Source organism: Paraburkholderia madseniana, assembly GCF_009690905.1.
GTDB lineage: Bacteria > Pseudomonadota > Gammaproteobacteria > Burkholderiales > Burkholderiaceae > Paraburkholderia > Paraburkholderia madseniana.
The window spans coordinates 1-94,502 of the sequence record NZ_VOSW01000029.1; the positions used below are offsets into that span (position 1 = coordinate 1).

General features: G+C 61.8%; 85 protein-coding genes and 2 pseudogenes. 46 read left to right on the plus strand and 41 right to left on the minus strand.

Annotation, left to right across the window (positions count from 1 at the left end; translation table 11 throughout):
* Positions 1-496: 496 nt before the first annotated feature.
* Positions 497-1,045 (minus strand): 4-hydroxyphenylacetate 3-monooxygenase, reductase component, encoded by a 549-nt coding sequence (gene hpaC, locus FSO04_RS16755; RefSeq protein ID WP_154560746.1) that lies wholly within the window; start codon positions 1,043-1,045, stop codon positions 497-499.
* A 268-nt stretch (positions 1,046-1,313) separates the two neighbouring features.
* Between hpaC and FSO04_RS16760 the strand changes: the two genes are divergently transcribed.
* Positions 1,314-1,976 (plus strand): response regulator transcription factor, encoded by a 663-nt coding sequence (locus FSO04_RS16760; protein WP_154560747.1) that lies wholly within the window; start codon positions 1,314-1,316, stop codon positions 1,974-1,976.
* Here the strand turns inward: FSO04_RS16760 and FSO04_RS16765 are convergent.
* From FSO04_RS16765 to FSO04_RS16785, 5 genes are read right to left on the minus strand one after another with little or no spacing between them, the layout of a single operon-like run.
* Positions 1,966-2,709 (minus strand): SDR family NAD(P)-dependent oxidoreductase, encoded by a 744-nt coding sequence (locus FSO04_RS16765; RefSeq protein ID WP_154560748.1) that lies wholly within the window; start codon positions 2,707-2,709, stop codon positions 1,966-1,968. The genes FSO04_RS16760 and FSO04_RS16765 overlap by 11 nt on opposite strands.
* Positions 2,710-2,714: 5 nt before the next feature.
* Complete coding sequence (locus FSO04_RS16770; RefSeq protein WP_154560749.1) at positions 2,715-3,845, minus strand: amidase; 1,131 nt, start codon at positions 3,843-3,845, stop codon at positions 2,715-2,717.
* Positions 3,842-4,357, minus strand: coding sequence for a nuclear transport factor 2 family protein (locus FSO04_RS16775; protein WP_154560750.1), 516 nt, complete (start codon positions 4,355-4,357; stop codon positions 3,842-3,844). Before FSO04_RS16775 ends, FSO04_RS16770 begins: the two co-directional genes overlap by 4 nt.
* A 20-nt stretch (positions 4,358-4,377) precedes the next feature.
* Positions 4,378-4,755: a hypothetical protein gene (locus FSO04_RS16780; protein ID WP_074283434.1), complete on the minus strand. Its 378-nt coding sequence runs from the start codon at positions 4,753-4,755 to the stop codon at positions 4,378-4,380.
* Positions 4,756-4,803: 48 nt separating this feature from the next.
* Positions 4,804-5,994, minus strand: coding sequence for an acyl-CoA dehydrogenase family protein (locus FSO04_RS16785; RefSeq protein ID WP_154560751.1), 1,191 nt, complete (start codon positions 5,992-5,994; stop codon positions 4,804-4,806).
* Between the two features lie 251 nt (positions 5,995-6,245).
* Here FSO04_RS16785 and FSO04_RS16790 point away from each other — a divergent pair, with 251 nt between their 5' ends.
* Entirely contained in the window at positions 6,246-7,736 is a 1,491-nt protein-coding gene (locus tag FSO04_RS16790) for a PAS domain-containing sensor histidine kinase (protein WP_154560752.1), read from the plus strand.
* 7 nt (positions 7,737-7,743) lie between these two features.
* Here the strand turns inward: FSO04_RS16790 and FSO04_RS16795 are convergent, their stop codons facing one another.
* The 3 genes from FSO04_RS16795 to FSO04_RS16805 are packed head-to-tail and all read right to left on the minus strand — an operon-like array spanning position 7,744 to position 10,868.
* Complete coding sequence (locus tag FSO04_RS16795; protein WP_154560753.1) at positions 7,744-9,060, minus strand: MFS transporter; 1,317 nt, start codon at positions 9,058-9,060, stop codon at positions 7,744-7,746.
* 27 nt (positions 9,061-9,087) lie between these two features.
* Positions 9,088-9,588 carry an aromatic-ring-hydroxylating dioxygenase subunit beta gene (locus FSO04_RS16800; protein ID WP_154560754.1) on the minus strand — a complete coding sequence of 167 codons (501 nt, stop codon included), beginning with the start codon at positions 9,586-9,588 and terminating at the stop codon, positions 9,088-9,090.
* Positions 9,585-10,868 carry an aromatic ring-hydroxylating oxygenase subunit alpha gene (locus FSO04_RS16805; RefSeq protein ID WP_154560755.1) on the minus strand — a complete coding sequence of 428 codons (1,284 nt, stop codon included), beginning with the start codon at positions 10,866-10,868 and terminating at the stop codon, positions 9,585-9,587. The genes FSO04_RS16800 and FSO04_RS16805 overlap by 4 nt, the downstream gene beginning before the upstream one ends.
* A gap of 104 nt (positions 10,869-10,972) precedes the next feature.
* Between FSO04_RS16805 and FSO04_RS16810 the strand changes: the two genes are divergently transcribed.
* Positions 10,973-11,893: a LysR family transcriptional regulator gene (locus tag FSO04_RS16810; protein ID WP_054041527.1), complete on the plus strand. Its 921-nt coding sequence runs from the start codon at positions 10,973-10,975 to the stop codon at positions 11,891-11,893.
* A 140-nt stretch (positions 11,894-12,033) separates the two neighbouring features.
* Positions 12,034-12,879, plus strand: coding sequence for a DMT family transporter (locus FSO04_RS16815; protein WP_154560756.1), 846 nt, complete (start codon positions 12,034-12,036; stop codon positions 12,877-12,879).
* Positions 12,880-12,919: 40 nt separating this feature from the next.
* Here FSO04_RS16815 and FSO04_RS16820 read toward each other — a convergent pair whose 3' ends face one another.
* The gene (locus tag FSO04_RS16820) at positions 12,920-13,801 is read right to left on the minus strand and encodes an NAD(P)H-binding protein (RefSeq protein WP_154560757.1); all 882 of its coding nucleotides are present in this window, start codon (positions 13,799-13,801) and stop codon (positions 12,920-12,922) included.
* A gap of 78 nt (positions 13,802-13,879) precedes the next feature.
* Positions 13,880-14,611 carry a glutathione S-transferase gene (locus FSO04_RS16825; RefSeq protein ID WP_154560758.1) on the minus strand — a complete coding sequence of 244 codons (732 nt, stop codon included), beginning with the start codon at positions 14,609-14,611 and terminating at the stop codon, positions 13,880-13,882.
* 135 nt (positions 14,612-14,746) lie between these two features.
* On the opposite strand from FSO04_RS16825, the gene FSO04_RS16830 reads away from it, so the two are divergent.
* Positions 14,747-15,589, plus strand: coding sequence for a LysR family transcriptional regulator (locus FSO04_RS16830; RefSeq protein WP_166618196.1), 843 nt, complete (start codon positions 14,747-14,749; stop codon positions 15,587-15,589).
* Between the two features lie 87 nt (positions 15,590-15,676).
* Here FSO04_RS16830 and FSO04_RS16835 read toward each other — a convergent pair whose 3' ends face one another.
* A complete protein-coding gene (locus FSO04_RS16835) occupies positions 15,677-16,564 on the minus strand; it encodes a LysR family transcriptional regulator (RefSeq protein WP_154560760.1) in 888 nt (295 codons plus the stop codon).
* Positions 16,565-16,666: 102 nt separating this feature from the next.
* Between FSO04_RS16835 and catB2 the strand changes: the two genes are divergently transcribed.
* The 3 genes from catB2 (at position 16,667) to catC (ending at position 19,210) form a co-directional block, all read left to right on the plus strand.
* Positions 16,667-17,824, plus strand: a complete 1,158-nt coding sequence (gene catB2 / locus FSO04_RS16840; protein ID WP_154560761.1) for a muconate cycloisomerase CatB2 — start codon at positions 16,667-16,669, stop codon at positions 17,822-17,824.
* Between the two features lie 47 nt (positions 17,825-17,871).
* On the plus strand, positions 17,872-18,780 hold the full coding sequence (gene catA / locus FSO04_RS16845) for a catechol 1,2-dioxygenase (protein WP_154560762.1): 909 nt from the start codon (positions 17,872-17,874) through the stop codon (positions 18,778-18,780).
* 139 nt (positions 18,781-18,919) lie between these two features.
* Positions 18,920-19,210, plus strand: coding sequence for a muconolactone Delta-isomerase (gene catC / locus FSO04_RS16850; RefSeq protein WP_154560763.1), 291 nt, complete (start codon positions 18,920-18,922; stop codon positions 19,208-19,210).
* 54 nt (positions 19,211-19,264) lie between these two features.
* Here the strand turns inward: catC and FSO04_RS16855 are convergent, their stop codons facing one another.
* The gene (locus FSO04_RS16855) at positions 19,265-20,242 is read right to left on the minus strand and encodes a PDR/VanB family oxidoreductase (RefSeq protein WP_154560764.1); all 978 of its coding nucleotides are present in this window, start codon (positions 20,240-20,242) and stop codon (positions 19,265-19,267) included.
* A 404-nt stretch (positions 20,243-20,646) separates the two neighbouring features.
* Entirely contained in the window at positions 20,647-21,606 is a 960-nt protein-coding gene (locus FSO04_RS16860) for a LysR family transcriptional regulator (RefSeq protein ID WP_054041525.1), read from the minus strand.
* Positions 21,607-21,745: 139 nt separating this feature from the next.
* Here FSO04_RS16860 and FSO04_RS16865 point away from each other — a divergent pair, with 139 nt between their 5' ends.
* From FSO04_RS16865 to FSO04_RS16875, 3 genes are all read left to right on the plus strand, one after another.
* Positions 21,746-23,056, plus strand: coding sequence for an MFS transporter (locus FSO04_RS16865; RefSeq protein ID WP_154560765.1), 1,311 nt, complete (start codon positions 21,746-21,748; stop codon positions 23,054-23,056).
* 79 nt (positions 23,057-23,135) lie between these two features.
* Positions 23,136-24,158, plus strand: coding sequence for a histone deacetylase family protein (locus tag FSO04_RS16870; RefSeq protein ID WP_154560766.1), 1,023 nt, complete (start codon positions 23,136-23,138; stop codon positions 24,156-24,158).
* A 265-nt stretch (positions 24,159-24,423) separates the two neighbouring features.
* Positions 24,424-25,170: a glucose 1-dehydrogenase gene (locus tag FSO04_RS16875; protein ID WP_154560767.1), complete on the plus strand. Its 747-nt coding sequence runs from the start codon at positions 24,424-24,426 to the stop codon at positions 25,168-25,170.
* 128 nt (positions 25,171-25,298) lie between these two features.
* On the opposite strand, the gene FSO04_RS16880 is transcribed toward FSO04_RS16875, so the two are convergent.
* Complete coding sequence (locus tag FSO04_RS16880) at positions 25,299-26,180, minus strand: LysR substrate-binding domain-containing protein (protein WP_168435713.1); 882 nt, start codon at positions 26,178-26,180, stop codon at positions 25,299-25,301.
* A gap of 118 nt (positions 26,181-26,298) precedes the next feature.
* On the opposite strand from FSO04_RS16880, the gene FSO04_RS16885 reads away from it, so the two are divergent.
* The 4 genes from FSO04_RS16885 (at position 26,299) to FSO04_RS16900 (ending at position 30,127) form a co-directional block, all read left to right on the plus strand.
* Positions 26,299-27,528, plus strand: a complete 1,230-nt coding sequence (locus tag FSO04_RS16885; RefSeq protein WP_154560768.1) for a 2-aminoethylphosphonate--pyruvate transaminase — start codon at positions 26,299-26,301, stop codon at positions 27,526-27,528.
* A 76-nt stretch (positions 27,529-27,604) separates the two neighbouring features.
* Positions 27,605-28,408: a phosphonoacetaldehyde hydrolase gene (gene phnX, locus FSO04_RS16890; RefSeq protein ID WP_154560769.1), complete on the plus strand. Its 804-nt coding sequence runs from the start codon at positions 27,605-27,607 to the stop codon at positions 28,406-28,408.
* A gap of 157 nt (positions 28,409-28,565) precedes the next feature.
* Entirely contained in the window at positions 28,566-29,597 is a 1,032-nt protein-coding gene (locus FSO04_RS16895) for a diguanylate cyclase (RefSeq protein WP_233464876.1), read from the plus strand.
* 161 nt (positions 29,598-29,758) lie between these two features.
* Positions 29,759-30,127, plus strand: a complete 369-nt coding sequence (locus FSO04_RS16900) for a DUF995 domain-containing protein (RefSeq protein ID WP_154560770.1) — start codon at positions 29,759-29,761, stop codon at positions 30,125-30,127.
* 32 nt (positions 30,128-30,159) lie between these two features.
* Here the strand turns inward: FSO04_RS16900 and FSO04_RS16905 are convergent, their stop codons facing one another.
* The 4 genes from FSO04_RS16905 to FSO04_RS16920 form a co-directional block, all read right to left on the minus strand.
* Positions 30,160-33,048, minus strand: a complete 2,889-nt coding sequence (locus FSO04_RS16905) for an Hsp70 family protein (RefSeq protein ID WP_174825292.1) — start codon at positions 33,046-33,048, stop codon at positions 30,160-30,162.
* Entirely contained in the window at positions 33,045-34,895 is a 1,851-nt protein-coding gene (locus FSO04_RS16910; protein ID WP_154560771.1) for an Hsp70 family protein, read from the minus strand. Before FSO04_RS16910 ends, FSO04_RS16905 begins: the two co-directional genes overlap by 4 nt.
* Complete coding sequence (locus FSO04_RS16915) at positions 34,892-35,488, minus strand: DUF2760 domain-containing protein (RefSeq protein ID WP_154560772.1); 597 nt, start codon at positions 35,486-35,488, stop codon at positions 34,892-34,894. Before FSO04_RS16915 ends, FSO04_RS16910 begins: the two co-directional genes overlap by 4 nt.
* Before the next feature lie 295 nt (positions 35,489-35,783).
* Positions 35,784-36,680: a LysR family transcriptional regulator gene (locus FSO04_RS16920; protein ID WP_154560773.1), complete on the minus strand. Its 897-nt coding sequence runs from the start codon at positions 36,678-36,680 to the stop codon at positions 35,784-35,786.
* 133 nt (positions 36,681-36,813) lie between these two features.
* Here FSO04_RS16920 and FSO04_RS16925 point away from each other — a divergent pair, with 133 nt between their 5' ends.
* Positions 36,814-37,473: an NADPH-dependent F420 reductase gene (locus FSO04_RS16925; RefSeq protein ID WP_154560774.1), complete on the plus strand. Its 660-nt coding sequence runs from the start codon at positions 36,814-36,816 to the stop codon at positions 37,471-37,473.
* 286 nt (positions 37,474-37,759) lie between these two features.
* Entirely contained in the window at positions 37,760-38,347 is a 588-nt protein-coding gene (locus tag FSO04_RS16930) for a HisS family protein (RefSeq protein WP_168435714.1), read from the plus strand.
* Positions 38,348-38,351: 4 nt separating this feature from the next.
* Here the strand turns inward: FSO04_RS16930 and FSO04_RS16935 are convergent, their stop codons facing one another.
* From FSO04_RS16935 to FSO04_RS16950, 4 genes are read right to left on the minus strand one after another with little or no spacing between them, the layout of a single operon-like run.
* Positions 38,352-39,644 carry an NAD(P)/FAD-dependent oxidoreductase gene (locus FSO04_RS16935; RefSeq protein ID WP_154560775.1) on the minus strand — a complete coding sequence of 431 codons (1,293 nt, stop codon included), beginning with the start codon at positions 39,642-39,644 and terminating at the stop codon, positions 38,352-38,354.
* A complete protein-coding gene (locus FSO04_RS16940; RefSeq protein ID WP_154560776.1) occupies positions 39,641-40,390 on the minus strand; it encodes an amino acid ABC transporter ATP-binding protein in 750 nt (249 codons plus the stop codon). The genes FSO04_RS16935 and FSO04_RS16940 overlap by 4 nt, the downstream gene beginning before the upstream one ends.
* Positions 40,387-41,043, minus strand: coding sequence for an amino acid ABC transporter permease (locus tag FSO04_RS16945; RefSeq protein ID WP_154560777.1), 657 nt, complete (start codon positions 41,041-41,043; stop codon positions 40,387-40,389). The genes FSO04_RS16940 and FSO04_RS16945 overlap by 4 nt, the downstream gene beginning before the upstream one ends.
* Positions 41,044-41,072: 29 nt before the next feature.
* On the minus strand, positions 41,073-41,837 hold the full coding sequence (locus FSO04_RS16950; protein ID WP_054041519.1) for a substrate-binding periplasmic protein: 765 nt from the start codon (positions 41,835-41,837) through the stop codon (positions 41,073-41,075).
* A gap of 153 nt (positions 41,838-41,990) precedes the next feature.
* Between FSO04_RS16950 and FSO04_RS16955 the strand changes: the two genes are divergently transcribed.
* Positions 41,991-42,800, plus strand: coding sequence for an IclR family transcriptional regulator (locus FSO04_RS16955; RefSeq protein WP_154560778.1), 810 nt, complete (start codon positions 41,991-41,993; stop codon positions 42,798-42,800).
* Positions 42,801-43,695: 895 nt separating this feature from the next.
* On the opposite strand, the gene FSO04_RS16960 is transcribed toward FSO04_RS16955, so the two are convergent.
* The 3 genes from FSO04_RS16960 to FSO04_RS16970 all read right to left on the minus strand — a co-directional run bounded on the left by FSO04_RS16960 (position 43,696) and on the right by FSO04_RS16970 (position 47,336).
* Positions 43,696-43,842, minus strand: coding sequence for a hypothetical protein (locus tag FSO04_RS16960; RefSeq protein ID WP_154560779.1), 147 nt, complete (start codon positions 43,840-43,842; stop codon positions 43,696-43,698).
* A 90-nt stretch (positions 43,843-43,932) separates the two neighbouring features.
* The gene (locus FSO04_RS16965; protein WP_154560780.1) at positions 43,933-46,251 is read right to left on the minus strand and encodes a sigma-54 interaction domain-containing protein; all 2,319 of its coding nucleotides are present in this window, start codon (positions 46,249-46,251) and stop codon (positions 43,933-43,935) included.
* 392 nt (positions 46,252-46,643) lie between these two features.
* Positions 46,644-47,336, minus strand: a complete 693-nt coding sequence (locus tag FSO04_RS16970; RefSeq protein ID WP_154560781.1) for an NnrU family protein — start codon at positions 47,334-47,336, stop codon at positions 46,644-46,646.
* A 437-nt stretch (positions 47,337-47,773) separates the two neighbouring features.
* On the opposite strand from FSO04_RS16970, the gene FSO04_RS16975 reads away from it, so the two are divergent.
* The 4 genes from FSO04_RS16975 (at position 47,774) to FSO04_RS16990 (ending at position 52,326) form a co-directional block, all read left to right on the plus strand.
* On the plus strand, positions 47,774-48,421 hold the full coding sequence (locus FSO04_RS16975; RefSeq protein WP_168435715.1) for a cysteine hydrolase family protein: 648 nt from the start codon (positions 47,774-47,776) through the stop codon (positions 48,419-48,421).
* Between the two features lie 196 nt (positions 48,422-48,617).
* Positions 48,618-49,442 (plus strand): alpha/beta fold hydrolase, encoded by an 825-nt coding sequence (locus FSO04_RS16980; protein WP_154560782.1) that lies wholly within the window; start codon positions 48,618-48,620, stop codon positions 49,440-49,442.
* Between the two features lie 410 nt (positions 49,443-49,852).
* Entirely contained in the window at positions 49,853-51,298 is a 1,446-nt protein-coding gene (locus FSO04_RS16985) for a sensor histidine kinase (RefSeq protein WP_233464877.1), read from the plus strand.
* Positions 51,299-51,300: 2 nt separating this feature from the next.
* Complete coding sequence (locus FSO04_RS16990) at positions 51,301-52,326, plus strand: response regulator (RefSeq protein WP_154560783.1); 1,026 nt, start codon at positions 51,301-51,303, stop codon at positions 52,324-52,326.
* Positions 52,327-52,345: 19 nt separating this feature from the next.
* On the opposite strand, the gene cqsA is transcribed toward FSO04_RS16990, so the two are convergent.
* The 4 genes from cqsA to FSO04_RS17010 all read right to left on the minus strand — a co-directional run bounded on the left by cqsA (position 52,346) and on the right by FSO04_RS17010 (position 58,173).
* A complete protein-coding gene (gene cqsA / locus FSO04_RS16995; protein ID WP_154560784.1) occupies positions 52,346-53,635 on the minus strand; it encodes an alpha-hydroxyketone-type quorum-sensing autoinducer synthase in 1,290 nt (429 codons plus the stop codon).
* A gap of 279 nt (positions 53,636-53,914) precedes the next feature.
* Positions 53,915-55,387, minus strand: a complete 1,473-nt coding sequence (locus tag FSO04_RS17000) for a benzaldehyde dehydrogenase (RefSeq protein ID WP_154560785.1) — start codon at positions 55,385-55,387, stop codon at positions 53,915-53,917.
* Between the two features lie 44 nt (positions 55,388-55,431).
* Complete coding sequence (locus tag FSO04_RS17005) at positions 55,432-57,078, minus strand: GMC family oxidoreductase (RefSeq protein WP_154560786.1); 1,647 nt, start codon at positions 57,076-57,078, stop codon at positions 55,432-55,434.
* A 153-nt stretch (positions 57,079-57,231) separates the two neighbouring features.
* On the minus strand, positions 57,232-58,173 hold the full coding sequence (locus FSO04_RS17010) for a LysR substrate-binding domain-containing protein (RefSeq protein WP_325063525.1): 942 nt from the start codon (positions 58,171-58,173) through the stop codon (positions 57,232-57,234).
* 121 nt (positions 58,174-58,294) lie between these two features.
* Here FSO04_RS17010 and FSO04_RS17015 point away from each other — a divergent pair, with 121 nt between their 5' ends.
* The 6 genes from FSO04_RS17015 to FSO04_RS17040 all read left to right on the plus strand — a co-directional run bounded on the left by FSO04_RS17015 (position 58,295) and on the right by FSO04_RS17040 (position 65,640).
* Entirely contained in the window at positions 58,295-59,554 is a 1,260-nt protein-coding gene (locus tag FSO04_RS17015) for an alpha/beta fold hydrolase (RefSeq protein ID WP_154560787.1), read from the plus strand.
* Between the two features lie 15 nt (positions 59,555-59,569).
* Complete coding sequence (locus FSO04_RS17020; RefSeq protein WP_154560788.1) at positions 59,570-60,433, plus strand: VOC family protein; 864 nt, start codon at positions 59,570-59,572, stop codon at positions 60,431-60,433.
* 26 nt (positions 60,434-60,459) lie between these two features.
* Positions 60,460-62,151, plus strand: coding sequence for an AMP-binding protein (locus FSO04_RS17025; protein ID WP_154560789.1), 1,692 nt, complete (start codon positions 60,460-60,462; stop codon positions 62,149-62,151).
* Between the two features lie 2 nt (positions 62,152-62,153).
* On the plus strand, positions 62,154-63,293 hold the full coding sequence (locus FSO04_RS17030) for an FAD-dependent monooxygenase (RefSeq protein ID WP_154560790.1): 1,140 nt from the start codon (positions 62,154-62,156) through the stop codon (positions 63,291-63,293).
* Between the two features lie 159 nt (positions 63,294-63,452).
* Positions 63,453-64,790, plus strand: a complete 1,338-nt coding sequence (locus tag FSO04_RS17035) for an MFS transporter (RefSeq protein WP_154560791.1) — start codon at positions 63,453-63,455, stop codon at positions 64,788-64,790.
* 154 nt (positions 64,791-64,944) lie between these two features.
* Positions 64,945-65,640, plus strand: coding sequence for a TetR/AcrR family transcriptional regulator (locus tag FSO04_RS17040; RefSeq protein WP_233464878.1), 696 nt, complete (start codon positions 64,945-64,947; stop codon positions 65,638-65,640).
* A gap of 12 nt (positions 65,641-65,652) precedes the next feature.
* On the opposite strand, the gene FSO04_RS17045 is transcribed toward FSO04_RS17040, so the two are convergent.
* Genes FSO04_RS17045 through FSO04_RS17060 form a run of 4 tightly spaced genes read right to left on the minus strand, consistent with a single transcriptional unit; the run spans position 65,653 to position 68,299 of the window.
* Positions 65,653-66,126: a nuclear transport factor 2 family protein gene (locus tag FSO04_RS17045; protein WP_154560792.1), complete on the minus strand. Its 474-nt coding sequence runs from the start codon at positions 66,124-66,126 to the stop codon at positions 65,653-65,655.
* A gap of 24 nt (positions 66,127-66,150) precedes the next feature.
* Positions 66,151-66,981: an SDR family NAD(P)-dependent oxidoreductase gene (locus FSO04_RS17050; RefSeq protein WP_154560793.1), complete on the minus strand. Its 831-nt coding sequence runs from the start codon at positions 66,979-66,981 to the stop codon at positions 66,151-66,153.
* On the minus strand, positions 66,978-67,877 hold the full coding sequence (locus FSO04_RS17055; protein ID WP_168435716.1) for an NAD-dependent epimerase/dehydratase family protein: 900 nt from the start codon (positions 67,875-67,877) through the stop codon (positions 66,978-66,980). The genes FSO04_RS17050 and FSO04_RS17055 overlap by 4 nt, the downstream gene beginning before the upstream one ends.
* A 32-nt stretch (positions 67,878-67,909) precedes the next feature.
* The gene (locus tag FSO04_RS17060; protein ID WP_154560794.1) at positions 67,910-68,299 is read right to left on the minus strand and encodes a nuclear transport factor 2 family protein; all 390 of its coding nucleotides are present in this window, start codon (positions 68,297-68,299) and stop codon (positions 67,910-67,912) included.
* 194 nt (positions 68,300-68,493) lie between these two features.
* Here FSO04_RS17060 and FSO04_RS17065 point away from each other — a divergent pair, with 194 nt between their 5' ends.
* Positions 68,494-69,387 (plus strand): LysR family transcriptional regulator, encoded by an 894-nt coding sequence (locus FSO04_RS17065; protein WP_154560795.1) that lies wholly within the window; start codon positions 68,494-68,496, stop codon positions 69,385-69,387.
* A gap of 59 nt (positions 69,388-69,446) precedes the next feature.
* Here the strand turns inward: FSO04_RS17065 and FSO04_RS17070 are convergent, their stop codons facing one another.
* On the minus strand, positions 69,447-70,214 hold the full coding sequence (locus FSO04_RS17070; RefSeq protein WP_199203039.1) for an SDR family oxidoreductase: 768 nt from the start codon (positions 70,212-70,214) through the stop codon (positions 69,447-69,449).
* Positions 70,215-70,406: 192 nt separating this feature from the next.
* The gene (locus tag FSO04_RS17075) at positions 70,407-71,294 is read right to left on the minus strand and encodes a LysR substrate-binding domain-containing protein (RefSeq protein ID WP_154560796.1); all 888 of its coding nucleotides are present in this window, start codon (positions 71,292-71,294) and stop codon (positions 70,407-70,409) included.
* Between the two features lie 320 nt (positions 71,295-71,614).
* On the opposite strand from FSO04_RS17075, the gene FSO04_RS17080 reads away from it, so the two are divergent.
* The 4 genes from FSO04_RS17080 (at position 71,615) to FSO04_RS17095 (ending at position 75,735) form a co-directional block, all read left to right on the plus strand.
* The gene (locus FSO04_RS17080; protein ID WP_154560797.1) at positions 71,615-72,502 is read left to right on the plus strand and encodes a polysaccharide deacetylase family protein; all 888 of its coding nucleotides are present in this window, start codon (positions 71,615-71,617) and stop codon (positions 72,500-72,502) included.
* Positions 72,499-73,419, plus strand: a complete 921-nt coding sequence (locus FSO04_RS17085) for a polysaccharide deacetylase family protein (RefSeq protein WP_154560798.1) — start codon at positions 72,499-72,501, stop codon at positions 73,417-73,419. The genes FSO04_RS17080 and FSO04_RS17085 overlap by 4 nt, the downstream gene beginning before the upstream one ends.
* Positions 73,416-74,810, plus strand: coding sequence for an MmgE/PrpD family protein (locus FSO04_RS17090; RefSeq protein WP_154560799.1), 1,395 nt, complete (start codon positions 73,416-73,418; stop codon positions 74,808-74,810). The genes FSO04_RS17085 and FSO04_RS17090 overlap by 4 nt, the downstream gene beginning before the upstream one ends.
* 70 nt (positions 74,811-74,880) lie before the next feature.
* Positions 74,881-75,735, plus strand: a complete 855-nt coding sequence (locus FSO04_RS17095) for an ABC transporter substrate-binding protein (RefSeq protein WP_233464879.1) — start codon at positions 74,881-74,883, stop codon at positions 75,733-75,735.
* A 10-nt stretch (positions 75,736-75,745) separates the two neighbouring features.
* On the opposite strand, the gene FSO04_RS17100 is transcribed toward FSO04_RS17095, so the two are convergent.
* Positions 75,746-76,624 (minus strand): LysR substrate-binding domain-containing protein, encoded by an 879-nt coding sequence (locus FSO04_RS17100; protein ID WP_154560800.1) that lies wholly within the window; start codon positions 76,622-76,624, stop codon positions 75,746-75,748.
* Between the two features lie 114 nt (positions 76,625-76,738).
* Between FSO04_RS17100 and argH the strand changes: the two genes are divergently transcribed.
* From argH to FSO04_RS17120, 4 genes are read left to right on the plus strand one after another with little or no spacing between them, the layout of a single operon-like run.
* Positions 76,739-78,172 (plus strand): argininosuccinate lyase, encoded by a 1,434-nt coding sequence (gene argH, locus FSO04_RS17105; RefSeq protein WP_154560801.1) that lies wholly within the window; start codon positions 76,739-76,741, stop codon positions 78,170-78,172.
* Between the two features lie 47 nt (positions 78,173-78,219).
* On the plus strand, positions 78,220-79,074 hold the full coding sequence (locus FSO04_RS17110; RefSeq protein ID WP_154560820.1) for an amino acid ABC transporter permease: 855 nt from the start codon (positions 78,220-78,222) through the stop codon (positions 79,072-79,074).
* A gap of 32 nt (positions 79,075-79,106) precedes the next feature.
* On the plus strand, positions 79,107-79,871 hold the full coding sequence (locus FSO04_RS17115; protein WP_154560802.1) for an amino acid ABC transporter ATP-binding protein: 765 nt from the start codon (positions 79,107-79,109) through the stop codon (positions 79,869-79,871).
* Positions 79,872-79,930: 59 nt separating this feature from the next.
* Positions 79,931-80,773 (plus strand): ABC transporter substrate-binding protein, encoded by an 843-nt coding sequence (locus FSO04_RS17120; protein WP_154560803.1) that lies wholly within the window; start codon positions 79,931-79,933, stop codon positions 80,771-80,773.
* A gap of 146 nt (positions 80,774-80,919) precedes the next feature.
* Here FSO04_RS17120 and FSO04_RS17125 read toward each other — a convergent pair whose 3' ends face one another.
* Positions 80,920-81,840, minus strand: coding sequence for a LysR family transcriptional regulator (locus FSO04_RS17125; RefSeq protein WP_154560804.1), 921 nt, complete (start codon positions 81,838-81,840; stop codon positions 80,920-80,922).
* A 129-nt stretch (positions 81,841-81,969) separates the two neighbouring features.
* On the opposite strand from FSO04_RS17125, the gene FSO04_RS17130 reads away from it, so the two are divergent.
* The 3 genes from FSO04_RS17130 to FSO04_RS17140 all read left to right on the plus strand — a co-directional run bounded on the left by FSO04_RS17130 (position 81,970) and on the right by FSO04_RS17140 (position 83,832).
* Positions 81,970-82,719 (plus strand): SDR family NAD(P)-dependent oxidoreductase, encoded by a 750-nt coding sequence (locus tag FSO04_RS17130; RefSeq protein WP_154560805.1) that lies wholly within the window; start codon positions 81,970-81,972, stop codon positions 82,717-82,719.
* A gap of 55 nt (positions 82,720-82,774) precedes the next feature.
* On the plus strand, positions 82,775-83,314 hold the full coding sequence (locus FSO04_RS17135; RefSeq protein ID WP_154560806.1) for a carboxymuconolactone decarboxylase family protein: 540 nt from the start codon (positions 82,775-82,777) through the stop codon (positions 83,312-83,314).
* A gap of 182 nt (positions 83,315-83,496) precedes the next feature.
* Positions 83,497-83,832 (plus strand): YbjQ family protein, encoded by a 336-nt coding sequence (locus FSO04_RS17140; RefSeq protein WP_154560821.1) that lies wholly within the window; start codon positions 83,497-83,499, stop codon positions 83,830-83,832.
* 197 nt (positions 83,833-84,029) lie between these two features.
* On the opposite strand, the gene FSO04_RS17145 is transcribed toward FSO04_RS17140, so the two are convergent.
* The gene (locus tag FSO04_RS17145) at positions 84,030-84,944 is read right to left on the minus strand and encodes a LysR substrate-binding domain-containing protein (protein ID WP_154560807.1); all 915 of its coding nucleotides are present in this window, start codon (positions 84,942-84,944) and stop codon (positions 84,030-84,032) included.
* 139 nt (positions 84,945-85,083) lie between these two features.
* Here FSO04_RS17145 and FSO04_RS17150 point away from each other — a divergent pair.
* The 6 genes and pseudogenes from FSO04_RS17150 (at position 85,084) to FSO04_RS17175 (ending at position 92,527) form a co-directional block, all read left to right on the plus strand.
* Positions 85,084-86,407: pseudogene (locus FSO04_RS17150) on the plus strand (NAD(P)/FAD-dependent oxidoreductase).
* Positions 86,408-86,447: 40 nt separating this feature from the next.
* Entirely contained in the window at positions 86,448-87,266 is an 819-nt protein-coding gene (locus FSO04_RS17155; protein ID WP_233464881.1) for an ABC transporter substrate-binding protein, read from the plus strand.
* A 64-nt stretch (positions 87,267-87,330) separates the two neighbouring features.
* Positions 87,331-88,137, plus strand: coding sequence for an amino acid ABC transporter permease (locus FSO04_RS17160; RefSeq protein ID WP_154560808.1), 807 nt, complete (start codon positions 87,331-87,333; stop codon positions 88,135-88,137).
* Positions 88,138-88,163: 26 nt separating this feature from the next.
* Entirely contained in the window at positions 88,164-89,501 is a 1,338-nt protein-coding gene (locus FSO04_RS17165; RefSeq protein ID WP_154560809.1) for an NAD(P)/FAD-dependent oxidoreductase, read from the plus strand.
* A gap of 184 nt (positions 89,502-89,685) precedes the next feature.
* Entirely contained in the window at positions 89,686-90,744 is a 1,059-nt protein-coding gene (locus FSO04_RS17170; protein WP_171927342.1) for an ABC transporter substrate-binding protein, read from the plus strand.
* A 94-nt stretch (positions 90,745-90,838) separates the two neighbouring features.
* Positions 90,839-92,527 (plus strand): GMC family oxidoreductase, encoded by a 1,689-nt coding sequence (locus tag FSO04_RS17175; protein WP_168435717.1) that lies wholly within the window; start codon positions 90,839-90,841, stop codon positions 92,525-92,527.
* Between the two features lie 61 nt (positions 92,528-92,588).
* Here FSO04_RS17175 and FSO04_RS17180 read toward each other — a convergent pair whose 3' ends face one another.
* A complete protein-coding gene (locus tag FSO04_RS17180) occupies positions 92,589-94,016 on the minus strand; it encodes an aldehyde dehydrogenase family protein (protein ID WP_154560810.1) in 1,428 nt (475 codons plus the stop codon).
* A gap of 22 nt (positions 94,017-94,038) precedes the next feature.
* Positions 94,039-94,386: pseudogene (locus tag FSO04_RS17185) on the minus strand (ABC transporter permease); the annotation flags it as partial.
* Positions 94,387-94,502 lie beyond the last annotated feature (116 nt).

Here is a 94,502-nt window from a genome sequence, read left to right on the forward strand (position 1 = left end):
AGGTCCCAGCATCTTCGCCGCCACTACAACGCGGGCAGCAAACCGCGCGACGTGCAGGAAACGGGTTGTGCAGACCTTCCTTAGCGGTTTAAGCTGCTTTCTCTTGCCTACTTCTCTTTGCAGCCGGCAAAGAGAAGTAGGTGCCGCCCCGCACAGGGGCAACGCTAATAGACCACTAACAATGCAAGGAAAGGCACCAAAGCCAGATCAAGGAAAGGCCAAAGCCCTAAGAACACTGACAATGAGCGCCACGCAGGCAAAAGAGGAATTCAGAACTTGTGCCGCAGGACCACCCGTGTTGCCAAAGAACAAAGTATTCGGATTGGCGACATCGAGACAACCCACACCCAGCGCCAACGGCCCATTCCCTTAATCTGATCGACTGTTTCGTTGAAGCCGTCGCGGCGGTGCCGCAGTTTCAGTTCGATACCGATAGCGCGGGCGTAATTTAAGCAGGCCACGCGCCGCGGCTGGTTTCAATCGTTCCCGTCGCACCTCAATGCGATGCCGAGCGTTTGATGCGGTGGAAATTGCGATCGAAATAGATCAAACCATCACCGTCCGTGCGCACGCTGATGCAGGTGGTTTTGACGAACATGACCGAGTGCGAACCCACTTCCTTCAGATCGACGATCTCGCCCTGCAGACTCGCGAGTGCGTCGCGCAAAACCGGTACACCGTGCGTGCCGTCGTCCCAGATCGGCCAGCCAAAGCGTTCTTCCATCGGCACCTGCGTCATGCCGGCGAAGTGACGCGCGAGCAGTTCATGCTCGCCGGGCAGTACGTTGATGCAAACATGCCGGTTGCGTTCGAAGGTGGCGTGCATCGCGCTCGAGCGATTCAGGCAGACGAGCAGCGTGGGCGGCGCATCGGTGACGGAGCACACGGCGCTCGCGGTGACGCCGCAGCGTCCATGCGGACCGGCGGTCGTGATGACGTTCACAGCCGCGGATAGATGTGCCATGGCCTGACGGAATTGCTGCCTGGCTGCCAGCTCGGTGTCGGCGACGGGAGTCGCTTGCGTTGCTTGTGGATTCGGCGTCATGTTCTGGGTTCCTGGGGGCGCGGTAGGGATCTGGATTCAAGCGTAATCAATCCACGCGCGGAAAAAAATCAGCGCGAGCGGTGCGCGTAGAGGCCTCTTTCCCAGTCCGTCTAAAGGTTTCCCCAATGCCTGTCTGCACGGTGAGCGCATGAGCGACTTTTATCTCTTCTACAGGGTAATTATCGCTTTGCAGCGCTTTTTCCACTGGTTATCATGAGCCCGCAAGACGCTTCGAATCGCGCCTATCCCGAACCGTTCCACAGACTCCATGTCCCAGCAGCCTCAGTCCGCTTTGTCCCTCGCACCGATCGTCTATATCGTCGACGACGACAACGGTATGTGCACCTCGCTCGCATGGCTGCTCGAGTCGGTCGGCGTGAAGTCGGCGGGTTTCGCCAAGGCTAGTGAATTTCTTAGCGCGTTTGATCCGGACGTGCCCGCGTGTCTTGTGCTCGATGTGCGCATGCCGGAGCAAAGCGGCTTCGACGTGCAAGCGGAGTTGAACCGTCAAGGTGCGACGCTGCCGATCATTTTCGTCAGCGGTCACGGCGACATTCCGATGTCGGTGCGTGCCTTGCAGAACGGCGCGATCGATTTCGTCGAGAAACCGTATAACTCGCAGCAGATGCTCGATCGCGTGCAGCGTGCATTGAAACTTGCGTCGCAACGTCACGCCGCTGATCAGAAACAGCGCGAGTTACGCAAGCGCCTGGCGTCGTTGACGGCACGCGAGAAAGAAGTGCTGCGCGGTGTAATCGACGGCAAGGGCAGCAAGCGTATCGCCTCTGATCTGTCCATCAGCGTGAAGACCGTCGACGTGCATCGCGCGAGCATCAAAGACAAACTTGGCGCGGCGTCCATCGCGATGCTGGTGCGCGACGTGATGGCGGTGTGGGATCAGGAGGCGGCCGCGTCGGGCACTAACGCATGAATAAGCCGCCGTTCACGTCCCAGCATGCGCCGTTTGCAAAGTAAGCGTTCTCTGCAGCCAGCATGACCGCGACATCGGCGACATAGTCCGCTGAGCCCAGACGTCCCGCCGGAATGTTGGCGATCACCGCCTTCAGTTTGTCGGGCGCGACGCTCTCGTGCACGATCGGCAGGTCCATCGGCCCAGGTGAAATCGCGTTGACGGTTACGCCCGCTGTGCCGAGGTCGCGCGCGAACACCTTGGTCAACGTGATAACGCCGCCTTTGGCTGCCGCATAGTGCGCACCGGTGGCCGATCCGCCATTCTGTCCCGCTAGGGAGGCGATATTGACGATGCGCCCCGCGCCAGCGTCGGCGAAATGCTGGCCGAACACCTGACAGCCGAACAGCACGCTGCGCAGATTCACGTTGATCACCTGATCGAACTGCTCGGCGGTGATCTCCATCACGGGTACGACTTTGGATGCGCCTGCGTTGTTGATCAGTGCGTCGATACGGCCCCAGCGTTGCAGGATCGCATCGCGTGCGGATTCGAATGCGGTCTTCGCGGTGACGTCCAGATTCAGTGCGAAGGCGCTCGAGCCATCGGCGCTCAGATCGCGGGCGAGAGCCTGTGCGGCATCGAACGCAATGTCGCCGATGGCGACCGCGTAACCCGCTGCGTGAAAGCGCGTGGCAATCGCGGCGCCAAGACCGCGCGCGGCGCCGGTGACGAGTACGACTCTTTTCTGCATTGCTTTTACTCCGTGAGAAGAGCGGCTTCGAAACGCGCCGCAATCGCGCACACCTGCTCATCCGCCCCCTTGCGTCCGACGATCTGCAAGCCCGCCTTGAGCGGCGAGCCATCGATAGGCAACGGCAAGCTCAATGCCGGATGGCCGCTCAGATTGAACGGCCGGATCAACGACGACATGGCGATGACCGGCGTGCCGCCGCGTGCCTCGTCGAGCGTGATCGGTAGCGCGGGAAGTGAGGGCAGAATCAATACATCCACGCTTTCAAGCGCGTGATCGACAGCGGCTGTGAATTGCCGACGTACCGACTCCGCCGCCTCGCATTGCGCCGCGGTTGTATTCGCAGCGGCGCGCAGCCGTGCATCGAGATCGGCACCGAGTTTGCCGGTTGCCACGAGATGACCGAACGCATGAAAAGTTTCTACGTTGATGATCGCGAGGCCCGCTTCGAAGGCGGCGGCAAGCCCTGCAAGTTCCAACGTGCGAGCGGTGCAATCAGCCTGGTCCGCCGCGCGCGTAACGGCTTTAAGGATTTCCGGCATTGCGTCGACTTGCACGATACCGACGTTCCACGCGCCGCTTCGCGCCGCGTGGGCTGCATGTGTGTCGAAGTCGGCGGTAATCGCCTGCATCGCGGCGATGATCATCTGCATCTCGCGCGCGAACGGCCCGACGCAATCGAGCGTCGATTCGCGCGGTGCAACGCCGCGCCGCGAGACGCGCCCAAAAGTCGGCTTCAAGCCGATTACGCCGCAACACGCAGCGGGGCCACGAATCGAACCACCGGTGTCCGTGCCAAGCGCGGCATCCGCAAGCTTCAAACCAACGGCCGCCGCCGAACCGCTCGACGAGCCGCCGGGAATGCGCGAGGTGTCCTGGGGATTTTGCGGCGTGCCGGTGTAGTCGTTGATGCCGGTCATGCCGAATGCCAGCTCGTGCATATTTGCCTTGCCGACGATGTGCCAACCGGCATCGAGCAACCGCTCCACGACTTCCGCATGCTGCTGCGCATGTGGCGTGTCAGCTAGCGCCCGGCTTGCGGCCGTGGTCGCGTAACCGACAATATCGATCGTGTCCTTGATCGCGATGCTGGGGCCCGTGCCGCCTATCGACAATGTCTGGATAAATTCGTTCATGGGTTCGGTTTCCTTGCATTGACTTGCCAGGGCGCATCGAAAAGACGCTCGGTGCGAAAGTGCGTGATGAGCCAGTCGCGACCATTGTCGGCGGGTGCGAAATCCACATTGAGGCGCGCCGAGATCAACTCGGCTTGCGCGTCGACGTAGCCGGACGCTTGCAGCATGATCCAACGGCCTTTCGCGGTTGCGCCCTGCATCTCGATGGTTTCCGACGTGAGGAAATGCACGTTGACCGAGAAATGCGGCGACGGCGGCAAGTAGCGCGTGAGCATCGCGAGAATTTCCGCGTGACCGGTGAGGCGGCCGAACTTGCTCGCGTACTGCGGGCCGATGCCTTCCCAGATCGCGTCGGCAGCGAAGAGGGCCGCAAGCGTCTCGCCTTCCAGCACACCCGAAGGCACGTCGCAGAGCGCCATATAGCGCGCCATCGTGCAGCGCACGGCGGATTCGGCTTCGAGCGCGACAAGCCGTTCGGTCAACCGGGCAAGCGTATCCGTGTTCTCGTTCATCGCATCATGCTCCGGCACGCTCAAGCCGCGTTGGCGTGTTGCGGCGGCACTTGCAGCGCGCGGCCAACGCGCGCTTCGATCTTGCCGTAGCGCCACAGGTTATATTCGCCGACCGGTGTAGTGCGATACAGATTGCACACCGCCACTGCGGTATCGAAGTCGCGCACGTCGGCCATGATGTAGAACGTCCACGGCGAGTTGTCAGCATTGCCGACGGTGAGGCGGTCGTCGTCCATGATGCCGAGCACGCTGACGCCGTCCATCGATTCGACCGCCGCCAGCATCTTGCCGTAAGCCTGCCAGACTTCGCCGATCTTCTCGCGCGGCAAGTCGAAGAAATTCTGCGTCACGCCGCAGCAGAACAGAACGCGCAAGGGCAGCTTCGGGTTATCGGACATCGTGTGGTTCTCCATGAAATCGTTTGAACGGCAAAATCAGAAAATGACTTACAGGTAGCCCGGAATCGGCGGCACGCCGACGAACACCGCACCGGCGCCATCGAAGTTGCCTTCGCCGAGGAACGCGTGCTGGGTGACCACCATTGCGTCGCGCACCAGGCGCTGCAGCGGATGCGAGCGGTAGATCGCCATCGTGCCACCGAGCCGGTAAGCGCGCTGCACGACGTCGGCGCCTTCGCGGGCGATCTGCGTCGCGGCGAGCCGCAGCAGGCTGGTCTGGTCCGGTGTAACGGGGTTGCCGGCGAGGATCGATTGCCAGACGTCGTCGGTGGTGTCGTAGAAGAACGCGCGGGCTGAACGCAATTGCGCTTCGGCTTTCGCCAATTCGATCCGGTAGTACGCGCGGTCGGCGAGTTGCGGCGCGCCGGTTGTCGTTTTGCGGCCGCCGGCCATCTGGTTGGAGACATCGAGCGCCGCGCGTGCAAGGCCAAGGTTGACCACGGCCAGCACTTGCGCCGCGTAGGCGATGGTTGGATAGCGATACAGCGGTTCGTCGACGCAAGGTTCGCCGCCCCGCACGAAGGTCCAGTCGTCGGTGACGAACTGATCGGTGACGCGCAGATCGTGGCTGCCGGTACCTTGCATGCCGACCACATCCCAGTTCTCAACGATCTCAACCTGATGCGGGCGGAACACGGCGGTGCGTGGTTTGCCGGGCGCACCAGCGGCGCCCGAGCCTGAGCTGGCCGCACCGATTCCGACGCCGAGCCAATCCGCGCCCTTGCAGCCGCTCGCGAATTTCCACGTACCGTTTACACGCCAACCACCGTCGGCAGGCTGAGCGGCTTGCACCGGGAACAGACCGCCTGCGAACACCTGATCGGGACCATCGGCGTAGATCTGCGCCTGAGTGGCCAGAGGCAAGGCCGCAAGATACACGTTCGCCGAGCCGAAACTCGCGACCCAGGCCGCCGAGCCGTCCGCTATCGCGATACGTTCGATCATGTCGAGAAACGCGGTAGGTGCGAGCGCATCGCCGCCAAAACGCTTGGGCGTTGCGGCGCGATACACGCCCGCACGCTTGAGTTTGACGATGACGTCGCGCGGCACATGCGACAGGCGATCGAACTCTTCGCGCCGTGCGGCGATTTCGACGATGACGTCGGCGAGCGGCAAACGCGTTGCATCGCGGCTGGCTTCTGCGACGGCGGCAACAGTGTCGATGGCGGTGTCTGACATGGCGGGGCATCTCCTTGATTCGTTATCGGCTGGAACACGAGGCACGCTTTGGTCGCGGGCAAAGACGCCGGCGACAGCGCGTGCAGGGTGAGGCCAGTCTAGAAATGCAAAAAGAACGCTTCAATTGGGACGCGAGAGGTGTTTTTAGGTACCGCGCCGGGGGTATCTAAAGAAATCTTCAGACGCGAATCATGCCGACTGGTGTTATGTTCCTCCACGTACGCGATCGAACTTTTGTGCAGCCTCGCCCGATGAATTTCCCCGCCGAAGAAGATTTCCACCGCCTGCTCGACGCGCTGACGCTGTGCGTGCTGCTGCACGACGCCGAAACGAAGGCGATCGTGTGGGCCAATCGCGCGGCTTGCGAGGCGCTGGGTTTTACGCTTGAAGAAATGCTGCCGCTCAAGGCGAAAGACATGACCCGCCCGGTGCCGAAGTACCGGCGCGAGATCGGCGTCGGGGCCATGGACCGTGCGATCACCGAGGGCCCGCAGGTCTACGAGTGGTGTTACCGCTCGCGCACGGGCGCCGATATGCTGTCCGAAGCCATTGCAACCTACGTGCCGCTGGAGGAGCGCGCGGTGGTGATGGTGCAGTTCCGCGACATCAGCGTCGAGGACACGCTCAAGCAAACGCTGCGGCGTTACGAGTCGCGGCTCCGTGAGTTCATGCAGGATCTGGGGGAGGGCGTGGCCGTGCTGACGCCCGCGGGCGAAGTGGAATTCGTCAGCGAATCCGGACGGCGTGTGCTGGGTCTGGAAGAGGGCGCGCCAATGGGCGACGTGCTCGACTATTGCAGCGAATCGGATCGCGACCGTCTGCTCGAACAGCTCGCCGCAGCACCGCGCATCCAGCCTTCGGCACCGCAGCGTTATCGCATCACGCGCCGCGACGGCACGCCGGGCTGGTTGCGCATCACGTGCAGACGCATCGAGATCGAAGACGACCTCAACGGGCGCCTGCTGCACTTTCGCGACATCACGGACGAAGTCGCTGTCGAAGAAGCGCGCCGTAACGAGGCGCGGCTGCTGGAATACGCGGGGCGCTACAACGCGATGGGCGAAATGGCGACCGCAATCGCACACGAGTTGAGTCAACCGCTCGCCGCGGTGCGCAATTTCATCGAGGGCGCGATTCTGCGGCTCGGGCAACCGGGACCCGTCGACGATGCGTTGTGGGGCCTGCGCAGCGCCGATCGTCAGGCCGAGCATGCGGCGGTGATCATCAAAAGCGTGCGCGATTACATCGTCAAGCGGGAACCGAGCGAGACCCATGCGGACCTGCGTGACGTTATCGCGGACGTCGCGTACTTCATCGAATTGCGCGCGCGAGACGCGGGGGTTGCGGTCACGATCGAGCAGGCACCGGAAGCCTTGCCGGTGTATTGCGAGCGCGTGCTGATTGGTCAGGTTGTGCTGAATCTGGCGTTCAACGCGATCGAGGCGCTGACGGAATGCACGCATGTCGCTGCAAAGCGGGGTGAATTGCGCCTCGTCACCAGTCTGCGTGGAAAATACGCGCTCGTGCAGGTCATCGACAACGGCCCCGGCGTGCCCGCCGAAGCGCACGGCCGCCTGTTCGACGGGTTCTCTTCGTCGAAGGCGGGTGGCAACGGCATTGGTTTGTCGCTGTGCAAAAACATCGTCACGCGGCATGGTGGCGAAATCTGGGCCAAACCGGCGCGGCAGGGCGGGCTTCAATGCAGCTTTACGCTGCCGATTATGGCCGTTCCCGCCGGCTGATCGCGTTTCAATCATGCGTCGTGTTGATGTTCTTCGGAATGGTCACGAGCGTGATCGCGGTGATGAGACCGAAGCCGATCAGCATCAATGCGACCGGCCACGGCGCATGCACCTTCGAATACAGCGCGATCGCGACCAGAGGCGCGAGTCCGCCGGAAAACACCGAGGCAATTTCATGGCCTAGCGCCATGCCCGAATAGCGGACCTCGGTAGGAAAGAGTTCACCCATTAGCGCAGGCTGTGTGCCGATCATCGCGGCGTGGCAGAACGGCAAACCCAATGCGAGCGAGAGGAACACGAGCAACGGTTCATGCGTATCGATCAGCCAGAACGCGGGAAATGCGATCACGACAAGGCCGAGCGCGCCGATCATATACACCGGCCGGCGTCCGATCACATCCGATAGCCGCCCCCACAGAACGATCGTGGCGAGTTCGAGCAGCATCGCGAGCATCACGCCGCCGAGCATCACCGAGACAGGCACACCGATCGTCTTGCCGTACACCAGCACGAACGAGAGGAAGATATACGTGCCGCCGTTTTCAGCGATACGCAGCCCCATGGCCTGCAATACCTGCTTCGGGTGATTGCGCAGCACGGTCAGCACCGGCATGTGCTTTGGTTTGGCAGCGGTAAAGTCGCGGCTCTCAGGCAGGCTCCGGCGAATATAGACGCCGACGCCGAAGATCAGCACGCTCGCGAGAAACGGCAGGCGCCAGCCCCAGGACATAAAGCTTTCCACCGGCAACCGCTGCACCAGATAGAACGCGGCCGCCGACAGCACGAAGCCGCCCGCCACGCCCAACTGACTGAACGATGCGTAATAGCCACGGCGATTGGCGGGCGCGCTCTCGCTGATGAGCAGCACGCCACCGCCCCATTCGCCGCCGGACGCGATGCCTTGCACGACCCGCAAACAGATGAGCGCGATCGGTGCGAGGAAACCGATCTGCGAGAACGTCGGCAACAGGCCGATGCCGAAGGTCGCCACGCCCATCATCATCAGCGTCACGACGAGCGCGCGTTTGCGGCCATGCCGGTCGCCGATATGACCGACCACGATGCCGCCCAGCGGCCGCGCGAGGAAGCCAATCGCAAAGCCTGCAAACGCGGCAAGGGTGCCCATCAGCGGATCGCCGTGCAGCGGGAAGAACAACGGCCCGAAGATCAGGGCCGCGGCCGTGCCATACAGAAAAAAGTCGTACCACTCCAGCGCATTGCCGATCACGGAGGCGACGATAATCCGCCGCAGTGTCCGCGAGGTCGCAGGCGCCGCTGGCGTGGCGGCTGATACGGCCGTGGGAGAAAGCGTGTCGTTTGGCATCGTCGTGCTCGCAGGTAGCGTCGTCAATTACAACAGGAATCCGATCGCGCTGAGCGCCTCGGTCGAATCGATCAGGCGGATCACCTTCTGCACGATGCGCGGCTCACCGCTTGCGAAACTGACGCGATGCGTGAGATCCGCCGCGAACAGGGTCGACTTGCCGCGTTTGTACGCGACGATGACCTGCGCCGAGCTCACCTCGACCTCGTCGCTCGTATCGCTCGTCAGCGTGAAACGCGAAACCGTGCGCACGGTGCGGGCGGCGTCGCTCGCCGAGGCCGAATGGCCGGACGTCATGCGCTGCACGCGTTTTTCGCGCATGTCCTGATCGTCGTACGCGTAGTTGAGCGTGGCGGCGAAGTCGGTGGTGTCGTGATCGATCGGCACCACGTAGAAGCCTGCCGGGTCCCACAACGAAAGCCACGCGTGATAGTCCTTGCGGTCCAGCAATTCGGCTTCCCGCCAGATGAGTTCGATCGCGCCGGCAAAGATCTGCTGCGAGAACAGCGTGTTCCTGTCATCCATCATGCTTGCTCCATCATCGTGCGCCATTGCGCGTACGCTTCGCGCATCCCGGTTTCGTCGGTAGCGTGTGCGGTCTTTTCGCCGTTCGGCGCGGTGCTCTCGCGATTCAGGCCGCGGTTCACGAGGATCGGCAGATCGGGACCGGCATGCGAGCCGCGCTGCACGCGTTCCCATGCTTCGGCGTCGTCCGGGCTGCCGAAACCGAATGGGCCCTGGAAGTGTTCGTGAATGCGCAGACGCACGCGGTTCGCTTCGTCGGGGCCACCGTCCATTGCCAGGGCGACGTGACGGATTTCCGTCTCGTTCGCGGAAATGGGCCGCAGCACGCGGAAAAATGCCATCGAGAGTGCGAGGTTCGGAAACAGATTCAGGTTGAAGCCGACACCCATCAGTGAACGCACAATGCGGCGCACTTCGTCGGGCGTGTGCTTTTCGCCAAGCGTGGCGGCGAGTTCCTGGAAGCGCTCAGGAATGGGGGCACCGTCGTCCTTGTCAAGATCGACGAGTTCCGGCACCAGCACAGCGAGGCTATGGCCGTTGCCGAGCGAGCGGCAGAAGGCTTCGTCGCTGGTCATGAAGCTCGTGATCGCCGCGGCCGTTTCGTCGTCGATCGATTTCATCCACGACTTGTGGACGACCGGGAAGTGATACAGGTCGGTGGTGTTTTCGAGCTGGATTTTCCAGTTACCGTTAAAGCGGAAGCGATGTTCGCCGTTGGCTTTGATCGGATAGCCCGCGCCTTGCTTCATGAAGAGGTCGATCCACGGCTTGGCGCCGCCGAGGAAATCTTCGAGCGGCTCGATCTCCTGATTGAAGCTCGCGAAGATCAGACCTTGATAGATACCCACGCGCAAACTGGCGAGCGGCAACTCGGTCTTGTCGATCACGCCTTCATAGCCGTCGCCATAGGGCAGTGCGCGCAATGCGCCGTCGAGGCCATAGGTCCAGCTGTGATACGGGCACGTGAAGCCTTTCGCATTGCCCTTGTGCTGCTCGCAGACCGTTGCGCCGCGATGGCGGCAGCGGTTCTGCAGCACATTGACGGCGCCGCTCTTGTCGCGCACCACGATCACCGGCTGGCGGCCGATCGTGGTGGTGCGGAAGTCGCCCGGATTCGGCAGTTCGCTTTCGTGCGCGACCCAGATCCACGTTTTGTAGAAAATGCGCTCGAGTTCGGTTTCGAAAACCGCCGGGTCGTAGTACAGCGACGGGGCGACGCGGTCGGACTGCGCGCGCTGGTACAAGGCGCTCGTGTCGACGGTCTGATATGAGGAATCGCTCATCGTGGTGTAGGTGGGGTGGTCGATGAAGCAAAGTCTCGCTGAGCGACTGATATGCGTCAAATTGATCTAAAATAAAATATAAAATCAATCTCATGGATATCTCGATGAATTCGCTGGACCACGTCGACCTCAATCTGCTGCGCGTTTTCCAGGCGATCGTCGAGGAGCGCAGCCTCACGCGGGCCGGTCAGCGGCTTGCCTTGTCGCAGCCGGCGATCAGCTATTCGCTGGGGCGTTTGCGGACCCTGTTCGACGATCCGCTGTTCATTCGCACGCGAGCCGGCATGCAGCCCACGCCGATCGCGCTCGAACTGTCGGGCATCGTCGCGCGGGCGCTGGATACGGTGCGCGAAGCGCTGCGTTATGCGGAGCACTTCGATCCCGCCGTCAGTACGCGCACGTTCCGGTTATCGCTGTCCGATGCGGGGGAGTTGGCGTACTTGCCGCCGATTTGCGAGGCCTTGCACCAGCAGGCGCCGCGCGTGAAATTGCGCATCGAACCGCTGCCGGTGGAAGAAATCGAAGATGCGCTGCGTGGCAGCCGGCTCGATTTTGCAATCGGCAATCTGCCGACGTTGACCGCGCGCACGCGTCATCAAGCGTTATTCGAAGAGACTTACGTTTGCATGACGCGCAAACGGCGCGGCTTGCCGCGCACGAAAGAACTGGCCATGAAAGCATTTCTGGACGCGTCGCACGTGCAGATCACGTCGGTCGAGCACAGCCACTATGCACTCGACGATGCGTTTCGTGCGCAAGGTGTGGGCCGGCATATTGCGCTGGAATTACCGCACTTCGTGGCCTTGCCGAGTGTGCTGGCCGTGACCGACCTGTTCGCGACGCTGCCGCGGCGTCTTGCTCAGATTTTCAATCGTGATGGCGGGTTTCAGCTCTACGAGTTGCCCGTTACCTTGCCGATGGCGGCAGTCACGATGCATTGGCACGAGCATTTCGATCAGGACGAGGGCAACGTGTGGTTGCGCAATCTGATGGGCGATATCGTGCGGCGATTCGACGAGCGTTGAGACGGGAGTGCGGCTGGACCGTGCGCAAGCGGGTCGAGCGGGAGCGGCCAATAATCGTCGAGGATGGCGCCTGGCCGTCCTCGCGGGCGATACACTAAGCTGTCACAGACCCTCAAGCGCGTGACTGACGCCGACGCTCCATGCCGCGTACGCGAATCGCCTTGCTTACCACCCTCGCAATGTTCGCCTTTGCAGGGAATTCATTGCTTTGCCGTCTGGCGCTGAAAGGCGCGGGGGTCGATGCAGCAACATTCACGTTGGTGCGGGTGGTGTCCGCCGCTCTCACGCTCTGGTTGATGCTGCGAGCACGTGGTAGTCCGCGGGGTATCGCTGGCAACTGGTATTCGGCACTTGCACTTTTTGCCTATGCATCCGGGTTTTCATTTGCATACGTCGGCCTTCCGGCCGGGACAGGCGCGTTGCTTCTTTTCGGCTCTGTGCAGGCTACGATGATCGGACACGGCCTTTGGACGGGGGAGCACCTGCGCGTACGGCAGTGGGCGGGACTGTTGTTGGCACTTAGCGGTCTGATCGGTCTCGTTCTGCGCGGAATCTCGGCGCCACCTCTGCAACCTTCTCTTTTGATGCTGGGGGCGGGCGTCGCGTGGGGCATTTATTCGTTGCGAGGCAGGCGTTCTTGCGATCCGACAACGACTACCGCAGGGAACTTCCTGCGAGCCGTGCCGTTTGCGGCAGCGGTTAGTCTGCTCACACTTGCGCACCTCTCATTAGAACGATCCGGAATCGTGTATGCCATGCTCTCCGGAGCATTGACCTCTGGCGTTGGCTATGTCATCTGGTACGCGGCCCTAAGGGGACTGAAAGCGGCTACCGCTGCCACCGTGCAATTGAGTGTGCCGGTCATCGCGGCAATGGGCGGGATAGTGTTGCTCGGCGAACCATTGACGCTGCGCTTGCTGGGCAGTTCGGCCGCAATCCTTGGCGGCATTGCATTGGTAGTCGCCAAAAAGCAAACGGTCAAATAGCGACACTTCGACCAGGCGAACAGAACACATTGGCAAGAATTTACTGCTCGAACGCTCGACGATGGGTTCTCACAAAGTCGCCGACGGTTTGGGGGGCTCGCCCGGTGATCTCGCCGATAACGCCATCTACGCCGGAGAAAATTCCGTTCTGGTAGTCGACGGCGATCGCGAGGAAGTGCTGGATTAAAAATTCCGGCAGATCGTATTTCTCCAGATGCTCGCGATATTGCTCGATGGTTGACGGGCGATAGGCTATCTTGCGACCCAGAACCTTGCCGACTTCATCGGCAATCTCTTGCTGGCCCAGTTCGACGGGTCCGAACAGCGGATAGGTCTTTCCGATATGGCTGGACGGTTGTGCGAGGACGGAGGCGATCAGGCGAGCCTGATCCTCGGCTGCGATCGGCGCGTGGCGCCCTGTACCATAGGGCAGCGTGATCTTGCCTTCTTGCACGATAGGATCGCGCACCCATGGAAAAATCAGCCATTCGGCGAAGAACGTCGGGCGAATGTGGACGGTCGGTACATTCGACCAGTCGAGCACACGTTCTGCGATCCAATGGTCGCGCGCGGCGTGGCTCTTCGAATCTTCCCGGGCGGAAATTTGCGACATTTCCACGACAACTTCGACGCCCGCGCGCTGCGCAGCGTCCGCGGAATACGCGGTGGCCTGGATATAGCTTGGATGGACGGGATAGCACAGGTAAGCGCCCGTTACGCCGTCCATCGCGCGTATCACGTCGTCATGCTCGAGAAGATTGCCAACGACGACGTCTGCGCCCTCGCTCCGGAGCAATGCACTACGTTCGTCTTCCTGACGCACGAGGGCGCGAACCAGGTGTCCGTCATTGAGAAGATGGCGAATCGTGTGGACGCCAGTTTTGCCGGTGGCGCCGGTGATCAGGTACTTGCGTTGCGGCATGTTGGATTCTCAAAACAAAAAGGGCATGGATACTCGTCGCGAGTGCGGGGGATTGTCGGCAGGCAGACAATCACTGAGTTAGCTCGCAGACGACGTGGCGGCCTTGCTGTTCAGATAGGCAAGCAGAGGCTCCAGATGCGGTAGGTCTTCGGCATTGAGGTTCTGGCCGCTTCGGTTTTTGACACTGGGACGGTCGTTGATCCTGGCTCGCCATTCCAGCAACGCGGTGTGATCGGCCGGGACTGTCAGTCCTGCGTAGTCCCCATGCATCAACGCTGCCCACACCGTTATGTCAGCGACGGAGAACTGGTCGCCCGCGACGTAGGGTTGAGTCTGCAGAACACCGTCGAAGTATTTCATTCCTGCTATCGCCCGTTCCCCGTGTTTGTCGCCCCATTGTTTGCGGAAGGCCCAGTCGGCACTTTTGAAGGCCTCATTGGCTTTGCCAAGGCCCGGCGTCGAGTGGTGGAAAAACACGCCTATGCCGTCGATCAGTTGATGGTCAGCGCGCCGTTGCATCATGTGGATCACCGCTTTCTCGCGGGGTGTGCGTCCGGTGAGGATCGGGTTTCCGTCGAGGTTGTCGAGATACTCCGCGATCGCAACACATTCACCAATGAACGTGCCGTCGTCGAGTTCAAGAACGGGAACCGTCGATGTCGGATTCTTTTCCCGGAATGGACCTTTTTGATGCTCTGCATCGTAGAGATTCACGCGAACAAACTCCACCAGCGATTCCATTCGCTTCTCCGCCAGCACGATGCGAATGCGAGCCGGGTTAGGGAAACCTTCAATGTCATGGATCTTCATTTGAACCACCTTCAATTGTGTGTGTCGGGGAATCGTCACTGCGATGCAAAATGTATCAGCGGGACCGGCGGCCGGGAATCCGGCAAGATTTCACCTTGCTTGTGAGAATTTGCACCGATGTTCGACTGGAATGACATGAGGCATTTCATAGCCCTGGCGGAGGCCGGGACGTTGTCCGGCGCGGCACGGACGATGAAGGTGGACCACGCTACCGTCGCGCGGCACATCGCGGCGCTCGAGCATGCGTTGGGCGAAAGACTGGTAGACCGGCTTGCGCGACGGTGGCAGTTGACGGAGGCGGGCGGCGAAGTGGCTAGCGCGGCTGAAGGCATGCTGGCACAGGCCCATGCGCTGGAAAGGGGAGTGAGGGCGCGAAAAACGACAGCACGCGCGAAGGTAACGGTGAGTGCGCCGCCTTCCCTCGCGAGCACCTTCCTCGCGTTGCGCATTACAGAGCTGGGCTTGCGGCATCCCGAACTCGATCTGGTTCTGCTAGGCAACCAGTCCTTCATTTCGCTTGGTCGCCAGGAGGCGGACATCGCAGTCCGCCTGTCCAGACCGACCGAAATGACCAATGTCGCGCGTAGAGTCGGCAGGATGGCGTATCGGCTGTATGCGGCACCGGGCTATACCGAACTGCCTAGCGAAGAGTGGCAATTCATTGCTTACGACTCGTCGCTCGATCATGTGCCCGAACAGGAGTGGCTTTACCGCTTTGCCGACGGCCGAAGGATCCGGTTCAGGAGCAATGATCTGACGAGCCAGCTCGCCGCGGTGCGCATGGGTTTGGGCATCGCAGTATTGCCGCGTTTTTTCGCCGGGGCCGACAAGGGCGTGCTGGCTCTGGACACGGAAGAAAGGCTGTCGCGTGACATCTATCTCGTGGCTCACACCGATATGCGACGGAATGCGGCTATACGCGTGGTGATGGATTTAATCGCCGAAAAGCTCGCCGATGAATTCGTCGGGCACGAGTAGTCAAATGGGTGGCCGGCTACCCGGGCGCGGAGCCGGCCGGCGGATTAGGAGGCGCTTAGAGCCCGCTTCAAGCCACCTTCCGCGCCTTCAACCCCGCTTGAACAACTCCCGGGCCAGCGAACACAGCAACGTGGTTGTCGGCGATTCATCCTGCAAGCGTCGGCTCATGATGATCGGCGACGAGATATTGGCCGCCGGAACCGGCCGGTACACCACGCCATGTGCGCGCAAACCCTCGACGCTTTCCGGCACGAGACACACGCCGACCTGCGCCGCAACCAGCCCCAGTGCGGTTTGCAACTCCCTCACTTCATGGACCGCTTTCGGCTCCAACGCATGGTCGTGCATCGCCGATAGCTGTTGGTCCGCATAGCTCGGCCGCGGCGTGCTCGGATAAACAATCAGCGTTTCCTCGGCGAGCGCGGCCAGCGTCAGCGGCTTCTTCTGGCGTGCGAGCGGATGGTTTTGCGGCAACGCGGCAATCATCCGTTCTTCGACGAGCACTTCGCGCGCCAGTTGTGCATCGTCGAAACGCAAGCGGCCAAAACCCACGTCGATACGGCCGCCTTTGAGGGCGCCGAGTTGCTCGATCGTGAACATTTCGATCAACGACAACTCGATGTGCGGCGCCGCCTCACGAAATGCGCGGATCACCGCCGGCAGCGCGCCATAGAGCGTGGACGGCACGAAGCCGATCACGATGCGCTCGGCCAGTTGCGCGAGGCGCCGCGTAAGCGGGGCGAGTTCGTCGGCATCGTCGACCAGACGCTTGGCCTGCGCATAGAAAATGCGGCCGGCTTCGGTCAGCCGCAGCGGCCGCGAGCCACGCTCGAACAGCGCGAGGCCAACGCTTTCCTCGATCTGCTGGATCTGGCGGCTAAGCGGCGGCTGCGTCATATGCAGGCGATTGGCGGCCCGCGTGATGTTCATTTCTTCGGCGACCGCAATGAAATAGCGGAGTTGGCGAAGTTCCATGCATACCCCTAAGGTATGGAAGTAGTCGGAATCGGTGTTGGACTGCTTCGCGGGTTGTTTCTACTATGGGGCTCTCATGAAAGCAGTTCAGGAGAGCAACGAATGATAGCAACACCCGTGAAGATCGAGAGCGTGGAGACGATTCTCGTCGACGTACCGACGATTCGTCCGCACCGGCTTTCGGTTGCAACGATGAATTGCCAGACGCTCGTGCTGGTGCGCATCCGTTGCGCCGACGGTATGGTTGGCGTGGGCGAGGGCACCACCATCGGCGGCCTCGCATACGGCGAGGAAAGCCCGGAAAGTATCAAGGTCAACATCGATACGTACTTCGCGCCGCTGCTCACAGGCATGGACGCAACCCGTCCAGGCGCGGCGATGGCGAAGTTGCGCGCGCTGTTTCAGGGCAACCGCTTTGCGAAATCCGCAGTTGAAACCGCTTTGTTCGATGCCCAGGCGCAGCGTCTCGGCGTGCCTCTGTCGGAGTTGTTCGGCGGCCGAGTACGCGATTCGGTGGACGTGGCGTGGACCCTCGCAAGTGGCGACACGACCCGCGATATCGACGAAGCCGAGCGTGTTTTCGAAACGAAGCGGCATCGTGTGTTCAAGCTGAAGATCGGTTCGCGTGCGCTTGCCGACGACGTCGCGCACGTCGTGGCGATTCAGAAAGCGCTGGAAGGCCGCGGCGAAGTGCGTGTCGACGTGAACCAGGCATGGACCGAATCCGAAGCGATCTGGGCCGGCAAGCGCTTCGCCGATGCAGGTGTTGCGCTGATCGAGCAGCCGATTGCCGCGGAGAATCGCGCTGGCCTTAAACGTCTGACGGATCTTGCTCAGGTGCCGATCATGGCGGACGAAGCGTTGCACGGCCCGGCGGACGCATTCGCCATCGCCAGCGCGCGTGCGGCCGACGTCTTCGCCATCAAGATCGCGCAATCGGGCGGCCTGACTGGCGCCGCGCAGGTGGCGGCGATTGCGCTCGCCGCGAACATCGACCTGTATGGCGGCACGATGCTCGAAGGCGCGGTGGGCACGATTGCCTCGGCGCAACTCTTCAGCACCTTCGGCGAACTGAAGTGGGGCACTGAACTCTTTGGGCCGTTGCTGCTGACCGAAGAGATTCTCACCGAGCCGCTGCGCTACGAAAACTTTGCGTTGCACCTTCCACAAGGGCCCGGCCTCGGCATCACGCTCGACTGGGACAAGATCGACCGCTTGCGGCGCGATACGCGCAAAGGCGCAAGCGTTACCACGAACTGACGGTTCATCCGCTAACCGCCGAGAACATTAAACGAAGGAGATACCCCATGAACAAGCAAGCTATCGACGCACTGCTGCAGAAAATCAACGACAGTGCCACCAGCGAAGGCAATCCGCGCACGAAGCAGATCGTCAACCGCATCGTCCAGGATCTGTTCTATACGATCGAAGACCTCGACGTGCAGCCGGCCGAGTTCTGGACCGCGCTGAATTATCTCGGCGACGCGGGCAAGAGCGGTGAGCTCGGCCTGTTGGCCGCGGGCCTCGGCTTCGAGCATTTTCTCGATCTGCGTATGGACGAAGCGGAAGCCAAGGCGGGTATCGAAGGCGGCACGCCGCGCACCATCGAAGGACCGCTGTATGTGGCGGGCGCACCGGTGTCCGACGGGCATGCTCGGCTCGATGACGGCACCGATCCCGGTCAGACGCTGGTGATGCGTGGCCGCGTGTTTGCCGAAGACGGCAAACCGCTCGCCAATGCGCTGGTTGAAGTGTGGCACGCGAATCATCTCGGCAACTACTCGTACTTCGACAAGTCGCAGCCGGCTTTCAATCTGCGCCGCTCGATTCGCACGGATGCCGAAGGCAAGTACAGCTTCCGCAGTGTGGTGCCGGTCGGTTACTCGGTGCCGCCGCAAGGGCAGACGCAACTGTTGCTCGATCAGTTGGGCCGTCATGGGCATCGTCCGGCGCATATCCACTTCTTCGTGTCGGCGCCGGGCTGCCGCAAGCTGACCACGCAGATCAACATCGACGGCGATCCGTATCTGTGGGACGACTTTGCGTTCGCCACGCGCGACGGCCTCGTTCCGGCGGTCAAGCAGGCCGAGGGCGCGGAAGGCAAGCCTTATGGCGTGGAAGGCCAGTTTGCGCTGATCGACTTCGACTTCACGCTGTTCAAGGAGCGCGACAACCTGCCGGGCGCCGAAGTGGAACGGCTGCGTGCTGAAGCCTGAGGCTGTGGCTGTGGCGCTCTAACGCGCCGACGCCTGAAAACGCATACGCATACCGCATGAATCTATCGACCCTGGCTGCGCGACGGAGTATTCCGCGTAGTCGGGGTTTTTCATTACCGATCAGAAAAGGAGAGCCAACATGCTGTTTCACGTTGAGATGACCGTCAACCTGCCGCTCGATATGGACGCCGAGCGCGCCGCGCGCTTGAAATCAGATGAGAAAGCCATGTCGCAGAAGCTACAGGAAGAGGGTGTATGGCGGCACTTGTGGCGCATCGCTGGGCGCTACGCAAACATCAGCGTGTTCGATGTGGAAAGCCCCGCGCAACTGCATGACGTGCTGAGCCAGTTACCGCTGTTTCCGTATATGGATGTCGAAGTGCGCGCACTGTGCCGGCACGCATCGTCGATTCGCGACGACGACCGGTAAAGACGGAAGGAAGAAGGTGCTGCGAATGCAGCACCTGGCCGGCACTAAAAAACCTTAAAGATCGAGCACCAGCAGCGGTGACGTGGCGCGCGAGACGCAGCAGCAGATCACTTTGCCGCTTGCCCTTTCAGCTTTGCTCAGGCAATGGTCGCGATGCTCGGGCGTGCCGCTCACCACATCGACCATACAGGTCCCGCATACGCCTTCGCCGCATGAGGTATCGACTTCGATACCGATCGACGCCAACGCTGCGACGATCGTCGTATTTTTATCGACATGAACCGTAGCGCCGCTGCTGGCGATCTGTACATCGAATGCATCGAGCGCGTTTGATTCGCTGCTAGCCGCCGAAGCGGGCTCGGCGGCGAAGCGTTCAAGGTGAATCGCCTCGGCAGCCACGCGCTGTTCGCCGATCGTCACCACGCGCTCCATGAAGGGCCCCGGGCCGCAGGTATAAATGTGCGAACCCTCGCGCGCACTTGCCACGCAGTCGGCCAGCACTGCATCGAGCTGTTCTTTTTCGACGCCGAAATGAGGCCGCACGAAATCACTGAACGGTGCGCGCGACAGCAACGGTAAGAACGCCGCATGCTCCGCGCTGCGTGCGAAATAATGCAACAAGAAGCGCTCGTTCTGCTTGAGCAGGCGATAGGCCATGCTCAACAGCGGCGTGACGCCAATGCCGGCCGCAATCAGAATGTGCTCGCTCGCGCCGGACGCAAGCTGGAACAGATTGCGCGGCGCACCGATCGTCAATTCGCAACCGACAGTCACGTCGTCATGCAGCGAGCGCGAGCCGCCGCGCGACGCGTCTTCACGCTTGACGGCAAACAGGTGCGCTTCACGATGATCCGGGTCACCGCACAAGGAATACTGCCGCGTGATGCCCGAGGGCACGGTGACGTCGATATGGGCGCCGGGCTCGTAGCGGTCGAACGGTTGTCCGTCCAGACGCGATACGCTGAACGAGCGCACGCCGTGCGCTTCGTCACGCACGCTGTCGACGCGTACGCTGAAGGTGGTTCTTTCCATGATCTTGCTGGCCAAAGGACAGAGAGGGGCAGAGCGGACGCCGCATGCAATGCGCGGCGGCCGGTTGTGCGTCAAGGATAAGAAGCCGCCAACAATCAGGCAAATCGATTAAAAATTGGTTATTAAATAAGTCACATTGATAATAGGGTGTCAGCCCCGCGCCTTCGTCATCCTTCGACACCTGCCAGATGCCGGCGCCGAGATCGCCTTGCATCCGGTCGATTCAGTTACTGGCGCGCGTATTCGTTTGATCAGGAAGTGGCGAACGTGAAGCAGGAGGGCTGGATTGTGTGGTCGACTATTCTGGATACGCTGGGCGCGTTAGCTGTGCTGGCAAGTGTGGTCGCGCAGATCGCGTTTATCCGCAAATGCGGAAATCGGTGAACCGCCTGGTTCATCTTCGGTCAGCGCGGCGCAAGCCGCTCAGGTAGCGCGTAACGTTGCATCGTGCGCTCCATTCCGTCGAGAAACGCCTGCTCTGCGGCGTTCATCTTGCGTGCGCGCAGCCACAGCAGATCGATGTCGACGTCGACCAGACCCTCTTCGGGTGGCAGACGCCACAGCCGCTGCTGCGCGAGATCGTCGCGCACGATGTGCTCGGGCAGACAACCGATGCCATAGCCCGCGAAGATCAGCCGCCGCACTTCGTCGAGGCTTGGCGAGGCAGCCACGATGCGTCCGGTAAAGCCGCGCTGATCGCGAAACACGGTGAGCGGCGAGAGGCTGTCGCCGATCTGGTCGCTGGTGAACGACACGAAGTTTTCCGCCAGCAATTGATCGATCGACAATGCATGCCGCCCGAACAGCCGATGATGCCGCCCGCAGAAAAGCGCATACCGTTGCCGCAGAAAGCAGCGCTGTTCGAGTTTGTCGACGGGGGTGCGGCACAAGCCGAGCCCGGCTGTGGCCGTTTTTTGCAGCAGTGACGAGATGATGTCCGACGAGCGCATCACTTCGATCTGCAAATCCACGCGCGGATAGGTCTTGTGGAATTCCGCGAGGAATTCGTCGTAGACGCCGGAGTCGATCCGGCTCACCGACAGGAGCCGGATCGACCCGGTGATGTCGTCGCTGCGGTCGTCGAGTTCGGTTTCCAGCCGCGACATGTGGCCGTAAATATCGCTGGCGATGCGGTACACCTCCTCGCCGGCGCGGGTCGGTTCGAAGTGCGGGCCGCGGCGCTGGATCAGATTGCGCCCGAGCGTGTCTTCAAGCCGTTTGAGCGCCTGGCTGACCGCGGGTTGCGTCAGATGCAAACGGGCCGCGGCACGGCTGACGCTGCGCTCCTGCATGATCACGAGGAAAGTGCGCAGCAGGTTCCAGTCGAGCCGGTCATTCAAAAAACGCGTGACGTCCGCGCGCAACTGAGTCATGGAATCACCTTCGACATTAGCCAGATTTATAGCCGGGATAATAAACCGAAATTTGACTAATATTTTATGGCTGGCGATAAAACACCTCACAAGATGGCCTGATATCAGGCATCGCGACAGAGGAGCCGCCATGAACGCTTCACCCCAAGCCACCCGTCAGCCCGTGCGAGCGGCCAGCGCCGCTTTCATCGGCACGATGATCGAGTGGTATGACTTCTACATCTACGCCACGGCCGCCGCGCTGGTGTTCGGCGAGTTGTACTTCCCCTCACATGACCCGTTTGTCAGCACGATGGCGTCGTTTGCGACCTTCGCGGCTGGCTTCTTCGCGCGGCCGCTGGGCGGCGTGATCTTCGGCCACCTGGGCGATCGTATCGGCCGCAAGAAGGCGTTGATGACCACGCTGATGATGATGGGCGTCGCTACCGTGTGCGTCGGCTTGCTGCCGGCTTATACGAAGGTGGGCGTGCTCGCGCCGGTGCTGCTGGTGTTGCTGCGGGTGGTGCAAGGCGTGGCGGTGGGTGGCGAGTGGGGCGGCGCCGTGCTGATGGCCGGCGAACATGCGCCGAAAGGGCGGCGCACGTTCTTCGCTTCGTTCGCTCAACTGGGTAGCCCGGCCGGGCTGATTCTCTCGCTGATCGCATTTCGCGCGGTCACGTCGATGCCGCACGACGATTTCATCGCGTATGGCTGGCGTCTGCCGTTTCTGGCGAGCGCGGTGCTGCTCGCGGTCGGCATCTTCATCCGCATCGGTGTGAACGAGTCCCCGGAATTCCAGCGCGAGAAAGCAGCGAAGCGTACCGTCGAGTTGCCGATTGCCGAAGTGTTCCGTTCCTCCGGCGCGCTCGTTGCGCTGTGCATCGGCGCGAATACGATCGGCATTGCGGGCGTGTACTTCACCAACACTTTCATGATTTCGTACACCACGCAAAACATCGGCGTGTCGAAATCGCTGATTCTCGATTGCCTGTTCGCGGTCGCAATCATCCAGTTTCTGTCGCAACCGCTCGCCGCATGGCTTGCTGAAAAGATCGGCGGTGCGCGCTTCCTCAAGTTGGCCGCATTCGCCGCGATGCTCTCGCCCTATCCGATGTTCACGCTCGTGGAAAGCGGCAGCCGGCTATCGATGATTGTCGGCATCGCGCTTGCCGTGGTGTGCATGGCGAGTTTCTATTCGGTGATCGCGGGCTTTGTCAGCGGCGTGTTTCCGGTGCGGGTGCGTTATTCGGCGATCTCGCTGTCGTATCAGGTGTGCGGCGCGATTGCGGGTGGTTTGACGCCGCTGGCGGGGACATGGCTCGCGCACAAATTTACCGGGCAATGGTGGCCGCTTGCCGTGTTTTACACGTGCCTCGCCGGCATCTCGTTGTCGTGCATCGTCGCACTGGATGCGCTGAAACACCGTCGTGTGGATGCCCCCGAAGCACTGCCTGCAAGCTGAATCAAATGAAATCAAGGACGTTCCCGGCGCGTGCGATGATGGCCGTACCGGCCTACGCCTGAAGCAAAGGAACTGGAATATGCAGACGTTTTTTCATCCGGCGCAGTTGAAGCATCATCCGCGCAGCTATCTGTCGCGTGGGCAGATGCGCACGCCGCAGGAAGTGCCTGAACGTGCGTTGCGCCTCGTGGAAGCCGTGAAGAAGCTCGGCTTCGACGTGCAGGAACCGGCGGATTTCGGTGCTGCGCCGCTCGCCGCGGTGCATGGGATGAACTATCTGCGCTTCCTCGAAGAAGCGCACCGCGAATGGAAAAAGATCCCCGCGGAGTGGGGCGACGAAGTGATGTCGAACGTGTATATCCGCGAGAACAATCCATTGCGCGGCGTGCTTGCGCAAGCGGCACGCTATCTCGCCGATGGTAGTTGTCCGGTCGGCGCGGATACCTACGAATCCGCTTACTGGTCGGCGCAGAGCGCGCTGGCCGGCGCGCAGGCGATTCTCGACGGTGCGGGTGAAGCGTACGCGTTATGCCGCCCGCCGGGCCATCACGCGCGTGCCGAAGCGGCCGGCGGTTTCTGCTATCTGAACAATGCGGCGGTTGCAGCGCAGGCGCTGCGGCAGAAGTACGGGCGCGTCGCGATTCTCGATACCGACATGCATCACGGCCAGGGCATTCAGGAGATTTTCTACAGTCGTGACGACGTGTTGTACGTGTCGATCCACGGCGATCCGACGAATTTCTATCCCGTGGTAGCCGGTTTTGAAGACGAGCGCGGCGCGGAGAAAGGCGAGGGCTATAACGTCAATCTGCCGATGCCGCATGGTTCAACGGAAGCCGTGTTCTTCGAGCAAGTCGACGCGGCGCTGCGCGTTCTCGCCCGTTTTCAACCGGATGTGCTGGTCGTTGCACTGGGCTTCGACATCTACAAGGACGATCCGCAATCGATGGTGGCGGTGACCACCGAGGGCTTCGGCCAACTCGGCGGCCAACTCGGTGCGCTGAAACTGCCGACGTTGATCGTGCAGGAAGGCGGGTATCACATCGAAACGCTCGATGCGAACGCGCAGTCGTTTTTCGGCGGGTTTGTGTCCAAGCGATGAAGTCAGGCGGGTGTCGCGTCGATGTCCGCGTCGGTGCCCGCCGCGCCTTTGTTTGACCTTCCCTCGTGCGTTCCGCCCCCAACGTCTTTCCGATTGTTCGGCTCATCCGACGTATCTATTCGTTTCCAGCCGCTTTATCCATGCGGCCAGTGTGCCTACATTGTGTCCAGTGACAGCGCCACTGCATGTCCCGCTTCATCGGCGTCCATCCCGCGAATCTTCGCGACAGCGACGCCGGCGCGAACTCCATCCAAAGGAAACGATCATGAGCAAACTCACAGGTAAGGTTGCGGTTGTAACGGGCGCATCGAAAGGTATCGGTGCAGCGATTGCGAAAGCATTGGCGGCGCAAGGCGCATCGGTGGTGGTGAACTATGCGTCCAGCAAGGCCGGCGCAGACGACGTGGTCGCCGCAATCACCGCAGCGGGCGGCAAAGCAGTGGCCGTTGGCGGCGATGTTTCCAAGGCAGCGGACGCGAAAGGCATCATCGATGCGGCAGTCGAAACCTATGGCCGCCTCGACATTCTCGTCAACAATTCCGGCGTGTATGAGATGGCGCCGATCGAAGACATCACCGAAGCGCACTTCCACAAGCACTTCGACGTGAACGTGCTGGGCCTGCTCCTGGTCACGCAAGCGGCGGTGAAGCATCTGGGCGAAGGCGGCAGCATCGTGAACGTCAGCTCGGTCGTCAGCCGCATCACGCCGCCGGGCAGCTCGGTCTATACCGCCACCAAGGGCGCGGTGGACGCCATCACCGGCGTGCTCGCACGCGAACTCGGCCCGCGCAAGATTCGCGTCAACTCTGTGAATCCCGGCATGGTTGAAACGGAAGGCACGCATACCGCCGGCTTCATCGGCTCGGACTTCGAGGCCTGGGCGGTCAGCACAACACCGCTTGGCCGTATCGGTCAGCCTGACGATATCGCCGACGTCACCGTGTTCCTTGCCTCCGAGGACTCGCGCTGGATGACCGGCGAAAGCCTGATCGCCAGCGGCGGTTCGCGGTAAAAGGATTGGCGAGCAGCGTGTAGTGGTGGGTTCGTATGGCGATGCCATGCACCGCCTCGACACGCGCCCCCTGCGCCAGGACTGCATGAAAACGCCGCCGGGCAATCGTTGCCCGGCGGCTTATTGTTTTATTGCGCCGCCACAGTAGCGGTGCTTGTCAGCTCCACCGCAAACAACGCGTCCAACAGATTCGACCCCGGCCTTTCAGCAAGCCGCGTGAGCGATTCGATCATCTGCACCTGACAATCCTGAAGCGGAATCATCCTGATCCGCCGCGATTCATTGAATTCGGCGCGCGCGATCACGCCCACCCCCATGCCTTGCGCGACCGCTTCCTCCAGCGCTTCACGCCCGTCCACGTACATCACCGGTTCGACCTGCAACGACTCGCGCACCAGTTCGATTTCCAGCAATTGCTGAGTGACCGATTGCCGCTCGCGAAAAATCATCGGCTGTTGCACGAGTTCCGCGTAGCTCAGCTTGCGTTTCTTCGCCACGGGATAGCTCACCGGCACCATGGCCACCAGCGGATCGCGCCGCAGCACGCGTGACTCGAGCCGGCTGTGCACCTGCGGGGCGGCGGTAATGGCGGCGTCGACCGCGCTCGACAACACGCGCTGCATGCAATCCGCGGCATTGGCGATCGAGAGCGTTACGACGATCCCCGGATGCAGCTTGCGAAAGGCGCCAATCAGCGCGACGGCCAGATCGGGCGCGTCCGCCACCAGCGAGAGCGAGCCGGACTCGAGCCCACCCGCGGATTCGAGCAGTTGCCGCGCGTCGCGCTCGCAGCTAAGCATCTGCCGCGTCACGGTGAAGAGACGCAGGCCGAGTTCGGTGGTTTCGACGCCGCGCGGGCCGCGCTCGAACAATTTGACGCCGTAATCCTGCTCGAGCCGCTTCACGTGATCCGACACCGCCGGCTGCGTGAGCGACAGCGCCTGCGCCGCTTTGGAAAACCCGCCGTGTTCCGCGACCGCATGAAAGGCCCGCAATTGCGCGTATTGCACGTCTGCCTCACCGAGAGATAAGTTTTTACGATACCTGCATCGATTATATCGATTTTACCGATGGACAGCCTTTCTGTACCGTGTCATGACTGCAACAGCGATATCGGAGATTCCGACCATGGAAAGCGCGATCGACAGCTCCCCGACAGTGTCCGCACTGCCTTCAACCGTGATGTGTGCCGCACCGGCCCAGGGCGAGCCGTATCTGTTGACGCCGGGACCGCTGACCACGGCGCTCTCGACCAAGGAAGCGATGCTGCGCGACTGGGGCTCGTGGGACGGCGACTTCCGCGCAATGACCGCTCAACTGCGCCGCAGCTTGCTGGACATTGCCGGAGACAGCGACGGCGAGTACGACTGCGTGCCGCTTCAGGGCAGCGGCAGCTATTGCGTCGAAGCCATGCTCGGCAGCCTGATTCCGCGCGACGGCCATGCATTGGTACTGGCCAACGGCGCCTACGGCAAGCGCATCGCAACCACCCTCGGCTATCTCGGCCGTGCCCGCACGGTGCTCGACAAGGGCGACTATCTGCCGCCGCGCGGCGCCGAAGTCGAAAGCATGCTGGACGCCGATCCGCGCATCACGCACGTGGTCGCGGTGCATTGTGAAACGAGCTCAGGGATTCTCAACCCGATCGAAGAAATCGCCGCTGCAACCGCAAAAAAAGGCCGCAAGCTGCTGATCGACTCGATGAGCGCATTCGGCGCGGTGCCGCTCGATGTGCGTCAGATTCCGTGCGAGGCCTTCGTGTCGTCGGCGAACAAGTGCATCGAGGGCGTGCCCGGTTTCGGGTTCGTGATCGGTCGCAAGAGTGCATTGCAGGAGGCCAAGGGCCGCAGCCATTCGCTCTCGCTCGATGTGTACGACCAGTGGGACGTGATGAACCGCACCGGCCAATGGCGCTTCACGCCGCCGACGCATACCGTCGCCGCGTTTATCGAAGCATTGCGTCTGCACAAGCTCGAAGGCGGCCAGGCCGGGCGTCTCGCGCGTTACGCGAACAATCGCGACGTGCTGGTCGCGGGCATGCAGGAACTCGGCTTCGAGCCGCTGCTGAACGCGCGTTGGCGCTCGCCGATCATCGTGACGTTTTTTGCGCCGGCGCATCCGTCGTTCAAATTCGAGCACTTCTATGAATTGATGAAGAAGCAGGGTTTCATCATCTATCCGGGCAAGCTGACGGTGGTGGACAGCTTCCGCATCGGTTGCATCGGTCAGGTGGATGAGCGCGTGATGCACCGCGTGGTGCGGGCCTGCGCGCAGTCGCTGCAAGCGATGGGCGTCGCGCATGCCGCGCCGCCTGCGGCGGCGCTCGAAGAGCGCAAGACCTTGGCCGAAGCGGCTTGATCAGCGCGGCTTGGGTGCGGAATACAAACGCGCGGCACGTCGCGCGAGCCTTACAACCTCCAGAGAACCGAAGTAAATGAAACACGTAAAAGCAGTGATTTTCGACTGGGCCGGCACGGTGGTCGATTATGGTTCGTTGGCCCCGATGGGCGCGTTTGTCGAGACGTTCGAGCAGTTCGGCGTGTCGATCACGATCGACGAAGCACGCGGCCCGATGGGCATGGCCAAGCGTCCGCATATCGCGGCGCTGATGGCCTTGCCGCGCGTGTCGCAAGCATGGGCCGACAAGTACGGCCACAAGCCGGGCGAAGCGGACATCGACGCGGTGTACGACGTCTTCGTGCCGAAGAATATCGCGGTGGCCGCGAGCTACAGTTCGGTGATTCCGGGCGTGGCGGAAGTGACGAGCGCGCTGCGTAGCGACGACATCCGGATCGGCACGACCACCGGCTATACGCGCGAAATCATGGCCGAGATCGTGCCGGGCGCGGCGGCCCAGGGTTTTTCGCCGGATAGCATCGTGTGTACGGGTGACACGCCGGAAGGGCGTCCGTCGCCGTACATGATCTACAAGACGCTGCCGGAATTGGGTGTGTGGCGTGCGAAGGATGCGATCAAGGTCGACGACACCGAGGTCGGTATCGAGGAAGGGATCAACGGCGGCACGTGGGCGGTGGGTGTTGCCGTCAGCGGCAATGCCTTCGGTATGGCTGAGGACGACGTCAAGGCGCTGGCGCCGGATGAATTTGCATGGCGGCGCAAGGTGGCGATCCAGAAGTTGCAGGCCGCCGGGGCGCACTATGTGATCGATAGCGTGGCGGATCTGATGCCGGTGGTGCGTGACATCGATGCGCGGTTGGCGCGAGGCGAGCGGCCTTAAGCGAATGCGAGGCACAAAGGCGTTCGGCTGCACCGCAGAACATCCGGATTACACGATTGCAGGTTGCAATTGTCTGCTGAATGAATCAGCTTCCTACCGCTCAAGTTTCGAATGCAGATGCCGTTGACACGAGCTAGTCACTTCCGGGAACCCAGCCGTGCAACTCGCTTACAGTAACGATCGTCTGTCCAGCAGGATGTTGGTTGATCCGTCCGCCGCCGGCGAACCCGAGGTGGAATCGTCGGTCATCGAGTGGTTGTTGCATGACGATCAGGTGATGCGCGAATGCTTCACGCACGCGGCGGAAATCCTGAAGAGCGTAACCGGCGCGGCGATCACCGCGATCACGTTGCTCGACGAGGAGCATCAGCACTACCGGGCCGAAGTCGGCATGGCGATGCCGCTCGTGACCCGCGCTCGTTCGCTGGCCGACTACGCGGTGCGCGACGCGGAGCTGTTCGTCATCGAGGATGCCCACGATGACACCCGTTTCGGTGAATGCATGCTGGTGCAGCGCCATCCCTTCGTGCGCTTTTACGCGGCGATTGCACTGCGCGCGCCGAACGGCGAGATCGTCGGCGCGCTGTGCGCGATGGACCCCGCACCCGGCGGTCTCGATGCGTCGCAACGCGGCGTGTTTTACCACCTGCGCGCGATGATCGAAAACGATCTGAAAATGCGCACGGCCACCGCGATCGATCCGCTCACCCAGTTGTACAACCGCCGCTTCCTGCTGGAAAGCATCGCGCGCAAATGGAAAGACGCACGTGAGGGCGAAGTGATGGGCTCAGTGGTGGTCGACGTCGACTGGTTCAAACAGTACAACGACACCTACGGCCACCAGGCGGGCGACCATTGTTTGCGCAAGGTGGCTTCGGTGATGCAGTCGGCGTCCGACGGCGAGCGCATCATCGCCGGGCGCATGGGGGGCGAGGAGTTCGGCCTGCTGGTGCTGCGAGCGGAGCCGGTGACGCTTGAAGACACGCTCGAAGCGCTGCGGCAGGGCGTCGAAGACCTGGCGATCGAACATCGCGCCTCGCCGCTCGGCATGGTGACGGTGAGCGTCGGCGCCTCGTTGACGCGCATGACCGAGGGGGCGCGGCTGGCACATCGCGAGGGCTTCGCGAGCGCGGACCGGGCGCTGTATCGCTCGAAACACGACGGCAGGAATCTGGTGACGATGGCCTAGGGCAGGCCGCCTCGCGCGGGGACGGGTCTATACGGAAGCTCGCTGACGACGGTGCGGTTCCCGTCGGATCATAGCGGCGCGATAATGCACTGCAGTCCACACAGACGACCCGGCCGGTTTAGCCGGACGGCGTCGCTAACCGGTGCAAGCGGAGGCGGCCTATGAACGCGTTTGGCAGATCGACATTGCTGGTTCTCATCCTGGTGTCGGCGATTTCAATGGCCGATGACCAGACGCCCATGACCAAAGAAGCACTGGCGAAGGCGGTGCCAGGCTCGACGATGGAGCGCACGAACGACAGCGGACGAGTCAGGAACTGGACCAATAACGAAGACGGCAGCGCCACGATCACACGCATGCCCCGGCCGGGCGGCAAGCAGGGCGTGCAGAAGACATCCGGACACTGGTCGATTTCCAATGACGGCCGCTACTGCCTGACCGAAGACTGGTCCACCAAAGAAGGCGGTCCTGTGGACTGGTGCCGTCACGTCGTGGCCGGACCCGGTGGGGCACTGCAGTTCGTCAACTGACCTTCGCGCAGTGCCCGCACCCTGGCGCTCGCTCATGGCGTTGCAGTTATCAGCTTCAGCCCCGCAGGCAGCGATTCTCCGAACACCCGGCCTTCGTCGGCGTCATCGAGTTCCACGGTCTCGCCGACCATCGTGATCCACGCGCGCGGCGCATTGGCCGCTTCGAGTTTGCGCACCACGGTATGGCGCAAGTCTTCGGGCAGGTCGCGCGAGCGGTCGCCGGTCATGCGGGCGATCTGCACGGCGGCGAACGCTGCGGGGTCGACCTTCTTCCAGTCGAGCGCGAGGATCGTGTTCAGCCAAAGCGCCGCGATGTCCGGCGGCACGACGCTATGCGCGCTGCCATAGAACGGCCGCCGCGCACCGATGCGCCCGACCGCCCACCAGCTCTGATGATTTTCCGCGGGTTTCTTCAAGCGCGTGAGCACGGATTCGCCGAGCTCGATCTTGCGTTCGACCGGAATGCGTTCGAGCGACGCGCTTAGCCTGACCATGTCGGTGAAGCCGGTTTTCGACACGTCGAAGGGCAGTTTGTGACGCGATTGCGCGGCCGTTTGCAGATAGGCCATCGCGTCGAGCACGCGTAGTTGCGCGCTTTCGTCGAGCCCGCCCGCCGCGCGGCGCCATAGCGTCCACCATTCCGACCACACCTGGCTTTCGTTGACGTACTGGATGCCGTCGTCGAAGAGCGACCAGAGTTGCTCCACACGCCATTCGTCGAGCGGATAGCCGAAGCCGGGCCGCACGCAATAGCCTGCGAGATTCAGCCACAAGCGTTCGTGGTCCGCCGAGCGCCGCCGGCGCCGCGCACGCTCCCACAGCGCGCCGAACAGTTCACGCAGCAGCGCGCTGTTCCAACCTTCGCGCGGGCCGAGCAGTTGTTCGAGTTGCGAGCGCAGGCGTTTGATTTCTTTCGGGTCGACGTTTTGCGCGCGTGTGCCGAAGCAGCGGTCGATATGGTCGATCGCCTGGTCGAGCGCGGGGTGCCGGGCTTGTGACGCATCCGCCGCCAGGTTCACCTGAGCATCTTCGCGGCGCAACTGGAATTCGAACAGCCAGCGCTGCGCCGGATTGTCGAGCTCGATGCAGTGGACTTCGAGCGTGCCCACTTCCGTGAGAGAGGTTGCGATCTGTACCGCGGTTTCGCCGCGCGTCGTGCTCGCGCCGCGCTGTTGCACGATCGTCGCAATAGGTGGCAGCCGAACGAAATCGCCTTGTGCAAGGTCGGCCATCTCGCCTGGTTGATAGATCGTATCCGCGCTTGAAGAGGCCAGGTGAAAACGCACAGGGTGCCCGAGGCGCAGCGCGAATGTTCGGTCTTCGATCCGGATTTCGTGGCCTTCTTCGGTGCCGCGCGGCAGCAGGCAGATGCCGCGTTGCGCCGGTTCGGCGTCTCGTTCGTCATTGCCGGTTTCGTCGAGAACGAGGAAGTAACTGCGTGCCGAGCCGCCACCGATTTTCGGCGCCTGGCCAGCGCGCGCGAGGGCATAAGCGACCGCGCCGCGCGCCACGGCGACGTCGGGATTGTCGTTGTGCAGAACGTTGAGCGGTTCGCCGCGCCACGTGCCCAAAGTGCTGGACAGGCGTTGCGCGAGTGCTTCAGCGCGGAACACGCCGCCGTTCAGTAACAGCGTGTCGGGCACCGGCAACGGCTCGTCCTGAGCTTCGCCCGCACCGGAGGGAAGCGCGGAGGAATCAGTAGCCGAACCCAGCGCCTTACGCGACTGCGCCGCGAAGCGATTCAGAAACGCCGCGATATGACGCGTGACCGCCGCATCGGTGGCATAGGGCAGGCCGAACTCGACAATCGCGCCGCGCGGCCTGCCCGGCCGTTCGTTCGATGCCACCGCCGGAAAGAATCCGTCGACGATGATCTGCTCGACTTCCTCGCGCGTGACCTGCGCCGTGCGCGCGCCGCCGATCAGCTTCGAGCCTGCGCCGAGCAGCGTGATCGAAGCCGACTCCGGCGCGTCTGGGCCGAGCAGTTGTTCCTTCGCGCCGCGGCAACGCTCGACCAGTTGCGAGAGGCTCGCCGCCGATAGACGCGTGCGCTCGTTGCCCGCTTGAGGCAAACGCGCCTCGACGCGATGCGCGAGCGCGAGATCCATGTTGTCGCCGCCGAGCATCAGATGGTTGCCCACACCGATACGCGTGAGCTCCGGCTCGCCGTCACGCATGCGGACTTCAATCAGCGTGAGGTCGGTGGTGCCGCCGCCCACGTCGCAGATCAGTACGAGTCGCGTGTCCGCCAGTTCGGTCGCAAGGCTTTCGCGATGATGAAACAGCCAGTCGTAGAACGCGGCCTGCGGTTCTTCGAGCAGCCTTAATGTGGGCAGGCCCGCCATCCGCGCTGCTTCCACCGTCAGCGCTCGTGCGCCTTCGTCGAAAGAAGCGGGCACCGTCAGCACGATGTCTTGCGCTTCGAGTGGCGCGTCGGGAAAGCGTTGATTCCAGGCCGCCCGCACGTGCGCCAGATAGCTCGCGCTGGCTTCGACCGGCGAGACCTTGCGGACATCGTCCGCGGCGCCCCACGGCAGGATCGGCGCGACCCGGTCCACCGACGCGTGCGACAGCCAGCTTTTCGCACTCGCCACCAGCCGTCCCGGCACCTGGCCGCCGAGCGCACGCGCGAGCCTCCCGATTACTACTGGCGGATCCTGCTGATTTTCGACAGCTTTATCGATCGAACCGTCAGGCGCGCTCCACGGCAACTGCAAATCGCCCGCACTCAGCTCGCCCGGCGCCGCGTGATACCGCACCGAAGGCAGCAGCGGCCGTGAGGAGACTTCGCCGAGACTCACCAACTGATCGATCTCGAAGACGCGAATCTCCTGCGAGCCTGCCGCAGCATAGGCCAGCACCGTGTTACTGGTGCCGAGATCAATGCCGACGCTGTAGCGCTTCAGCTTCACTTCAGTCATGCATTGGCGTTGCCGCGCACGTCGAACTCGACCTTCCAGCGTTCGTCGGTGCCGCGCGGCACGGCTTCGAGTTCGAGCGTGCCGGCTTCCGTCACGCGCGCACGCAGCTTCACCGGCACGACTTCACCAGCGGTGCGGCCGGCGGACGGCAGCGTCGCCTGGATTTCCTCCAGTTCCTGCAACTCCTCGGGCCCCCAGAAGTCGAGCAGCGTGCCGACCTGATCCTGACGACGCACCGACGATCCGAAGAAACGGAAGTGCACCGGCTCGCCGACGACCAGGCCGAACTCCTGCGCCGGCAGTTCGGCGTCCGTACCTTCCTCCATGCCGAACGGCGCGACGCACAGCGCCTGCACCGGCGGCTCGAGACCGGGGACGGCGGGCATCGCCGATTCGATGGCGATGTAGTACGCGCGTGCGGTGCCGCCACGAATACGCACGCCCTGGCCGCGCCGTACATAGCCGTAATAAGCCGCGCCGCGCGCGACGGCGAGATCGAGATCCGCGCCTTCGAGCAGGCGTGCCTGCGGCGCACCTTCGGCACCGAGCCAGCCATTGAGCGTGCCCATGATCCGCTCGACCAGCAGCGGCGACTTGAACACGCCGCCGTTGAAGAGCACTGCAGTGGGGTGCAGGAAAGTCGCGCCTTCCGTCGTGACGATATCGCGCAAGCCTTCGAGTTCGGCCAACGCACCCACCTGACGGCCAAGGAAGGCCGCCAGATGCCGCGTGATGCCCGCGTCCTGCGCATACGGCAGGCCGAGTTGCGTCAGACCGGCACGCGCACGACTGACCGGACGCGCTGCACTATCCACCTGCGGGAAGAAACCTTCGAGGATCGTTTGGGTCAACTCCGCGCGCGTGAGTTCGGTGCGAATCGAGCCGCCGATCAGCTTCGAGCCGCGGCTCGGCACGACGAGCGGCACGGTATCGGTCGACGGATCGCTGAGCAGCGTTTCCTTCGCCGAGCGGCAGGCATAGGTGAGGGCGCGCAGTTGCCACGCGTCGGCCTGGGTACCCTGCGCGGCAAGTTTGCGCGCGACCACGTGGGCAAGCGCGAGGTCCATGTTGTCGCCGCCGAGCAGAATGTGTTCGCCGACCGCGACGCGATGCAGTTCGAGATTGCCTTCGCGCTCGATCACGGCGATCAGCGAGAGGTCGGTCGTGCCGCCGCCCACGTCGACCACGAGAATGATGTCGCCGACCTTGACCTGCTTGCGCCATTGGCCGCCGCTCTTCTGAATCCAGCTATAGAGCGCGGCTTGCGGTTCTTCGAGCAACGTCATACGTCCGTAACCGGCGGCTTCCGCTGCTTCGGCGGTCAACTCGCGTGCGGCCGGATCGAACGATGCAGGGATCGTTACCGTGATGTCTTGCTGGCTGAACGGTGCGTCCGGATGCGCGTGATCCCACGCTTCGCGCAGGTGCGTCAGATAGCGCACCGAGCTTTCGAGCGGCGACACGCGAGCGACTTCAGGCGGCGCGTCGTTCGGCAGAATCGCCGCGCGACGATCGACGCCGGGATGGCACAGCCAGCTCTTGGCGCTCGACACGAGCCGAATCGGCGTGGCCGCGCCGCGGCTGCGGGCGAACTCGCCGACTGCGAATTCGCGCTGGCCGGTCCACGGGAGGTACAGGTCGCCGGAGGCGAGTTCGTCCGGATGCGGCAGGTAGAGGAACGAGGGCAGCAGATCGAGGTTGTCGATCGCGCCGGGACCGGTAAGTTGAGCGACCGGCAGCACGCCTTGGGCGGTCTTTTCACCATCGCTGGCCGTGGTGTCCACGTAGGACAGCGCGCAGTGCGTGGTGCCTAGATCGATACCGATTGAAAAGCGTGCGTCGCTCATAGCTCCACCTCGGCCGGTGCGATTACCTTGGCGTTATGGCTGTCGGTCAGCTTCGGCAGACGCACTTCGTCGACACGCCAGCCGCGGTGGCTGATGCTGCCGTTAAACGGCGCCTTGCCGACCACATTGCCGGTCAGGCGAATCGAGGTGGCGTCGAAACCTTCGGCCAGCGTCACGCGGCTGCCTTCGGCTTCGTCGCGCACCGGACGGATCGTGAAATGCTCGCGCAGCGTCGTGCGGCAGCCGTCGTGCACGAGGCGGGCGGCGGCGCCGATGTCGGCGTCGCTATAGGCCTTGATATCTTCTTCGACGAAATCGATGAAGCGCGCGTCGCGTTGCAGCAGGCCAAGCAGTTGGAGTGCGGCGTCCGGGCTCGCTTCTTTCAGCGTGGGCGCCGGTTGCGGGGCTGGAGCCGGTGCCGCGGCAGGAGCGGGCGTGGGTGCGGGTGCAGCGCTCGCGGCAGCGACGCCACCTGCGTCGCCGTTACGCAGACGCAGCACCCCGGCGGCGAATTCGCCATCGCCGAGGATGCTGAAAAACGTACTGACGGCAAGTGAAATCCTGCCGAGGAAAGACGGGTTCGAATCGGTCATGAATGCTCCTGAGGGGCTCTGTTAAAGGACGAGCTGTCCTGGCTGCGCCGCAAGCGACGAGCCCGGCGTGCCTGATTGGCGTGCTGGGCCGTCGTCATGCGTCATTGCGAGGGTCGGCGGCAAGCCTGCCGCCGAGGTCTGATTCATCCGGATTCGCGGCGCGTTTTGCGCGCGCAAAACCGGTATTTTGCCTTGTCGCGCGCTCGACGCGGGCAAAGGCGGGAATTCTAGCGGCTAATGGGTGGAGATTGGCGGGTGGCGCAGGCCGTCTTCCGGATGTACCCGGCTGCCCATTTCACGCGGCGTGCGGCCCGAATTCGGCCACCACCTGATCGATAAACGCGCGCAATTTCGGGGTGGCGCGGCTGGCCGGAAACACCAGATGCATGGGTCGCGCGGGTGCTTCGTAGCCGTTCAGCAGGCGTACCAGCCGGCCCGCGGCGAGTTCGTCCTTCACCGCCACTTCGGGCGCGAGGATCACGCCGCCGCCATTGAGGGCCGCGGCCAGCAGCGCTTTCACGTCGTTGGCCTGAAAGCGGCCTGAGATCGGCACCACGTGTTCGCCCTGGGCATCGGCGAAATGCCATTCGGTTTGAACCGGCAGGCTCGTATAGACGAAGCTCAGGCACTCGTGCTCCGCCAGCGCTTGCGGCGTCTGCGGCTCGCCGCGCTCGGCCAGGTAGTCAGGCGACGCGCAGGCAATCAGCCGGTACGGCATCAACTGTCGGGCGATCAACGACGAATCCGACAGCGAGCCGAGACGGATCGCGGCTTCATAGCCTTCGTCGATCAGATCGACGAAGCGGTCGGTCAGCGCCAACTCGACCCGTACCTCGGGATTGGCCTTCAGGTAGCGCGTGATCATCGGCGCGAGACAGCAGGTGCTGAAGGTCACTGGCGCGGTGATGCGCAGACGCCCGCGCGGCGAGGCAGACAGCTCCTGCGCGACCGATTCGGCCGCGTCGGCATCCGCCAGCAGTGCCTTGCAGCGTTCGTAGAAAATCTGGCCGATCTCCGTGAGGCTCTGGCGGCGCGTGGTCCGGTTAAGCAAACGCGCGCCGACGCGCTCCTCCAGCGTACTGACATGCTTGCCGGCCATCTGCGCGGAGATGCCGAAGGCGAGCGCAGCCGCGGCGAACGAGCCGCTGTCGGCGGTTTTCACGAACACGGCCATGCTGGTCAAGCGGTCCATGATTCACCACTGCTGGTTTCGACAGTCATCAAACTACGCCTGTTTATCCGATTGAAGTTTTGAATCATAGTGCTTCTCACCGATGGGCGGGCGCTCAACCGAGTGCTCCGCGGATAAACATGGAGTGTGAAACATGAAGATAGGCATTCTCGGCGCCGGCTTTCTCGGCCGCGCGATGGCGACCGTCGCGAAGATCCATGGTCACGAAGTCATGATCAGTAATTCCCGTGATCCGCGAACTTTGATCAGTACGGCCGCGGCGCTTGGCTGCGCGCTCGGCACGGCTGAAGAGGCGGCGAAGTTCGGCGACGTGGTGGTGGTGACCGTGCCGTTCAGCAACATTGGCGCGCTGCCGGTTGCGGCACTCGACGGCAAGATCGTGATCGACACGTGCAACTACTATCCCGACCGCGACGGCCACATCGAGGCGCTCGACAGTCGCTCGACGACCACCAGTCAGATGCTGGCCGCCGCGTTGCCTGGCGCGAAGGTGGTCAAGGCCTTCAACGCGATTCTGGCGAGGGACCTCGAAACGGACGGCAAGCCTGCCGATGCGCCGAACCGCCGGGCATTGCCGTTCGCGAGCGATGACGAGCAGGCCAAGCACGTCGTGCGCGGGCTTCTCGATCAGTTCGGCTTCGATCCAGTCGATGCCGGTGCGCTCACCGACAGTTGGCGCTTCGAGCGTGCGAAGCCGGTCTATTGCATTGCGCTGGATCGCGCGGGCATCGTTGAAGGATTGGCGGCGGCGCAGCGGGACGTCGAGTTGCCGCATGGATCGTGGCGGCATTGAGGGGAGCGTGGCGATGTGTTCCCAAAATTAAATCGATGTGCGACTATGCCCTCCATGGAATCCCGTAACGTACTGTTCATCTTTTACCACCATCACGGTCGCATGCAGTTGCGCCGTGGTTCGTTACGTCCATAGCAGGGAATCGGGACTTTACTGATCCCGTTTCGTGCACCAACGACCAAGGCGCCCCCAGGGCGCCTTTTTTTATTTCTACGCACAAGAGGACCAGACATGACCATGATCCGTGGAACCCGTTTTATCGTCGGAACCGAAGCCGCGCAGATTCGTGCACTCGAAAATCGCTTCCGGAGCTACCTTCATTGAAGCCGGGGCAGAGGAGGCGATCGTTCCTGCGCTGTGGGGACAAGACACCTTCATCCAGAAAGCCGGTGGCAGTGAGGTCATCGGGCAGATGTGGGCTTTCCCGGACAAGAAAGGCAGACCCTGCTGTCTGATCCCGGAAGCGACAGCGCTGTTCCAGGAGCGCTGCAAGGAATTGCTGGGACGGCAAACGGAGCGCATGGTGTTCTACGTCGCGCGGTGCTATCGGTATGAGCGGCCTCAGGCAGGCCGTTACCGCGAATTCTCGCAACTCGGCTTCGAATATCTTTGCCCGGATCCGCAACGGGCCAACGTGCGCAGTCAGGAGATCGTGGCGGGTTTTCTGGATTCCTTCGGACTGCGCTACGAAATCGACAGTTCGGCTCGACGCGGTCTTAGCTATTACCTGAACGGCATGGGCTTCGAGATGCGCTGCACCGAACTCGGCGCGCAACAGCAGATCGTCGGCGGTGGGGCGTATCGGGAAGGTGCGGGTTTTGGCATCGGCGCAGAACGGTTGCTGCTGGCGATGGTGGCTCAAGGAATCGTATAGAGGGCTAACTCATCGCATCGAGCAACCCATACCACGCAACCCCGGCGCTGATATAAAAGCGCTGAAGCGCATGCAGCGGGATCCGTCGGATTGATGTCGGCGGCAACGGCAGTCCACGCGTCGCGCCTGCCAGATGCGCGGCGAGGTGTTTGCCGAGCGTCGTTGCCATCGCGATGCCGCGGCCGTTGTAGCCCAGCGCGATCGTCAGCCCCGGTGCGGGCAGGTGAACATGCGGCAGGAAATCCCGCGTGATGGCGATGCGCCCGGCCCAGCGATACTCGTACTCGACGTCCGCCAGTTGCGGGTACAACAATCTGGCCGCACGTTCGAGGTGTGCCCAGTCCGCCGCGCCGCGTGGTTCGCGAAAAGGTCCGCGGCCGCCGATCAACAGGCGGCCTTCGCTGTCGCGCCGGAAGTACAGCAGCAAGCGCCGCGAATCCGACGCCACTTCGCGCCCGGGCAGGATGCTTGCGCTGATCCTCGCGGCCAGCGGCTTCGTCGCCACGATGAAGCTGTTCGCCGCGATCACCGACTGCGCGATCCCCGGCCACAGCGAATCGCTGTATCCGTTGGTTGCAAGCAGGACCTGACTCGCGTCGATGGTCGGTCCTTGAGCCGTGTGAATGCGCCATCCATCGGCGCGCTGTTCGAGGCGGTTCGCGACCGTCGCGCCGTGAATCGCCACGCCACGCGCGAGGGCAGCGCGCGCAAGTCCCCGCGCGTAGCTGAGCGGTTGCACGCTGCCCGCGCGGCGGTCCACCCATCCCCCGACAAACGCATCCGTTCCAAGCCGCTGCGCAATCTGCGCGCGATCGAGCAACTCGACGCGCGCGCCACGCGATTCCCACTGGCGCGCACGCGCATGCAGCGTATCGAGCAGCCTGGTCGAATGCGTGGGCTGAATCCAGCCGGCGCGTGTCGCATCGCATGCAATATCGTGGCGCTCGATCAGATCGAACACCGTCTCGGCTGCGCCGCCCGCCATCCTGACGAGCGCGTCGCCGTCGTCCGGGCCGAAACGGCGCATGAGCTCGTCGGGGTCGTACTTGAGACCCGGAATCACCTGTCCACCATTGCGTCCCGATGCGCCCCAGCCCGGCTCGTTCGCATCGATCACGCAGACGTCCATGCCGAGTTCGCTCAAATGCAGCGCCGTGGATAAACCCGTGTAACCCGCGCCCACAATAGCCACCTGGACACGCTTCGATGCATCGAGAGGCGGCGTGCGCACCGCGGCCTCAGCGGTGGCAGCCCAGAGCGACGGCGGCAACGGCTGGCCGGCTTCTACTGACTTCATTGAGCGATTCCATTCGACGTGGGCGTGATCATGCGGCGCAGAAAATCGCGCGTGCGCGGATGAGAGGGCCGCTCGAGCAGATCGGCTGCCGCGCCTTCCTCGCAAATGGTGCCGTCGTACAGAAAGCACACGCGATCGGCCACCTCGCGCGCGAAGCCCATCTCGTGCGTGACAACAATCATCGTCATGCCGTCGTTCGCGAGTTGCCGCATCACGCCGAGCACTTCGCCGACGAGTTCCGGGTCGAGCGCGGAAGTCGGTTCGTCGAACAGAATCGCTTTCGGCTCCATCGCCAGTGCACGCGCAATGGCGACGCGCTGTTGCTGGCCGCCCGAGAGCTCGGCTGGATACGCGCCCATCCGGTGCGCGAGGCCAACCTTGTCGAGCAGATGCCGCGCTTTCTCGCGCGCCGCATCGCCGGCTTCCTTTTTCACATAGAGCGGCCCTTCGCAGACGTTCTCCAGCACCGTGCGATGCGGAAACAGATTGAAGCGCTGAAACACCATGCCGACCTGCGTGCGCAATTCATGGATGTGCTTCGACCTGGCGTCGACGCGCACGCCTTCGACGGCGATCGTGCCTGCGTCGTAGGTTTCGAGACCGTTGATGCAACGCAGGAGCGTCGACTTGCCCGAGCCCGAGGGCCCAATCAGACAGACGACCTGGCCGGCTTCGACGTTGAGGCTGACGCCCTTGAGCACTTCCTGATCGTGGAAGCGCTTGTGAATGGATTGAACTTCGATCATCGCTTTCCCTTCTGACCGAGACGGCGCTCGAGGCGCCGCAAGCCGTAGACGAGCGGCAGGCTGAGCGCGAGATAGAGCAGCGCGACGAGCGTGAATACCGTCATGTTCTGGAACGTCGACGACGCAATCAACTGGCCGGCGCGCGTCATTTCCGCGACGGTGATGGTCGAGGCCAGCGACGAGTCCTTCAGCATCATCACGAGCGTGTTGCCATACGGCGGCAGCGCGATTCGAAACGCTTGCGGCAGGATCACGCGGCGCATGATCAGCCCGCCACGCATGCCGATGGATTGCGCGGCTTCGATCTGGCCGTGGTCGATTGCCTGGATGCCGGCACGAAAGTTCTCCGCCTGATACGCCGAATAGGCAACGCCCAGCCCGATGAAACCCGCCTGGAACGCGCTCAACTGCACGCCGAGATCGGGCAGCACGAAGTAGATGTAGAACAGCTGCACGATGATCGGCAGGCCGCGAATCACGTTGATGAACGTGGCCGCCGCGTTCGAGAGCACCTTGTTCGACGACACGCGCATCAGCGCCAGCACGAGCCCGAGGAGCGTACTGAGAACGAACGCGCAGAAGGTGATCTCGACGGTGACGACCGCGCCTTTCAGCAGGATCGGCAGGAAGTCGAGCGCATTCTGGATGAACATGACGTGATCTCCTCAGGAAGCGAGCCGCGTCATTCCACCTGCCACTTCTTGATGATCTGCGTGAGCGTGCCGTCTGCCTTGATCTTGCGGATACCGGCGTTCAGCTTCTCCAGCGTTGCGTTATCGCCCTTGCGCACCACGAAGCACAGTTGACCCTTCACGCTCGGCTGATAACCGTCGACGAGGCGCAACTGCGGGTTCGGGTTCTTCTGCAACTGGTACGCGATGATCGGATGATCGCCGAAGCCAGCCTTGATACGGCCGAGCGCGACGTCGCGCATGATGTCGGCGACCGAGTCGTACGTGCGCACCTCCTTGAAGATGCCTTTCTTGTTCAGCGCGTCGACGAAGGCCGTGCCCACTTGCGCGCCGACCACTTCGCCCTTGAGGTCGTCCATCGACGTGTACTTGCCCTTGTCGTCGGCGCGCACGATCAGACCTTCGCCATACGAATAGACCGTGTCGGAGAAGTCGACGACCTGCTCGCGGGCCGGCGTCTTCAGCATGGCGGCGGAGATCACGTCGATCTTCTTCGTGGTGAGCGACGGGATCAGCGCGGAGAAGGTGGTCTGTTCCACCTTCACGTCGAAACCGGCGGCCTTGCCGGTTGCGGTGATCGCATCGACCAGCAGACCCTGGATCGAATTGCTCTTCACGTCGAGGAAGGTGAACGGCACGCCGGTGGCCGTCGCGCCGACCGTGTACTCCGGCTCGGCGGCCGCCATGGCCGGCGTTGCTGCGAGGACCAACAGCGCGACGGCTGCGCCGGCGATGCGCTTGACTAACTGGATCATGAGATTCTCCACGACGGTGACGGACTACGATTGAGGAATCGGTGACTGGTGTGACTTCATCATATTCGAGTCAAAAATATCGAATAACATTATTTGCGTATCGATATGCGATATGATAACGTCAATGCATCACGATCACCATTGGGTATTTCCATGAGCGGCAAAGGGGTGGAGCAGGCAAGCGAGAGCGAAGCGCCGGACGCGCTCTTCAATCAATCGCTGGAAAAGGGCATCGCGGTGCTGCGCGCATTCAGCGCGCAACGCCGGACCATGAGCCTGCCGGAAGTGGCCGAGGCGACTTCGATCACGAAGAGTTCGGCGCAACGGATGATCTACACGCTGGAGAAGCTCGGCTACGTGCGCAAACATCCGCGCACGAAGCGCTATCAACTCACCCCGCGAGTCGTGCAGATTGGCTTCAGCTACCTCGCGGCGGATACGCTCATCGACGTGGCCAATCCGTTCCTGTCCGAACTCACGAACGTGACCGGTGAGACGACCAGCCTGACCGAACCGGACGGCGCCGAGATGCTGTACGTCGCGCGTTTTGTCTGCATGAAATTCGTGCCGATTCACATGCCGATAGGCAGCCGTATTCCGATGTACTGCACCGCCTCGGGCCGCGCCTATCTGAGCGCGCTGCCGGACGACGAAGTGCGCGCGCTGCTCGAGGCGAACGACCGTGTCGCGCATACGCAGTACACGGTGACGGATATCGGCGACATCGAGGCGCTGCTCGCGGAGGCGCGCCGCAGGGGTTATACGTCGAACCGTGAGGAACTGTTCATCGGCGACATGACGATTGCGGCGCCCGTGCTGGATGGCGAAAGAAGACCCGTGGCATCGGTGCACGTGGTCGCGCCGACCAGTCGCTGGACGCTAGCCGATGCCGAGCAGCGCCTCGCCCCCGCGGTGATCGATTGCGCGCGTGGCATTAGCAATTCGATCAGGACGCTGGGTTGACCTATCCGTGCAATTCGCCGACAAGGCGGGAGAGGCGGGCAATACGGTGGCGATACATCGGCGCCTGCGGAGAATTTTTCAGATGTTCGACGCGATCGCGCCAGTAGGTCGGCGGAAAAGGTTTTTGCGGCGCGCATGCGACTACGCGTTCAAGATGAACGAGTTCGCTTTCGAAAAGATGGTGGTGCATTGTCCGATTTCCCCGTGGATGGCCAGTCTGGTCCGTTCGCGACGCCGCTAACTATCTGACACCGCTCAGGGCTTCTAAAGCAGATTCTCGTCCGTGCAGTGGATCTGCGCGGTAATGCAATGCAAAAAAGACCGCTTACCTGGCTATCCAGAAAAATCCGTGGGGGTGGCCGGGTGCGCGAGTGCCGCAGAGTGCTTCACGCAGGATCGGTCGATGTGCCGCGATTGACGCAGGCAAGTAAAAAGGGCGGGCCGCCGCTGCTTGTCCACGCAAAGGGAGGCAACGACGGCCGAACCTCGCAGTGGTCTGCCTGATGCATAGCCAGGCGGATTCCACCATGTCGGCGTTACGCATTGCAACGATCTTCTCTATGGAAGTATTCGGTTGCCACGTGCCGACACACAACAGTTGCAGCTACAACAACAGCACAGCCCTCTCTCAATCCCCCGCCAGCGAGTTGGTATCGTTGGCGTCGATCGCGCGTCGAGCATGGTTCGGATCACTAACCGCAGGATCGTGATGACTTACGGCGATCCCTCGATCAGCGATGCCGGCGATCCAGAAACAAGCGGGACGTCGCCGGACGTCGGTGCGTCGAACACATTGCAGCGCGCGATCTTTTTTTGGTCCCCCCGGTTCCCCAGCTTGTCGGGCAGGTTTATTGCACGTTCTGGGCACTGCTACCGCCTCGGTGGGTTGTTTTTATCAGGCGGTGGCAGATATCAAATCTATATACGCAATGACCGTGCCATGCTGCAAAGCCGCATGGCGGCGGGAACAGTGGAACATTTCAGTCGCGACATTGGACAATCCCGTCCATACGTTTTCCTGAAATTGGACGATTTCGTCCATTTGGCTATTCCGGGCACGTTGAAGGACTATTTACTGCTGCCAAAGAACGCGGCGCCCAGTAGCAGCGGTTCCAGGTCTTCCCCGCGTAACTCATATGCCATTTGTTATTCCTTTCGTGTAGACGTCGATAGAAACTTCGCGCTGAAGTTCGGCGAGCAAACTCATGGCGCTGGTGACACGCGTGGTCGAATCAGTCGTCAGCGAGCGCAAACCGCGCTCGAGGATGTCGATTGCTTCGGCGATGCGGCCGGTGGCGCGCAGCAGATCGGCGAGATAACGCGCGGCGTCCACGCGCGCCGGCACCGAGCCGAACGCGAGCGCAGTGGACAACGCGGTACGCAAGCCCAGTTCCGCAGCGTTCACCTCGCCGAGTGCCCACTGGGCGCGCGCCCGGGTGACCAGGAGTTCGCCCAGGTAGACCCGTTCCTGACGGGCGAGGGTTTCATCGATCGCGGCGGCGAGCATCGCCTCGCACGTTTTCGCACGGCCGGCGCGCAGCAGCAGCTCGCCGTGCTGCCATGCCATGAAGGAATAGAACAGCGCACCGCCGTTGCAAACGACGTGGTTATCGTAGCCGTCGAGCATGACAGTTTCCGCTTCGTCGGAATGGCCGAGCGCACTGAGGTGGCATGCGCGAAGGACCTGCCCGACGCCCCGGTAGAACGCGAAGCCGTTCGCGATCGAGACTGACTCGAGTTCGCTCGCGAGGTGTCCTAGCCGGTCCATGTCTTCGAACAGGCAGGCGAGCCAGGCGGCGCCCTGCAGGTTGACGGCATGAGCGAACGCGTGCGCGCCGGGCTCCGATGAGCGCAGGATCAACATCTCCATGGCGCGCCGCGCCTGCACGAATGCGCCGATCTGGTAGGCCGCGAGTCCTTCGAAAGTCAACGCGAGACTGGCGAGATCGATCCCTTGCGAACCCGTACGGGTGTCGTCGCGCGTCACGCCAAGCAGGTTGCCGCGCGCGAGACAGGCGAGGGCTTCCTCGCTGTCACCGAGCCAGAAGAGGGTGTTGGTCATCGCGACGTGAGCTTCGTCGAGCGACACCCGGTCACCGCCGTTCTGCGCGCGCTCCAGCATGTTTTGCGCGGTTGCACGCGCCTGTTTGAGTTGGAGCGTCGTCAACTGCGTGGTCCAGACGCCGAACTGGATCGCGGCGATTTCGGCGGGCGTGCAGACGCCTTCGCCGATGGCCAGCGCGGCGGCGTAGCAGGCGGTGGCCTCCGCGTAAAGCCAGCCGTGCACGCTACGCAGGCTCATGCCGAGCAAGCGGTAGGCATCGAACTGAAGACGACGCGCGGCCTCCTGTTCATGGGGCGTCTGTAGCAGGTCGAGGCAGCGGCGCAACGGCGGAATGGCTTCGGCGAACTTCGATTCCTCGATCAGCGCGCTCGCATGTTCGAGACACTTGCGCGCTTCCCGGTGATGTTCCTCGCGCGACTTCAGACGCCGCTCGATTGTCTTGCGGCCCACACCCAGCAGGGTGGCCGCCGCACTCTTGTTGTGCCCGGTCCGTTCGAGCGCGCGGTCGATCAAAAGGTCTTCGGCGGCGGCGAGTTTGTCGCGCCCTTCGAGTTGCAGCAGCATGTCGGCGAGGCTGGCGCGCGACACCGGTCCGCCGGTTTCGTTGGCGAGAAACGGCTCGAGCGAGTCGACGTCGATGTTCGTGTTTTCGGCGAGCACGCTCAACTGGCTGATCAGGTTGCGCAATTGCCGGATGTGGCCCGGCCATGCGTGCTGGGCAAGCCGGCGGACGGCGGCCGGCGAAAACTCCAGACGGCGCGTGTGCTGCGACGCGAAGTGGGTGACAAGCGCGGGGATGTCCTCGACGCGCTGTTCGAGTCCGGGCACGGCAAGCACGAAAACCGCGAGCCGGTAGAAGAGGTCTTCGCGGAAGAGCCCTTCGCGTGCGAGTTCGCGCAGGTCGCGGTGGGTCGAGGCAACCACGCGTCCTGCGAAGTGCAGACTGGTGGACGAACCAATCGGACGGAAAGTTCGCGTTTCGAGTACGCGCAGCAGTTTGGGTTGCAGCGCGAGCGGCAGTTCGCCGATTTCATCGAGCAGCAGCGTGCCCTTGCCGACCTGCTGCAAAAGTCCCGGGCGGTTTTCGCCCGCGCCGGTGAAGGCGCCTTTAACGTGCCCGAACAATTCGGCTTCGACGAGGTTCTCTGGAATCGCGCCGCAGTTGACGTCGACGAAGGGTTGATCCTGGCGCAGGCTGTGTGCGTGCACACGGCGAGCGACCAGTTCCTTGCCTGAACCAGTCGGCCCAAAAATGAGCAAGGGATGATCGGTGGGGGCAACCCGATCGATCATGCGGACCAGTTGGCGAAACGCTGGCGCGCCGCCCACGAAGGCGCCGGAATCAGCCTTGTCGTGAGCGAACGGAACGTCAGGGGTGTAACTCATTACAAAATACGCTCCACGTGATCCGCGCGTGGAACAACGCGGAAATTGGCGTCGAAAAAGACGGGGCGGACGGCGATGCATCGGTCTGGTGCCTGGCCAGGTTTTCCGATTGCGTTGTCGGAACGTCCGTCTCAATTAAGAGACAGAGTATGACGGCTTGTCGCCGATGTTGTCTTTTCGAAAATAACCCTCGCAACAGCGCGATTGCGGATTGCATCGCCATGTGCTGGGAGCCTGGCAAGCAGATGGGTTCTCTGCGGCGGAGGGGAGCGTAGAAATGAAAGTATCAGCGGGGAATGTGAATGTCAGCGGGAAATGAAACGTGTCCCGGGTGCCTTACCGGGCTCATCAAATCCCGCTACCGCTTTATGGCGCGACAGGCCACGCTGCGATTACAGCCAGCGCCAGACGCCCGCGGCCCAACCGGTGAGTGGCATATGAGCCCAGGTCGCTACGAGCCACACAACGAGACCGCCCAACAACGCGTGCAAGCCGAACCCGCCCAGCCGCGCACGGCCAGCGGCGATCGCCGCGAACGGCAGGTAGCTCGTCTTCGACTCCCATTCAGGCCAGAGATCGGGCTGCAACTGCTCTTTCTTCCGGTCCTGCAAGGCGGCGCCGACGAGCGCGAGAACGCCGATAGCCGCTGCGACGATGATGTTTTTGGCCACCGGGAACACCGCGACGTGACACAGCCCCCACAGTACGAACGACCACAACATCGGATGGCGCGTCACCGCGTACACGCCGAGCGCCGCTTCCGGGCATGAAGCGGGCCGGCCGCCGGTGGGCAGCGCCGGGTTACGGATCAGAGAGCCCATCAGGAGGATCGACGCGATTAGCATGACCACGGTTGCAAGCGCCCAGAGCCCGTCGCCTACCGGCCATAGTGGTGCCGTCAAAGGCGCCTTCAGGTAGGCGGCGATCAACCAGCCGAGCGTCACGAAGGCAACCAGCGAATAGACGCCCAGGAACCCCGTTTCGCCAATTGCGCCGACCAGACGCCTGCGCAGCGGATGGGACAAGACAAAGTGACTACCCACGAAAGCGACTGCCGCCGCCGCAACTGCGCTGGTGCTTCCCATTGGCCCGGCTCCTCAGGTTGTATCGCTGGCTGACCGTATTGCGCGTGTTCCATTTCCAGTACCGAAGATTACTCCTTTGCGTTTTCCCGTCTTTGCCGCCTTCGGCGATCCTGGCCAAAAGTGCTGCCCGCAACTGGAAAGAGCTCGCAGGGCTCATCGCGGCTTTGCTCTGCGGAGAAAGGCTGTCACGGAAATTGCATTTTGCAGCCTGACCCCAACGGTCGCGTTGGCTTCTTAATCATTGGCTTGTTAATAGCATGCACGCGAAGCCAACATGCCGACTCATCAAGCGCCCCGTCACCCGGCGCCCGCATGCAAGAACCTGGACGCGCCATCGAACCGTCGTTGCTTTCCAGTCCTCCGTTTCCTAATCTGATCGGAGAGGCTCGGGCCAGTGAAAGTCGGCGAGCCGTCATGCACTCTATTGGAGGTCCGAAGTGTCGTTTGATCGAACTGAGACAGCCGTGGTTTTCATCGATCCGCAAGTCGATGTCTTAAGCAAGAATGGCAAGAACTGGGGCGCGGTGGGAGCAAGCGTGACAGAGAACAAGACGGTAGAAAACATGTTGCGAATCTTCAAGGCGGCGAAGTCCGCAAAGTTTCCGGTCTTTATTTCGCCACATTACTTTTTCCCGACCGATCGCGTATGGAAATTCAATGGACCGTTGGAGGCCGATGAATTCGCAACAGGCACGTTTGCGCGTAGTGGTCAGCTGAATCTGGAAGGTTTCGAAGGCTCCGGTGCTGACTGGCTCGACGAATTCAAGCCTTACATCAACGACGGCGAGACCGTTGTTGTGAGTCCGCACAAGGTCTTCGGACCGCAAACCAACGATCTCGTCCTTCAACTGCGCAAGCGAGGAGTGAGGCAGGTGGTCCTGGGAGGCATGCTTGCCAACATGTGCGTGGAGTCACATCTGCGTGATCTGCTCGAACAGGGATTCGAAGTTTATGTAGTTAGCGATGCCACTGCGGGACCGCGTCATCCCGTTTGGGGCGACGGATACAAGGCGGCAATGATCAACTACGCGTTTCTCGCGCACGGCGTGGTGACTACCGACGAAGTTGTGGCTTCGATGGAATGACGCACAAGTAAGATCGGCTGGCAGGCGAATAGACTGTCGGCGCTAAAAAACGCATTTGCCTGGTTGGGACGCCCCAGCATGTTTCCCGGACGGACTGCCGACCACCTACCCACCCCGGCGCAATTTCTTATGACGCACGCGTTCACGCCGGTGGTTCATTTTTCTTTGACAGGTCGCCTTAGCAAGGAGAATGACGATGAACACGGTCACGACCAAAGACGGCATTCAGATATTCTATAAGGACTGGGGAACAGGGCAGCCCATCGTTTTCTCACACGGATGGCCACTGAGCGCCGACGATTGGGACGCCCAGATGATGTTCTTCCTGAACCTCGGCTTCCGTGTCATCGCGCATGACCGTCGGGGTCACGGGCGCTCAACGCAGACGGCCGACGGTCATGATATGGATCACTATGCCGATGATCTTGCGGCCGTTACCGAGCATCTTGACCTTAAAAATGCAGTCCACGTGGGCCACTCGACCGGGGGCGGTGAGGTCGTTCGCTATCTCGCGCGTCACGGCGAGAGTCGCGTAACCAAGGCGGTGCTGATCAGCGCTGTGCCACCGCTCATGGTGAAGACCGCTAACAACCCGGAAGGTCTTCCCAAGGATGTTTTTGACGGATTTCAGTCGCAGGTTGCCAACAACCGCTCACAGTTTTACCGGGATGTCGCTGCCGGGCCGTTCTACGGTTATAACCGGCCTGGGGCCAAACCGTCCGAAGGCGTGATCATGAACTGGTGGCGTCAGGGAATGGAGGGCGGAGCCAAAGCGCACTACGACGGGATCGTGGCCTTTTCCCAGACGGATTTCACCGAAGACCTGAAGAAGATCACAGTCCCGACGTTAGTGATGCACGGCGACGATGATCAAATCGTACCTTATGCCGACTCTGGGCCGTTGAGCGCGAAATTGCTGCAGAACGGCACCTTGAAAACCTATAAAGGCTTCCCGCACGGCATGCCCACCACGCAAGCCGATACGATCAATGCGGATCTCCTGGCGTTCATCAAATCCTGAATCGTCAGGCATCCTGGTGCGCTGGGGCGAGCAAGCGACGGATCTACCTCGTAAGCGGCCATTGCCTTCAATTCAGATCGGCCGTCCGTTGGCAGGCCAGCGTGTGTGAAAACACATTGATCGCCTGAAGTCCAGGACCAGATGGATATGCCCTGACTTTTTCAGGGATCAGGCCACTTCGGTCTCGAATGCGAAGAAGGCGATCCCGGACTTCAGGAAGGCTGCCACTTGATTCAATACGCATATATGCCAGCTCATTCCTCCCGGGTTAGAAGGCCATCCAGGCGGATAACAGTTGGCAAAGCGATTGAAGGCAATTATTTGCCGTGACATCGGCGTCACCTTAGGTCAAGATTTGTGCCGGGGCCGTGGCAAATAACTTCGACAGGCTGGTAAATTGGGCAGCGCAAATGCGCGCCCCACATAATCCAGATGATGCCGCGCGAAGCATCAACAATTTCAACGCCGGAACCTTGCCTGAGAAACCCGGTGAATCCTTTATTCTGGAAATAATGGACGCAACGAGAATACCTCCGCGGGGCGCCCGCACGGTGGTGCCGATCCGCTTATTCCTTGCCCAACTGTTCGCTCCTGCGTTGCGAAACCTGCAATACGTGAGCCGCCGGATGCGCCCCTTCTCGATCGTTGCGATCGTCGGCTTCCCGCTCTATTACTATGTCTGGAACGATCTCTTTCCCCAGCCTTACGAGAACCTGCCGCTGCGGCTAGTGGGCTCCGCGCTGTTCATTCCCATCCTGTTTTCCGACCGCTGGCCGTCGTGGGCGAAAAAGCTCTTGCCGTACTACTGGTACGCGACAATCTTTTACTCGCTGCCGTTCTTTTTCGCGTTCATGTTGCTGAAAAACAATGGCTCGAACGTCTGGATCGAAAGCGCGCTGATTGCCGCTTTCGTCATGGTGTTGCTGCTCGACTGGCTCATGCTGCTGCTCAATTTTCTGATCGGCATTGCTCTCGCGTATCTCGCCTATTGGGCAACCACCGACGTTGTCAGCATGAATTCGACGTATCTTGTCCATCTGGCGATTTTTTCGTTTGCTATAGCGATCGGCGTCGTCGCCAACTATGACACGGAGCGTATTCGAGTCGAGCAGGAGCGGGCAATGCTGGCAACTGCCGGTAGCATTGCCCACGAACTACGTACGCCGCTGCTCGCCATCCGTGCCGGCGCGGCGGGCCTCGGAAGCTACCTGCCTTTGCTGCTCGAAACGTACGGCATCGCTCAAGGCGGCGGGCTAAGTGTTCCCAAGATCCGCGTCGCCCACCTTCATTCCATGGACGGAGTACTCTCCCGCATTGAACAGGAGGCCGTTCATTCCAATACCATTATCGACATGCTGCTCGCGAACGCGCGGTTCACCGGCGGGCATTCCCAAAAGATTGCACAGTGCTCGATCAGGCAATGTGTGGAGACCGCGCTCGACCGCTATCCATTTCGCGGAGGGGAGCAACAACGGGTGCTCACGGATCTCATCAATGACTTCACGTTCGAAGGCTCAGACATGCTGGTGGTCCATGTGCTCTTCAATCTGCTAAAAAATGCGTTCCGCGGCATGGCAGATGTCGACAGCGCGCTGATCTCGATCCGGCTTGCGTCTGGACCACGCGCGAACCAACTCCTCTTTCGCGATACCGGCGTCGGCATCGCGTCCCATGTACTTCCCCACATCTTCACGCGGTTCTATACGTCATCGACTGAAGCCGATGACGCCTCCGTCGGCACCGGCATCGGACTCGCATTCTGTCGTGACGTCATGCGTGTGATGGGCGGCTCCATTGACTGTACGTCTATCGAGTACATGTATACCGAATTTGTGTTGACCTTTCCCAAGCCATGACGATGGATACGATCAAACCATTCTATTTTCCGACAACGGTTACGTTCGTCGACGACAGCGCGGCATTCCTGTCGAATCTGTGCCTGCAACTCGAACCGTGCCTTGCCTTCCGGCTCTTCAGTTCGTCAAGGGAAGCCCTGCGGTTCGTGAATGAACGCCATCGTTCCGGTGCACCTGAGGAACAGATCTTCGCTCCGTACCGGGACCGAACCGATGAGGACGAGGCACAGCAGGTCATCGCGATGAGCGTCGACACCGTCCGCAATCGGGTGTTCGACAACGACCGATTTCAGGCAACATCGGTTGTCGTCGTGGATTACGACATGCCGGGGCTGAACGGTCTTGAATTCTGCCGGCGCATTGCTGACCCTGCCGTACGCAAGATCATGCTGACCGGAAAGGCGAACGAGCACATCGCGGTGGAGAGTTTCAACGAAGGCATCATTCATCGCTTCATTCGCAAGCAGGACGCATCGGCCATCAGCGCCTTGAATCGCGCGGTGCGCGATATGCAGAACGCATACTTCGATAACAGGTGTCAATCCATCCTCGACACGCTGGTGACATCGGAATATACGTTTTTGCGTGACGAAGCGCTGGTCGCGCGGGTAAGGGAAATCTTTGATTCGCTCGGTATTGTTGAACATTACCTTTCATACTCGCCAAACGGGCTACTCATGCTCGACAGTACCGGCAAGTCCTATCTGCTGATTGTCCACACGAACGAAACGCTGCGGGGTGTGCGTGAAATAGCCAGCGTACAAGGCGCACCAGCGGGCTTTTTCGACGCCCTGGACAGCGGCGCGAGTTTGCCGTACTTCTGGCAAACCAGCGGGTACTGCCCTGCGGACGGCATCGCGTGGGAGAGCTATATGCACCCGGCAATCCGGTTTACAGGGCAACAGCTTTACGCTTATGCCGTGATCCCCAATCCGCCCGGGTTCGATCTGAGTCACGTGCTGAGTTACGACCGCTACCTCGAGTGGCTGGACCGCGACATACAGAAGACATGGAGTTCACTCATGTGAACTCCATGTCATGCCGCTATCAGACCGCTAACGCACTGTCTGCCGTACTTTGCTCGTGGCTGTGTTTGCGGGACCACGGCCGGTCCCCGAGGCGCCGGGTGGAGGGCCATCTGTCAAGCTCAACTTCGCCGCGAATGTCACGACAGACGCTCACAATCTTTTCGATCTGGGCGTCGGTCAAGGCAGCGTGGATCGACAACCGGATCAGCGCACGATTGCGCGCCGTCGCCGGTGCACAAAACACGGAGCCGAAAATGCCCCGTGATTCCAATGCGTCGCGTAACACGATCGTGCGCTGTTCCGTACCCGCTTCGAGCGCGATGATCTGGCTTTCACCGGCATTCAGGTTATACCCAAGCTCCCTCAACCGTTCCCCCAGCCAGGCGGCATTCGACGCAAGTCTCGTGCGCCGTCGGCCGGCACCTTCGATCACAGACAGCGCCGCGTCCAGCCCACTGATCTCATGAGGCAACAAGGTGGAACTGAAGATCGCAGGATTCGACTCGAACTTGAAGTACTCCTGGAAAGCGGCTGGACAGGTGATGAAGCCGGCTCGGCCGACAAAAGCCTTAGCAAGACTTGCTGTGCGGAATGCGACACGAGACTCAAGTCCAAGTTCGACAACAAGTCCCGCTCCACGCGGGCCATGCGTGCCGAGCGAATGCGACTCGTCGACCACGAACACGCACCCATGCGTTTCGCATACATCGGCGAATGCGACAAGCGGGCAGACGCTGCCGTTCGTGCTGTAAATCGAGTCGACCAGCACGACCCCTTGCCCATACCGCACGATCTGCTGCTCGAGGTGCGCCGTGTCGTTGTGCCTGAACGGTATCGGGATCGCGCCCGCACTGCGAATACCCTCCCACAGCGACATGTGCGCCATCATGTCCACGTAGACGGGCGTTCGTGCCGAAGCGATCGACTGAATCAGCCCGATATTCGCCGTATAGCCGGACTGACATAACACCCCGGCCTCTGCGCGCATGAACGTCGACAGCCGGTTTTCGAACTTCAACTGCGGGCAATCACCGTGCAGGAAAATGCCCGACATCAACAGTCCGTTGCCGTCCGAACGCAATGTTCGACCCATACTGCGAATGATGTCGGGGTGACGCGCGATCGCGAGATAGTCGTTGCTCGACAGATGCAGTGCATCCGCCCCCGGGATGCGACCGCGCATGATGTGGCCGCCTCCCCACGTATCCGTTACGCGCTCCCGGTAATATTGCTCGACGCGCGACGCCACAAAGGCCGGAAGCGATGGTGAGGGTTGGTTTTTTTTCAGGCTGTCAAAAGCAGTTTTCATTTCGGCTCCTTAAGGTTGGCTGTTGCCCGTAACGGACAACAGGCCCATAGTGAGCCAGTCGTTTTTTCCCTGTGTGGCCTGTCATCGAATCTGCCTGCGGTTCAGCCGCTGCGCCGGTGGGGCGGATCAGCGGATTCACACGGCTGCGCAGCGTTGGCCAAACACGCCACGGCGACAGGCGCGAGGCCGATCGCCAAGCGTCGGATCCGTGATGCCATCATGAGACGAGCGCGATGACGGGCGCGGGCGCCGTATCTACGACGTCCGCGCCTGGCCGGATCAGAACGGGTAAGCAGGAATCCGCGACCGGGTCGTGATCCACTGCCACTCGCTGAACTGATCGGCGTTGGTCAGCGTGCTGTGATTGAAACCGTTGCCCGATGCGCCGACCCCGCCGATCGGGCCATACACCTCGTGAAGCACCGTCTGATCGTTGATGTGGATGACACCGGCGTGAAGCCGGTCCGCAATGCTTTGCGCGCGGGCGAGATTGGCCGATGCGACGGCGGCTACGAGACCGTACTCCGTGGCATTGGCGAGTTCGACCGCCTCGTCGTCGGAGCGGAACGTGGTGATCGGTGCGACGGGGCCAAAGATCTCCTCATCGAACGCGGCCATGCCGCGTGTTACCCCTGTGATCACGGTCGGTTCGAAAAAGAGCCCGTTACGCGAGCCGCCGGTCAATGCCTTCGCGCCTTTGGCGAGTGTCTCGGCAATAATGCGCTCCACGTTGGTGGCCTGACGCTCATTGATGATGGGGCCGAGTTGTACCTTCTCGTCAAAGGGATCGCCGACGATCAGCGCCCTGGCTTTTCTCACCAGCGCTTCTGCATACGCCTCGGCGACGTTCTCATGAACGAGGTGGCGCCCGGCAGTGAGGCAAATCTGTCCCTGGTGGAAAAACGCACCCCACGCTCCGGCGCTCGCCGCTGCCTCGATATCCGCGTCGTCCAGCACGATATAGGGATTGTTGCCGCCAAGTTCGAGTGAGACGCGCTTGAGCTGTCCGCCGGCAATCGAGCCGATCTGCCGGCCCACGCGGGTCGACCCCGTGAAGCTGATCATATCGACGAGCGGTTCCTTGACGAGTGCCGCCCCCGTGTCGGCGCCACCCGGCAGAACATGGAAGAGTCCGGCAGGCAGGCCGGCTTCTTCGAACAGGCGCACGAAACTCACACCGCCCGCCACCGGTGTTTGCGAATCGGGCTTCAGTATCACCGAGTTGCCCATCGCCAGCGCCGGGCCGATTGCTCGCGAGCCCAGAATGAACGGCGAGTTCCAGGGCGTGATGATGCCGACGACGCCGACGGGGATGCGCCTTGCAATGCTCTGGCGGCCGGCCTCAGCGGTGGACGTGAGCACACCCACGGGTTGACTGCCGAGCGCCGCGGCTTCAAGGACTTCGCGGGCGGACATGTGGACTTCCCACAATGCTTTCGCTCTGATCGAGCCTGTTTCCCTGACGATCTGATCGGCGAGTTCATCGGCATGCACGAGTACCAGTCGGGCAAACTCCCTAAGCACATCGCCGCGCAGCGGGCCTGGTGTTTTTGCCCAGTCCTTTTGCGCCTCGCGGGCGAGGGCGGCCGCTACCGACACATCCTCCGGCGAAGCGATACCGATTTCACCGAGCTTCGCGCCCGTTGCTTTCTCGATCACGCTCTCTGCGCCGAGACCGGGGTTCTTCCATCCATTGCTGTAGATTTTCGCGCGCCAGATTTCTGTCGGCGTGAGCAATGCGTGGGTCGTCATGTTGTGTTCTCCGGGATCCTGCAACTGTTGGAATGCGCGCTGATTTACGCGGACAATTTCGCGGCGATGCGCTCGGCCACCATGATGGTCGTGACGTTCGTCGGAGCTGACGGGATGTCGGGAATAATCGATGCATCGACGACCCGCAGCGCTTCGACACCGCGTACCTTGCCCCACGCGTCGACTACGGCAGTGGGATCGGAATCGGCACCCATCGGCACGGTCGACGTAGGGTGCAGATACGCGGCGACATTCGACACAATGTTTGCCCTGAGTGCTTTGCCATCGTCCACGGTATTGCCTGGCGCCATTTCGTGATCGATCACGTCGAGGAACGGTGCGGTTCTGCCGATCTGGCGGGATAGCTGCACGGCTTCGACCATGCGGTCGAGGTCATTCTGGTCATCGAAGAAGTTGTACCGAATGTCCGGTGCGGCGCGTGGATCGCGACTCGAGAGCCGCAATTGACCGATCGACTTCGGCAGTGTCACCGCGCAGGCGAGGACAATCGCGCCACCGGTGGGGCTGAGCTTTGGGTCGATCAGATGCGTGCCCGAGATGTGCAGGTCGAGATCGCCGGAGCCCGCGCTCTGCGAGCGCGTCCACACGAGCGCACCGGAGGCGGGCTTCATCGCGTTTGCTTCGCGCTTGAGTGCGTAGACGTTGTAGAAAAACGGATGGTCCTGCAGCCGATTTCCCACCGGCAGGTCGGCGACGGTCGCAATGCCGAATTCGGCGAGATGCGCAGCAGGCCCAATGCCCGAGCGCATGAGAATCGCAGGGCTGCCGAAAGCCCCCGACGCGAGAATGACTTCACCCGCGGACAGAACGTGGCCGTCGACCAGCTTGACGCCCACGGCACGCTTGCCTTCGAACACCACGCGATCCACTTCGGCGCCGCCCTGGATCGTCAGATTCGGGCGTGCACGCACGGCAGCCGTGAGATAGGCCATGCCCGTATTGATGCGCACGCCATCGACGACATTGAGCGTGTAGGGGCCGGCACCGTGCTGGTCCGCACCATTGAAGTCCGATACGTGTTTCAGCCCCAGCGTTTGCGCGCCGTCGACAAAGGCTCGCATCGACGGTGTGTTCTCCGCAGCAGTACGCTGCCGGATCGGAAACGGCCCGCTACGTCCGTGCCAGGCGTCGTCGCCGGAGGGCGTGTTTTCCATCGACTTGTAGGCGGCCAGCACGTCCTCCCACGACCATCCTTCGATGCCGCGTTTAGCCCAGCGCGCAAAATCGGCCTGTCGAGCGCGTATGGCGACAGCGGCATTGACCGCCGAGCTGCCACCGATCACGCGCCCTCGGGGCACCGGTATGTTGTGGCCCAGACTGGCGGCGTCGTCGGTGTGGTAGTGCCAGTCATAGGCCGGCGAGCCCGCGACGATATTGGCGTCTTTCAGTACCTGAGGGTAGTCGTTCGGCGCGAAGTTCGGTCCCGCTTCCAGCAGCAGAACACGGCGCCGCGGGTCTGCGCTGAGGCGCGCCGCGAGAACGGCGCCGGCCGATCCTCCACCAACGATCAGGATGTCGAAATACTTCGCGGACTTTGAGGGCCGACCGGATTCGGTGCTCCCAGATTGCTTTTCCACTGCTACGGCTGACGCGGTGCCGGTAACCGTACCGACTGCGGCAATTGTCGCCGCCGCGCCCGCAATAAGGACTTCACGTCTGGACATCTTCATTGTTGTACTCCTGAACACGTTTGCAGCGCCTCAAGCGCTCGATAAACCGATCGATCGATGCCGACCGGCTGTGTGCTCAGAATGGGCCCGCTTCAGGGAGACAACAAGATGGCTCGCCTGGACCTCAGGTCCAATGAGATGGACGATCCGATATTACGCGACGACCAGTGGGATGCGCTCGATCAGAAAGTCGAGAAAAGCGCGAACGGAAGGCAGTATGCCGTGACGAAACGGGATGACCGCCGTGATACTGGCTTCGCCTGCCAGCCAGGCGGGCAAGACCCGCTGGAGTGTGCCGGATCGCAGATCTTCGTTGCAGACGTAGGCGGGCAGGGCAACGATGCCGAGGCCGTCCTGCGCAGCCTGCTTGAGGGTGACGATGTCATTGCCGGCCAGCCGGGGGTTGAGCGGCACGACCGCTTCTCCGTTCACGGGGTGCTTGAGCTTCCAGGCCATTGGACTGTTGTGTCTCAACATGACCAGCGTCTCGTGCCCGGCGAGGTTCTCCGGCGCGACTGGCATGCCGTGGCGCTCCAGGTAGCTAGGCGCGGCGAACAGAAACCAGGGCGCCGGTGCCAGCGTGCGCTGCACCAGGGTCGAGTCGGACAGTGGACCGCTGTGCGAGCGCAGCGCGAGGTCATAACTGCCGCCCGCAATATCGACCTGCTCGTCGCTGATGTGCTGGATGACGTTGATCTTCGGATAACGGTGAATGAAATCCGGAAGTATCTGGCGCATGGCGAACAGCGAGGTCGCCGCCGCGGTGGTGAAGCGGATCGTGCCACTCGGCTCGGCCAGGCGCTCGCGCACAGCGCTTTCGGCGAAGTCCGCTCGTTCCAGCATGGCGACCGCATGCCGGTAGAACACCTCGCCTGCACCGGTCATGCCGAGCCTGCGTGAGGTCCGGTTGACGAGCCGCACGCCGAGCGCTGTTTCGAGCTGCTGGAGGCGATGGCTGACCGTCGATTTCGGTACGTTGAGATTGCGGCTGGCGGCGGTGAGTCCTCCGCACTCGACGATACGAACGAAATAGCGGAAGTCATTGAGATCTAACATGGGCGCACCTTGCGAGTCCGGTGTGATAGACGGCGCCACTGTATACCGTTTGACGATCCGCCGGACTGACGTCGTTTTTCTGCATCGAGTTCCTTTGTCAAAAATTTGACGCCAACGTCAAAAAAGCTATACTAACGTCAACGAATACGGAGACATTGATATGAGCAATATGCAGGCCGGTACCGTTCTCGAACGTCCTCATGCATTGACGATTGACTGGTTTCCCGATGCATTGCCGCATGCCACACAGCAGACCAGTGCGACGCTGCGCACCGAAGACGGCGCCGCCACCTGCGGGGTTTTGTATCAGGGCGCATCGACGAAGACCGTCGTTTGTCTGATGCACCCGCGCGAGAACTTCACGTTCCACTATCTGATTCCCGGATTGCTGCGAGCGGGGGCGTCGGTTTGGGCCCAGGCGGCCCGTTCGGTCGGCAACGACCTTCGGCTCGAGCATGAAGTTGCCCTGCACGATGTCGCGGCCGGCTTGCGCTACCTGCGCGAGGCGGGCTTCGAGCGCATCGTGTTGCTCGGTAATTCGGGCGGTGCCGGGCTCTATAGCTTCTACATCCAGCAATCGGCGCTATCGGCGCAAGACCGGATCGCAAAGACGCCTGGCGGCCGTCCGACCCATCTGGCGAGTGCGACCTTGCCGACGGTGGACGGCATGATCTATCTGGCGCCGCATCCGGGGCAGGGGCGTTTATTGATGGGGTGCATCGATCCTTCCGTCACCGACGAGGGCGATGCGTTATCGATCGACGATACGTTGAACCCGTTTAACCCCGAGAACGGCTATTCCCGCGAACCAGGGGCAACGCGCTATAGCGCTGAGTTCGTCTCCCGCTATCGCGATGCGCAACGGGTGCGCGTGGCGCGCCTTGACCGGATGGCTCGCCAACTGATCGCCGTGCGCCAGGACGCACGGCAAGCCGTGAAGGACAAGGTAGCGACGCATCGTCAGAAGCTCGTGGCCAACCACACGCCGGTCATGACCGTATGGCGCACGGACGCCGATTTGCGCTGTCTTGACCCATCGCTCGATCCCTCCGATCGCAAGCCCGGTTCGCTGTGGTCGCCGAATCCGGTGATCTCGAACTATGGTTCGGTGGGCTTTGGACGCTTGTGTTCTCCGGAGTCCTGGCTCTCGACATGGTCCGGTCTCTCGTCGAATGCAGCGTTGGAAGCAACCGCTCCTTCGGTCACCGTGCCTTCGTTGCTGGTCGAATACACCGGCGATCAGACTACTTTCCCATTAGCCATTGCCGAGATTTTTACCGGTATCGGTTCAACCGATAAGACCCACGTTCGCGTGCGTGGCGATCATCACGGCAGACCGCTGGAGGCCGCGGACGAACCGGGCCGGGCAATCGCCGCGCGCGCGGTCGGCGAATGGCTGCATCAACGCTCTTTCTTATAACTCGGGAGTTGACGAATGAATCAATCCGTACCGCTCAGGCTGTCGGGGGTCGATCACACGGCGCGCCCGACGTGGAAACTGCGCGAAACCATCGAGTTCTATCGCGACACGCTGGGTTTGCCGCTTGTCCACACGATCTCCGCGCGAGGCTGGGGCCCGGAGAGCCACCCGGACTTTCTTCATTTTTTCTTCGATAGCGGCAACGGCAGCACGATCGCCTTTTTTTATTACTTGGGCGAACCGCCGCCGCAACAACGCCCCTTGATGCCGCCCACGCCCGACGATCATGTATTCGATGCGACTCACACTGCGTGGCTGGCCGATAGCGCGGAACAGTTGCTCGCATGGAAAGAGATGCTCGAGGCGAAAGGTGTGGAAGTCTCATCGACCACTCAGCACGAAGTGATCGAATCGATCTACTTTCGCGATCCCAACGGCTACTTCATCGAGATCACCGTCAAGCTGCGCGCATTGCAATCGCTAGACGCCAGGGATGCGGCGCTAACACTTGAGGCGGCGATCACGGCCGAGCAGGTCGCCAGTGACCATGCGGGACAAGTCCGGGAGATTGATACTGTATGGCAGGAAAAGGGCAGACTGTTGAGTGGGCAATGCGGCATAAAGAGCGACGGTCCCGGCATTTTCGTGCCGGCGCTGGCGGAGTTCGCGAGCGTGGTGGATGCAGCGCGGCGCAATCCCGAGTATCGCGTGTCGCAACCGTCGCCGGGCTACTTTCTGATTGAATCGAAAGACGCACTCGAATTCAACCGCAAGGAGCTGGGTCTGAAACCGGCGATCTGGTATGGCCTCTTCACAGGTGGTTTGTGCGGGCGTATCGATACGTTTGACAAAGACCGCGTTCGCATCGTCGAACAATAAGAACGCGTCGACTGGAGAAGACAGACATGGCAGGCATCCATTATCCGCTCGAAGGTGTCGCGTATTGCGAGCCATCGGTCGCTCAGCATTATTTTCAGGTCGGTGCTTGGGTCGACAGAACGTTCGGCGAGGCGCTCGCAGCGACGGCACGACGCCTTCCCGACACGCTGGCCTTGATCAGCGACGAGCGCAGCATCACGTTTCGCGCGTTGGATGAGCAAAGCGACCGTCTGGCCGCGGCATTGCTCAAACTCGGACTCGAACCCGGAGCACGCGCAGTGTTCCAGATGGGGACGACCGTCGACACCGCCCTGGCGCTATGTGCATGCTACAAGAGCGGCATTGTTCCGGTCTGCGCGCTGCCGCAGTACCGCGAGGTTGAAATCGGCAAGCTGGCGAGCCTGTCGTTGCCGCAAGCGTATTTCGTGCAGGCCGACGTGGGGCAGTTCGATCAGGTCGGCTTTGCGCAGAAGATGTGCGCCGAGCACCCATCGTTCAGACACATTGTCGTCGCACGCGGCGACGCGCCAACGGGGACGCATTCGTTGTCCGCCTTGCTGGAGTCGATCACGCTGGATGAGGCAAAGGCCGTCCTGAACGGTGTGCACATCGGCTCGGAAGACGTCCTGAGCTTCCAACTGTCTGGCGGTACGACAGGGGTGCCCAAGATCATCCCGCGTTTTCACGCGGAATACCTCGCGCATGCTGAAGCGTGGTCCAGGCACGTGGAGGCGGGTGAACACGCCACACTGATCTGGTCACTGCCTTTGCTTCACAACGCGGCGCATCTGTATGCGCTGGTGCCCACGATATCCCTTGGGCAAACCACCGTACTCATGCCGAAAGTCGATATCGTACGGATGGCGGAATTGATCCAGCAGCATCGCGTGACGCATGCTGTTTCAATCGGACCGGTTGCTCCGCAGATCATGGCGTGTGCCGAAGTGCTCGATTACGATCTGTCGTCGCTCAGGCTGTTCTTTTGTCTGACCCGGGCCGACGCGCTAGAAGCGTTTCTCGGCGTGACCAGTTCGAATATGTATGGCACGACCGAAGGATTGCTGATCGGCTCGGGCCCGGCAGTCAACGCATTCGTTCGTCATCACACGCATGGACGCTCGGGTTGCGAACATGATGAGCTCGTTCTGCTCAATGCCGACAACGAATCGCCCGTCGCGTCCGGCGAAATAGGTGAGTTGTGTTTTCGCGGTCCGTCCAGCCTGAGGGGCTACTACAACGCACCGGAGGCCAACGCCACAGCCTTTACGTCGAGCGGTTTCTTCCGGACCGGGGACATGATGCGCGCGCATGTCATCGACGGCGTGACCTACTTCTCGTTCGAAGGGCGCCTGCGCGACAACATCAATCGCGGTGGCGAGAAGATCGGCGCGGAAGAAGTCGAGGCGTTTCTGAGCCGTCATCCCGCTGTTCTGGACGCGAAACTGGTGGCCATGCCCGATCCGTTTTACGGAGAAAAGGGCTGTGCGTTTCTGATTCTTCGTGAAGGACATGCCGCGCCCGATATCCCGCAGATGATCGAATTCCTCTCCTCGCAGGGGCTCGCGAAGTTCAAGTGTCCGGAGCGGATTGAAATCGTGGACGCGTTCCCGGTGACACGGGTTGGCAAAGTCGACAAACCGGCGATGCGCCGGATCATCGCCGAAGCTATCGAGGCCGAAACCGCGGCGAACGTTTCAACTTCCAGAACCGGAGACTGAGGATGGACATCAATATCGTAGGAGGAGGGCCGGGCGGGCTGTTTTTCTCGTATCTGGTCAAACGACGTTTTCCGGAATGGACGGTCCGGGTCCATGAACAGAATGACGCCGGCGCAACTTACGGCTGGGGTGTGGTGTTCTCGGATGTCGCGCTGTCGTTTCTCGAGAAATCGGATCCCGAGTTCTTCCGCCGGTTTACCGCCGGCCACGTGCGTTCGGAGCACATGGAAATTGTCCATCGCGGCGTGCATGTGCTGATCCATGGCAACTGCTTTTCGCGGGTCGCCCGTATTGCCTTACTGCAGTTTCTACATGCCGAATGCAGATCGGCGGGCGTCGATCTACTGTTCAACGCTCGCGTGGACGACCTGGGCGCATTGCGTCAGGCAGATCTCGTAGTGGTGGCGGATGGCGTGAACAGCCGGACCCGCGCGCAATATGCGGATGCCTTCAAACCGTCGTTCGTGCAGCGTCGCAACAAGTTTGCCTGGTACGGAACCAGCAAGCCGTTCCATGCCGTCTCGCTGATCTTTCGCGAAACCGAATTCGGTGTGTTCATCGCTCATAGCTACGCGTATAGCGACCGGATGAGTACGTTTCTCATCGAAACGGATCCGCAGACGTGGGCACGCGCCGGATTGGGCGAAATGAGCGATGCGGACAGCCGCGCCTTCTGCGAACAGGTTTTCGCCGAAGACCTGGACGGACACGGTCTGTTGTCGAACAAGTCCACATGGTTTGAAGCCGTGACAGTCAAAAACGAGAACTGGCACCACGAGAACATGATTCTGATTGGGGATGCGCTGCGCTCGGTGCACTTCTCGCTGGGCTCCGGTACGCGTATGGCGATGGAAGATTCGATCGCGCTGTTCGAAGGTCTGTGTGCCCACGCGACTGACATCAAGGCTGCATTCGCGCATTTCGAGGCGTCGCGCCGCTCCGCTTCGGATCGCTTCCAACTGGCTGCGGCAAAGAGCCTTGATTGGTATGAAAACGTCGGCAACAAGCTGCATCTCGATCCGATCGGCTTCACCTACGACTATATGCGCCGTACCGGACGTGTCACGCATGAAGATCTACGCGAGCGCGACCCCGAATTCATTCGCCAATACGAGCGGCTTTACGGTGAAGCGGTGAACTGAAGTTTCGACCGATACGGTTCATTTTTTTGCCCAGCATTTGTCAAACTCGTCAAATAAAAGATGTGAAAGTCAATTGAATGACAGAAGGGTGGTGCGGTGGCGGGTGCGTCCATTTACGGGCATCCGCACCGACGATAGAAATCAGGTTAGGAGACAACCATGGCATCAACTGGGGAAGAAACCACTTTTTCATTGTTTGATGGCAGACCCGTTACCGCCACGCAGTGGCGCGTGCTCGGCTTATGCGCGTTATGCATGGTGATCGACGGCTTCGATGTCCAGGCGATGGCCTACGCCGCTCCGGCCTTGATAAAAGCCTGGGGCGCCAGCCGCTCCGTGTTGGGTCCGGTGTTCGCGGCCGGATTGCTGGGCATGTTCGCCGGATCGCTGGTGCTCGCGGGATGGGCTGACACAATCGGCCGCCGTCCGATGCTGATTGCGGCGACTGCCTGGATCGCGCTTTGCATGGTGCTGACACCTTTCGCACACTCGATCGGTGCACTGATCGGCATTCGGTTTGCCGCCGGTATCGGAATGGGCGCGATCGTTCCGAATGCCATGGCTCTCGCAGGCGAATACAGCCCGGCACGCATCCGCGTGAGCTTGATGATGGCGGTGTCGTCGGGTTACATCGTCGGCGGGGTGGTTGGCGGCGGGATTGCCGCTCTGGTGATTGCGCCGTTCGGCTGGGGCGGTGTTTTTTACGCCGGCGCATTGCTCACTGCGCTGCTTTCCCTCTCAATGTTCGCGGCGCTTCCCGAGTCGCTGCAATTTTGCCTGCTACGGCACCCGCAAACACCACGTACCTTGCTACTGCTACACCAGGTGGCGCCAGGTGCCGCCATGCCCACGGTGCCGCCCGCGAACAAAGCACTCGGCGGCAACACGCTGACGATGTTGCTGGGCGAAGGCCGGCGAATCGTCACGCCTCTGCTCTGGGTCGCGAACTTCGCCAACATGCTGTGCGCGTACTTCCTCGCCGCATGGATCCCGGTGTTGATGAGCGGCACAGGCTATTCGTCCAGTAAAGCGGTGCTGGCGGGCACGGCACTTTGGCTCGGCGGACTGGTGGGCAATGTCGCGCTCGGCATGCTGATAGATCGCCGTGGCTTTGCTGCGGTGCTGTTTGCCAATTTCGCCCTCGGTGGCGTTGCCATTGTCGGCATCAGCTACTTACATACGGTGCCGCTCGCGGCTATCTCCTGCATCGCATTCGCCGGATTCTGCATTCTCGGCGGTCAATCCGGCCTGAATGCACTGGCGGTTACGATCTATCCGACAAGGACGCGTGCTACCGGTGCGGGCTGGGCGCTCGGTTTTGGCAGACTCGGCGCTGTGCTCGGGCCGCTGGCCGGCGGGCAGTTGATGGCGCTCGCATGGAGCGTCGATCAGACCTTGCTCGTGTCAGCCGTGCCGACCGTGTTGGCGGCGGTGGCTGTCGGCAGTCTTGGCCGACTGCATGAGCGCCGCGTGAAGCGCATCCCGGCTTCCGGGTGAAAAGTGCCGGTCCGGCACAACACGTCCAATCCGCAGGACAAAGAGGCATAGCCGACGACAGTACGGAACGCCAAATCCGGGCGTTACAATCACGCAAACACAACACTACGGTAGGGCGGCATTCTGGCCGTCGACCGCTATCAGGAGTGGTTTCGTGGCAAAGGTGAATGCTGACGGACAAAAAGAACAGATACTGAACGCCGCGGCCGCGCTCTTCATCGAGAAGGGTTTCGGCGGTGCGTCGATGCAGGAAATCGCCGAGGCGCTCGGCGTGACACGTACTGCCGTCTATTACTACTTCAAGAACAAGGACGAGATACTCACCGCGCTGGTCGAGGAGGTCACGTTACGAGCAAGACGGCTGTCGAGCCAGGCAGTTGCTGAGACGGACGCGGATCCGAAAGAGCGCCTGCGTCTGCTGGTTCATCAGCATACGATGCTGATTCTGAGCCACTACAACGAGTTTCGCGTGATCCAACGCACCGAGCAGCAGCTGCCCGAGCGCGCCTATCGTGCGAACGAAGATGCGAAGCGCGCGGTGCTGAACAACTTTACTGCGGCCATCGAAGCAGGAGTGAGCGCCGGGGTGTTCCGGGTTGTCGACGCCAAGGTCACGGCGTTCACGCTCATCGGCATGTGCAGTTGGCCCGCGTTCTGGTACAAGCCGGAGGGCGCGAGCAGCGCGATCGAGATCGCCGACACGATCGCGGAGCTCGCAGTGCAATCGGTCGTACGGCCGGCCAAACGGCAATTGAAGGGCAGCAGCGCTGTCAGCGAAGCGTTGGCGCTGCTGCGCGAGGATCTGGATCATCTGTCGTTGATGATCGACAAAACGCCGAAGGCCGGTTAGTTATTCACCTGCCTACGATTTGACGCTCTCGCTGCCCGCAACCGGTGTCCAGTTGGCGAGCGGTGTGAGGAAATGAAGGTCGAAACGGCGTTCGACGAACGCCCAGCGGCCGTCGCGACGTTCAAAGCGGTCGTGGTAGAGGCCGCTGATTTGCACCGGGCCCAATTCGACGTGGGTGCACAGGCAATCGACGGCAGCCCGGCCGGTCGCCGTATCGCCGTCGATATCGATCAACGGGTTGGCCATCCAGTGATGCATGTGGGGCATTTTCTGCCAGTTCAGCCGGGCTGATTCGAGAATCGCTTCCACACCTTCAAAGTTGCCGAAAGCGTCGCCGAGCGACAGAAGCGCGCCCTCATGCCATATGCCACGCAGCAGCGCCTCGTCATGGTTATCAAAGGCCTGAGCGTATCCTGCGATCAGCCGTTCAAGAGCAAAGCGGCTTTCTAACGCATCGAGCCGTGAGTCCAGCGTTTGTACGTTCATGAGATCTTTCCTGTGATGGGCGATTTAGAAGTCGGTGGAGCGGGACAGTTCGCGCCAGCGCTCCACCTCGACGGCAACGTCTCTGAGCTTGTCGTCTACAACTTTGAGCGCATCGGCGCCGGCGACGAAGCGCAGCGGCGGGTCCGTTTCGTTAGCGATCTGGACTAACGCACGGCCAAGTTTGTCGGGGTCGCCGACCTGGTTGTGATTGCGGGCTTCGAACACCGCATTGGCCTTGGCCCGGAAATCGGCGTAATCGCTCAAGGCGTGCGTGCCGCGTTTTAACGAACGGTCGTCGAGAAAGTCGGTGCGGAAGGCGCCTGGCTCAACGATGGTGAGCTTGAGACCGAAGTCCGCGATTTCCTGCGCGAGAGCCTCGGAGAATCCTTCGATGGCGAACTTGGTGGCCGAATACATCGAGGCGCCACGGACGCCTTTGAATCCGCCATTCGAAGACATGTTGATGACGAGGCCTGCACGTTGCCGGCGCATCACCGGCAATACCGCCCGGGTGACGTTGAAGGTGCCGAATACGTTGGTGGCGAACTGCCGTTCGATCGCCTCGGGCTCGATTTCCTCGAATGGTCCGAATTGGCCATAGCCCGCGTTGTTGACCAGTACATCGATGCGGCCAAAACGGGCGAGGGCGGCTTCCACGGCAGCATCGGCCTGCGCCGCGTCGCGAATGTCCAGTTGTGCTGTCAGAACGTGTGCTGCGTTCGCTGCATAGACTTGCTGCAGTCGTTCAAGGTCGAGATCGGTTGCAACCACTACGTCGCCTGCAGTCAACGCTGCCCGCGCAATGCCGGCGCCGATGCCACCGGCGCTGCCGGTGATGAACCAGACTTTGCTCATAGCGGCATGTCCTCTTCAATCCAGGCCAGTGCCGACGTATGGCGCGGCGTCCAGCCGAGCTCCTTGCGGGCACGCTTTGCGCGGACACGGCTATTTGAGCCGAAGGTGTAGTGCGCATGGACTTTGCCCCAACGTTCGGTAGCTTGCTCCACGGTCCATGATTGAACCGGCGCAAGCTTTAGACGCCGCGCGATAGCATCGCCAATTTCACCGAACGACGCCTCGCCGCTCTCGATGAAATAAAACGCGCCGGCCGGCGCTTTCTCCAACGCGAGCAGATAGAGTTCGGCGACGTCTTCAATATGGACGTTCGACCAGCGATTCACGCCTTGTCCGACGATGTGCACCACGCCGCCTTTGCGCGCGTCGTCAACCAGGAACGGGATCTGCACGCTCCGCGGATTGAGCCCCGTGCCGCTGCCGTAGATGTTGCTCGGACAGATCACCACGGCGCGTACACCTTCCGCGGAGGCAGCGAGTACCCGCAGTTCAATGTCGCGACGTGGTTGCTTGACCGGCTCGACGACCATCGGCGTGTCTTCGTCATAGATCGCTTCCGAAACGCTATTGCCCAGTGCATCATCGCCGATAACACTCGAACCGCTGGTGTGCAGCAATGGCTTGCCGGAGCCCCGCAGTCCTTCGATAAGGGCTTCGATCGCCGGCCGATGGTCGCTGTCGGCAGCATGAATCACACCTTCCGATTGCTGCGCCTCACGCGTCAGCAGACTGCTGTCTTCGAGGCTGCCAATCACGGGTTCGATACCTAGTGCCTTCAACGATTCGGCTTTGCTTGCGTCGCGTATCAATCCGCGAACGCTGTGACCTGCGGCGAGCAAGCGACGGGCGACAGTGCCGCCGACGAAACCGCTGGCGCCAGTAATAAAAATTTTCACGATCTGTTCCTTTGGATAACGTAGTTAGCTGCTCAAGCCGGCAGCAAGGTAGTCTGGTGCGCGACAAGCCGCCATGTTTCCTGCTCGCGGCGCCACACCACCATGAAGAGCGAATGGAGACTCCGTTCCGTTCCACGCACGGTTGCCTCCATTTTCAGAGCGCCACTCGCGACGAACGATTTGTCGCCAAGGGGCACGACTGTCTCGATGCGGCTATTGGCGCTTCGGTAGATCACCACTCCCGCCCGGACGGCGTCGAGGTAAGCCGTCTTGTCGTCTTTCAGGCCACTCGAATGCACGAAATGCAGCTCGTCGGAGAGAAGATCGGTCAGCGCGTTAGCATCGGCATTCAGCAGTAACTGCCATCGTGTGTCTTCGAGCTTGCGTGCGAGATCGAAAAGGTCGGGTCGGGTTGTCATCATGCGTTCCTGTTCAGGCAGCGGTGTGCTACCACTGCATATTCAATTCGACGGAAATGGAGGTCGTGACCTCTATGAGGCAAGGCGTTCGCGTCCTGCCTGCCATGCAAAAGTAACGGCTTTTCAGGCGTGAATTAAGTAGGGTAGAGTTCCCGATAGAGCGGACAATGTGTCCGCGCAATGGATGCTGCGAGACTATGGATAGCATTGCGCTTAATGTGTTTGTTCAGGCCGCCGAGACACGCAGCTTTGTCGCTGCCGGCCGCATTCTGGGTATTTCCGCTTCTGGCATTGGCAAGAGCGTGACGCGTCTCGAGCAGAGCCTCGGCGTCAGGTTGTTTCATCGAAGCACACGCAGCGTCACGCTGACGGCCGAGGGCGAGATGTTTGTCGAACGCGCGCGGCGCATTCTGGCGGAATTCGACGCGGCGCAGGCCGAGTTGTCCGAGGCATCGGCGGTCCCCAAAGGGCGACTGCGCATCGGCTTGCCCATGATCAGTGAGCCATTTCTACCTGTGCTTGCCGATTTTCAGCGGCGTTATCCTGCGATCGAACTTGATCTCGATTTCGACAACCGGAAGGTCGATGTGATCGAAGAGGGTTACGACGCTGTCGTGCGCAGCGGCGACGTTGAGGATTCCCGTTTGACCTCACGGCGATTGGGCTCTTTCCGAATGCTGCTCGTTGGCGCGCCAAACTATTTCGAGCGCTGCGGGAAGCCGGTGCATCCGAGGGAACTGGCCGAACACGCCTGCATTCAATTCCGCATGCCGAACACGGGCAAACTGCAGGTCTGGCAACTCCGGCACGATGCCGACGAAGCCGAAGCGCAACTCGCCACGACGGTGACGTGCAACACCAATGAGGCGCGCCTGTGCTTCGCGCTGGAAGGTCTCGGCATTGCCTACATGTCGGACTTCACGGTGCGCGACGCTCTCAATGACGGCAGGCTGGTGACGGTTCTGGATGAATACACGACCGACCACAACACCTTTCAACTGTTGTGGCCGTCCGGCAGACATATCACGCCAAAGCTACGAGCGTTCATCGATTTCATCAGCGAGCACGTGCCGCTCGGGAGGACGCGTTAATCGCGGATGAACAGTGCATGTCGTAGCGAAGGCTTTCCCGGGATAGATCGCCCAGCGATCTACCAGACCGAATCTCCACGGATCACCGCATCGGCGCCGCCGTCGATGAAAATAGTCTGGCCGGTCATATGGCCGTTCTTTTCGCTGGCGAGCCAGGCAAGGAACTCGGCAGCCGCCACGGGCTCGTACGGACCGCCGAGTGGCATTGGGGTGCCGGCGCTAACAGCGCGCTTTTTATCGGGGTCTTCGAAAAGTCGCGCCAGCAATTCGGTCTTGACGAGTCCTGGTGCGAGCGCATTCAGTGGTATCCCCGAGGCGGCCCAGTCCGCACTGATCGCACTGCGCCGGATCCATCGTGATAGCGCTCGCTTGGTGGTCGCGTAGACGTAACTCGCGTCTCGTGCCCGCTCCAATGCCTGTTCTTCTGTGCCGTTCAGCAGCATGTTCAGGAGCTGCTCGTCGTGAGGGTGGACAGAGGTAATGGAGGAGACGGCCACGGCGCGCGGAGCCGACGACTTTAGCAACAGTGGCCGGAGCCCTTGCAGCGTCGCCACGGCGCCGTAATAGTTGATCGCCGCGGTGGCGGGGCCCGCAATATCGACACCTGCCACGGCGAGAACGGCGTCGATCGAACCACCGCTTTGTTTCGTCACCTGCTCGACGAGAGCAGTGCGTCCTTCAGGTGTGCCGAGGTCCGCAACGACTTCGGCATTGTGAATATCCGCGCCAATCACATGATGGCCCTGCGACTCGAGTAGCTGCCTCGTGGCCAGGCCAATACCGGATCCTGCACCTGTAATGACGTAAGTTCTGAGCATACTGGGCATATTGAGTTCTCCATTCAAGACGGGCTACGAGGGCGTACCAGCGCATGCACAAGCCCGTAGCCGGGGACGGTTTGCATGTCGCAAAGGTAGCGGCTCTGCCGCGAAAGATGAAGGAGGGTGAGGTTCCTGACAGTGCGGACAAATTGTCCGAACCGATGTCGCGTGCTTGTGAACCACGCGCGCTGCCGCGGATTACGCCGCAACACTCGCTTGCAACCACCGAAGAAGCGGCTTCAATTTCTCGCGATATTCATTGCGCGGCGGATGCACCAGATAATATCCAGCCCCGGTCTCCACCACGCGCCTGAACGGCGTCACCAGTGAGCCGCTTGTGAGATTCTCTCCGACCAGGTTCAGATCCCCCAGCGCCACACCCAACCCGCGTGCCGCGGCGCTGAATGCGAGGTCCAGCGTGTCGAACACCTGCTCCCGATACGTATGCGCGGCAAGGTTGCCTTCCTGCTGCAGCCACAGAATCCACCCCCGCCGGCCGAAGCTGGAATGCAGCAACGTGTGCTGTTTCAGATCTTCGGGCTCCACGAGCGGGGGTGTGCCGCTGGCGATCTGCGGCGAGCAGACCGGCGTCAATCTCTCGCGCATCAGACAGGTGGCTTCCAATCCTTCCCAATTGCCGGTTCCGAACAGGATCGCGGCGTCGAGCGTGCCTTCGCCGAAGTTGGTTGGCAGGAACCATGCGGTGTCGATATTCAACTGCGTACCTGGAACTTCAGCATAGAAGTCGGTCAGGCGCGGCAGCAGCCAGCGCGCCGCCAGCGTGGGCGTGACGCGCAGGGTAATGGTCTGGCCGCCGGAGTTCGTGATGTGCATCGAGCGGCGCGCGGTTGCCAGCAACTCTTCGACGATCGGCACCAGCCGTTGACACTCCGCAGTCTGCACGACCATGCGGGTGTGCCTCACGAACAGCGCGCAACCGAAATACTCCTCGATCTGTTGAATATGCCGGCTCACCGCGCTTTGGCTGAGAAACAGCTGCTGCGATGCAGCCGTGAAGTTGCCGCAGCGGGCGACCACCAGCAGGGTTTGCAGCACGTTGAAGGGAGGATAGCGTTCGATCTTCATTTATGCACAACTCGCATGGTAACCATGAGATTTTACCGTTTGTGGCCGGAAAATTGGCGTTCTTAAATCCCTTCAACGAATCCGGATATACACACCCGAAGTAGGCTCGCAGTGAGTGCCGCGGTGCCGCCGCCGAGCATCGGGTTTGCCTTACGTAGCGGGCAGAAACGCCGGATCGACACCATGTCGAACAATGCGTTCAAGGGAGTTTTCGTTTGGTCCGATCTACCGTTACGTTGCCCCTGCAACAGGGCATGCCCGCGTCGCAAAGCCATGCACACCGTGCAAGTGCGTCTGGGGAGCCGGGCAACGTTTCTCAAATGGAATATGTCGAGCGCCAGCCTATCCAGACCGCGCCGCGCTGGCCGGAAGGACACCGTTCCTGCGTCGCGCTCGCGTTCGATCTCGACGGCCCGACCGGCGATGCGATGCTCAACGGTTCGATCTGGACCAACCCTTCGTATTTCACCCTGGGCAGTTACGGCCCGTGGCGCGCGCTTGGCCGTCTGCTCGATATGCTCAACGAGCGGCGCGTGCCGGCGACTTTCTTCGTGCCGGCCTGGGTGGTCGAAAACTGGCCAGATCAGTGTGCGGCGATCATCGCGGGTGGCCACGAGATCGCTTACCACGGCTACCGGCACGAGGCTTTCTGGACTCTGGATCGCGACGGCCAACGCGCAGTGATGGAGCGCTCAGCAGAAGTCTTCGCTAAATATCTCGGCATGCAGCCGGTTGGTTTTCGCACGCCATCGGGCGACTGGGGGCCGGACACGATTCGCGTGCTGATGGAAGCCGGCGTGCGCTATTCGAGTTCGATGCGTGGCGACGATCGTCCTTATCTGCTGCACGCCGAGGGCATCGCCGAGCCTCTGGTCGAAATTCCGGGCCGCTGGGAGCTCGACGACTATGCGTCGCTGGCCTATCACCGCAACCCGGATTTTCCGGCGAGTCTCGATCGCATTGCGAGCTATGACGCGACGCTCGACAACTGGCGTCGTGAATTCGACGGCTCGCATCGCGACGGGCTTTGCCTGACCACGCTGTTTCATCCGAAGGTGTCCGGCAAACCTGGCCGTATTGCGCTGCTAGAAAGACTGATCGATCACATGCACGCACAAGGCGACGTATGGTTCGCCACGTGCCGCGACGTCGCGCAATGGTGGCTCGATAACAATACGTCGGAACACGCGCAGGAGTTCAGCGCATGAATGCACTTCACTGGCCACACAACGCGCGCTGCGCAGTGGTCGTCACGGTCGACTTCAACGACGAACACGGCATCCTGACTCAGGAGCCGCGTATCGCCGGCCGCGAGAAATCGCTTTCGGTGTGGCGCTATGGTGCTAAACGAGGCGTGGATCGCGTGCTCGACGCGTTTGATGAGTTCGATATCCGTTCGAGCTGGTTCTTGCCCGGACGCGTTGCCCAAACTCACACAGATTTACTACGCCGTATCGATGCGCAGCAACACGAAATCGGCACGAGCGGATATCGCTGCGAGAACTTCGACACACTCACGTTCGATGAGCAACGACAAGCCTTCCTTGCCGGTCAGCAGGCACTCGTCGACACGCTCGGTCGGCGCGTGCAGGGTTTTCGTTCCTTTTACGGCAATTGGGCGCCGGGCTTCGCGGACTTTCTTCGCAGCAAAGGGGTCACGTGGTCGTCTTCATGGCGCGGCGACGATCTGCCGTATTTTCATCTGCCGGACGCGAATGCAAACGCAGGGAAGGTGATGGCTGCCGACACGCCGCCGCTGATCGAACTGCCGCTTCACTATGAACTCGAAGACGAGCCGTACTTCGTCTACAACCTGTCGCCTGCAGTACCGGTCGGGCAGCCACGGATTCCCTCGTATCGGGAAGTGCTGGCGAACTGGAAGCAGGATTTCGCGGCGTTCCGCCGCTTCGGTCTGTGCTTTGTGCTGAGGCTGCATCCGGAGCTCATCGGTACAGCGGGACGTATCGACGTGTTGCGCGAATTGCTAGCGGAGATGCGTTCGCACGACGACGTGTGGTTCGCGACGGGCGCGGAAGTGGCGGCCTGGTGGCGGCAGAACGTCGACGGTAACGAGCCGGGTCATCCGGTCGAGGTTTTTGCAAGGCATCGGGAGGCCGCACGATGAGCGCGCGTGATCTGTCGCTGTCGGAGCAACTGGCGGCGTTCGTCGCCGGCGTACCCAACGACGCGCTGCCTGTTGCCGTCGTCCATAAGGCCAAGCGGCATATCCTCGACACGCTCGGCGCGTCGCTGGCCGGCGCCGCGGCCATGGAGTCGCGCAGCGCGCGGGCGGTCATGTCCGGCGACGGGCCAGGCGTGGCGCATGTGTGGGGCACACGGCAGTCGCTCGGCCCGCGCAGCGCGGCCTTCGTCAACGGTGTCGCGGCACATGCGCTGGAACTCGACGACTCCGGCGGCTGCGATCATTCCGGCGCCGTCGTGCTGCCCGCGGCATTCGCGGCGCTTGCCTGCTCGCCGCGACCGGTATCGGGGCGGGCGTTTCTTGCGGCTGTGGTGCTCGGCTATGACGTCGGCAGGCGCGTGCTCGAAGCATGCGGCGGATATTCGCCGCACAACGCACGCGGCTGGCATTCTACGATGACCTGCGGCGTGTTCGGCGCGGCGGCGGCAAGTGCGCGCCTCCTCGGGCTCGATGCCGTGCAAACCGGCGCAGCGTTCGGCCATGCGGGCAGCTTCAGCGGCGGCCTATGGGGTTTCATTCACGACGCGTCGCAAACGAAGCGCATGCACACCGGCCGCGCGGCTGAAGGTGGACTGCTGGCGGCATTGCTGGCGAGGGAAAACGTCACCGGCCCGACGCAGGTGTTCGCGGACGTATGGGGCGGCTTCTTCAATGCGTTCGCTCCCGACACGCAGAAGCCCGAAGCCTTGCTGCACGAACTGGGCGACACGTGGAAGATCATGCGTTGCTCGATCAAGCCGCACGCGTCGTGCCGCAGCACGCATGCAGCGGTGGATGCCACGCTCGATCTGCTGCGTGACATCAAATGTGACCCGGACAGGCTATCCAGCGTGCACGTCAGATTGAGCGCATTCGTCGAAGGCATGTGCGGCGGCCGCGAATTGCGCAACCTGGCCTCGTCGCAAATGAGTTTGCCGTATGCGGTTGCTTCGGTGCTGGTCTATGGCCACGCGGGGATTGCCGCCTATCTCGAGGCTGCCCGAACGGATCCGCGCATGGCCGCGATGATGGAGCGCATCACGCTCGAAGTCGATCCAGCGATGTCCGATCTGGACGAGCCCATCGTCACGCTCACGATCGCCGATGAGATGCCGCGCTCGCAGCAGGTGCTCACGCCGCTCGGCGATCCGCGCAATCCGTTGTCGGATGCGGACTTGCTGTCGAAGTACCACACCCTGGCCGCCATGGCGCTCGACGACACGTCGGCGAATGCGCTTGCCGATGCGGTACTCGATCTGGACAATCTCGCCGACGCGCGCACGCTTCTATCGTGGCTTGGCGGCGACGCCGATGCTAAACCCGCGCTGCGGTAGCGCGACAGGCCGTGACGGAAACTCAATGGTTTCGATGACAAGCGTTCAATTCTTTAAAGGTATGTCCTCCATGTCCAAGCTGAACCCGCTGCGCGCTGCGTCCCGTTTGATGGCAGTCTGTCTGTCGACCTTTCTCTTCGGCGCTGCTGCCCATGCGCAAGCGTTGCCCGATTCGATTGCCAAGACCAAGGTCATCAAGGTCGCGGTCAACTCGATCTACCCGCCGATGGAATACAAAGACCCGGAGAGCGGCGAACTGACCGGCTTCGATATCGACCTCGGCAATGCGATTGCAAAACAACTCGGCGTCAAGCTGGACTGGCAGGAGTCGGCGTTTGAACAATTGCTGCCCTCGCTCGCTACCGGGCGTGTGGACATGGTGCTGAGCGGATTGAGCGACGTGCCGGGGCGCCGCGATACGGCGGATTTTCTCGATTACCTGAATTCAGGCGCACAGTTCTACATTCTGACCGGCGCGCATGGCGGCGAGATCCGGCAGTCGGCGGATCTGTGCGGAAAGGCGGTCGGTACGAGTCGCAGCACGTCATTCCCGGCAGACACCGCAGCATGGAGTGCGAAGAACTGCGTCGGCAAGACGCCGGTCACGGTGGTGGGTACGGAAGACACGTCATCCGCGCGTATGCAGTTGAAGCAGGGGCGAATCGTGGCGGGTGTGCAGGGCAGCGAAACCCTGCCGTACGCAATGAAGCTCGAACCGAACACCTACAAGCCCATTGGCGAACCGTTCGCGGCTTCGCCTGAAGGCATCGCCTTTGCGAAGTCCAGCGCGAAGCTGCGCGATGCGGTGCGGGCCGCGCTCGACAAGCTGGTCGCGAACGGCACATACAGTGCGATCGTGGCGAAGTGGGGGCTGCAATCGAGCGCGGTTCAGCAGGTGACGATGAACGGTGCGAAGGACCATTGAAGCACCTGGGTCACTCCACGTTCTCGCTCAACCACATGGCGAATGCCGACACGAGCGGCGTATCGGACAGCTCCTGCCGGGACACCAGGTAATACGCGTGTCTCGACGGCACGGTGATGCTGAACGGCCGAATCAGCGTGCCGTCCATCAGGTCGTCCCGCACCGAGAAACTGTCGCCGAGCGCCACACCCTGACCGTGAATCGCCGCTTCGATACCGATATGCGCATTGCCGATTTCAAGAATCCTGATGCCTTCGAGCTTGTCGGCCGACGCATGCGCGAGCCATCGCATCCACGATCCCGAGTGCTCGCAAAACAGCGCTTTGCCCGCGAGATCTTCGGTCTTGCGGATCGCGTTGGACCCGTTCATCAAGGCGGGACTGACCACCGGAAACAGCGATGGATGCGTAATCAGCGTGACGTGACGATCGCGCCAGCGGCCTTCTCCGTAGCGTACGCATACGTCGACGTCGGGCGAATACACCTCGCGGTCGTCGTTGGAGGGGATCACTTTCAGATTGATCCCCGGGTACTGGTCGAGAAACTCGCCGATGTGCCGGGCCATCCAGCGCGAGGTGAACAGCAGCGGTGTGGACACGACGAGATCGCCGGCCATTTCGGGTGAGTCCAGTTTGACGACGGCGTTGGCGATCATGTCGAACGCGCTTTTGACGGGCTGCAGCAAGGCCTCGCCTTCGCGCGTCAGTTTCACGCGCGCCTTTGATCTGACGAACAGCGTAACGCCGAGTGACTCTTCGAGAATGCGGATCTGATGGCTGACCGCGCTGGCGGTCACGTGCAACTCCTGCGCGGCGCCGGCCACGCTCGAGCGCCGCGCGGCGGCTTCGAACGCACGGAGAGGATTGAGCGGTGGCAGACGGTTTCGCATGAGGTGGGAAGAGATGCTGAGAAAAATTTCATTTGAACGGAATTTAATTCTCGCTACAAGAAGAAAAACTGGATACGTACAGTGGAGTCAACTTAACGGAGGGGACTAGCAGCGATGAATATTTCTGAACCGATCGAGCGTTTGTGGGGCGGGCGTTTCAAGTCGGGGCCGTCGGCGGCGCTCAAGGCGCTATCGCGTTCGGATCCGAGCTTCTTCCGGCTCGCGCCGTACGATCTGGCCGGTTCCCGCGCGCATGCGCAGGAACTGCGCCGCGCTCAGATCCTGACCGAAGAAGAATTGCAGCGACTGCTGGGCGAAATGGACAAACTGCAAGCGCAGTACCTTGCAGGCGAGATCGGACCGTCGCAGGATGACGAGGACGTGCACACGTTCCTCGAACGCGAATTGACGCAACGTTTGGGCGCTACCGGCGGCAAGCTGCGCGCGGGCCGCTCGCGCAACGACCAGGCGGCCAACGACCTGCGCCTGTTCCTGCGCGACAAGGCACGCACGCTGGCGCACGCGGTGATCGATTTGCAGAACGCACTGATCGAACAGGCCGATGCGCACACCCGCAGCGTGACGGCGGGCTTTACCCATCTGCAGCCGGCGCAGCCGGTCGTGTTCGCGCATCATTTGCTGGCGCACGCGCAGTCGATTTACCGCGACGTCGATCGCCTGGTGGACTGGGACCGGCGCAGCGCGCGCTCGCCGCTGGGCGCGGCAGCGCTGGCGGGCTCGGCGATCTGCCTCAGCCCGGAGTTGTCAGCCACCGAGCTCGGCTACGACGCACCCTGCGAAAACTCGATCGACGCCGTCGCTTCACGCGATCACGTGGCGGAGTTCGTGTTCATTGCGAGCATGCTGTCGGTGAATCTGTCGCGACTGTCGGAGGAAGTGATCCTGTGGACGACGCGCCAGTTCGGCTGGGTCGTGCTGGACGATGGCTACGCAACGGGCAGCTCGATCATGCCGCAGAAGAAGAACTCGGATATCGCGGAGCTTACGCGCGGCAAGGCGGGGCGGCTGATCGGAAATCTTGGCGGCCTGCTGGCGACGTTGAAGTCGCTGCCGCTCGCGTACAACCGCGATCTGGCGGAAGACAAGATCGCCGCATTCGACAGCATCGACACGCTGGAGTTGGTATTGCCCGCGATGGCTGGCATGATCCGCACGATGCAGGTGAACGTGGGCGAGATGCGCCGCCAGGCGCCGCTGGGTTTCACGCTCGCCACGGAGGTGGCCGACTGGCTCGCGCTGCGCGGTATTCCGTTCAGCGAGGCGCACGAGATCACGGGCGCGCTGGTGAGGGTGTGTGAAGAGCAGGGCATCGAGCTGGGTGAGGTGTCGGTGGCGACGTTGGCGCAGGTGGATGCGCGGCTGGAGGCGTCGGTGCTGGAACACGTAACGCTCGAAGCGGCGGTGGCCGCGCGCAGCGGCTACGGCGGTACGGCGCCGGCACGCGTGGAAGAGCAGATCACCCGGCTGCGTGCGGCGATCGACAAGCAGACCGCGTGGGCGGCTGACTACAGGGGGCCATCATGGTAAGCGTTTCAAACGATCGGGCGGCACTGCGCGCGGAGGCTCAGAAGCAGATGACAGAGATGAGTGAGGACGTCACCGACATTTCGCATCTGGAACATGTACGGCGCCGCTACTGGGGTCGTTATGTGGCCTCGGCGGCAATCATCGCGTTGATTGGGTACGTGGTGCTGGCGTTCGCGCATGGGCAGATCGAATGGCGTTACGTCGCGCGCTTCCTGACGGCGCGTTCGATCCTGAACGGCCTCGTCAACACGATCGTGATGACGGTGCTGGCGATGGTGCTGGGCGTGGTGCTCGGCGTGATCACCGCGATCATGCGGCTGTCGCCCAATCCGGTGTTGCAGACGGTCGCGCAAGGCTATGTGTGGCTGTTTCGCGGCACACCGGTGATCCTGCAACTGCTGCTGTGGTTCAACCTGGCGCTGGTGTTTCCGTCGATGGGCATCCCGGGCCTGTTCGAATTTCGCACGGTGGATGTCATGACGCCGTTCCTCGCGGCGTTGCTGGGTCTGGGGATCAACCAGGGGGCGTACACCTCGGAAGTGGTGCGCGCGGGGCTGTTGTCGGTGGACACGGGTCAGTATGAAGCGGCCAAGTCGATCGGCATGCCGCGGCTGCAGGCACTGCGCCGGGTGATTCTGCCGCAGGCGATGCGGGTGATCGTGCCGCCGATCGGCAACGAGCTGGTGGGGATGGTGAAGCTGACGTCGCTCGCGAGCGTGATCCAGTACGCGGAGATGCTGCACAACGCCGAGAACATCTACTACGCGAATGCACGGGTGATCGAGCTGCTGATGGTGGCCGGGGTCTGGTATCTGGTGGTGGTGACGGTGCTGTCGTTCGCGCAGTCGCGGGTGGAACGGCACTACGCCCGCGGGGCAGGACGTGCATCGGGCCGGCAATGAAGGCGCCGGTGACGACAGGACAAGGAGCCGAAATGAATTCAATCGTTCGCGCGGTCGACGTGCGCAAGTCATATGGCGAGTTCAAGGCGTTGCAGGGCATCACGCTGGATGTGGCCAAAGGCGAAGTGCTGTGCGTGATCGGGCCGTCGGGCTCGGGCAAGAGCACGTTCCTGCGATGTATCAACCAGTTGGAGAAGATCAACGACGGGGCGCTGTGGGTGAACGGCGAACTGGCGGGCTACCGGCGGGTGGGCAACCGGCTGCACGAACTCTCGGAGCGGCAGGTGGCGCGCCAGCGTCTGGCGACCGGCATGGTATTCCAGAAATTCAACCTGTTCCCGCATAAGACGGTGCTGGAGAACGTGATCGAAGGTCCGGTGCAGGTGCTCAAGCGGCGGCGCGCGGAGGCGGAAGAAGAGGCGCGTTCGTTGCTCAAGCGGGTAGGACTCGCTCACAAGTGCGATGCATTTCCGGTGGAACTGTCCGGTGGACAGCAGCAACGGGTGGCGATTGCACGTGCACTGGCGATGCATCCGCAACTGATGCTGTTCGATGAGCCAACCTCGGCGTTGGATCCTGAACTCGTGGGCGAGGTGCTGGCGGTGATGCGTGACCTGGCGAAGAGCGGCATGACGATGATCGTGGTGACGCATGAACTGGGCTTTGCACGCGAGGTGGCCAACCGGGTGGTCTTCATGGATCAGGGGCAGGTGGTGGAAACCGGCACGCCTGATCAGGTGCTCGGGCAGCCAAAACATAAACGTACGCAGGATTTCATCTCGGCTGTGCTTTCCTGATCACAAGCGTGGTCCTGGTTGGGACCCGCTTTTCCAATTCTTCTAGCAAGCGAGTTTTTATGAACACGTCCCTTCGTTTTCGTGAGTGGTTCACACTGGCGGTTGGTATCGTTGCATTGCATGCCCCGCTGTCCCATGCGCAAACTACTGCTCCGTCAATTGGCAAGAGCACGCTCGTCGCGGCGATCGTGCCGAACTATCCGCCGTTCGAATACAAGGACCCGGCCACCGACAAGCTGATGGGCTTCGACGTCGATCTCGGCGAAGCGCTTGCCGCGAAGCTCGGCGTCAAGCTCGAGTGGCAGGAAACCAGCTTCGACCAGATGATGAGCGCGCTGACGACGAAGCGCGTCGACGTGATCCTGTCGGGCATGACCGATCTTCCCGAGCGCCGCGGGGCGGTGAACTTCCTTGACTACATCACGACCGGTCCGCAGTTCTACACGACGAAGGCGCGTGCGGGAGAGTTCGCGACGATGGATGCGTTGTGTGGCAAGACCGTCGGAACGAGCCGCCGCACATCGTTTGTGAACGATGCCGCGAAGTGGAGCGATGAGCATTGCGTGAAGGCAGGTAAGCCGCCCATCAAGGTAATCGGTACGGATGGCTCGTCGGACGCGCGCATGCAGTTGCGCCAGAACCGGATCGATGCGGCGGTGCAGGGCGGCGAAACTTTGCCGTACCAGAACTCGATTGAGCAGAACGCGTACGCGCCGATCGGCCAGCCATTCCTGTCGCAGTACACGGCACTCGGCATGTCGAAAGACAACGCGGCGCTCAACACGGCGTTGACCAATGCGTTCAATCAGCTTATCGCCGACGGCACCTACCAGAAGATCCTGGCGAAATGGGGTTTGCAGCAACACGCTGTGCCGAAGGCGCTCGTTAACGCCGGGACGTGATACGGGCGTAGGCCTCGCTCAAACCGTTATCACGCTCGACAGATGGTCTGCCCGCGCCGCTGGCTCCCCGAGCCAGCGGCCCACGGTAGCGGGCTTGTGTGCGTCGATGCCGCTGAGCGTTTTCTGCCAGTGCGTGGCGTCGACTTTCAGCTCCGGGCCATCGCCTTTCCGACATGTTCGGCAAACGCTTTGACCTTGGCCGAATGCCGGCGCTCCAGTGGGCTCACCAGATGGATCGGGATGGGGATCGTGTCCCAGTCCGGCAACATCCGCTGCACTTCGCCACTGGCTAGCTCGTCATCGAACAGCCACGTCGGCGAATAGCCGATACCCATACCCGCGAGCACCGAGGCCCGCATGACCTCGCTGCTGTTGGTTTGCAGATTACCTTCGACCCGCACGATGCGCGTGGTTCCCACCGGATCTGTCGCGCCGGGTCCTGCCGTAAAACGCCACGCGTTGCGCATCGCCAGTTCGGTGTAGACGATGCAGTTGTGCCCACTCAAGTCGTCGGGGGCGCGTGGCGCTTTCGTTCCTTTGGGCAGTGAGCGCACGTAGCTGCGATGCGCCATCAGCATCCGCTGGGCCGTTCCCACGCGACGCGCGATCAGGCTGCTGTCCGGCAGATCGCCGAGCCGCACTGCCACGTCGATCCCCTGTTCCACCAGGTCGACAAAACCATCGCTCAGGCGCAGGTCGATCTTCACGCCACGATGCTCTGCCAGAAACGACTGAACCAATGGCATGAGTTTGAGTCGCCCGAAGCCGACTGAAGCCGCGATCCGCAGCCAGCCCGTCAGTTGCTGTTCGCCGCGCCGCAGCGCGCCTTCGGCCTCCGCGATTTCCGCGACGAGGCGCCGCGCCTGTTCGAAATAGTGTTCACCTTCTTCGGTCAGAGCAAGCGAACGCGTGGTTCGCGTCAGCAGCCGCGCGCCCAGCTCGCGCTCGAGTGCCGCGACCTGTTTGCTCACTGCGCTTTGCGTCGTGTCGGCCTCGTGCGCGACCGCGGAAAAGCTGCCGGCCTCCACCACGCGCACGAATGTCTTCATTGCCTGCAGCTTGTCCATTTTGCTCGATATATTCCTGCATGGAATCAGTAATATGAGCATACACCATCTATATCCCCAATCTGGAATCAGTCAAAGTGCAGTCATCGCAAACGCGATTCGACACAACCCAACTCAAGGAGTACCGACATGAACTCACCCGTCGTTCTTATCACTGGCGCGCTGACCGGCATCGGCCGCGCCACCGCTCTTGCTTTTGCTCGCGAAGGAAACCGCGTGGTCGTCAGCGGCCGGCGCGAAGAGGCAGGCCAGGCGCTTGCCGCCGAATTGCGTGCGCTTGGCGCCGAAGCCGAATTCCTGCGCGCCGATGTGCGCTTCGAAGCGGAAGTACGCAGCGTCGTCGAGCAGACCGTCGAGCGTTTCGGGCGCCTCGACGTGGCGGTCAACAACGCCGGCACGGAAGGTCAACTGGCGCCCATCGTCGAGCAGACGGCAGCCAACTACGAAGACACGTTCTCAGTCAACGTGCTCGGCACGCTGCTGTCGCTCAAGCACGAAATGCGCGTGATGCTGGCGCAGGGCGCGGGCTCCATCATCAATCTCTCATCGATCGCGGGTCAGGTCGGTATTGCGGGTGCGTCCGTCTACGCAGCCAGCAAGCATGCGGTCGAAGGTCTCACGAAGAGCGCGGCGCTCGAAGGCGCTGCCGCAGGCGTGCGCGTCAACGCCGTGGCGCCGGGTCCTGTCGCGACCGAAATGCTCGACCGTTTTGCCGGCGGGAGCGAGGAGGGCAAGGCCAGTTTCCTCGCGACGATACCGGCGCGACGCGCCGCGACCCCGGATGAAATCGCCCAGACCATCGTCTTCCTTGCGAGCGACAAGGCGCGCTACCTCACCGGACAGAACATTGCAGTCGACGGCGCCTATACCGCGCAATAACGCACGGGTTTTTTTCACCTGGCTTTATTCATCTTTTCTACTCAGGAGCATCACCATGATCACCATCAACGTCCCGACGCGCGACGAAGTTTCCCCGGCTAACCAGGCCATCTTCGACAAGCTCAAGAGCAGTCTCGGCACAGTACCCAACCTGTACGCGACGCTCGCCCATTCGGAGCATGCGCTCGGCAACTACCTCGCGTTCCAGAACGCGAAGAGCAGTATCACCGGCAAGGCGCGCGAAATCGTGAACCTCGTCGTGAGCCAGGTCAACGGCTGTGAATACTGTCTGGCCGCACACACCATGATCGGCAAGATGAACGGCTTCACCGACGAACAGATTCTCGAAATCCGCGGTGGCAAGGCAAGTTTCGACGCGAAGTTCGATGCGCTCGCGCGCCTGGTGAAGAACATCGCGGTCAACCGCGGGCACGCAGATCAGGCGCTTTTGGATGCGTTCTTCACTGCGGGCTGGACCAAGGCCAATCTGGTCGACACGATCGTCGTGATCGGCGACAAAACCGTCACTAACTATCTGCACGCAACGACGCACGTACCGGTGGACTTCCCCGCTGCGCCGCAACTCGCTGCCTGATGGTTGCAGCCGGGCAAGGCACGGTGCTCATAAGATGTCCGCATTGCCCGGCTGACTGGAGTGTTACCGTATATCTATCCAGTCAGCGATCCCGGCACGCCAATCAGGCGCTTAGCTACAATAAAGCGCCTTGAAAGCACGCCCGATGAAACGCAAGCGATCAATTGAACACGGAGAAGACGATGATAGAACGACACATGGTGACGACAGCGTTTGACCTTCCGGGACACAGGATAGAGCGCTCATTCGGCGTCGCTCGCGGGATCATCGTTCGGTCCCGATCCGTCGTTGGTGCACTTGGCGCATCGCTGCAGACGATTTTTGGAGGCAACATCACGCTTTACACCTCGCTGTGTGAGCGAGCGCGGCAGGATGCATACGACCGAATGATTGCGCAGGCTGCGGACCTTGGCGCAAACGGCATCATCGGCATGCGGTACGACGCAACCGAGATAGCGAGAGGCATCACAGAGGTGTTGTGCTATGGGACGGCGGTCCACACGACGTTGCTGGTTTGAAGAGCGCGTGCCGATCAGGGCTGAGAACATGACCACATGATCTGAAGGCATTGACGGGTGGTCAGGGGCTTGGCTGGATCGACACAAAGATCATGAGAGCAGCCGATCTGAACATAGGGACGGTTCCGTATGAGACGGTGTTCGACATGGTTCAGGGCGGCCGGCTGGACTATTTTCCGCGTGGTGTCATTGAAGCTTTAATGTCGCGCGGGTTTAGAGGCGTGCTTTGCTTCAAGCACCATCGTGTCGTCGGCCATCTTAAGAAAACTATCAACGATCGGATTTGTGTACTGAAGCTGCGGACATACGGTGAATCCCCGAAACACGACGTCCGGTGAAAACGGCCGAAACTGGATCTTCGTGGGATTGGCATCGAAAGTCGCAAGCGGATTCACGATGCCGATTCCCAACCCGCGCGACACCATCGCGCAAATCGTCGCACCGTATGGCGTTTCGATAGTCGGCACCTGATTGACTTCCGCCTGACGCAACACGCGATCCAGCGACGAACGCGTGTCGTCCGCATACGAAGGCAGAATCAGCCTTTCGTTGCGCAGATCGCGTGCGTGGATACGTTTGCGCGCAGTCAGCGGATGCCCGGCCGGTAGCGCGCACACGCCGGGTAGCCGGTATAACTCGGTGCTCGTCACACCAAATGCATCGGGCGTAGTCGTAGCAAAGCCGATATCGCAATAGGCCGCCGAGGCCCAACGCTGGATCGTGCCTTCGCTGCGCATTTCCAGCGATATCGCAATGCGTGGATAGACGGCAAGAAAACGCTCGATCACAATCGGGATGAACGACAACGCCAGCACCGGCGCCGCGACGAGCCGCAGACGGCCACTGCCGAACTGGCGGATTTCACGCGCGGAATGCGCCAGTTTCTCGAGGCCCACAAAACTCCGGTCCACTTCGCGGTAAAACGCGCTCCCCGCATCCGTGGCCTGAATCCGTCCGCCATTGCGCGTGAACAGCGCCAATCCCGTCGATGCCTCCAGTTCCGCAATCAACCGGCTGATGCTCGGCTGCGACGTGCCAAGTTCCTCGGCGGCGGCGGTCATCGAGCCGCGCAACATGACCAGCCTGAACGCTTCGATTTGCCGCTGATTCATCCTTTTGCCTCGTCTGCCTTCGTTGATCCGGCTCCCAGCTTGCCATACCAAATTTGAATGGCAGACGTTTTTGGTCGTATTTGACCGGATGGTCGACGAAAACCTAGACTGGCTTGCATCTTCTTACCGGCCATAGACGATGCGCTCCGATGCCCTGCTGCTTCACGACGATTTTCGCGTGACCCCCGTACTGGTGGGACACCGCGCCGCCCGAGACGGTCCGTGACGCGTTGCCGTCCAACGTTGACGTGGTGATCGTCGGCAGCGGCTATTGCGGCTTGTCGGCGGCTGCGGTTGCAGCGCGCCTCGGCGCGAGCGTCGCCGTGCTCGACGCCGCAGAGATCGGGGCGGGCGGCAGCACGCGCAGCGGCGGCATGGTGTCGAGCGGACAGAAGCTCGCGCTAACCAATGCGATTCGTGGCGTATCGGCAGAGCGGCTGGGACGGCTGATGCACGAGTCGATGGCGAGCTTCGATTACCTGAAGCGCCTTGTCGCCGAGGAGTCGCTCGACGCCGATCTGCAGATCACGGGGCGTTTCTTCGGTGCATTCACGCCGCGCCACTTCGATCGCTTGCGGCGCCAGGGCGACCTCTTGCGCGAGAAGACCGGCGTGACGGTGCATGTCGTGCCGCGCGCGGAGCAGCATACGGTGATCGGCTCCGACTACTACTACGGCGGGATTCTCGTCGATGAATACGGTGGTCTGCATACGGCCAAATATCATCGCGCGCTGCGAGATCTAGCGCGGCGTTGCGGCGCGACTTTGCATTCACATGCGGGAGTGGAACGAATCGAACGCAATGGCGCGGGCTTTCGGGTTCACGCAACGCGAGGAAAAATCGACACGAAGCATGTGCTGGTCGCGACCAACGGCTACACCGGACGGCTGCTGCCGTTCTTCGCGCGGCGCGTGCTGCCGGTCGCGAGTTACCAGATCGCAACGGAGCCGCTGCCGCCGGGACTGATGGCCGTGCTGAATCCGGGGCGGCGCATGATCAGCGATTCGAAGCGCAATCTGTTCTACACAAGGCCGTCGCCCGATGGCACGCGAATGCTGTTCGGCTCGCGCCCCGCCATCCGCGAAGTGAGCGAACGTGAAGCGGCGAGGATGCTGCACGCGAAGATGATCGAGTTGTGGCCCGCACTGCGCGACGTGCGCATCACGCACGCGTGGAAGGGCTACGTCGCGATGACGGGCGACAAGCTCGCGCATATCGGTGAACAGGACGGCATTCACTACGCGCTCGGCTGCAACGGCAACGGTGTCGCGCTGATGAGCTATCTGGGCTCGCGAGTCGCGAGATCCATGCTCGGACTCGATGCGCAGGCGGGCGCATTCGGCGAGGGCGCCTTTCCGGTCAACCCGGCCGGCATGGCGAGCCGCCTGAGCGTGCCGGTCGGCACGGCGCTCTATGCGTTCGACGATTTCTGGAGCGGCCGCGCGCGCGCCGCGCTTTCTTGACAGACTTCCCATCGCAGGTCCTTTCGACGGAGCAAACATCATGCGTTTTCGCCATCTTCTCAGCCTCATTGCGGTTGTCGTGCCGCTATCGCTCGTGTTGCAAGGCAACGCCCGTGCCGACGACATCGGCACGCTGACGCCCGGCAAGCTGGTCGCCGGCGTGGATGCGAACAACAAGCCGTATTCGTATATCGACAACGGCAAGATGACGGGCTTCGACGTCGAACTGCTGCGCGCCGTCGCCGCGAAGCTCGGCCTGAGCGCCGAGTTCCGCGCGCAGGATTTCAGCGGACTGCTGCCGAGCGTTGCGAACCAGCAGATCGATCTGGCCGCCGGGTCGATTTCGATCACGAAAGAACGCCTGAAAATGGTCGATTTCTCAGAGGGCTATCTGACGGGCCTTCTAAGCGTAGCAACCTTGCCCGACAGCACGATCACGAGCGATCCGTCGTCGGTGAAGGGCAAACGGATCGGCGTCGTGCAGGGCACGATCGAGGACACGTATTCGGACAGCTACCTGCCGGGCGCGCAGATCGTGCGCTTTCCGAACCTGAACGCGGGATTCCTCGCGATGCGCTCGAAATACATCGATGGCTACTTCGTGGATAAAACGCTCGTGGAAGGCTTGCAGGGCAAGTATCCGCAAATGAACATCGCGGACAAGCTCGACATCTCCGCCGTCAATCTGCCTGCCGGTTTCCCTGTGCACAAGGGCAACGCCAAGCTCGAGGCGGCGCTGAACAAGTGCATTGGCGAACTGGTCGCGGACGGAACCTGGCTGAAGCTGTACCTGCAGTTCCATCCGGGTTATTCGAAGCCCGCGAGCCTGCCGCCGTACGCGATGAAGACCGATAACTGATTGAGTTCGGCCGACTGCGGACCGGTGGCTGAACCCGCCGCCGACGCTCAACAGGGAGCGCACCATGAATGCTTTCTTGCAGAACTTTCTCGACTGGCCGTTGCTGATCTCGTCGATACCGTCGTTGCTGTGCACGGGTCTCGTCAACACGCTGGTGCTATCGGTGTTTTCGACCGTGCTGGGGATCGTCGCGGGCATGATGCTCGCGTTGATGACGGTGTCGCATACGCGCTGGTTGATGCTGCCCGCACAGGTGTTCATCGACGTGTTTCGCGGCCTGCCGGCCGCGCTCGTGATCCTGCTGGTCGGCCAGGGACTCGCGCCAGTGGGGCTCGCGATCTTCGGACCCAATCCGTATCCGCTCGCGATCGTCGCACTTGGGCTGATCTCGTCCGCGTATATCGCGGAGATTTTCCGCTCCGGCATTCAAAGCGTGGGGCGCGGACAACTGTCCGCGTGTCAGGCGCTCGGCATGACATACTGGAGCAGCATGCGCCACGTGATCGTGCCGCAAGGCGTGCGGCGCATCTTGCCGGCGCTTGCGAACCAGTTCATTTCGATCGTCAAGGATTCGAGTCTGGTCTATTTTCTCGGCCTGCTGACTTCGCAACGCGATCTGTTTACGATCGGCCAGAACACGTCGGTGAATACCGCGAACCTGTCGCCGCTGGTGGCTGCGGGTGCGGTGTATCTGCTTGTGACCGTGCCGCTCACGCACGCGATCAATCACATCGACCGCTGGACCAACCGTCATGCGAATCCGGCGCGCGGCAGTTCCAGTACACGATTGTCACGCCGGCAGCGCAAGGCGCAGGCTTCGGCCAGTTCGACTGTGCCGGTCAGGGCCGGCATTGCCGATCAACATAACTAGTCTTCACAGGCAGGACACCAGCCACAATGGGACCCAAAGTAGAAACGGTCGCTGACGACACCACCTTGCCCGCGCAAGTCGATGTCGTCGTCATCGGCGGCGGCATTATCGGGGTGAGCACGGCCCTTTATCTGAGCGAGAAGGGATTGCAGGTCGCGCTATGTGAGAAAGGCCATATTGCGGGCGAGCAATCGAGTCGCAACTGGGGTTGGGTGCGCGTAACGCATCGCGACATGCGCGAGTTCGCGTTGAGCATTGAAAGCCTGAAATTGTGGCGGAAAATCGATGCGACGCTCGGCATTGACACGGGCTTCAATCAATGCGGCATCCTCTACATGACCGACGAAGACGCCGTGATGGACAGTCATCACGTATGGCTCGACAAGGCGCGCCACGTAGCAGGCGACACGTTCGACACACGGGTGGTCGACGGGCGTGCCGTTGCTGAACTCTTGCCCGGCGCGACGAAAGCGTTCAAAGGCGGACTCTACACATCTGGCGACGGCCGCGCCGAACCGCAAAAAGCCGCACCTGCGATCGCGAATGCGTTGCGCAAACGCGGTGTCAAGATTCTGACGCCATGCGCCGCCCGTGGCATCGAAACAAGCGCAGGGCGCGTCAGTGCGGTGGTCACCGAGCACGGCACGATTCGTTGCAACAGCGTCGTCGTCGCAGGTGGTGCGTGGTCGCGGTTGTTCTGCGGCAACCTGGATGTCGATGTACCGCAACTGCTGGTAAAGGCCTCGGTGCTTCGCACCGAGCCGCTCGACGGCGGCCCGACCTGTAGCGCGAGCAACAAGAAATTCGCGTTTCGCAAGCGCGCCGACGGCGGCTATACGATCGCTTTTGGCTTCCGCACCTATAGCGATCTCACGCCCGATTCCTTTCGCCTGTTCTTCAAATATGTCGAAGCGTTGAAGAGCCAGTTGGGCGCTTTGCGCATCGGCATCGGCGCTCGCTTTTTCGAGGAATTGCGCCGTCCGCGTCATTGGGCGCTCGACCGTCCCACCGCGTTCGAAGCGGTCCGCACGCTCGATCCCGAACCGATCACCCGGTACACCGACGCCGGTTTGCGCGAGTTCACCAAGGTCTTCCCGCATCTGGCGCACGCGCGAATCGCGCAGCGCTGGGCGGGCTACATGGATGTGACGCCGGACGCGATTCCAGTGATCTCCGGTGTCGATACGGTGCCGGGCCTCTTTATCGGCACGGGCTTTTCGGGGCATGGATTCGGCATCGGCCCGGCGGCCGGAAAGCTGATGGCCGATCTGGTGACGAACGACACGCCGCTTGTCGACCCGCATGCGTTCCACCTCAACCGGTTCAGCGACGGAACGAAGATCGTGATCGACGCGGGCTTCTAAGGCGATCTTTCATCAGAAGGAATAGCCGGTCATTACGAAGCCGACGTAACGCGTTTGCCATAACATGATGTCATGGGCACCACAACAATTGCGGCGTTGTCGCCATTAAATAGACTCACTATATTGGCCTCAATGCGCATTACATCCACGATCTCTTTCGCTTAACCCTTTCGAGGACAAAGTCGTGATCAAGAAGCCCATGTTGCGCCCGCTTGCGGCGGTTCTGATTCTTGGTGTCGCGGGTCTGGTGCCTGCGTGTCTCACGCCTGTTTTTGCTGCGGGGAAGATTACCTTTGTTTCTCAAGGCGGCACGTATCAGGAAGCGCAGACCAAGGCGATCCTCGATCCCGCTGCGAAGCTGCTGAACATTACCGTGAACCAGGACAGCATCCCGGACGCGTGGCCGCAGATCAAGGCGCAGGCTGCAACCGGCAAGCCGATCTGGGACGTGGTCGATACGCCGACGTCCAACTGCCTGCGCGGCGGCCACGAAGGCCTGTTGGAGAAGCTCGATTTCTCGAAGATCCCGAATGGGGCCGCGATGCCCGAGAAATACCGCACGCCGTATTCAGTCGCCTATGAGTTCTATTCGACGGTCATCGGCTACAACAAGAAGTCGTTGAAGAAAGTGCCGCAGAGCTGGGCCGATTTCTGGAATGTGAAGGGATTCCCCGGCACGCGTGCGTTGCGCAATGATCCGCAGACGGTACTCGAAGCCGCGCTTCTGGCAGACGGCGTGCCGCGCGACAAGCTTTATCCGCTCGATGTCGACCGTGCATTCAAGAAGCTCCAACAGATCAAGCCGGACGTGACCGTCTGGTGGACGTCGGGCGGGCAGTCGGCGCAATTGCTGCACGACGGCGAAGTCGATATGACGATGATCTGGAACGGCCGCGCGAGCGCCGTGCGTAAAGACAACCCCGATATCGACTTCACGTTCAACGATGGCATTCTGCAGAACACCCAGTTGTGCGTGCTGAAGAACGCGCCGAACCTGGCCGACGCGATCAAATTCGTCAACGCCGCTGTCTCGCCCGAATTGCAGGCGAACTTGCCGCTGTACATCGACTATGGCCCGGGCAATCCGGCGGCTTTCAAGACCGGCAAGATCGACGCGAAACGCGCGAGCGAGCTGCCGAGCTCGCCGGACAACGCGGCGAAGCAGGCGCTCATGTCGGAGGAGTGGTGGGCCTCGGACGCCGGCATTCAGGCAAAGGCACGCTGGCTCAAGTTCATGCAGTAAGGCGCAGGCCGGTCCCGACGCGCGGGCTCACGGGTTCGCGCGCACGTTTTGCTCACCCGTTCCGCACGTTTCACCGCCCGCGTAATCATCGAACGTGATCGACTATCTGATTCTCGGCGGCGGTTCGGCGGGCTGCGTGCTCGCCGCGCGCCTGTCCGAAGACGCCGGCAAGACCGTCTGTCTCGTCGAGGCCGGCCGCAATATCTCGCAGACGGACATGCCTGCTGCCGTGCGCAGCCGGTACCCTGGCCGCGCCTATCTCGACACGGCGAACATCTGGCAGCGCCTGAAGGCGCGCATGAGCGTATCGGCGACGACACGACGCTACGAACAGGCGCGCCTGCTCGGCGGCGGCTCGGCGATCAATGCGTTGATGGCGAATCGCGGCGCGCCCGCCGATTACGACGAATGGGACGCGCTAGGCGCACACGGCTGGAACTGGAGCGCCTGCCTGCGGTACTTCCGCAAACTCGAAACCGATTGCGACTTCGACGGCGAGCTGCACGGCAAGAGCGGCCCGGTCCGCATCCAGCGGACGAACTGGCCACGCATTTCACCCTTCGTGCGCGCGGTTCTCGGTACGCTTGCCGCGCGCGGCCACGTGCGGCGCGACGATCAGAACGGCGCATGGGAGGACGGTACGTTCATTGGCTCGATTGCGGTGAGCGAGGCTGGTGAGCGTATTCCGACCTCGGTCTGCTATCTCGACGACACCGTGCGGGCCCGTCCGAACCTCACGACCCGCACCGGAACGCTCGTCGAGCGCGTGCTGTTCGACGGCACGCGCGCAGTCGGTGCGCGCATCGTCGATAGCGAGGGCAGGGATGGCGCGGGCGAAGAATTGCGCGCCGCGTATGTAATCGTCTGCGCCGGCGCGATCCACAGTCCCGCGCTGCTGATGCGAAGCGGCATCGGACCGGCCGCTGAGCTCTCCGCGCTGGGTATCGAAGTGCGCGCGGACCGGGCCGGCGTCGGCGGCAATCTGATGGAGCATCCGTCGATCGCCGTCTCCGCGGTTTTGCCGCGGGCCGCCCGCACGCCGTTTCCCGACGAGCATCACGAGCAGGCCATCGTGCGCTTTTCGTCGGGCATGCACGACACAGTGCCCGGCGACATGCACGGTGCGATCCTGTCGCGTTCGGGCTGGCATTCAGTTGGCTACCGGCTCGGCACGATCTTCTTCTGGGTGAACAAGTCGTACTCGCGCGGCCGGGTGACGCTGACGTCGGCAAGTCCGCATAGCGAACCCGCAGTCGATTTCAACATGCTGTCCGATGCTCGCGATCTCGAACGTCTGAAGGGCGCGCTGCGCTTCGGCGCTGAAACGCTGGCTGATCCGATGATGGCGAAGCATCGCGCGACGCTTCTGCCTTCGAGCTATTCGCCGCGTGTCGCAAGTGTGGCCGTGCCGGGTGCGTGGAACGCGTTGCAACGCGGCACGCTGAGCGCGCTGCTGGACATCGCGGGTCCGTTTCGCGCGTGGCTCGTGCGACGCGTGGTCACTCAGGGCGTGACGCTGAACGACCTGCTCGCCGACGATCATGCCTTGACTAAGTTCGTCACGCGCTCGGTGGGCGGTACCTGGCATCCGTCGGGAACCTGCCGGATGGGCGCCGCCGACGATCCGCTCGCTGTCTGCGATGCGCGTGGCGCCGTGTATGGCGTGAACGGGCTTTACGTGTGCGATGCGTCGCTGATGCCTTCGATACCGTGCGCCAACACGAATATTCCGACCATCATGATCGCGGAGCGCATCGCGGATATGCTGCGTGGCCGCGCCTAGGCGACATGCCGGGTTGAGAAAGCGGAAGCGGCCCGTCGACCGCCGCAGCGCTCAGTTGCCCTCAGTCTCCATACCCCACGATGCCTTTTACTTCGAGAAACGCCTCGAGCCCCCACTCGGCGTATTCGCGCCCATTGCCCGACTGCTTGTAGCCACCGAAAGGCGAGCCGGCGTCCCACGACGGATAGTTCAGGTACACGCTGCCCGCACGCAACCTGAACGCTACGCGCCGCGCGCGCTCGTGATCGGCGGATTGCACATAGGCAGCGAGGCCGAAGGGGCTGTCGTTCGCAATCGCGATTGCATCGTCTTCGTCGCGATACGGCATGATGACGAGCACGGGTCCGAAGATCTCTTCGCGCGCGATCGTCATGGACGGACGCACGTTCGCGAACACAGTGGGTTGTACGTAGTAGCCGCGTTCGAGACCTTGCGGACGACCGAGGCCACCGGCCACGACCTGCGCGCCCTCGTCGATGCCGGCCGCGATCAGCCGTTCCACGCGCTCGAACTGCACGCCGCTGACAACCGGCCCCATCGTCGTGCGTTCGTGGTCTGCAGGGCCGACGCGATGTGCCTCTGCCGTTCGCCGGGCGATCGCCACTGCCTCGTCATGGCGCGCCTCGGGCACCAGCATGCGTGTCGGTGCATTGCACGACTGGCCGCTGTTGTTGAAGCACGAGTTGACGCCCGCCGTCACGGCGGCTTCAAAGTCGACGTCGTCCAGCAGGATGTTGGCCGATTTGCCACCCAGCTCCTGATGCACGCGCTTGACGGTCGGCGCCGCGAGCTTCGCGATCTCGATGCCCGCGCGCGTCGAGCCGGTGAACGACACCATGTCGACATCGGGATGCGCTGCAAGCGCCGCACCGACGGTCGGGCCATCGCCGTTCACGAGATTGAAGACCCCCGGCGGCACGCCCGCGGCGTCCAGAATCTCCGCGAACAGCAGCGCGTTGAGCGGCGTCACCTCGCTGGGCTTCAGCACCATCGTGCAGCCGGCCGCGATGGCGGGCGCTGCCTTGCAGACGATCTGATTGATCGGCCAGTTCCACGGCGTGATGAGCGCAACGACGCCCACCGGTTCGTGATTGACGAGCGTAGTGCCTTTTTTGCGTTGCCACGCGAACGTTTCGCACGTGCGGATCAATTCGTCGAGATGCCGCCGTCCGATTCCCGCCTGCCATGCGTGCGCCATCGCGCGCGGGGCGCCCAGTTCCCGCGAGATCGTGTCGCCCATCTCGTCGTGACGCTCGAGAAAGACCTCGAGAATGCGGCGGATCAGCGCGAGACGCTCGGCGGGCGTGGTCTGCGAGAACGACGTGAACGCGCGTTTTGCGGCAGCGACCGCGCGATCGATATCGGCGGGCGTGCCCATTGCCACTTCGGCGAACGCTTCTTCGGTGCAGGGATCGATGACGGGCAGGCGTGCGGTGCCCGACGGCTCGACCCACGCGCCGTCGATATAGAACTTCAGTGCATTGATCATGTGAGTGGTGTGTAGGAGGAGTTCAGGCGCGCGCCGCGCCGGAGCGCCGGCTTACCACGACGATCATCACGAGGCACAGCGTCAGCGCCGTGAGCATCGTGCTGATCGCGGCGATGGTCGGATCGATCTCGTCACGCAGCGTAACGAACATGCGGCGCGTTAGCGTCTGGTTCGAACCGCCTGACACGAAGAGCGCGACCACCGTTTCGTCGAGCGCCTGAATGAACACGAACACTGCGCCGGAGATCACGCTCGCCTTGATCTGCGGCAGCGTCACCGTCATGAAACTGCGAAAGCGATTCATGCCGAGGCTGCGGGCAACCATCTCCTGGGTGCGGTCGAAGGTGCGAAGATCGGCGCCGACCGAGATCCTGTCTCTTATACACATCTCCGAGAAAAAAAAAAAAAGAAGCCCCGAAACTCTGCCACTAATATACATATCCGTGCCCACGAGACCTCTCAACATATCGTACGCCTCATTATGCT

Coding starts and splice junctions, on each gene's coding strand:
- FSO04_RS17100 (WP_154560800.1), bottom strand. CDS start 76,624: ATGCGAAACCGTCTGCCACCGCTCAATCCTCTCCGTGCGTTCGAAGCC.
- FSO04_RS16965 (WP_154560780.1), bottom strand. CDS start 46,251: ATGAGTTACACCCCTGACGTTCCGTTCGCTCACGACAAGGCTGATTCC.
- FSO04_RS17035 (WP_154560791.1), top strand. CDS start 63,453: ATGGCATCAACTGGGGAAGAAACCACTTTTTCATTGTTTGATGGCAGA.
- FSO04_RS16915 (WP_154560772.1), bottom strand. CDS start 35,488: ATGACCGATTCGAACCCGTCTTTCCTCGGCAGGATTTCACTTGCCGTC.
- FSO04_RS16885 (WP_154560768.1), top strand. CDS start 26,299: ATGGAAAGCGCGATCGACAGCTCCCCGACAGTGTCCGCACTGCCTTCA.
- FSO04_RS16830 (WP_166618196.1), top strand. CDS start 14,747: ATGAGGCATTTCATAGCCCTGGCGGAGGCCGGGACGTTGTCCGGCGCG.
- FSO04_RS17005 (WP_154560786.1), bottom strand. CDS start 57,078: ATGAAGATGTCCAGACGTGAAGTCCTTATTGCGGGCGCGGCGGCGACA.
- FSO04_RS16935 (WP_154560775.1), bottom strand. CDS start 39,644: ATGAAGTCAGTAGAAGCCGGCCAGCCGTTGCCGCCGTCGCTCTGGGCT.
- FSO04_RS16760 (WP_154560747.1), top strand. CDS start 1,314: ATGTCCCAGCAGCCTCAGTCCGCTTTGTCCCTCGCACCGATCGTCTAT.
- FSO04_RS16795 (WP_154560753.1), bottom strand. CDS start 9,060: ATGCCAAACGACACGCTTTCTCCCACGGCCGTATCAGCCGCCACGCCA.
- FSO04_RS16805 (WP_154560755.1), bottom strand. CDS start 10,868: ATGAGCGATTCCTCATATCAGACCGTCGACACGAGCGCCTTGTACCAG.
- FSO04_RS17020 (WP_154560788.1), top strand. CDS start 59,570: ATGAATCAATCCGTACCGCTCAGGCTGTCGGGGGTCGATCACACGGCG.
- FSO04_RS16825 (WP_154560758.1), bottom strand. CDS start 14,611: ATGAAGATCCATGACATTGAAGGTTTCCCTAACCCGGCTCGCATTCGC.
- FSO04_RS16900 (WP_154560770.1), top strand. CDS start 29,759: ATGAACGCGTTTGGCAGATCGACATTGCTGGTTCTCATCCTGGTGTCG.
- FSO04_RS16985 (WP_233464877.1), top strand. CDS start 49,853: ATGCGCGCCCCACATAATCCAGATGATGCCGCGCGAAGCATCAACAAT.
- FSO04_RS17160 (WP_154560808.1), top strand. CDS start 87,331: ATGAATGCTTTCTTGCAGAACTTTCTCGACTGGCCGTTGCTGATCTCG.
- FSO04_RS16920 (WP_154560773.1), bottom strand. CDS start 36,680: ATGGACCGCTTGACCAGCATGGCCGTGTTCGTGAAAACCGCCGACAGC.
- FSO04_RS16800 (WP_154560754.1), bottom strand. CDS start 9,588: ATGATGGATGACAGGAACACGCTGTTCTCGCAGCAGATCTTTGCCGGC.
- FSO04_RS16925 (WP_154560774.1), top strand. CDS start 36,814: ATGAAGATAGGCATTCTCGGCGCCGGCTTTCTCGGCCGCGCGATGGCG.
- FSO04_RS16820 (WP_154560757.1), bottom strand. CDS start 13,801: ATGCCGCAACGCAAGTACCTGATCACCGGCGCCACCGGCAAAACTGGC.
- FSO04_RS17140 (WP_154560821.1), top strand. CDS start 83,497: ATGATAGAACGACACATGGTGACGACAGCGTTTGACCTTCCGGGACAC.
- FSO04_RS17000 (WP_154560785.1), bottom strand. CDS start 55,387: ATGACGACCCACGCATTGCTCACGCCGACAGAAATCTGGCGCGCGAAA.
- FSO04_RS16980 (WP_154560782.1), top strand. CDS start 48,618: ATGAACACGGTCACGACCAAAGACGGCATTCAGATATTCTATAAGGAC.
- FSO04_RS16960 (WP_154560779.1), bottom strand. CDS start 43,842: ATGGACGAAATCGTCCAATTTCAGGAAAACGTATGGACGGGATTGTCC.
- FSO04_RS17075 (WP_154560796.1), bottom strand. CDS start 71,294: ATGAAGATCGAACGCTATCCTCCCTTCAACGTGCTGCAAACCCTGCTG.
- catC (WP_154560763.1), top strand. CDS start 18,920: ATGCTGTTTCACGTTGAGATGACCGTCAACCTGCCGCTCGATATGGAC.
- FSO04_RS16780 (WP_074283434.1), bottom strand. CDS start 4,755: ATGTCCGATAACCCGAAGCTGCCCTTGCGCGTTCTGTTCTGCTGCGGC.
- argH (WP_154560801.1), top strand. CDS start 76,739: ATGAATATTTCTGAACCGATCGAGCGTTTGTGGGGCGGGCGTTTCAAG.
- hpaC (WP_154560746.1), bottom strand. CDS start 1,045: ATGACGCCGAATCCACAAGCAACGCAAGCGACTCCCGTCGCCGACACC.
- FSO04_RS16770 (WP_154560749.1), bottom strand. CDS start 3,845: ATGAACGAATTTATCCAGACATTGTCGATAGGCGGCACGGGCCCCAGC.
- cqsA (WP_154560784.1), bottom strand. CDS start 53,635: ATGAAAACTGCTTTTGACAGCCTGAAAAAAAACCAACCCTCACCATCG.
- FSO04_RS16775 (WP_154560750.1), bottom strand. CDS start 4,357: ATGAACGAGAACACGGATACGCTTGCCCGGTTGACCGAACGGCTTGTC.
- FSO04_RS17070 (WP_199203039.1), bottom strand. CDS start 70,214: ATGCCCAGTATGCTCAGAACTTACGTCATTACAGGTGCAGGATCCGGT.
- FSO04_RS16990 (WP_154560783.1), top strand. CDS start 51,301: ATGGATACGATCAAACCATTCTATTTTCCGACAACGGTTACGTTCGTC.
- FSO04_RS17090 (WP_154560799.1), top strand. CDS start 73,416: ATGAGCGCGCGTGATCTGTCGCTGTCGGAGCAACTGGCGGCGTTCGTC.
- FSO04_RS17065 (WP_154560795.1), top strand. CDS start 68,494: ATGGATAGCATTGCGCTTAATGTGTTTGTTCAGGCCGCCGAGACACGC.
- FSO04_RS17060 (WP_154560794.1), bottom strand. CDS start 68,299: ATGATGACAACCCGACCCGACCTTTTCGATCTCGCACGCAAGCTCGAA.
- phnX (WP_154560769.1), top strand. CDS start 27,605: ATGAAACACGTAAAAGCAGTGATTTTCGACTGGGCCGGCACGGTGGTC.
- FSO04_RS16855 (WP_154560764.1), bottom strand. CDS start 20,242: ATGGAAAGAACCACCTTCAGCGTACGCGTCGACAGCGTGCGTGACGAA.
- FSO04_RS16955 (WP_154560778.1), top strand. CDS start 41,991: ATGAGCGGCAAAGGGGTGGAGCAGGCAAGCGAGAGCGAAGCGCCGGAC.
- catB2 (WP_154560761.1), top strand. CDS start 16,667: ATGATAGCAACACCCGTGAAGATCGAGAGCGTGGAGACGATTCTCGTC.
- FSO04_RS16905 (WP_174825292.1), bottom strand. CDS start 33,048: ATGACTGAAGTGAAGCTGAAGCGCTACAGCGTCGGCATTGATCTCGGC.
- FSO04_RS17025 (WP_154560789.1), top strand. CDS start 60,460: ATGGCAGGCATCCATTATCCGCTCGAAGGTGTCGCGTATTGCGAGCCA.
- FSO04_RS17080 (WP_154560797.1), top strand. CDS start 71,615: ATGGAATATGTCGAGCGCCAGCCTATCCAGACCGCGCCGCGCTGGCCG.
- FSO04_RS16870 (WP_154560766.1), top strand. CDS start 23,136: ATGCAGACGTTTTTTCATCCGGCGCAGTTGAAGCATCATCCGCGCAGC.
- catA (WP_154560762.1), top strand. CDS start 17,872: ATGAACAAGCAAGCTATCGACGCACTGCTGCAGAAAATCAACGACAGT.
- FSO04_RS16910 (WP_154560771.1), bottom strand. CDS start 34,895: ATGAGCGACGCACGCTTTTCAATCGGTATCGATCTAGGCACCACGCAC.
- FSO04_RS17030 (WP_154560790.1), top strand. CDS start 62,154: ATGGACATCAATATCGTAGGAGGAGGGCCGGGCGGGCTGTTTTTCTCG.
- FSO04_RS17110 (WP_154560820.1), top strand. CDS start 78,220: ATGACAGAGATGAGTGAGGACGTCACCGACATTTCGCATCTGGAACAT.
- FSO04_RS17095 (WP_233464879.1), top strand. CDS start 74,881: ATGTCCAAGCTGAACCCGCTGCGCGCTGCGTCCCGTTTGATGGCAGTC.
- FSO04_RS16815 (WP_154560756.1), top strand. CDS start 12,034: ATGCCGCGTACGCGAATCGCCTTGCTTACCACCCTCGCAATGTTCGCC.
- FSO04_RS16875 (WP_154560767.1), top strand. CDS start 24,424: ATGAGCAAACTCACAGGTAAGGTTGCGGTTGTAACGGGCGCATCGAAA.
- FSO04_RS17015 (WP_154560787.1), top strand. CDS start 58,295: ATGAGCAATATGCAGGCCGGTACCGTTCTCGAACGTCCTCATGCATTG.
- FSO04_RS16970 (WP_154560781.1), bottom strand. CDS start 47,336: ATGGGAAGCACCAGCGCAGTTGCGGCGGCGGCAGTCGCTTTCGTGGGT.
- FSO04_RS17135 (WP_154560806.1), top strand. CDS start 82,775: ATGATCACCATCAACGTCCCGACGCGCGACGAAGTTTCCCCGGCTAAC.
- FSO04_RS17180 (WP_154560810.1), bottom strand. CDS start 94,016: ATGATCAATGCACTGAAGTTCTATATCGACGGCGCGTGGGTCGAGCCG.
- FSO04_RS16945 (WP_154560777.1), bottom strand. CDS start 41,043: ATGTTCATCCAGAATGCGCTCGACTTCCTGCCGATCCTGCTGAAAGGC.
- FSO04_RS17165 (WP_154560809.1), top strand. CDS start 88,164: ATGGGACCCAAAGTAGAAACGGTCGCTGACGACACCACCTTGCCCGCG.
- FSO04_RS17045 (WP_154560792.1), bottom strand. CDS start 66,126: ATGAACGTACAAACGCTGGACTCACGGCTCGATGCGTTAGAAAGCCGC.
- FSO04_RS16790 (WP_154560752.1), top strand. CDS start 6,246: ATGAATTTCCCCGCCGAAGAAGATTTCCACCGCCTGCTCGACGCGCTG.
- FSO04_RS17120 (WP_154560803.1), top strand. CDS start 79,931: ATGAACACGTCCCTTCGTTTTCGTGAGTGGTTCACACTGGCGGTTGGT.
- FSO04_RS16950 (WP_054041519.1), bottom strand. CDS start 41,837: ATGATCCAGTTAGTCAAGCGCATCGCCGGCGCAGCCGTCGCGCTGTTG.
- FSO04_RS17085 (WP_154560798.1), top strand. CDS start 72,499: ATGAATGCACTTCACTGGCCACACAACGCGCGCTGCGCAGTGGTCGTC.
- FSO04_RS16785 (WP_154560751.1), bottom strand. CDS start 5,994: ATGTCAGACACCGCCATCGACACTGTTGCCGCCGTCGCAGAAGCCAGC.
- FSO04_RS16835 (WP_154560760.1), bottom strand. CDS start 16,564: ATGGAACTTCGCCAACTCCGCTATTTCATTGCGGTCGCCGAAGAAATG.
- FSO04_RS17050 (WP_154560793.1), bottom strand. CDS start 66,981: ATGAGCAAAGTCTGGTTCATCACCGGCAGCGCCGGTGGCATCGGCGCC.
- FSO04_RS16810 (WP_054041527.1), top strand. CDS start 10,973: ATGAATTCGCTGGACCACGTCGACCTCAATCTGCTGCGCGTTTTCCAG.
- FSO04_RS17145 (WP_154560807.1), bottom strand. CDS start 84,944: ATGAATCAGCGGCAAATCGAAGCGTTCAGGCTGGTCATGTTGCGCGGC.
- FSO04_RS17115 (WP_154560802.1), top strand. CDS start 79,107: ATGAATTCAATCGTTCGCGCGGTCGACGTGCGCAAGTCATATGGCGAG.
- FSO04_RS17125 (WP_154560804.1), bottom strand. CDS start 81,840: ATGGACAAGCTGCAGGCAATGAAGACATTCGTGCGCGTGGTGGAGGCC.
- FSO04_RS17155 (WP_233464881.1), top strand. CDS start 86,448: ATGCGTTTTCGCCATCTTCTCAGCCTCATTGCGGTTGTCGTGCCGCTA.
- FSO04_RS16940 (WP_154560776.1), bottom strand. CDS start 40,390: ATGATCGAAGTTCAATCCATTCACAAGCGCTTCCACGATCAGGAAGTG.
- FSO04_RS17130 (WP_154560805.1), top strand. CDS start 81,970: ATGAACTCACCCGTCGTTCTTATCACTGGCGCGCTGACCGGCATCGGC.
- FSO04_RS16865 (WP_154560765.1), top strand. CDS start 21,746: ATGAACGCTTCACCCCAAGCCACCCGTCAGCCCGTGCGAGCGGCCAGC.
- FSO04_RS16765 (WP_154560748.1), bottom strand. CDS start 2,709: ATGCAGAAAAGAGTCGTACTCGTCACCGGCGCCGCGCGCGGTCTTGGC.